This window comes from bacterium (Candidatus Blackallbacteria) CG13_big_fil_rev_8_21_14_2_50_49_14, from assembly GCA_002783405.1.
GTDB lineage: Bacteria > Cyanobacteriota > Sericytochromatia > UBA7694 > UBA7694.
Window position 1 is genome coordinate 1 of record PFGG01000040.1, and the last position, 90,887, is coordinate 90,887.

Below are 90,887 nucleotides of genomic sequence, written 5' to 3' on the forward strand. Positions count from 1 at the left end.
GGGGTCGGGCTGACCCCTCAAGCGTTAACGTAGTGGGTTGCCACAAGCGTAGCTTGAGAATCCCTTTCCTTGAGGGAAGGGAGTGTCAACAATTCTTTAGAGTGGGTCAGATAAACCTTTCTTCAAACGCTTTTGTGCATCAGTTTCATTCCCTCACTGATCCAAAGAATACAGGAATTGGCTGCGACGATGATGCTGATTTCAGTCCAGTTCAAAGGGGCCGTATGAAAAAACTGCTGAAACCAGGGCAGATAGATCACGACAGTCTGAAGCAGAATGGAGGCGGCAATCATGCCCGTTAAACTGGGGTTGCTGAAGGCCAGGCCTTTACTGAAAATAGACTGCTGACTGGAGCGAATGGCCAGGGCCTGAAAAATTTGCGCCACGGCTAAACTGGTAAAGAAAATGCTTTGCCAATGGCCTTGGGGGCCTGTTTCTAAAAAGCTGAGGGCGCCCAGTACAAATGAAATCCCGCCAATCAGACAGCCCATCCAAGTGACCTGCCAGCGAAATTTTCCACCCAGAATACTTTCATCAGGAGGCACCGGGGGCCTTTGCATAATATTGGGCTCGGCTTTTTCCATGCCAATGCCAAAACCCAGCAGACCATCGGTGAGCAGGTTGAGCCAGAGCATTTGAATGGGCAGCAGGGCCAGCGGCATATTTAGCAGCGGGGCGAGCAGCATGACCAGGATTTTGCCTAAATTTCCGGCGACTGAATATTTAATAAATTTGCGCAGATTGTCATAGATAATGCGGCCTTCTTCAACAGCCGCCACAATGGTGGCAAAATTATCATCCTGAAGCACCATATCGGCAGCTTCTTTTGCAACATCAGTGCCCGTGATGCCCATGGCCACGCCAATATCAGCCTTCTTGAGTGCAGGCGCATCATTGACCCCATCTCCTGTCATGGCCACTACCCGGTTTTGGGCCTGTAGGGCATTGACAATCTGCAGTTTATGCTCAGGGGATACACGGGCAAAGACCGAGGTCTCCTGAAGTGCCTGGCCCAAGGCTTGAGGAGAGAGGGTGTGTAAATCCTGACCGGTAAGTACCTTGTTATTGTGGGTGATACCCAATTCTTGGGCAATGGCCTGGGCGGTTAAGGGGTGATCGCCGGTGATCATGATCGGGCGAATACCCGCTGTCTGGCAGACCTTGACGGCTTCCAGGACTTCTGGGCGTGGGGGATCGATCATGCCGACCATGCCCAGAAAAATTAATTCAGTTTCAAGTTTGGGCGTGGTTTCAGGTTGCTTTTGCCAGCTTCGCAGCGCAAAGCCAAGTACGCGCATTCCCTGGGCTGCCAGTTTTTCATTGGCTTCTAAGAGTTCCTGACGTGTTTGAGGCGTTAAAGTCAAAATACCCGCTTGGCTGAGATAATGGCTGGAGAGTTCCAGCAGCCCATCGGGGGCTCCCTTGGTCAGGCTGAGCCAATCCGAATCGGGCAGGTGTTTGTCTAAGGCTGCTTCCAATTGTTTGGGCAAACCTGCATCGGGCAGGCTGTGAAGGGTGGTCATGCGTTTTCGCTCAGAGTCGAAGGGCAATTCTGCCAAACGGGGCAAAAGTATTTCGAGGGCCTGTTTTTCTAGCTTCCAGTGACGGGCTGCTATCAGCAAGGCGGTTTCAGTGGGATCTCCCAGCGCTTCCCCAGTTGCTTCGAGATGGCCATCGTTGCACAGTACACCACAGACATTGAGTAAAGCGCTTTCAAGACTGGTTTCGGGGGGGCTGCCGGGTGTGATGGCTACGATATGATCCGCCAGTACCACACGCTTTACGGTCATGCGGTTTTGTGTCAGGGTGCCTGTTTTGTCAGAACAGATCACGCTGACTGACCCCAAGGTCTCGATGCCTGTCAGTTTGCGTACCAGTGCATGGCGTTTGAGCATGCGCTGTGAACCAAAAGCCAGGGTGATGGTCAAGACAGCGGGTAAGCCTTCAGGAACCGCCGCGACGGCGACACTGACCGCGCTCAAGAGCATATGTTTCCAGTCTTCGCCCCGCAGAACTCCAAGCAGAAAGATCAGGCCAGAAATCGCAATCGCCAGGATGGCCAATGTTTTGCCCACCTGATCGAGTTTTTTCTGCAAGGGGGTGGCTTCGGCTTCGACGGTTTCGAGCAGAGTGGCAATTTTTCCCAGTTGGGTTTGCATACCTGTGCCGATCACCAGACCCATTCCCCGGCCATAGGTGATGATCGTGCCCATATAGGCCATATTGTGCTGGTCGCCCAGGCTCAGGTTTTTTTCAGAAAGTAAAGCGGTGTTTTTTTCAACGGGTTCAGATTCACCTGTTAAAGCTGCTTCCTGAATCTTGAGATTAATTGCCTCGATCAAGCGACAGTCAGCAGGCACAATATTGCCTGTTTCGAGATAGAGCAGATCCCCTGGAACCAGTTCTCTGGCTGATATTTCAATTCGGGATCCACCACGTTTGACATGCACCAGAGGTTCCGCCAATTGTTTGAGTGCAGCAATGGCCTTTTCTGCGCGGTATTCCTGAATCAATCCGAGTACGGCGAAAAAGACCACGATCGCGAGAATCACGATTGCGTCACTGTAGTCTCCTAAAAAGGCTGAAAGCCCGGCTGCAGCTAGAAGAATCAGCACCATGATCGAGGTGAGCTGTTCCCAAAGAATCAGCCAGGGGCTTTTGATGCCCTTTTCAGTTAGTTCATTGGGACCCGTACTTTGCAGGCGTTGTGCGGCTTCTTCAGGTGAAAGCCCCTGCTCCATTGAGACTGCCTGCGCCTGAAGTGTAGCTTGAACAGATTGTGTGTACCATTCAGACATTGAAGTGACTCCTTGGGGGATTTTAGGGACTGAAAGTCTGCTTGTGTTTTATTCCTCATCCTCTTCGAGGTCGGAAAGCTCATCTAAATACATGTCTTCAAGATAATCATCCTGCTCGCTGAGCGGGCGCAGATTTTTGAGGACACTGGGGCGTTCTTCTTGCCCTTCATGGGTTTGCATAACCCTTTGTTCAATCCGCTCAAGTGGTTCAAAGCGATGCCCCACCACGCGGAACATGCAGGAGGGCTGGGGCAGTTCGTCCTGACGTTCAGGGTTGCGTGAGGCGGAATTATACCAATTGCGGTAAAATGCAGCGGCCTCAACCCGAGGGTAATCGGTCAGACAAAAGCTGCCCAATTCAAAACACATTTCAAAGAGTTCTTCTTCGAGCCCCGTATCGAGTTCCTGAGAGAGCAGAATATCTCCTTCATAGATTTCCTGACCTTCACGGTCATAAAATCCAGAAAATTGCATGAGCTCTAAACCATGGATCTGGGTCAGCTGGTACAGCTCGATTTGTTCACCAGGAATGGAGTAACTGTAGTCGCTGTTGAGAATCCACTCATCTTGCATTTGCCGGGTTTCAGGATCCCAGGCGCGAAATTTCAGCGTGCGCATTTTTAAAAATTTTCCTTTATCAGTCTTAAAAGACTGCGTGATAAATCCGTCAGTCTTTTAAGACTGTGCGATAAACCCGCAGCACATTGCCGAAGGCCATTTTTGAGATGTCTTCTTCTTTATACCCCAGTTGACGCAGACGTGTCAGCAGATTGGGAAAGCAGCTGACATCCTCGAGCCCTTGGGGCACGTTTTCGATGCCATCATAATCAGAGCCAAAAGCCACATGATCGGGGCCCATCTGTTCACAGAGATAATCAATATGGCGAATGGCATCTTCGAGCGAGGCCTTTTCGGGGGCGTTGTTGAGAAAAGAGGGGGCGAAACACAGGCCGACAAAACCATTTTGAGCCTGGATGGCCTTGAGCTGTTCGTCGTTCATATTGCGGCGGTGCCCACAAAGACTTTTGGCATTGGCGTGAGAGACAATGATTGGATCCTTGGAGAGTTCCAGTGCTTCCCAGAAGCCCGCTTCGTTGATATGGGCCAGATCTACGACCATACCGAGTTCATTCATGCGTTTGATCACGTCTCTGCCAAAAGGGGTCAGTCCGTAGTTTGAGCCTACGCCCAAGCCATCGGCCAGTTCATTGCGGTGGTTCCAGGTCAAGCCGATGGCGCGCAGTCCCTGGCGGTAAAAAACTTCCAGCATTTTTAGATCGCCGCAGAGGGGCGAGGCCCCTTCCATAGAAAACAGACCATAGAGTTTATCCGGGCCATTTTCAACGGCTTGTAGATCTTTTTTGTTTTCTATCAGGGCAAAATGCGCGGGATGTTTGCGGATATCTTCTCGAAAGACCTGCATCATTTGTAATGAGCGCACCGCACCATAGTGCCCGGCTTCATAGGGCATGGTAAAGATCGAAAAAATTTGAAGCCGCAAGCCTGCTTGGCGCATGCGTGGATAATCAGAATGGTGTTTGGGCTGGGGCAGATAAAGACTCATTTCATCTTCTTCCAGCATGAGCAGACGTGAAAGTGTGTCGGCATGACAGTCGGCAATAAATTGCATTATCTTTTTCCTTTTCTAAGCGGTCTTCTGGGTGTTTTTTTTACAGGCTTTTGTTTTTTGGGAGGAGATTGATAGATTTTTCTGCGCAGCTCTTGCACCAGATTGGCAAAACCAAAGTTTTGAATTTGATCAAAAGCGACACGTCGGGAGAGTTTTTTGCGAGCGGATTCAAAATAAAGCCGTGCTTTTGCACGCTTGCCTTTTTCAAGCCAATAGTCTGCTTCACGCAGGTCAATAATTCCCAGAACAGGGGTTGACTCTTCAAAATGGGGGAAGGCAGTGGCGCGAATTCTTTGGTGCCGTTTCCAGAGCGTGCGTGCTTCTTCAAATTGTGCTTTGTTGAGTGCTTTTTCACAACGTTCGAGATACACATTGAGATACCATTTCAGGATTGCCGATTTCCCGTCCTGTTTGAGACGCAGAAAGAGTTCATCTGCAATGCTCAGATTGAAACGTCGGTTAAGACTCAGGGCTTTGAGCAGGCGGTCAAGTTTGGCGGTTGTGATTTCCCCATCTCTGTTGATCAGGTCGCTGAGTAAGCGTACTGCTTGCTTGGGCTGGCCTCTTCCAATCGCTTCGTTGACCTTTCGCGGTGTGGGAGATGTGCATGCCAAGAGATTGAACAGCAGCAGAAGCAAAAGACTGAAACGTTGGCTTGAATGGGAAGGAATCAATTGCATGACGAGGAAAAAGCTTTCTTTGGAAACTCTCTTTCAAGTTTACTGGAGAGAAGGCGTGAATGCACAGACCTCTCATAGCAAAGCAGCCCCTCCGTGAGGAGGGGCTGGCCTTGTGGAGTTTCAGTTATCGATTAACGACGTACTGCGCCGGGAGCTGTGCTCAGCGCCTTGAAGACGTTGATGCGACCATGTCCATAGTAGACATCGAAACCGGGGGTGCCGAGGTCATCAGCAGTGGCTTCAATATGGGCCTTCACCTGAGCGGAGTTCAGCTGAGGATACTTGCTGCGGACCAGAGCTGCCAAGCCGGAAACGGCGGGGGTAGCCATGGAGGTTCCGCTGATAGAACCGTAGCTGATACCAGGCATATCTGTCTGGTAGGTGGGGAAGGTGGACAGGATGTTTACGCCAGGAGCGGCAACAGAATTGTGCTTACCATATTGAGAGAAGCGAGCAATTTTGTCGTTGCTGTCGGTAGCGCCAACGGCCATTACGCCAGGAACACCTGCAGGATAGGAAATGGAACTATTGCCATCATTGCCCATTGCGGCAATCAGCATAGCGTCTTTTTCCAGAGCATGTTTGACGGCATCGGTAATCACAGCAGAGCTGCTGGGGCCACCGAGGCTCATGCTGATGACTTTGGCGCCATGATCAGCGGCCCAGATAATACCACTGGCAACGCTTTCATAGGAACCATAGCCTTCTTTGCTCAGAACCTGAACAGGCAGAATCTTCACGTTGGGAGCAACACCTGCAACCCCTACACCATTGTTGGTGATCGCAGATGCGATACCCGCACAGTGGGTGCCGTGGCCATTGCCATCTTCTACAGTGGCGTTGCCATCAACGGTATTGTAACCAGGCAACAGTTTGGCAGCCAGGTCGGGGTGTTTGTAATCTACACCGGTGTCAACGATGGACAGAATCAGGTCTTTATTGCCCTGTTCAATTTCCCAACCTTTTTGAGATTGCATCTTCTGGTGAGCATACTGTTTTTCAAACATGGGATCGTTGGGGAAAGCTTGGGGAGCGACTTCACGGGGAGCAGGCTCGGTAGCTGCGGGCCGGGTCAGCTTCACAATCATATTGGGTTCTGCATAGAGCACGGCAGGGTTGCTGCGCAGGCTCTGAAGGGTTTGGCTCTCTTGAGCGCCAGCAGAACGGATGGAAGCAGAACGAACCAGATTAATTCCCAGAGCGGGGTTGCCAACGGGCTGAGCTTGCAGGTTCATGGCGCGCAGGCCACCCTGGCTGAATGCTGCCATTGCATTGGCACCGGGCTTCATACGAACGATGAATTCACCGGGAATATGATCCAGACCAGCCATGGCAGCTGCTTTTAATTGAGCGCCACGGGTGGAGGTCATATTAGGACGGGCAGCGCTTTGAGCGCCTACCTGTGCGGGACCTTGGTTGAAAGTGCCCTGCAGAAGGGGAGCACTGCTACAGGCAACCAGAGAGGCGGCCAATGAGGTCAGGGCTACGGCTGAGAACAAGCGAGTATTCTTCATCTGGATAACTGAATCTCCTTAGTGTTTTTGGTTTAACATTGGGCTAAAACATCTAGTGTGTCTTGTAGACTTGAATCTAGACCTCTTTAGTTTACGCAGTTAATACCTTATTTATGGTTATTATAGGATTAAATATAAATTAAGTCAATCCCCAAAAGTGATTTTTGATCCAGAGGCTGCGTTAAAGGAGATCAAAGACTGGATAACCAAAGAACACTTCTGAATGCTGAGGGCGGGACTTGAACCCGCACGGGATAAACCCGGGGGATTTTAAGTCCCCTGCGTCTGCCGATTTCGCCACCTCAGCAGGGTTTTAAAGAAAAAGGGTTTGTGAAAAGCGGACCGGACGGGACTCGAACCCGCAACTTCCTGCGTGACAGGCAGGTGCTCTAACCGATTGAACTACCGGTCCGTTTTGTTTTAGACGAAATTTAGTATAACTGAGTTGAAGGGTAGGCACAAGGGATTGCAAAATATTTTTCAGTCAGTTTTTTTAGAAATTTTTGCCTGCAATTCTTCTTGGCAGGTGCTTAGCAGGGCCGGAAAGCTTGCGAGCAATGCCGATGCTTCCAGCAATTCAAAGCGTTGAATGTGATAGTGCAGCTGATCAGTAAATGCTTTTAGCCTGGGAAGCTCGGCCTGATTTGAAAGGTCAGTCAGGGCATTTGAAAAATTTTCAAGTGTGTTCAGTTCTAAGGATGTTTTGATCTTTGCCCAGCGTTCAAACCAGTTTTGCTCAAGTTCCGCCAGGATTTGTTCTGGTTTCAGAGCAGAATGGTTTTGTTTTGCTTCCATGACAGGAGAAGGGGGCACTTGCCCCAGGTAACGCATTAAGAGGTTGAGCAAATCTTTTTTCTGAACAGGTTTGGAGAGGACATCTGCAAAGCCCTGATGAAGAAAACTGTTTTTTTCTTCGGGCAAGGCATAGGCGGTCAAGGCCACTACTGGAATATGGGCTGTGCTTGGATTTTTTGAGAGAATTTGCTGGGCTTCAAGGCCATCCATCACGGGCATTTTGATATCCATTAAAATCAGATCAGGTTTTTCCTCGGTCGCCAGAGAGACGGCCTCTTGGCCATCGCAGGCCAGCAGCAGGGTCAAGGGTTTATCTTCGAGCATATACTGAAACAAATTCCGATTGACCAGAACATCGTCGGCAATCAGCAGCTTTGCAGGTTTTAGCCGAAGGTTTTCAATGGCTTGACCCTGGTGCGCAGACGCCGTGCTGGGAATGATTGAATTCGCTTGCTTTTCGGGCAACAGAATCGTAAACAGGCAGCCCTGATTGACCTTGCTTTCTACCTGAATCTGGCCTTGCATCATTTCAATCAGTCGGTTTGAAATTGCCAAGCCTAAACCTGTGCCTCCCCGGTGCATGGCATAGGCCCGCTCTTGTTGTTCAAAGGGTTGAAAGAGTCTGGAAAGCGCTTCGCTACTGATGCCAATTCCTGAATCCTGAATTTTAATTTCAAGTTGAGGAGGGGTTGTGTTGTTTAAAACAATGCGGCGCAAAGAAAGACTCAGGAAGCCTTTGGGCGTAAATTTAATTGCATTGCCAACCAAATTGACAAGCACCTGGCGTAAACGCAAAGGATCTAAATGGAGCAATGGAATATTTTCTGTGGGGAGTTCCAATCGAAAATCCAGATCTTTTTCCTGGGCCGAGAGACTGAATAGCTGATAGATCTCTTTCAAGAGATGTTTGATATCGGTGGGTTCTGGGTGCAGGCTGAGTTTACCGGCTTCAATTTTAGACAGATCGAGAATATCATTGATAATCGCCATGAGCGCGTTGCCACTTGAACTGATGGCCTGTAAATGTTCTTTGTATTTGGGGTTGCTGATCTGTTCCTGAAGGAGATTTGCAAAGCCCAAGATGGCATTCATGGGCGTGCGAATTTCATGCGACATATTGGCTAAAAAAGCGGATTTTGCTCGGTTTCCAGACTCAGCAAGCTCTTTGGCATGAAGCAGTTCTGTATTGGTCGTTTGCAAAGACAGGGTTTGTTCTTTTACTTTTTGTTCAAGAAGCTCGATATTTTGCAAACGTTCCAAGCTTCGGCCCAGGTTGTCGGCCATTGCAATCAGTATCAATTTTTCTTCTTCCAGCCATTTACGAGGCTTTTGTGACTCTTCCAAACCAATCACTCCGTAAAGTTGATCGGAGACAAAAATGGGATAGAGCAGTGCCGAATATACGCCTCTGGCTTGCAGATGGGCCTGTATCGGAGAGAGGGAAGATTCGGGATCTATGTTTTCATAAAGAACGGGCTGGTGTTTTTCCAGGATTTGTCGCAGGGCCGAGAAATCGTTCCAAGGCAGATTTTCGACTGGTGTTTGAGGCTGCAGCGAGGCTTGGGCAAACCATTCATGGTGGTGATCTATTTCGCCGTTCTCAAAATTCACAACACTTAAATAGAGATGTGAGAGCTTTAAAAAATGGCCAAGCTGGGCCAGCGTTTTGTCTATGATCTTGTGAGGAGAGGCTGTAGCGAGAATTTCCTGGCTGATTTCGCGGATTAAAAGATTGACATCGGCTAAGCGTTTGAGGCGTTCTTCATAGGCGATCTGTTGGGTGATTTCAGTTTTTACCCCCACATAATGGGTGATTTTTCCCTCTTGATTGAAGATCGGTGAAATACTTGCCTCTTCAGTGTACAGGCTGCCGTCCTTGCGTCGGTTGACCAGACGGCCTCGCCAGGTTTGTCCTGAGATAAGGGTATCCCAGAGGGTTCGATAGTAATCTGAGCCTTGAATGCCGCTTTTGAGGATGCGCGGATTTTTTCCCAAAGCTTCTTCACGGCTATAGCCTGTGGTTTTTTCAAAGGCTGGATTGACGTAAACTAAATGGCCGTTTAAATCGGTAATTACAATTGAATTCTCAGCCTGTTCAATTGCTGTGATCAAGCGAGTGCGCTCTTCCTCAATTTTTTTGCGTTGGGTAATATCATGCACAATTGAATAGAGCAATTCCTGCTTGCCCAGTTTGATCGGCCCAGAAAAAACCTCTACATCCCGAATTTCGCCGTTGGCCAAACGGTGTTGAAAGAAAAATTGCTCTCGTTGCTCTCTTTGGGCCAATTGCATTTCCTGTTTGATTTCTTCAGGTTTTAACTGGTTGATTTGCATGATTTTCATCTGACGCAAATGTTCACGTGAATAGCCGTAAAATTTTTCAGCAGCCAGATTGGCATCGATAATTTGGCCCGTTTGCGGTTCAATCAAAAGTTCTACGGCTCGATTGGCTTCAAACAAACTTCGATAGCGCTCTTCGCTATTTTGTAAATCGTGCTCACTCTTTATCTGTTGACTGATGTCCCGACTGACACCGTGGATTTCCAGGCGGTTTGTTTCTGGGTTGAGAGTGGCCTGGGCTGAAACCTCGGTCCAGACTGTGGAGCCATCCTTGCAGGGTTGTTCAATCCGTACAAGATGGGCGTGTGCTTCACCCCGTTGAAACTGAGCCAAGGCTTCGGGCAGGATTTTTTGAAAATAGGCCAGAGAATCGGGGCAGAGAACCTCTTCCAGGCTCTGTTGCATGACTTCTTCGGCGGTATAGCCGCGTAAGCTTTCGACAGAGGGGCTGACATAACTGAACTGAAGGGTTTCTGGATCAAGTACCCAGAGCACATCGCGCATATTTTCTGTCAGCAGGCGATAATGCTTTTCACTTTTCTGCAGGCGTTTGAGCAGGCTTTTTTCCTGGCTGAGGTCGCGCACAAAACTGACCATGTCTTCGGTTTCGGGCAAAAAATTAACCGTTACCAGAACGTCGATAAAATGGCCGTCTTTGTGTTTTTGCTGGGTTTCAAACTGTTCAGAACCCTGACGGATAATCCGTGCAATACGCGCTTGCGTTGCTTCAGGCTGTTCAAGTGCATCTAAGGTATTGATGGCTTGGCCGATCAGTTCTTCAGGAGAATAACCCAGCATCTGGGCCCAGGCATGATTTGCTTCTAAGATCAGGCCTTCTTTGCTGACACGTATAAAACCTGTAGAGGTTTGTTTGAGAGCCAATTCATAGATTAATTCTTTTTGAGTATCGAGGCTCGAGATGATTGCAATTGCTCCGCATGGCTTTTCTTCCATCAGCAAAGCTGCTGTTTGCAGGTTGATCCACAGGTTTTTCTGCTTGAAGGAGGTGTGGTATGGGCCACGGTAAACCCCTTTTTTGTCTTCAAAGGGGGCTTTTAAGGCCTTCAGAATGCGTTGATCCGACAGGCTTTCTAAATTCTGACCGATTAGCTGAACCGTTGAGGGGATCGAAAAGATTTTGAGAAAGGCCGGGTTGCAATAGGTGATGGTTAAATCATGTGTGTAATACAAGATGCCGATAGGACTGTTTTCGAGAATCAGGGACAGATTTTTTTCTTGCGGCTGAAGCTTTTCGCTGCAGATTTTCGGGGGGCTGATTTTGCGCCCCAGGGCAAAAACATGGGAAATAGCTTGTGTTTCTGAGGCTTGCTCAGGGAGTAGTGTCCATTGGAACCCTTGCCCAGGTTGGATCTCGATTTCAATCTGCTGTTTTTGCCTGTCTTTCAAAACTTTTTCAAGTGCTTGTAGGAGGGGCTGAGAAAATACGGGGTTGCCTTCGCTGGCCGTAGGAAGTTTATCCAGGCCATTTTGGGGGGGCAAATTGAGCAGCTTTTGGCCAGCGGGGTTGAGGTAAATCAGGCGAGATTCAGAATCGAAACACAAGAGCGCGTCAGGGAGATGTTCTGCCAGAAGGTAAAAACCTGCAGTCAGTTCCTTTGCTTGGTTTGGTTTTGTCTGATCTTCTGACATAAATGCTTTTTAACAGTCCATTTGATGTACTTTTACTCATTAGCATAGAGGAGTTGTCCTCTGAAATCAAATGCTTTTTGGGGTTCGAATGAACAACTGAAATTATTGCTCAGAATTGGCACGAAAGCTTTGCATAAGCGTATCCCGGTAGCGCCAGAGATATTCAAAACCTGAGAGCAGGGTTAGAATGACCGCCAAAACATAAATCGCAAGACCAAGTTCTAAAAAGGCACGGGAGTTGGGGCCGCGACCCACTAGAAAAACCAGAATGCAAGCCATTTGAGCTGCTGTCTTGGCTTTGCCCAGGTTATCAGCGCTCATGACGGTTTGATTTTCTTTGCCCGCCAGCAGGGCGCGTAAGCCCGTGATTAAAAATTCACGTCCGATAATGACCACCACAGTCCAAACGGGTAAATGCACCACCGGATCGGCTGCAAAGGCAATAAAGGCGGTTGATACCAACAGTTTATCCGCCAGGGGATCCAGAAGTTTGCCTGCGTCACTCATTTGTTTAAAGCGGCGGGCGTAGTAACCATCAAACCAATCGGTAAAGGCGGCTACCACAAAGGTCAGCAAAGCCATGACATCCCACTGAAGCCCTGCTGTTATGAAATAACAGAAGGGCACCACCAGAACCAGACGGAGCAGGGTGAGTAGATTAGGGATTGTCAAAGAAGAACCGGAAACTGCTTGCAGGTTGTTCAGGGGTGCTGACGCGCTCAGACTGAATACCGGCACCCAGTACGCCTGGGGTTCCGAAGAAAACAATTTTCAGTCGGCCCAGCGGAGGCGCGGTTGCGGCATTGACAGAGGTGCCAAAGCTGCGCGTAGGCAGATCGGTTTCACCATTGATCAGCGAAATATTATAGCCGCCGCCACCATTGGAGACATAGACCAATTTATCATTGGAGGTGACATCTACTCCATTGGGAGAAGTGGTCGGACGACGCGGATCGGTATTCAAGGGAATATTGCGGCCCACACTCTGCAGGTTGATATTACCTGCCAGGCGCGAAGGCGTTGGAATCACGGTCAGAACATTGGCTGAGCTGCCCGTGATATACATTTTGCTGCCAGTGCTGTTCAGTGCAATATTTTCAGGTGAGACAGGTACATTGGCGGCAATCTGGTTGTCGCGTAAGGAAACCTGGGCCACAGGCTGTTGAATATTGGCGGCATTGAATACCAGCAATTCATCGGCAGCGTTGTTGACCAGATAAACACGACCGGCACGATCAACGACGACGTCACGCAGATCCGTGGAAACGGTCACGGGAATCTGGAAAAACTCAGCAGGGGTGAGGGTGTCCTGACCCAAATTAATATTAAAGGCCAAAAGGCGGCCATTGGCGCGGTCGATGGCGAAAAGGCGGCTGTTATCCGGTGAAACCGCCAGTTGGGAGGGGCTGGGTCGGCGGGTTTGATTGGTGCCCGTGGCCAGACGCACAACACCCTGCGCAATTACGTTGGGCAAACGACTGGGTGAAGAGGTGTCCAGGGTGGCGATGGTAGAGGTATCGCCCACTGAAACATAGGCGCGGGTTCCCAGACTGTTAAACGCAATGCCCTGGGGCAGAGTGCCTTGAACCGTCACTTTGCCGCGGCTCATAAATTCAGTGCCTGTCAAGCGTTCAAAAATAGAAATAGAACCGTCATTGATATTCGTGACCAGAATGCGTCGGCTGTCTGAAGAGACCGCCAGATCATCAGGGCGATTGCCTGTCTCAAGTTGGCTGATGACCCGGTGAGTCAAAAGGTCAAAGACATAGAGTTCGTTGGTGGTCGGGCTGACAATCAACGAGATATTATTGGAAGGTGCATTGCCCACCTGGGGACCGCACGCGGCCAGCAGGGATGTGGCCATCAGGGCCGTCATCGTCTTCAGAATTGGACGGGTCTGGAGGAAGCGATTTGCAGTTTTTAAAGCTTTTTTCATAACAACCTGCTGAGTCTTGGTGATTTCCGGTTGATCCTCAGGATGCTGCTTTGCGCAGACGTCCTTCTTTATAGCATATTTTGGGGAGTGCTTACAAAAATCTTTTCAGAGATTGGCTGCTTTGCAAAAATTCACACCCTTCATGCGCCTTTCTGATCCTTTGGATCCTGTAAACTGATCCTTTGAGCCCCCCAAGGAGAACGTTTTGTTATGTCAGCCCCTCAGTTTGTGCACTGCAATGTCCACACCGAATTTTCCCTGCTCGATTCCACCGTTCGCATCAAAGAAGTGATTGCCAAAGCCGTTGAAATGGGGATGCCCGCCCTGGCGATTACGGACAATGGCGTGATGTATGGGGCCTTGGAATTTTATAAACAGGCGCGCAAAAACGGGATCAAACCTTTATTGGGCTGTGAAATGTATGTGGCCCCGAAGGGCATTCAGGATCGAACCGGTCGCCGTACGGGTGAAAACAATCAGCGTTTGACCCTGATTGCCAAAAATGAAACCGGCTACCGCAATTTGCTCAAATTGGTCAGTGAATCGCATATCAAAGGCTTTTATTATAAACCCCGTGTCGATCATGAGATGTTGGAACGCCATTGTGATGGCCTGATTGCCATGAGTGCCGGTATGGGCGGAGAATTGCCCCAAAAATTGATGAAAGAAGATTATGCCGGGGCCAAACAGCTTGCCAATTGGTACAAGGAACGCTTTGATTTTTATTTGGAGTTGCAGGATCACCGGATTGAATTGCAGCAGAAAATCAACCGGGGCATGATGCAGCTTTCGAAAGATCTGGGGATTCCCGTTGCTGCGACCAACGATGTGCACTATCTAAACCAGGCAGATTCGCAATTGCATGAAATGGTGCTCTGTATTGCCGATGGCAAGACCCTGAATGATACCAATCGCTACCGCTATCCTGGCGGGCCCGAATATTATTTGAAAAGCCCTGAAGAAATGGCGCATCTCTTTCAGGAAGTGCCAGAAGCGCTCAGTAATACGCTGGTCATTGCCGAAAAATGCCATGTGATTATTGAAACCGGCAATTATAAGCTGCCGATCTATGATGTGCCGCCGGGCCATACCCCAGAAAGCTATTTGCGTGAATTGACCTGGAAAGGCATTCGCGAGCGCTATCCTGACAAGGTGACCCCCGAAATTCGTCAGCGGGTGGAGTTTGAACTGGGCGTTATTGAGCATATGGGCTTTCCCAGCTATTTCTTGGTGGTCTGGGATTTTATCAATTACGCACGGATGCATGGCATTTCTGTTGGGCCAGGGCGTGGATCCGCCGCAGGCAGTATTGTTTCTTATGCCCTGCGCATTACGGATATTGATCCAATTCCCTTTCAATTGCTGTTTGAACGCTTTCTAAACCCTGATCGTATCAGCATGCCGGATATTGATATCGACTTCTGTATCGAGCGCCGTGAAGAAGTGATTCAATATGTCACCCGCAAATATGGGGCTGACAAGGTGGCTCAGATTCTGACCGTGGGCACACTTGGGGCCAAGATGGTGGTGCGCGATATTGCCCGGACACGGGGATTTGCACCCTCTGAAGCCGATCGCCTTGCCAAGATGATCCCCACCAAACCGGGCGTGAAACTTGAGGAATATATTCAAGAGGGCTCGGAACTACGCGCTGAAATGAATAAAAACCCAGAGATCAAGCAATTGATTGAAGATGCGCTCAAGCTGGAAGGCAATGCCCGCCAGGTGGGGGTGCATGCTGCGGGGGTTGTGATTTCGCGCGATTCCCTGGACACGGTGGTGCCGCTGCGGGCTGAAGACGGCAAGCTGATTACCCAGTTCACCAAGGATGAAGTCGAAGAAGTTGGTTTGCTCAAGATGGATTTTCTGGGGCTGCGCAACCTGACCATGATTTCCAAAACCCTTGAAATTCTGAAGGAGTCTCGGGGCATTGAGCTGGATATGGGGCATTTGCCCTTTGATGACGAAAACACCTATAAACTGCTCAGTTCAGGCTATACCGTCGGGGTTTTCCAATTGGAATCCAGTGGTATGCAAAAACTGGTGCGCCGTTTGATGCCCAATAATATTGAAGATATTACCGCCCTCGTGGCGCTCTATCGCCCCGGCCCTTTGGGCAGCGGCATGGACAAGGACTTTGTCGAACGTAAATTTGGCCGCCAACCAGTGACCTATTATGATACCTCGCTAGAGGAAATGGTCAAGCCGATTCTCAAAGACACCTTTGGTTTGATTCTTTACCAGGAACAGATCATGCAGATTTCGCGTGTGGTGGCTGAGTTTACCCCAGGTGAAGCCGATAACCTGCGTAAGGCCATGGGTAAGAAACAGGCCGATGTCATGGCCAAAATGAAGGCCAAATTTATTGACGGTTCCGAGAAAAAGCAGATTCGCCGTGAAGTTTCAGAAAACCTCTTCAATGTCATGGAAGAGTTTGCCAAATATGGTTTTAACAAGAGTCACAGTGCGGCCTATGCCTATGTGGCCTATCAAACGGCCTGGCTCAAGGCCAATTACCCTGTAGAATATATGGCTGCCTTGATTTCCAGCGTGATGAGTACCCAAGACAAGGTGCCGCTTTACGTGGGCGAAGCCCGGCGCATGAAGATCAATATTTTGCCTCCCGATATCAATGAGAGTTTGAATAATTTCTCGGTCTTTGATAAAAATATCCGCTTTGGCTTGGGAGCTGTCAAGAACCTGGGGGCTGCAGCGATTGAGAATATTTTGGCAGAACGTCAGCAAAACGGCCCCTTCAGCTCTTTTTATGATTTCTGTACACGGGTTGACCTGCGGGTTTGCAATAAGCGCTCGATTGAAAGTTTGATCAAAGCAGGGGCCTTTACCAGCATTCTCGATAATCGGGGCATGTTGCTGCATAATTTGGATCGCACCATGGGGGCTGCCAATAACGTGCAAAAACATAAAAATATGGGTCAAATCAGTCTGTTTGAACTCGACAGTGCAGCGGATCTGGATTTTCAGCAGGCCCCAGAACTTGAAGAAGCGCCTGAATTTGAGCGTGAAGCCCTCTTGAGTTATGAAAAAGAAGTGATCGGGATTTATGTTTCAGGTCATCCTTTGGATATGGTGCAGGAACAGGTTCAGGCTTTTGCACAACATTCGGTCAGTGAACTTGAAGAATTGGATGAGGGGCGTGAAACGATTCTGGCGGGGTTGGTGGTGGAGCGCCGCCTCAAGACCAATGAAAAAAATGACACCATGCTCTTTTTGAAAATCGAAGATTTAACCGGTGAAATTGAAATTTTCGTGGCACCGAAAACCTTTGAGAAATTTCGAACCCTTCTTGAAAATGAAGACAAACTGCTGCTCAAGGCCAAAATTCGGCCCAAGCGCGATGAAAATGAACCGCCCCGCCTGGCTTTGTTTGGCGTCTATTCGCTGATGCAGCTTGAAAGTCTGCGGCTTTGTTTTCCCGAATACGATATCCGTCGTCTGACCGCTTTGCGCTGTCTGCTGCAGGAGTTTCCGGGTGAAACACCGGTGGTGATCTGCTCTGAACAGGAGCCTGAGAATGCGATTGCCGTGGGCTGTGATTTTTGGATTCAACCTGAAGAAAAACTGATGCGCCGTCTGATCAAAAGCTTGGGTCAAGAAAACGTAATTTTGTATCAGGTGGCGAAGCCCGGTGTCGAACAGGCGGCTCCTGCTCCAGAAAACGAAACGGTTTCGGTTTAACCTAAAAATTTTTTTCAGGATTCAATTTGATTTTTTTGCATTCTGCATAAATATTGCAAATAGATTACATTTTGAAAAGCAGGCTATCAGACCCTTTAGCGCCTCTTGCCATTTAAAAAATCGAATTTGTTTCGTTTTTGTCAAGAACTTAAACCCAATCGTTGTTTAAATTTTTGAGAAATTTTATTTTACTGCGACAGGGATGCCATCTTTTCTTCACATCTATCCTGTAAAGTATTAATCAAGACCAGATCATCAAGGATTCGTTAAACAGTCCACTGGTTAGCCCATCAAAACTCTAGCTTGTGCCCCTCCCTGGGGCATTTTTTATTGGCCTTTTTTAGTGGTACGATAGTGTCGAACCTATTGAAAGCGCAGGAGTTTGTATGAAAAAAGTTGCTGTTGTTTTGTCGGGGTGCGGAGTTTTTGATGGCGCTGAAATTTATGAGTCTACGCTGACTCTGCTCAATTTGGATCGTCTGGATCTGCCTTATCAGTGCCTGGCTCCCAATATTCCCCAAATGCATGTGATTAATCATCTCACGGGAGAGGTGATGGAAGCTGAATCCCGCAATGTCTTGGTGGAAGCCGCAAGGATTGCGCGGGGTGAAATTCAGGATTTGGCCACTGCCAAAGCTGAGGATTTCAGTGCTGTGATCTTTCCAGGTGGCTTTGGGGCTGCTAAAAACCTCTGTAATTTTGCGGTCAAAGGCCCAGACTGTGACGTCAATCCTGAGGTGGAGCGCTTTATTTCAGAGGCGCTTCAAGCCAAGCTGCCGCTGGGCTTTATTTGCATTGCCCCGGCTTTAATGGGCAAAGTGGCGCAAAGGGCTGGAATAAAAACCAGCTTGACCCTGGGCACGGGTGCCGAATGGGCAGAGAAAATTGAGGCCATGGGACAAACCCATGCCGCTTGTCCGGTGCGTGAAATCGTGGTGGATGAAGCCAACCGCATGATCTCGACCCCTGCCTATATGGAAGCTGGACGCATTTCTGAGGCTGCTGATGGGATTGAAAATCTTGTCAAAACCTTGGCTGCCTGGTTGCGTTAATTGCAGGTTACGCCCCCTGAAATCAGCGCGCTGATGCAGAGCATGCAGCCAGCGGTTCCGCTGATGAATCTGTTGGAAGGTTATCAGGACCTTCAGAGTGTGATGGCGGTTCTGGAAGCGCAACAAAGTTTTGATCTGCAGAACAATACTGCGCGCTTCAATGAAAATGAAGGGCTCTTGCCTTTGCCAGAAGCTGGCGATCGTCTGCGCTATCTTGGCTATTTTCTCAGTGCAGGTTTGGATGCCCAACGTCCGATTCAGATTGAGCTGAATTTGGGTCGGCCTTTGGCCGGCCACCCCTTTATTCTGATTCTCAAAGCTTTTTCGCTCTTGGGAACCCACCGTTTTCGTCTGGTACAAGGGCTATCGCTGACCCAGGAGGCTTTGGCCTCGGCCAAGGGGCAGGTGGCTTTTTCCTTTGAACCTTTGGCTACCCTGCTGAGAGACCCTGCCAGGATTACAGGTTTTCAGGTCTATCTGATGAAACCCAAATTTGATCCGGCCAGCGCCAGCCCGATCGAAACCGTGTACACTGAACCAGAAACAGAATCAGGGGTGGTTCGCGCTGCTCCCAATCTGAATGTCTATAAACATATTGATACACGGGTCTGAGGTTTTTATGTGGAAAGGTTTGATTCATCAGTACCGCGCGTTTCTGCCGGTTTCTGACCAGACACCCCTGGTGTCTTTGCATGAGGGCAATACCCCTTTGATTTATGCCGCTCATCTCAGTGAACTGACAGGGGCACAGGTCTGGCTTAAATATGAGGGGTTGAATCCCTCTGGCTCTTTTAAAGACAGAGGCATGACCATGGCTATTTCCAAAGCGCTTGAAGCTGGCAGCAAAGCCGTGATGTGTGCTTCAACAGGGAATACTTCGGCTTCAATGGCCGCCTATTGTGCCAAAGCGGGTATGAAAGGGTATATCTTGGTACCCGATGGCTATGTGGCTTTGGGCAAATTGTCTCAAGCCATTGCCCATGGTTCTCAGGTGGTACCGATCAAGGGGAATTTTGATCAGGCCCTGGACTTGGTGCGTGCGCTTTGCGAAAAATACCCTGTCACCCTGGTGAATTCAGTCAATCCTTTTCGGATTGAGGGCCAACAGACCGGTGCTTTTGAGGTTTGCGACCAATTGGGCAGCCCGCCAGATATTTTGGCCATTCCTGTAGGCAATGCAGGCAATATTACAGCCTATTGGAAGGGCTTTAAGGCCTATCACAGCAAAGGTCTGACCGAATTCTTGCCCCGCATGTGGGGCTTTCAGGCCGAGGGTGCTGCGCCGATCGTTTACAAACGCCGCATTGAAAAACCCGATACGATCGCGACTGCGATTCGAATTGGCAATCCGGCCAGCTGGCAGTTTGCTGAGCAGGCCCTTGAAGAATCACGGGGTCGGATCGATGCCGTGACCGATGCTGAAATTTTGGCGGCCTATGGCTTGCTTTCTAAAAAAGAGGGCATTTTCTGTGAGCCCGCTTCAGCTGCTTCTGTGGCTGGCATTCTGAAAATGAAGGCCGCAGATAAAATTCCTGCGGGAGCACGGATTGTCTGTGTCCTGACCGGGCATGGTTTGAAAGATCCAGACCGTGCCATTGCCTACCATACCCAGGGCCAGGAACTTCAGGCTGTTGAACCCACGCTGGATGCTTTGACTGAATTGCTGGCTTTCTAACGCAGACTTCTGATTCAAAAAGGCGCTGAAGAGTCTCTTCAGCGCCTTTTGATTGAATGGGGTTTAACGCCGACGCCGGCTGCTGCTGCCACTTGAGCTGCGGCTGCGGCTGGAGGAACTGCCAAAGCTGCTGCCACTGGAACTGCGACTGCGGCTGGAATTGGAACCAAAGCCACTGGACCCGGTTGAGCTGCGGCTGGAGGAACCACCAAAACTGGAGCCTGTGCTGCGGTTGCTGCTGCCTCCGAAGGTGCTGCGGTTGCGATTGGAGCTGGAGCCAAAACTGCTGGAGCCGGTGGTGCTGCCAGAGCCCGCTGGTCGTTTATTGGTGGTGCGGTTAAAGCTGCTGCCATTGACATTAGAAAGTGAATTGCGGGACTGGTTCATGCCATTGCGAGTGGTGGTTGTGGTACGGGTTCTGCTGCTGCTGGCCCCAAAGCTACTGGAGCCAAAACGCCCGGTGGAGCGGGTGCTTGTGACGGGGCGGCTGCTGCCATAGCGAGTGCGATAGGTGCTGCTGCCCAAACGGGTGCGGTAAGCAGTACGGGGAATGACATGCACACCGCGGTAATAACGGGGGTAGTAGCCAAAATAATAGGGGGGATGGTAATAGCGGGGGCGGGTCAGATTAAAGAGCCAGGCGGCCAGGAGAATTTCACCCACGGGGAAATGAGAACGGTGAACGGTTTGCTCAGGGTAATAATTGGGGCTGCCCTGTACAGCAATTTCAGCATTCTGCCCGGTTTTGTTGATCATGACCTGGGCAATATCTTCACGCTGATTGTTTTCATTGGTAAAAAGCACGAAGCCCTGTTGGCCATTCTCACGGAATTCTTCAACGTTGAGATAGTCGACATTGCCGTCTTGATTCAGATCCAGATTGTTGACGCCTGAGGAGTTGAGTAATTTTTCAAGGTCTTCCCCATCTTTGGCCTGACGTACGAGGGCGGGTAACTGGCTTAAATCCAGGCTGTCGCCGACATTATTGGCCACCACAGAAACATCTTCTGTTTTCTTGGGCACATAGGTGCGTTTTTCTTCTTTGCCCTTACAGCCACTGAGGGCCAGGGTATTGAGACTGAGGGAAAGCCCCAGGGCAAGCGTTGCGAAAGGTTTGAACATTGGTTTCTCCTTGGCATTCAACTTCGATAAATGTACACAGGCCTAGACAGATGGAGCCCCATTTTTGTTCAAAATGCCTGCTTTTAACAAGCTCATCCTAACACAAAACATCTTTGGATTTCATCTCTATTTTGGAGTGGGTTAGTCTGTGTATTGGACTTGGTTTCCCCCCAATGATTCAGATTTTGGGCGTGCAGCAAAGGATTTTTGTTTTTCTAAACGCACAGCGACAGCTGTGGAACCAAATCGAGGATGCCCGGATCATCATCAATCGCAAGCCGTTTATACATGCGTTTTTCTCCTGAACTAATATATAGGTATTTTCAGGGCATGATGGAAAGAAAACAAGTCCTTTGGCCCGTCATTTAGCCGCTTGGGGTTTTTGTTTGAGTACATTACAGGAGCTTCATCTCTGGTAATAATATTAGAATTTGACCTTTCGGATTAACCAGAATATGATAGATGTTAATCGATGGGATTTTCGCAGTGATGAAAGTAATATCAAGATCTTATATCTAAAGTGAATGCCAAAAGAAATGCTGACAATGAACCCAATACTGCGATGTTTAAGGAACGCGTTATTTTAATACTGTAGGTTTTACCCCTATTCTCTTTGCCTTGCTATTTTGTTATAGGAAGAGAAAAGAGAGTCGGTAAGCCTGATTATTAAGGAGAGCTTTACTGTGCTGAGCTGGAGCAATTTTGAGTTAACTTCGGATTTACTTCAACTTCAGGTTTTGTACCAAGAGCTTGAGCGAAAGTATTTGCAACAATCCAATGAACTTCAAGCCTTAGAAGCCCTTCATGCTGAATTGCAACTTAAACTTGAAAAAGGTCGTGAAACTGTCTCTGCTGTTGAGACTTTGTCAGAAGCTTCTTCTCAGGTTGATCGGTTACAGGTAATGGAGTTAAAAATCCAGGAATTGGAACAGTTTACCTATATTGCTTCTCATGATTTACAAGAGCCTTTGCGCAAGATCAAAAATTTCAGTGAAATGCTGATGGAGCACAGTCGATCCCAATTGGATTCGCGCTCACTTAAATATATGAAATATATTCTTGATGGCACCGAACGCATGCAGGCTCTCTTGCAGAATCTGTTGCTTTACTCGCGTTCAATGCGTAATGCACCTCAACAAAGACTAAGCCTCGATATGCCTTTGCGACAGGCTATCGAAGACTTAGAGCTGAGAATTCAAGAGACTCAGGCCGAAATTGAGATTCAAACCCCTTTGCCTATTGTCTTGGCCAATCCCACCCAAATGTGCCAATTGTTTCAAAACTTGTTGAGCAATGCGCTCAAGTTTTGTGTTGAGGCCCCCAAGATTTTTGTGGGTTGTGAACAAAAATCGGATCAGTGGTTGTTGAGCATTCGAGACAATGGGATTGGATTTTCTCCTGAAGACACCCAGTCTATCTTTGATGCCTTTCATCGTTTGCACAATAAAAGTGAATACCCAGGTACTGGTATTGGTTTGGCGATTTGTCAAAAAATTATGTTTCAGCACAAGGGCAAGATCTGGGCTGAGTCTGCTGTGGGAAAAGGCAGCACATTTTTCTTTTCTTTGCCCATTTTGAAAGAGGAGGGCTCTGTTCATGTATCAGACTGAGATGTCTTCTCCCTCTAAAAACTATACTGTATTGGTGATCGAGGATCAGCCCCTGGATATGGCTCTGATTGAGGATGTAGTTGAATCTGAAAAAATTCCTGTTCATTTAATTTCCTTTGACTGTGGTGAAAAAGCGATTCAGTATTTAAAACAGCAGAAGACCCCAGGCCTGAGACCTGATTTGATTCTGCTCGACCTCAAATTGTCGGGTGTTCAAAGCCTCGAAATTTTAAAGAAACTTCGTGCAGAACCGCGTTTTGGGATTATTCCGATTGTGATTTTAACGAGCATTGAGTCTGCTTGGGTGGTTTTAGATGCCTATCGTTTAGGTTGTAATTGTTATATTAAAAAGTCTTTAGAGCCCAAAGATTTTTCACAAAGTGTGTCGGCTATTTTCGATTTTTGGTTAAATTTTGCTGTTTTACCTGATAGGGAAGGGGCTAGATGAGGATATGCCAGAGAATACTTCTTCATCATCGTTTCACGTGCTTTTGGTTGACGATGATGAGGGCGATGCTTTCATTATTGAGGATCTTCTGGAGGAAATCGAATCAGATATCCAGTTGAGCCGGGTTTCTGATGGGGTAGAAGCAATGGCCTTTCTCCAACAGGCCCCTCCTTATCAGACGGCCAAAGTTCCAGATCTTATTCTTTTGGATCTGAATATGCCCCGAATGGACGGGCGGCAAGTTTTGAAAGCGATTCGAGAAAATCAGGAATTGTGTCATTTACCTGTGGTGATTCTGACCACTTCAGATGCCCGCTTTGATATCAACTTTACCTATTTAGAGGGGGGCAACTGTTATATCATTAAACCTTCGGGTATTCACAAGCTGATGAATATGTTGCGGAACATAAGCCATTTTTGGGGGCAGGTGGCCCAATTGCCCAATCCAGCTTTTGGAACCTCAGGTTCTAGTTAGCCATGAAAATGTCTGTAATCTTTGAGGTTGGGGCATTGAACTGTGCGTTGCCACAGCGTGAAATCAAAGAAATTTTGGCAATGCCGAGTTTAGTCTTACCACCGGGGATGCCTGCTATTTTGGCTGGCTTTGTGAAATTAGAGGATCAGTATTTGCCTGTGGTGGATCTGGGAAGGGTATTTCAGCAATCGCCACAGCCATTGACGATTGATCAACACCTTCTGCGTTTGGCACACCATCCTTGGCTATGTTTGGTGAATAGGGTTTTAGATTTGGCGCAACTCTCAGAACCTGTTCCTGTGAATCCGGGGCATAGTTTCAATAATTGTGTATCTGGTCTGAGTTCTTATCAGGGGTGTGAAATTGCCCTGCTTGAGATCAGCCAGCTGCTTTTACAAGAAGAACGGCTCCGAATGGTGGCTTTACAAGAAATATTGCAGGCGCGTTTGTCTGATTTAGCGCCGGAGTCCCCATGAAGTCATCGGTTTCTAACCAAACCTCTTCAGACGATCCTGATTTTAAGCGACTCAAAGCCTATGTTTTAGCGCAGACAGGCTTGGCTTTTTATTCTAATAAAGACAGTGAATTGGCTTCTAAGTTTTCTCGGCGCCTCAATGAAACCCAGCGCTTGGATTACGGGGATTATCTTGATTTTTTAGAGACCGATGCAGGCAAAGATGAGCGTGAACGTTTGATTCAAGAATTGACCATTGGGGAAACTTATTTTTTTCGCTATCATGAGCAATTTGATGCCTTGCGTGAGCAAATTTTGCCTGAATTGATCCATGGCTCTTGTGCGGCGCGTCAACGTCTGGCTATTTGGAGTGCTGGTTGTGCCACAGGAGAAGAACTTTATTCGATTTCTATTCTTTTACAGCGGTCCTTTCCGTTGCTGCAAACCTGGGATTTGAGCCTGTTGGGAACTGATATCAACCGAGATTTTCTCAGACAGGCAGAAAAGGCCGCTTATCGGAAATGGTCTTTTCGCAATCTTTCTGAAGTATTTTTAGCGCAATATTTTCGCCAAGAAAATCAAGAATGGCATTTATTGCCGAGCTATAGCAAGTGCGTTCACTATCGTGTTCACAACCTAATTCATGATGATATCTTGAGCATGGCTCCTCCAGGTGGTTTTGATGTTATTTTCTGTCGCAATGTTCTGATTTATTTTGACCAAGTTACCTATCGACGTTTAATTTCGGCTTTTTATGAGGCATTGCAGCCAGGGGGGTGGCTCATTTTGGGGCCGGCTGAACTGAGCCCGCTTTCTTGCGAACCGTTTTCGCCTCACGCACTTTCGCGTTTGAGCTGTTTCAAAAAAAATCGCGCTGTGAGATACTTTAAATCGTCTTCTTTTGAGCTAAATTCTCCTCCTTTTGAGTCTGATCAGATTTCCACTCCAGTATCATCGGCTTTTTCACGGCAAAGCGAATCTTTAGGTTTACCGTTTTCTGTTCCAGGTTTGCCTTTGTTTCTGTCTGAGACGCAACCCCCTAAACGGTCTACTCCGACAGAGTCACAGACTCATTTAAAACCCGAATCCTTGGCGACGATTCGTCGCTTGGCAGATTCCGGTCAATTGGATGAAGCAGAAGCGCTTTGCCGTCAATTTCTGGTCCAGGAACCCCTGAATATTTCCGGTTACTATTATTTGGCTTTGATTCTCAATGCGCAGGGACAAGCTTTGGATGCATTGCAGGCTTTAAAACAAGTTTTATATCTGGATCACAAGCATATTTTGGCGCATTATCATCAGGGATTGCTTTTGCTGCAGTTAGGACAAACCCAGGTGGCCCGCAAAGCATTTCGAAATGCTTTGGGTTTGTTAAAACTTTATCCAGAAGAAAGTTTTCTCGCGGATTCTGATGAGTGGACCGTGGCGCAACTGAAAGCTGTTTTGCTTTTACAGCAGAAGGAGATTGCATGAGCGAAATTGATTGGCAGACCTTGAATCAAAGACTGCTTGATAATCAGAGTCAATTGTCTGAACATAATTCGCGTGAGATCCAATTTTGGCCAGATTTGTTGGAACGGCGCGCACAACAATTGGCTGATCGCAAACAACTGGTGCAGAAGTCGCAAAAAACATTTTTGGTTTGCCAATTGCAAACGGAGCGCTATGCTTTGGCTTTGACTCAACTCAAAGAAATTGCACCATTTAAGACCTGCACTTTTTTGCCCCTTGCTCCTCCCTCTTTATTGGGAATTTATAATCAGCGAGGAGTGATGGTTTCTGTCTTAGAACTGGCAGATCTGTTGGGGCTTTCTGCACATCCTTCGAGGTGTGGTGAGGGCTACCTTCTTTTTCTTCGCAGCGTTCCCCCTGTGGCTTTGCGGGTAGATGCCATTGGGGATTTTCTTCATTTCGAAGAACAAGCTCTGATCCCTTGTCCAAAGGCTCCCTTTCTACAAGGTTTGGTTGGTGATGTTCAGATTTTAAATCTTTCAGCTTTAAGCCATGCACCGCTTTTACAGAGTATTTCTTTAGCCTCTTATCAAGAACAGGAGTAGAACAATGGAGCAGAGATCGGGTTTCTTGTCTGGCCGACAAAGTGTGGGGGTTAAACTGGCACTGATTCCGCTGATTTTTATTCTGGCGATTGGGTTTATTCTCAGTTATGTGGTTCTCTCACAGTATGAGCGACGCAGTGATGCTGAAGTGATTCATGTGGTTGTGCGACAGCGGGCATTGAATCAGTGGTATGTCAAAGATCTGTTTTTGGCCAGTCTCAAACAAAAAAATGACTATCGCTATTGGCGCGACCAATTCATACAAACCGCAGACTCACTTCTGACAGGAGGAGAGATCTTGACCCGACTGAACGGCAAGGATACTTTTCGGGTCGAGGCAGCACCTTCAGCTGAGATTCGCATTAAACTGCAAGAGAGCAAAAAATTAATTCAAAAAATAGCTGAGCAAGAAACTGTTTTTTTGGCTTTGTCGCCGCAAGCTCCGCAGTTTCCTCAAAGGGTCATTGGGATTGAAAAAATAAACTTGGAATTGCATGAGCTTACCCGAGACATTGCAGATCTTTACACACAGAACGCACAAAGTAAAATTGATGAGATGATCCGCAATTCGATATTGCTTAGTTTGGCTGTTGCTGTGATTGGGCTTTTGCTCAATTGGCTGATTTCCCGAGCCATTAGTCGCCCCCTGCTCAATCTGGCTGAACAGGCCAAAAAAGTGGCCAATGGCGATCTCAGTGGTGAAGCCATTGAGGTGCGCTCTCAAGATGAAGTAGGGCAACTCACTGAGTCCTTCAATCAGATGAAGTTGGGATTGCGCGAGATTATGCAACAAAATATTCAGGGTATTCGCAGTTTGACAGCCTCTACCTCTGAAATCATGGCCTCTACCCAACAGCAATCGGCCAGTACCCAGGAACAAGTTACGGCTTTGCAGGAGACCACGGCCACAATGGAAGAGGTGCGACAGAGTGGCGCACAAATTTCGGAACGGGCCCGGCATGTGGCCGCAGAGGCTGAATCTACGGTGAATATTACAGAAAAAGGTCTTCAATCTGTTACCGAGACGGTTACTGATATTGAAGGAATTCGTTTTCAGGTCAATCAAGTAGCAGAAAATATTGTGAATCTTAGTGAAAAAAACCGTGCAGTGGGAGATATTATTGCACTTGTGACTGAGGTTGCTGAGCAATCCAATTTATTGGCGCTGAATGCAGCGATTGAAGCCGCAGCCGCTGGTGAACAGGGAAACAGTTTTTCGGTGGTGGCGAATGAAATGAAACATTTGGCCAATCAGGCCAAAGACTCTACCCGTCAGGTGCGCACCATTCTTGAAGACATTCAGCGGGGAATTGGTAAAGCGGTGATGTTGACAGAAGAAGCCGTTAAAAAGGTTGAAAAGGGGCGGCAGCAGATGGAGGTGTCTGAAAACACGATCCGACATATGGCAGATACCACTCAGCAGAGTATTCAGGCCTTTCAACAAATTGTAGCTGCTACAAATCAACAGCAATTGGGCTTTGAACAGGTCTTTCAGGCTTTGTTAGATATTCGTCAAAGCACAGAACAAACTGCTGCAGGCACCCAGCAATTAAATCAGGCCAGCAATTCTCTCAACCGCATGGGGCAAGAACTACAGCAATTGGTGGCGAGGTATCACCTGTGAATGAACGGCTCCGCCAGCGTTTACTCCAGGTTTTTTACGCTGAACATGCCGATCACCTTCAGGTCATTCGTCAGTTTTTAGATCAGGCAGGTCAAACGCCTTTTACCTCTGAGCAATTGAACGAAGCTTTTCGCCGTGCTCACAGTTTAAAGGGGGCAGCCCGGGCGGTTGATTTAGCTGTTCTTGAACAGGGTGCACATCTCGTGGAGACAATTTTTGCTAAAGTTCAGGCCCAGGAATTGACTTTGTCTTCTGTGTCTAAAGTCTTACACCAATGGTTGGATTTCAGCGAAGATTGGCTCAGTGCGCAATTGGCCCAAAAGCCTTTGCCTGAACCCACGCTTATTTTGGCGGACTTAGAGAAGGCCCTTGTTCAAAACGTATCCTCAGAGAGGGAAGTCTCTCAAGGAGCCCATGTTCAAACTGCGATATTGCCAGAAAATGAATCGGGTTTGATACAAAACCGGATCGAGGCTGTTCACGATGAGTATGTAAGGATTTCTTCACAGCATCTCGAAATTTTGTTGGACAGATCAGATCGTCTGATGGCTGAAAGTTTGCAGCAAAATGTGCTCGCGGAAAATTTGCGGGAAATTTTGCTAAAAATTGCAACACTTGAAAAACACTGGAGCCAATGTCAAATGCAGGTTCCTGTTTCAGTTCATCGCGAAGCGTTGTCCTCTACCCTGCGTGAACTCAGCGTATTAAGTCAAGAAGGCCGTCACCAACAACAGCAAAGTACCTGGAAACTTTTACAAGAGGTTCAGTACCTTCAGTCGAATATCCGGGAGATTCGTATGCAGCCAGTTCGTTCGGTTTTTCAGGGATTTCAAAAAATGCTGCGTCGTCTCGCACAAGAACAGGGAAAAGAAATTCAATGTCAGTTTACGGGGCTTGATATTGAAGCTGATCGGGTCATTTTGCAATTGATCAAAGATCCTGTGATGCATCTATTGCGTAATGCCTTGGCCCATGGGGTTGAATGGCCCGAAGAACGGCGACAGAAGGGAAAAAACCCGATTGGTAAAATCAGCTGTCATTTGGAAGTGCGCCGTCATCAATTGATCATCCAAATTGCAGATGATGGTCAGGGGCTAAACGAGAGCCAAATTCGCCAGCGTTTGGCCGAAAAGTCACCTGAACTTTTGACCTCAGAGAATTGGAGAGAAGCTATTTTTCAGCCAGGATTTTCTACGGCTCAGGGTGTTAATGAGCTGCGAGGCAGGGGCATGGGACTGTCGGTGGTTGCTGAGAGCATTTCGCGTTTACAAGGCAAATACCGGTTGTTAGAACAAAATCCGGGTCTGTGTTTTGAGTTGGAAGTTCCCTTGCAAATTGTTACCTATCGCTTGCTTCTTTTTTCTTGTGCGGGGCAAACACTGGCTTTGCCTGCTTATGCGGTTCGACAGCTTTTGCGCATTTCACAGACCCGGCTGACATCTATAGAAGGGCGAATGACCCTGATGTGGAATGAGCGCGCTATTCCTTTCTATAGTCTCAATCAATTGCTTTTTCCGGAATCTGCGGCAGGTATTGTTGAAAATACGTTTTCTGTACTCATTTTAGAAACCGATTCACAGCCCATCGCCCTACAGCTTGATGCGTTTTTGGCTGAACAAGAAAGCCTTCTTCGCCCCTTAACCGGACCCGCAGCCCAATTGCCGCTTTATCTGGGGGCCGCTCTCTCCGCTCAGGGCGATCCCGTGCCCGTCTTAAACCCCCATTTTGTCGGGCAACTCACACAAGAACCACAGGCTTCTGGTATTTTGCTCTGGCACGAAAATGAAAAGTCGCAGATGGCCCGGATTTTGGTCGTGGATGATTCGATCACCACCCGTACCCTTGAAAAGACTATTTTAGAAAGTCAGGGTTATCAGGTAAGTGTGGCTGTGAATGGGTATGAAGCACTTAAAAAATTGCGAGAGACACATTTTGATCTTGTGATTACCGACGTTCAAATGCCTGAAATGGATGGGCTTGAACTCTTGGCTCAGATCAAACAAAATGCGCTTTGGGTTGATTTGCCCGTGATTGTCTTGACCTCACTTAACGCTTACGAAGATCAGAAAAGAGGGTTGGAATTGGGCGCTGCTGCTTATCTGGTTAAACAAAAATTTGAGCAACAGGAATTACTTGAAATGATAGAGCTGCTTTTATGAGCAAAGCCAAAACTGTGCGTGTTTTAATTGTCGAAGATTCACCTGTCATGCAAGTGTTTTTAACTGAAATTATTAATGCTGATACACGCTTGAATGTTTTGGGAGTGGTACCATCGGGAGAAAAAGCATTGGATTTTTTGAAGTCGCAGCCCGCTGATGTGATCTCAATGGATATCCGTTTACCAGGTATGGATGGGCTGGAAACCACCCGCCAGATCATGCAAACCTGTCCCACACCGATTGTGGTGGTGTCTTCCCAATTGCAGAACCAGGAGATGGATTTGAGTTTTGATGCGCTTCGGGCAGGCGCGCTTTGCGTTTTGGATAAACCTGTGGGTGTCTCTCATCCTCGATTTGAACAAAGTTCTCGGCAATTGTGTACCCAATTGTTGATCATGAGTCAGGTCAAAGTCATTCGTCAACGCTTGGGGCGAACATTTGCTGAACTCTCAGAAAAGGATGTCACGGCTCATCATTTACACCGATCAATCACTGTTGGGGCGTTGCCAGATTTTCAGGTATTGGGGATCGCCGCTTCAACCGGTGGACCCAAAGCCCTTTCTACCTTGCTTAATCAATTGACCCATTTTCCTCTGCCTATTTTGTTGGTTCAGCATATTGCACCTCATTTCTTGGCTGGGTTTGCCGATTGGTTGAACAGTGTCACTCCTTTTCGTGTGCTTGTGGCAACAGAAGGCATGGTCCCATTGCCTTATCATGTCTATTTGGCTCCTCCAGAGCGGCATTTGGCATATCAAAAAGGCAAGATCACCCTCGTGGAGGATGAGCCAGTGTCCTATCAGCGCCCTTCTGGCACTGTTCTATTTCATTCTTTGGCCGAATCCCTGGGGAAAAAAGCCATTGGTTTGGTTTTAACAGGTATGGGGGATGATGGGGCGGCTGGTTTATTGGCCATGCGCCATGCGGGGGCATATACTTTGGCCGAGGCTGAGAGCACAGCTATTGTCTATGGTATGCCCGCTGCGGCAGACAAACTGGGAGCTGTCTGCCACCTCTTGCCCCTCACTGATCTGGCCTCCCATCTCCAGTTTTTGGTCAAAACAAGAGCGACGAGGTCTAGTCAAAGATCATGAGTATTGCGGAAAAACATATTTTGCTGGTTGAAGATTCAGATACACAGGCCTTAAAATTCACCTTGTTCTTTGAAGAGGAAGGCTGGTTTGTAACCCGTGCAGAAACGGCTGAGCAGGGGTTGGAATTTCTCAATCAATTGATGCCCGATTTGATTGTGGTGGATTATTTTTTACCAGGTATGCATGGTGATGCTTTTTGTCGACAGGTGCGCATGAAAGCCGCTACCCGCCATGTGCCCGTTTTGATGTTGACCGCAGCAGATTCTTCTGCGACAGAGGTACAGGGCCTCGACAGCGGGGCCGATGACTATTTGCCGAAATCAGAAGATGAAACTGTTTTGCTTTTGCGGATCCATGCCCTCTTTCGGAAGTTTTCGAGTCAGACAGTGATCGTACCTGATTCTTCATTTCGTCAGGCTCGTATTTTGGCCGTGGATGACAGTCCCACTTATTTGACTTATTTGGTGGAAGAATTGCAACAAGAGGGTTATTTGGTGGAGCAAGCTGATTCAGGGGAAGTTGCGCTGCAAAAATTGGAAACAGAAGACTATGATTGCGTGTTGGTTGATTTGGTCATGCCTGGTTTGGATGGCATTGAAGTTTGTCGACAGCTCAGTCTTATCTCTCAACAAAAGCTCAATCCCATTTTGGTCTTAATGCTCACCGCCCATGACAATCCTGTGGAGCTTTCTCGGGCCTTGGCGGCAGGGGCTGATGACTTTGTTGGAAAAGCGAGCGATATTTCGGTGTTAAAGGGGCGGGTGCGTGCACTTTTGCGGCGTAAACTTTCCCAAGATGAAAATCAGCGCCTGATGAGAGAAATCATACATGCCAAAGAGCAAGAAGCCTTACATGCCCGTAAATCGCAGGAGGAAGCTGAAGCCAGAGCTGCTCTTTCAGAAGAATTGGCCGTCGCCCTCAAAAAATTGCAGGCATCTAAACACGAATTGGAGCAATTGGCATATATTTCAGCCCATGATCTGCAAGAACCGCTTCGTTTATTGACCAATTACTCCCAGTTACTGGTACATCGCTTGCCGGTGGAAGTTGTGCCTAAGTCACAGCGCTATCTGGACTTTATTACCGAAAATACCCAGCGCATGCAGCGGCAATTGCAAAGTCTTTTAACTTATTTAAGTGCCAGTACCGAGGCTTTAAAACCAGAGTCAATTCAGGTGGCACAGTTGATTTCGGACGTTTGGGCGCCACTGGTACCGCTGTTTCCTGCTGCTCGACTTCAGGTAAGTGCACCTTTGCCAACTTTGACGGCCAGTGCCTATCACTTGAAGCTTTTGTTTCATCATTTGTTTCAAAATGCCTTGCAATTTGTCCCTGCTGATAGAGCTCCCAGCTTGTGCGTTCAGGTTCAAGAGACTGAAAATGTATGGGTTTTTTCTGTTCAGGACAATGGTTTTGGGATAGATGCTCGTCATTTTCAACGCATTTTTGAAATGTTTTATCATTTAAGTGCCGAGCAAAAAAGGCGTAGCAGTGGAATGGGCTTGTCGATCTGCCGAAAAGTTGTTGAACTTCATCAAGGACAGATTTGGCTGGAGTCTGAAGTGGGGATTGGAAGTACTTTCTTTTTCAATTTACCCAAAGATCCACAGGTTGATTCATGAGCTTTCTGAGGAGGGGAATTGCAATTCGTGAGCGGTTTCAAGAAACGTGATCAAGCGCTCATGGTAGTAGTTTTGCAACCAGTTTATTAATTGCTGTGCTAAGTCTGTGTCATAGCTTTCGACGCGTTGAGTTAATTGCAAAAAATGGTCTTCATCGCTGCAAATGGCTGCAGCCAGTAATTGTTTTAAGAGCCCTTTAGGCAGATTTGTTGCACATTGTAAGGCTGAAATTGAGGCAGAGGGGGTGATTTGATGTGCTATGGGTATTTGAGTGTTTCCCGTTGTTGTCTTGATGCTCAGGTGTTTGCTTAGCAATTCGATAATGGTTTCTTTTTTATAGGGCTTTGAGACAAAGGCATTGGCTCCCTCCATTAAACAGGTTTGTTGATCCGAGCTAAAGGCATTCGCCGTGATCATGATGATACAAATATCTTGGGTGTCAGGGTTTTCGCGCAAGTGCTTGAGACAAGTTAAACCATCCATGATTGGCATACTCATGTCCAAGAAAATCACATCAGGGTTAATTTCTTCAACAATATCCAAGGCTTCTTGGCCATTGGCAGCTTCTAGAACCACAAAGCCATAGGGCTCCAGCAGCAGACGCAAAATATCACGGTTGTGTATCTGATCATCCACGACCAAGGCATGGGGGCTATGTAAATGGCCGAAATCAAAAACAGGGTTGGCAAGAACGGTCTCTTCTTGGGCTTTTGTCGCTGTCGTTTCTGACAGAGAGGCCATAAGGCTTAATGAAAAGCAAGAGCCTTGATTGACCTGACTTTCAAAGCTGATTTCTCCCCCCATCAGTTTTGCAAAGCGTTGACTGATGGCCAGCCCCAGCCCTGTGCCCCCATGAACCTGTTTGCCACTGCTGGTTTGCTCAAAGTTTTGAAAGACCTTTTCTTGTTCTTCTGGGGGAATTCCCAGGCCAGTATCTCGAACTTTGAAGGTTAGTTCATAGAAATGTGGGTCTTTGGGTTTGACTCTCAAAAACAGCTCGATTTGTCCTTGAGATGTAAACTTAAACGCATTGGAGAGTAAATTAAATAGTATTTGGCGTAATTTTTGTTTGTCGAGTTTAAAATGACGCGGCATGTTTAATGAGGAAGAAACAGAGAAATCCAATTTTTTCTCATAAGCTTTGGCATTGAAAATGCTTTCTAATTCTGAGAGTATTTGATAAATATCGACAGACTCCAATTCCAAACTCACATGTCCGGCTTCAATTTTCGACATCTCCAAAATGTCGCTAATCAACCGCAAAAGATGTTCTCCACTTTGCAGAATTACCGTGAGTTTTTGCTGCTGTTCTTTACTGAGGGTGGAATCCATTTGCAATAATTGGGTAAAACCCAAAATGGCGTTCATCGGGGTGCGAATCTCGTGGCTCATATTGGCGAGAAAAGCACTCTTGGCATTGTTAGCATCTTCTGCTTTTTGGCGTGCCAAAATCAGGTCTCTTTGCGTTTGTTTGATTTCAGAAATATCTGCAAATGTGGCAATGGCGTAGCGCAGATTGCCTTGAATATCTCGAACAGAGCGCCCCCAGGCTTGCAGGCTGAGTGGCTGATCCGTTAAGCGAATTTCCAGGTCATCGACAGAGGAATCGTGGCCGCCAAGGGCTTTTTGCCAAGGGGTTTCTGCATAGGGGTAGGGTTCGGCGGTGCCTTCACGGTAAATGGGGAGGGTTTCAAATAGGTTTTGCAAAGGAATATCGAGTTGGGAGGGCAATTTTAATAATTCTTGGGCACCGCGATTGGCGTAGAAGGGGGTGCCGTCGGCGCTCAAGGCAAATATGCCGACAGGAATGGCTTCCATGAATTGTTTTAGACGTTCTTCATTTTCTTTGATCAATTGCATATTCACAAATTGTTGCAACATATTGCTAATTTGATGGGTAACTTGGGTCATTAACTGTGGTAAATCTGGGTCAGCTCGATCTTCTGGGGCTAAAATGAAAAACATGCTGAAAAGCAAGTCTTCTTTCCATGAAACAGGTTGGATCAAAGTATTTTCTGGAAAAAAATTATTGTTTAGGGTGTCTATTCTGTCTTGATGAATGTATTGTTCGCCTTCGCGGAGAAAAGATTCAGCGTTAAGCCTGTCTTTGCACTGGTGATGATGTTCACAGGTCATTTGATTGGCTTGGGTTGGGCAATAAAACAAGGGGACAGATGGGTTTAGCAGTGAAAGCAATGGCGACTGAGGAGGGATATGAATGGCAGCGCACAATGAATTGAGGTAATCAGCAATTTTTTGCAGTGTGTTTTTTAATAAGTCACTTAACGACCATTCTTGATGGGCTTGATCTGAAAGGGTATAAAGTAACTGTAATTTTTTTTGATTAGTCTGTAATTCTTGATTGATCTGATTCAATGCATGGGTACGCTCTTCGACTCTTTGCTCCAGTTCTTCTGCCAATTGTTTGAAGCGCTGTTTACTTTCTCTGAGCATGTTTTGGTGTTGAAATTGTTGAAGGGCATAGCGAATGGAACGCTCTAAATCGGAGCTGGTCAAGGTATTTTTATTGAGGTAGTCGGCAGCTCCTGATTGCATGGCTTTGAGATCTGTATCGTAAGTCCCCAGGCCGGTCAACAAAATGGTGGGGATCCAAATTCCCGCATCTCGGTTCTCTGCGATAAAGTCGATGCCTGTTTTGTTTCCAAGGAAATAATCGACCAAGACCAAGTCAAAGGTGTGAGTATGTAGGGCCGCTTGTGCAGCCTGATAACTTGAGCACCATTGTATTTGGTACTTGAAATGATTGGATTTTAAGAGAAGGTTTTCTGTAATTAGGAAATCTTCTTCATCATCATCCACAAGTAAAATGGAAATAGGAGAATTCACAGCCCTGATATTCCTTGTTTCAACCGTAATTCTCTATTATTTAGAGGATAGAAACACCATAACATATTTTTGTTTCGTTTAATCGGGGATTTTGCTAACTTGAAAACGCCTTCGGCTTAAACGGTTTCTCTTCGAAAATGCCTTTTAATGACAGCTCTAAAAACTTTTATTTAAAAGACCTGGCTGGTGTAGTACAAGGGGGGAAGCGCAAAGCCGCGTTCCCGAACACGTGGGTGATCTTCGTGTATGGCAAGTTCCAACAGGTCTGGATGGCTTTGTCCCCAATGTTTGTTTTTTTATGTCGCAACGTCATTGAGCATTTAATTGAGATTTTTGAAAAAATGAATGAGTGATGCCGACCTGATTTCTAATCTAGAGATGAGACTGAGCTTTTGCAAAATGATGTATAGAAAAAACCTTGTGAATAATTATCATTGAATTGTTGTTTTGTCAATCCCCCAATGGGGGATGGAAATCTATTTTTTTATTTGATATAAACGAGGTAAATGGGACACGAAAGTAAATGTTTGTTGTTTTTAATGTGAATTTTGTGCATTCTATGCAAAGTAATATTGTTACCTAGAAATTGAGATAGAATCGGCATTGTATTTTGTTCCTAATCTGAGATAAATTCAGTACAATCTCAGCAGGAAACGTGATGAAAGAAGAGCGGGCCTAGGTAGAGGGACAAGTAAATACGATGGCTATTCCAAGTTTTTGGTTTGTCAGAAAAAAGTTTTTTCAAACAAAGTCCATGAGCAATCCTGTATCATCCGTGAAAATTTGGCCTTATATTTAATCAAGAATGCGTGATGCGTATCTGATTTTCTACAATTAACGGAGGTTTTCTCTGAGATTAAAATGACGCTGAATTAGAATTGTTTTACAGACTCCTCGGGGATGGCATGGGAGTCGTGTGATTTGCTTCTTTGACACTGAAGTGTACGATAGTTAGATCGGTATCTATGCAATAAGGTTTGTTAAGATTTTATCCTTTTCAGGAGTTTATATGTCCGAAACCTTGATGACGGAACAATCAAAAGTTGATATTTTAATTGTTGATGATACTCCGCAAAATTTGAAGGTTTTATCTGATTTTTTGCGGCTTAAAGGCTATAACTCGCGTCCCGTTTCTAGTGGAAAACTGGCTTTGCGTGGAGCAGAAACACGCCCACCGGACTTGGTTTTACTTGATATTAATATGCCAGAAATGAGTGGCTATGAGGTTTGTGAGGCGTTTAAAGCGCATCCAGAATTAAAAGATATTCCGATTATCTTTATTAGTGCTCTCAATGAGGTTCTGGATAAGGTACGGGCTTTTAATGTGGGTGGAGTTGATTATATTACCAAGCCCTTTCAATTTGAAGAAGTGCAGATGCGCATTCAGACTCATTTGGCTTTGCGTCATTTGAATCAACATCTCAGTCAACAAAATCAAGTCTTGCAAACCAGTTTAAAACGTCAGCAAGAATTGGAAGAACAGCGGGACAATCTTTTGCATATGGTTGTTCATGATTTAAGGGCTCCTTTGTCGGGGATTGTTGGCTACCTTTCTCTTTTAGAGGGAACTACGGATAATTTCAATGAAAAACAAGAACGGTATCTCAATTTGGCCCTCCAGAGTTCGCAAATATTGATAGATATGATTAGTGAGCTGTTGGATGTATATAAATTGGAAAATGGAGAGATGCCTTTGTTTCGTAGCTCACAAGATATATCTAAAACTATTTTGCAAGCCACGGAAGCAATGGAGGGTATGTTTATTAACAAGGTTTTGAGTTGTGAGTTGCCAGTGTCTCCTTCACCAGTTTTTCTTGACCATGATTTAGTCCGTCGGGTGGTGATCAACCTTTTGAGCAATGCGCTTAAATTTACTCCGCGCGGAGGAGAAATCAAAGTTCAGGCTGAATTGCAGGCGGGAATGCTGATCGTGGCAGTACAGGATTCAGGGGCTGGTATTCCCGAAGAATTTCAAACAAAAATTTTTGAAAAGTTTGGCCAAGCAGAACTTCGGCAAGAAAACCGAAGATATTCAACAGGCTTGGGTTTAACTTTCTGTCGTATGGTAGTGGAGGCGCATGGCGGAAAGATTGGGGTGAGTAGTCAAATCGGCAAAGGCTCGCGGTTTGAGTTTGTCATACCGGTGTCTGGGTTTGAAGTGACTTCAAATTTGCCAGTAAACAGTTTTTCCAATTAATTTGCTCAGAGCTGTGATGAGTTGTTGGGGGGTAAAGGGTTTTTCCAAGAAGTTGGTCTCACCTATTATTGCAAGCTCTTTTTCGACATAAGACTGGGGATAGCCACTGATCACTAAAATAGGTATTTTTTGTGTGGTTTGCATTTTTTTTAACTGTTTGCCAATCTGGGCTCCAGTTATTTCAGGCATATTTAAGTCTAAAAGAATTACATCCACGCTTTGCGTCATCGCCCATCTTAAACCTTCATGTGGATCTGATGTCATTTTAACCTCAAAAAGTGTATCTTTGAGAATGCTACCGATCAATTCGCCAAAGCTGGGCTCATCATCAATCACAAGTAAATTTTTTGTTTTGATGGCATGGGCTTTTTCGTTCACGTTTTTGCCTGTTTCACGGTTGTCTTTTGTCTTCGTTGGCTTGTTTTCAAACTCCAGTGATAGCCCTAAAAATGTAGATAAACGCTCCAAAAAATAACTCTGTTTAAAGGGTTTGAGAATATAGCCCAAAACTCCAAGTTCACTTGCTCTTTGAATACTTGCAATGTGCTCATTTGCGGTCAGCATGACAACAGCCAAATGTCGGGTGCTCTGCATATTACGAATTTGTTGTAAGAGATCTAAGCCATTGACTTCAGGCAAATCAATATCGAGAAGCACTAAGTCAGGTTTTATACTCATGGCTAGACGCAAACCTTCTCGTGCATCGGTTGTTGTTTGAATCTCGACAGGGATATCAGCCAAGAGTTCAGTAACCAACTCACAGATTATTTCATTATCATCTATCAGAAGAATTTTTTTTTCTGTCATTGCGCTCTAGCTTAAAGTCTATTGTGGTCGAATTGTCTTGGGAGGGTTCTAGAACGCATGGTAGCATGATGGGGATGAGAAATAAAGTCATCCTTTTAGTCAGTCTTTCATCAAAAATTCGAGGATACTCCAATGGAACCAAATATCCGCATGGAAAAAGACAGTTTGGGCGAAGTGGCCGTACCCGCTGATTGTTATTACGGCGCACAAACCCAGCGTTCTTTTGAAAATTTTAAAATCGGGGGCGAACGCTTCCCGCGTGAATTTATCCGGGCTTTTGGGATTATTAAAAAAGCGGCAGCCAAGGTCAATACCGATCTGGGCGTGCTGGATGCTGAAAAATCTGCTCTGATTCAACAGGTGGCAGATGAAGTGATTGAGGGCAAATTGGATGCCCATTTCCCTCTGGTGGTCTGGCAGACCGGCAGCGGCACCCAGACCAATATGAATGCCAATGAAGTGATCTCCAACCGTGCGATTGAAATTGCTGGCGGCGTGATGGGTAGCAAAGCTCCCATTCACCCCAATGACGACGTGAATCATTCTCAGTCTTCAAATGATACCTTTCCCACGGCTATGCATGTGGCTGCGGCAGAACAGGTACAGCATCATCTGATTCCCAATCTGCGCCTTTTGCAGCAAACCTTGGCCGCCAAGGCCACCGAATATAAAGAGATTGTGAAAATTGGCCGTACCCATTTGCAGGATGCTACCCCCTTGACCTTGGGGCAGGAATTCTCTGGCTATGCCGCCCAGCTCGATGGCGTGATTCGCACTGTAGAGGCCATGATGCCCCAGGTGTATGAACTCACCTTGGGTGGGACGGCTGTCGGAACCGGCTTGAATGCACCCAAAGGCTATGCCAAGGCTGTGGCTGAAGAAATTGCCCGTTTGACTGAGCTGCCCTTTGTGACCGCACCTAATAAATTTGCGGGTTTGGCCTGTCATGATCCGCTGGTGGCTTTGAGCGGAGCATTGAAAACAGCCGCCTGTGCCCTGATGAAAATTGCCAACGATATCCGCTGGTTGGCCAGTGGCCCCCGCTGCGGCATTGGTGAAATTTCAATCCCCGAAAATGAACCTGGCAGTTCGATTATGCCGGGCAAAGTCAATCCCACCCAGTGCGAAGCCCTGACCATGGTCTGTGCCCAGGTGATTGGCAATGATACGGCTGTGGCGATTGGCGGCGCTTCGGGTAATTTTGAACTGAATGTCTTCAAACCCCTGATCATTCACAATCTGCTGCAGAGCATTCGTCTACTGGGCGATGCCTGCCATGCTTTCAATGATAAATGTGCAGTGGGCATTGAACCCAACCGTGCCCGTATCAGTGAATTGCTCGACAAATCACTGATGCTGGTGACTTCCCTGGCCCCTGCCATTGGCTATGACAAGGCTGCCAAGATTGCCCTCAAGGCCCACCACGATGGCACGACCCTGCTCGAAGCCGGTCTGGAATTGGGCTTTGTTACCGAAGCACTTTTCCGTGAGCATGTTCAGCCCCACAAAATGCTGGGTCACGGAGAGTAAAACATGAAAGAACTTCACCGCTCCGCACTGCGCTTTGTTGAAGCCCAGTCTAAAATTCCAGGCGGGGTCAACAGCCCAGCCCGTGCTTTCAAAGCGGTTGGGGGCACTCCCCCCTTCATGAAAAAAGCCAAGGGCGCCCATATGTGGGATATCGATGGCAATGAGTATATCGACTATATCGGTTCTTGGGGCCCGATGATTCTCGGCCATGGCTATCCTGCTGTGATCGATGCTGTGCGCAAGCAATTGGAGCTGGGCACCAGTTTTGGCACGCCCACTGAAATTGAGATTGAAATGGCCGATCTGGTGATCGCTGCTGTGCCTTCGATTGAGATGGTGCGCATGGTCAATTCTGGTACCGAAGCGGTGATGAGTGCAATTCGCCTGGCGCGGGGCTATACGGACCGTGAAAAAATTATTAAATTCAGTGGCTGTTATCATGGCCACAGCGATATGCTGCTGGCCGAAGCCGGTTCGGGTGTGGCGAGCCTGGGCATTCCTGGCACGCCGGGGGTTCCGGCTGCGTTGGTGGAGCATACCCTGACGGCCCCTTTCAATGACAGCACAGCGGTCGAGCAGATCTTCGCGGCCTATCCAGGCCAGATTGCTGCGGTTGTGATTGAACCCGTGGCTGGCAATATGGGCCTGGTGCCTCCGCGTCAGGGCTTTCTTGAAAAGCTGCGGGCCATTACCGAAGCCGAAGGCGCCGTGCTGATCTTTGACGAGGTTATGACCGGGTTCCGTTTGGCCTATGGGGGTGCCCAGGCCCGTTTGGGCGTGACTCCCGATATGACCTGTCTGGGCAAGATCATCGGAGGCGGCATGCCTGTGGGAGCCTATGGCGGCAAACGTGAGATTATGGAATGCCTGGCCCCTGCGGGCAAGGTTTATCAGGCGGGTACCCTCAGTGGCAATCCAGTGGCGATGCAGGCTGGGGTGGCTACCTTGAAAGCCCTGCGTGATAACCCAAAAGCCTATGAAGAATTGGAACACAAAGGCCGTTTGCTTAGCCAAGGCATTGCGGATTTGGCCCGTGAGCTGCAGGTGCCGGTCAGCATTAATCTGATGGGCTCGATGTTCTGCGTATTTTTTACGGAGAACGATGTCTATGATTATGCTTCTGCCAAGACCTCTGATCTTGAGGCCTTTAAAGTCTTTTTTCATACCTTGCTGGAAGAAGGGGTGTATTTTCCGCCAGCCCAGTTTGAAGCCTGTTTTATTTCGCTGGCCCACAGCGACGCAGATTTGCGCAAAACACTCAAGGCTGTTGAAAAAGGCTTGAAAAAAGTGCGCGAGATGAAATAGTCACATTGATATGCCTGTTGAGGGAGAACACCTGCATAGGGGTTCTCCCTTTGATTTTGGAACGGTGCTCTTGAATACAAAGGGGCAAGATCAGGGAATACAGAGTGCATGTGGATTCCTTGTGTTTTTTTGAGCTTATTTTTCATTTGGGTGCCAGGTGCTTGGGCTTGTTCAGATACTGTGCCCGCCCTGGTGCTTGAAATGAGCGTAGCCGATCGTCCGCAGTACGACCTCTACAAAAGCCACTGTTTTGATTTGGCATGCCATTTTAGTTATCAGCTACTAAGTCCTGCCGGCGCTTTTTCTGACCGATCTCAGCGTTCGGGGTATGGAGTTTTGCGCATGCAATCGCGCTCTTTTTCTGCTGGGGTTAAATGGTCTGTTTCAGATGGGGAGAGTTATATTATTTTTAATTTTCCTCTGGCTTTACCAGGGAGTTTTTCGGCGATACATCATGAGCAGGGTTTGGCTGCGGTCCAGACCTTAACAGGGGTAAATACCCAAGAACTGGTATCTATTTGGCAAACCCTTGGGCAGGATATTCAGAATTACAGAGGGCGAAGAGTTTTTATTCGCTATCATCCCGTTTTGCTGAGCCAGCAGCTGCATTTAAATCATGGTACCCAGTCGATTTTTTCCTGTTCAATGGCAGAACGTGAAATCACCCTGGGGCATTGGAAGATTCAATATTATTATGATGCGGGTTATTGCCTTTCGATTCCCAATCCCTTGGATTTTCTCTGTAATCGAGAGATTCAAATTCCTTGGATCTATCTTATTCTTGGATCGGGACTCTTTATCTTAGTTGTTTTTCGTAAGGGCTTGAATCGAAAGTCTCTTTGGTTTCTTTGAATCAGTCATTCTTCCTGAATAGCATATTGTATGGCTCATCCAGCTATAAAACTCTTTTTTTGAGAAGCTGGCGATCATTTTTTGTGCATTTCCAGCAGAACGCTTCCCTGGAGTGTTCTGCTGGGCCCAGGTTTCCACTTGGCTTTGCATTTCAGGCCAGCGCTTGTACAGCGGCCAAGTGTGACCCCAGAAATCTTCACCAGATATTTCGTCAGGTTTTCGGGGGCTGTTTGGTGTCGGTTTGAGCTTGGGCTTGTGTTTACGGGCAGGCAGTCGGTTTAAATCACAAAAAAGATTAATTTATTAAAGCTAAATTGCATAAAAAACAAATATATAAGGTATATATTATTATAGGGAAACAATTTTAAGATCGGGGGAGCTGGTTTTGGGCAATATTCGTACGGGCAGTTCTATCGCTCAGGTCAATCAATGGAGCGACGAAACACTTTATTCTCGCGGGCACAAAGGAACTTTTGATAATAAAGAAGCCGCCATTCGGCAGGCAGAACACGTAGCGGCCTCTGATACCGAAGATGCAGCCGTGGTTGAAGAAAATGGCAGATACAGCGTCTATGCCATTACAGAGATTGGCACCCAGGACCCCAGTGCCAATGCTGTCGGGAACTATGAAGTTCATGATTTTGCTGCCAATATTGTGGCCTTTAGCGCTACCCAACGCAATCAAGACGGTCAGCGCATTCGGGGCGAAGTCACCAAACAGGTCTCTGGAAGCTCTACCAATATTACCTTTTCAACCGATGCTGTGACAGCAGAAAATATGCCAGAACAAGCGAATTTAGGCCTTTTTGCCCGTCAGGTTACTGCGGCGGCCCCTGGCTCTGGCGCCAGTCTCCAGTTGTCGTTGGGTGTTAAGGCCGGGGCTCCGGGTGGAACGGGGGTTTCCATGGCCCTGCGGGGAACCGCTGAACTGTCTGTTACAAAAGGGACAGGGGTAGGTGCGCCTTATGTTGCCAAATTGGATTTGGGTCTTGAAGCTGAAGCTGCCGTGAGTCTGTTTGGCAATTCTGCCAGCGTTGAAATGGCGCGCAGCTTGAGCAATGGGGTGGCCTTTTACAACGAAGCCCAGGTTCAGGAGTTTGCCCGTCGCAGTGTTGTACTGACCGGAAAAATCGCTTCAGGTGATATTGACGGTGCCCGTGCGGCTTTGAGCAATCTATCCGCCTACGCAGATCAGCATCGCTACACAGCCACAAATGCCAGGGAAACCGTCAGTGGCGAAACTGCCACTGGAACCAAAGTTGAGTTCAATCAAACCCGGGATACAACAACCCTCGACAGTTATCAAGACACCGATAAAGACGGCAACTGGGACGCCAATGAGTCCAGAATGAGAGAACGTGTTCGCGAGGAAGGCTATTCCGGCTCTTTCCAAACACGTATCGGGGGACAGACGGTTACCGTGAGTGTGGCCACCCTGGAAGCGACCTTAGAAGAACGTAGATTGACATCCCCTTCAGGGCGAGTGACCACCGAGAGCGGTGAGAGCAGTCGGGCATCTAAGATTCGGGTGGGCATTAGCCCCAGTGCACTTAGAGGGGCCAGCGATAACCAATTGGTCGGCATTATCGAGCAAGCCTTGGGCGTTTCACCGGGCCTTGGCTCCAGTGGGCTGTCGGGCGCGCAGATCCGCCAATTTATACCCGCCTTGCGGGATGCCGCCTCTAAAGAAACGCGGGCTGGTACCTTTGTCTTTGAGTTGGCCCACTTGCGTGAATCTGACGGCACGGGGGGCAACAGAGGAACGACCATGTTGCGTTTCGGGGTCAGTGCAAATTATTCAGGTGAAATCGAAATGCCAGTCGCCACTGGCTTGCAAATCACCGCTGGGGTAGAGACCTCGGCCACCTATCTCAGAGAGATCGCAAGGTGGTAAATATGATGACGTTGTTTCTTCCCACCAAGACCCGCGAAATCAAGATCGAAGGGGAATTCAAGGTCGAGCATCCGCAAACTCAACGCCCGATTCAGTGTAAAGGTCTCAATCTTGCCTATAACGCCAATGAAACGGAAGCCACTTTGACTGCGGTGTTCACGGTGCATGCGCGCAGTCTGCGGGATATTCAAGCGATTTTTGGGGTTTTGCCCCAGGATCAAGAATTGAAGCTGGAGATGGACCCCGCAGTATTGCAACATTATCAGGCTGAATTTTTCGCCGCAGAAGATGAATCGGCTTTTCTTCGAGTTGGAGATGCTGCGTGCTTCTTTCTCCAAAACTATCATCTCAAGTCTGAATAGTCAGCGCTGAAATGAGCTTTGCCTGCTCCTGTGGATAGGCTTGTGTCTGTTTAAATTCTAAGCTCTCGGTACGGAGACTGCGAAAAATAGCTGCCGAGAAACTGCGTGCAGGTTCGAATCGGGGCAGAGTGTTGGGTGTCTCCATGGGAGACAATCCAAAATTCCAAACAGGGAAGCTGGAGGGTTTGTAAAATCTCAACCAATTCAGGCCAATAACGTGCCAGTCCGAGATGGGTGACCAGGATCCCGGCTCCAGAGCGGGCGAGTTGAATCTGAGCCAGCAAATGATCCGTGCGCAGACAGAAATCACTGGGCTGGAGTGGAAAGCCTAAATTTCCTGCGGCATCAATCATTTGAAAATCTTCATCAAAGCCAATCAAATCATGCTGAAGCAGTTCTTCGGGGCTGTGGGGGATTCCCTTGCGCTTGAGATAATCTGGGTGGGCGAAAAAACCCAGCGGCAGATCTGGCAGGCGGCGTGCCAGAAGCTGGTTCTGCTGGGGGCGAAACATGCGCAGGGCAATATCGGCTTCGCGTTTGTTTAGGGAACTGGCTTGATTGGTGATCAGCAGTTCGATCTGAATCTCAGGGTATTGAATGCGAAAGGCTGCAAGTGCGGGTGGCAAGAGATAGATACCTACGATTTCATTGGCTGAAATCCTGACTGTACCCTTTAGGTCTTCGACCAGACCGCTTGCCTGACGCTGAAAATGATCGGCGGCTCCCATCATTTCGTTTGCCGATTCCCACAGGGCCTGTCCAGCCGGGGTCAGTTTCAGGCCCTGGGTGCTGCGCTGAAAGAGCTGGGCCTGAATTGCCCTTTCCAGGGCTTGAATATTGCGGCTCAAGGTGGGTTGTGAAAGTGCCAGTTGGCGGGCCGCCGCAGAAAGTGAACCTGTGGCTGTGGCGTGATAAAAGCAGCGAATCCACTCCCAGTTCAGATTTTTGCTATTCATTTTTGTATAGTATATCTCCATTTTTTGTCATTCAATATTCATATAAGAATAATCATACTGGTTTTAAGCCTCTGATATAAAGTCTGCTGAAAAAGCCTGACTGAAGGGCTGAATGAAAACGGATCTGAAAGGGATCTCTTTATGAAAACCGCATTGATTATGGGTATTACAGGTCATTTTGGCAAAGCTGTTGCGCTTGAACTGCAAAGCCGGGGCTGGCATTTGAAAGCACTGTTGCGACCTGAAACTTCAGCGAAAGCAGAGGTGTGTCAAAGCTTAAGTCAAGAATTCCCCACATTGGAAATTATTTCTGGGCAGGCCAGCCAGCTCGAAGATGTCCATCGGGCGGCTGAGCAGGTTGAGCTGATCGTCTATGGTGTCAATCCACCAGGATATGATTGGAAAAACAAAGCGCTGCCCTGGTTGGAACAAGCCGCCCGCGTGGCAGAGGAAAAACAATTGACCTTGCTCTTTCCTGGCAATGTGTATGTCTTCAATCCTGAACAGGGGCCTTGCTTTGATGAAAATGCGCAGATTCAACCGATTACTTCAAAAGGCCAAATTCGCCAGCAGATGGAGGCCCGTTTGCAAAGCGCTGCCGAGAAGGGGGCCCAAGTGATCGTAATCCGTGCGGGCAATTTTATTCCTGCGGGCAAAGGATTTTCCTGGTTGCAGCTCTTGATTAAAACTTCAGCCAAAAAGCGGGTTTTGAATTTTCCGGGCCCAGAGCAGACGCGTCAGGCCTGGGCCTATCTGCCTGATTTGGCTAAGGTTGCGGCTGAACTTGTTGAACGGGCCGATGAACTGAAGGGCTATCAGGTCTTTCATTTTGAGGGGCATACGCTCAATTTTGCAGAGTTGTCTCAATCTCTTCAAGCCATTACCTCTCAGCCGCTGGTATGTAAAAACTTTTTCTGGCTGCCGTTTCAGTTCTTGAAACCTTTTTCTCCGCTTTTTCAAGGGGTGCTCGAAATGCGCTATCTCTGGCAAAAGGAAGTTCTTTTGGACCAAAGCAAGCTTTTGCGTTTTCTTGGCCATCAGCCAGAGCAAACGCCCCTCCAACAGATCCTTTCCGAGCTGCTGGCTTAGCTCCTTTTCTGTCGGCCTGCGTTTTAAGCTGAACCTGCAGGCTTTTTCGCGATTTGATTCAAACGATCACTGGCTTGCTGTCTCAGTTCTCTGACTGCGAGACGAGATTCTTGTTTAGAGATGGCTTTTTTCTTTAGTTTTACATCCTTGGCCAAGCCCCTGAAGACGTCTGAGACTTTATCGATGGGGGTGGTCTCTGTTTTTTCCCAGGCACTGAAGCGCAGCATGAATTTCGTCAATTCATCTCCAGAGCGGCTGGTTTGAATCAGTGAGCGCAGAATGCTCTGACTGGCCTCGCCCAGACTGTCCTGTTTCATGACCTGATCAAACAGACGCTGGCGCTGGTCAGGTGACATGTCAGCCATTTCGCCTTTCAAACTTTCGACTTGGGCGGTCAGGGCAAGTTGTCTTTGGAGCAATTCCTGATGACGTTCTGGGCCCAAGGCAATAAAACGATCCAAAATCTTACCTGAAACTTTTGCCACAGCCGTTTCGCTGCTGTGTACTTCTTTAAAATGGGACATATAATCTGTTTTGGCAACTTTCGGGGCATGTTTGCCAGAGGGGCTCAAAAGTTCAGTTTGCGATTGACTCAGGCTTGTCAGTTCTGTTTCCAGGGCGGTTAATTTTTGGCTGTATTTCTCAAATAATTCAGCGGATTTTACCCCTGAAGCTTTGAGCGCCTTTTCAAAGGGTTTTGTCGATGCCAGCGTACCGTCAAAATAGTGGGTATCCACCAAACGCGCCAGTTCAAGTTTTTCAGTGTCTGTCGTTCTGGGAACCAGCTTTGCAAGATCCTCAATACTGACCTGTTTCAAAATCTGTTGCACATAGGTGGGGTGGTTGTCTTCGGCGGCACTCAAGAGTTGGAAGACCTGTTCGACCCCTGCCCGGCCATTGTCTTCGCGACAAATTTGTGTAATCAAACGCGAAAGTTCAGGTTTCTTGCCCAAATCTGCTCCTGAAGTTTCCAAATCTGCCAGCGCTTTATCCATCACGCGGTTGATCATTTCGTTGCGAATATTGGGCAGGTCAAAGATTTCTTCAGGGGAGGTATAGATTTTATTTGGAAAAACCGAAGGCCCAGCTTTGACTAGGTTCTTCATGATATGGATGCGACCTTCTGCTGTTTCCAGTTGTGCATCCATATCTTTTTCAAGGCCTTGTATCATGGCGTCGACTTTCCGTGTCAGGCGGCCGACTTCATCGGGATCTAAGACCTTATCCCGTTCAAGATCGGCTCTGATCTGTTTGAGTGCGATCACCTTCTGTGCCCCGACATTAAAACGATTCCAAGTATCTCCCCCCGCACGGGCCATGGCATCTTGAACCCCAGCGACACTCGCTGAGCCGGTCTGTAGCAGTTCGACCATTTGATCTTTGCGTTTGGGGGCCAGAAAGCCTTCTACACCCAAGGCATCTATTTTGGATTCATGAATATCGCTGTTGACTTCTACTTTGACAAGGTCTGCACTTTCACCTATCAAACGTTGTAAAGAGGCCACCCGTGACATTTCTTCCTGCCCGACCACGGGCACAATACCATTGGCGAGAAAATCGGCAACAGCTTCTCCCTGTCTGCGGCGAATATCATCGCTATTGCCCTTATCAGGCTCAAGCTCTGATTCAATCTCTTTGAGCGTTGTGAGCAAGGTTTTGATCTCTTCGGGGGGAATATTCAGCTCCCTTTCGATAATGACCAATGAAAAAGCGAGCGTTGATTGTGTGGGCGCTGCTGAATCAGGGGCTGCCTCTGTTGCTTCAGGAACAGCCTTTGTTGCATCGGGCACTGCTGATTTTTGGCGACTTTCTTGTATTTTATCGACAAGTTCGAGGGCTTCATCAATTGTTGTGGGTTTGCTGAGTGATTCTGGAGCGGCTTTTCCTATTTGATCAGAAAGCTTGACCAACTCTTCTAAGACGGCAGGGGTAATCTCAATTTTTAAGGAGACAGAAGTACTGCCGAATTTATCATCTTTTCGATCGGGAACAACCAGCCGGTTGGGGCTCATGCTTCTTCCCAGCATTTTATTGACCCGATCGAGATCTTCGCTAAGATCTGCTGCCGCTGTTTTGGAATCGCTGATTTTGTATTGTGCTTCCACCCCAACAAACTCAAAGGCCTTGTCTTCCCTGTCGGGGACGCTGACCAGGCGATCGACATGTTTTACGCTGAAATGATTGCTGCGTTCTCCTGAAATAACAGAGGAATAGCCAGCAGATAAACTGTGCTCCACTTCACGGTGAATTTCTCCATTGCGAACCACGATCGATTCAGAGCTGGTTCTTGAGATCGAGGCATCCGCCAGGGTGGCACTGGCTGTGCCTGTCAGTTCTGTGGATTTGCTCGCGCCCATTGAGACCAGACGGGCAGACTGACTGCCCATATTAAAGGCCGTAAAATCAGCCTGTTGTTTGCTCAGATCTTGGCCGATATATTCTTTGGGATCTGGGATATTAAAGGGGAGTTTTCCTGTTTCAAGAAAGGTTTTCAGCGAAGCATCGTCCATTTCAAATTCATAAAAAACAACAGAATCAATTTTTCCCTCTGCAGTCAGCGCAAAGGGGCCCACCCCGGCACTGACTTTGCCCCCCACCGCAAGATTCGAGGGTTCAATGCGTACCCGGTATTTTAAATCTGGATTTTCAGGGGTGGGGGCGATGGCTTTGATATTGGTAATAAATTCAGTTTCAACGGTAATACCTGCTGAAACTTTGACATGACTGTTGGGCTCAACGACGCCCACACTCACGCCAATCGACATCTGTCCACGAAAGGCGATTTCATCGCCCTCTTTGAGCAGAGCAGGGTTGTCCGCGATTTCACTTTGTGTGGGAAGATGTTTGTTGCGAAAATCAAATTGAGATTCCCCGTCTTCGAGCTTGCGGGCATAGATCACATCCCGGCAGCGCGAAACAGCCAGACTGCCTGAATAGGCCAGGGCTTCGGTGCCTGAACTTACACCGATCCCTAAATCAATCTGACTTTTTTGGGCACAGGCAAAACGTCCATCGGGAAGTTCCTTGACCTTTCGCTGTTTCGAGCCTCCTAATGAGATCCCGAGGGTGAGGCCTGAGTCTCCGACATTACTGACACTGCCTTTGATACGGCCAAAGAGACCATTGGGGGTTGCCCAGACGCCGATCCCCGCGCTGACTTCATTTTTGACCTCAAGGGGGGCCTCTGAGGTCTCTGTTTCGGTGGGCTCTCCTGGAATCAGGGCTGTTTCTGTGGCCTTGGCTATTTTCGTGGTTTTTGAGGTGCCTGATGCGGCTGAAAGATCGGAAGCCCCTTTGCCAAACAAACTTTTTTCTATTTCAGGCCCGGTTGATGTTTTTTCGATTGTTTTTGAGGCTTCGTGAAGTTCTTCCGGTGACTTTTTTACAGCCAGTGTTTTGGTATCGTCCTGATCCTGCTGGCTGCCTGTTGGAGCCGGGCTGTTGGGGGTGGTTTCTGTAGGCAAGGCAGCAGGGAGCGAGGCCGGGGTTGTTGTTTCCGTTTTTTTTACCTGGGGCTTGGCTGTGCCAGGAGTCAAAGGGAGAGGGGCCTGTCGACTGATCTGCTGCATGAAGATGCGCCTTTCTTGACAGAAATGAATTACCTGAAATTATCTCATATTAAATGCCTATTTCCTATGGCTGAAATAGAGCGATTTATGGCCCCTCAAAGTGGGTGAGCGCTTGTAAGCTGAGCGAGAGCTTGGTAGCATGCATCAGATATACAACAGGGGAAAAATAAATGGCCAATGGTCTGATGGCTTTATCCGCCTTTGAAAATCAGATTCAGAATCTGCAACGCAATCGACAGGAGCGCTCTGCAGACGCTTATGACCAAGGCATTCAGGCCCTGCAGGAAGCAAAAAACAGCAAGTTTAAAGATAAAGAGGCCCTTTTGAAAGCCTGTGATTTGCTGTTTTTATCCTTGAAAAATAACCGCAAAAATCCAGATCCTTTTCTGGCCTTGGCCTATGTACTGATTCTGATGGGCGATACCAAAAAGGCAATCCGTTATCTGAAAGAAGTTCAAAAAATCGAGCCTGAAAATGAGCTCGCATGTAAACTGTTTCAAAGTATTCTTGAATCTCAGAAAATGATGCTTGAAAAGCCAGAAAATTCAAGTTTTGTTTCTTCATCTGCCAGTGAAAGTCAGGAGCCCAGTACGCTTTACGATGCAATGGAAAGTGAGATTCAAACGTTTTTAAAACAGGTTAGGGCAAATCAGAAACCGGTTTTGGTGTGTCTGAATTCAGAAGCTCTTGAAAGCCTGAAAACAGAATTTCAAATTTTGAGCGAAGCGCTGAACCGTTTTGATCAGCAGATTAAACAGCTTGAAGCTTCACTGGATGTAACGCCCTTATACCTTCTCTTGCGGCCGATTGAGACCCTGATTCTGAACTATCAGCGCGCGATGAATCAGAGTCGCAGCCTGCAGAAACTGTCGGCTGATCTGCTAAAGACCAAGCAGGAAACCCTGAGCATGATCCAGGCTGTGAATCAAAACGGGCAATCTGTGCAGCCCGAACTTGAGATCCTTTTGGATACCTGTGATACTTTTGCGGATCGGCTCGATGAACTGGAAGCAAAAAAGATTGATATCCAGGTGCTGCTTTTGAGCTATGAAGATTTACTCAAACATGTCAGCTTTCTTCAGGATGTGTGTGATGAAAAGTTTTGAGTCTGCCGCGCTGAAAACAGACAGGGGTCTTTTTCTCGTTATCTGAACGGCTCCACCCTGCCGACTTCTTTTAACCAGAGCAGAGTGCTCCGTCTTGTGAAATGCGAAAACACCTGAACGGTTTGGGGAAGACACTCTTTGTTTGATTGAGGAACAGGGGGTAAGGGTAAGTTCATGCTTTCTCCTGAATGAGAGGGGATTTGAATTTAGCCTGCTCAAAACCTGAATTCTGAACTTGAAAAATGATTTTTTTTGCTGCTTTTGACGATAAGATTTGGATAGGTTGGAATAGACTGTGGCGGGAAATTTTTTTGAGGTGTGAAGATGGTAAAAAAAATTCTGTGCGCTCTTTTTTGGCTGGGTCTGACTGCTGCTCCGGTTTGGGCCGAGGCTCCGCTCGGAGATTTTCGCTGTGTGGGCAGTAATCCTGGGCAGCAAAAACCGTATAAGGGCTATGTGCATATTGAAAAGTCAGGCGAAACCTATACCGTGCTCTGGCGTTTTGGCGCAACAACGTATATTGGCACCGGCATAGAGCAAGGCGATGCCTTTGCTGTGATTTTCTCCAAAACCGAATCTACCAACTATGGCTTGATTCTTTTCCGCAAGGACAAAAAAAAGGGGCATTGGATTGGGCGCTGGACGCAACCCGGTAGCAAAGCCGTGGGAAGTGAGGTTTGGGGCAAGTAAATCTGTCAGTTGGCTGACAGATCAATATATACCGCTTGGGGTATCCTGTTCGCAGGCCCTGCATCATGGAGTATGATGTAGGGGTAACACCCCGAAAGGATTTTGAAGATGTCAGATAAAATTGAAAATGTGATTATTATTGGTTCTGGCCCGGCTGGCTATACGGCTGCGATTTATACTGCCCGCGCCAATCTCAACCCCCTGATGTTTGAAGGCTATATGTCCGGTGGACAGTTGATGACCACCACCGATGTGGAAAATTTCCCTGGTTTCCCTGAAGGGATTATGGGCCCTGATTTGATGATGAAACTGAAAGAGCAGACCGAGCGTTTTGGCACCCGGGTGGTGACCCGTGACGTGACCTCTGTCGATTTTTCTCAACGCCCGTTTAAAGTTGAAGTCGAAGGCGAAGTGCATCTTGCCCACAGCGTGATTATTTCCACGGGAGCCACTGCCAAGCTGATGGGATTGGAGTCTGAAAAACGTCTGATGGGGCATGGTGTTTCGGCCTGTGCGACCTGTGACGGGGCTTTTTTCCGTGAAAAAGAAGTCTGTATTGTCGGCGGGGGCGACAGCGCCCTTGAAGAAGCCAATTTTCTGACCCGTTTTGCCAGTAAGGTTTACGTGATTCACCGCCGTGATAAATTGCGTGCCTCTAAGATCATGCAGGATCGGGCCATAGAAAACCCCAAAATTGACTTTATTTGGGATACGGTGATTGAAGAAATTATCGGCGATAAAAAGGTCAGTGCCGTGCGTCTGAAAAACCTGAAAACTGGCGAAACCCATGAAATGCCGATGGATGGTGTTTTCGTAGCGATTGGCCACCGTCCCAATACTGAATTGTTTAAGGATTATCTTGAAACCGATGAGGTGGGTTACCTCAAGGTAGACGGCGCAAGCAGTCGTACCAATCTGCCCGGAGTTTTTGCTGCTGGAGACGTACACGACCCCAATTACCGCCAGGCGATTACGGCTGCCGGCAGTGGCTGTAAAGCTGCGATAGATGCCGAGCGCTATCTGGAAAGTTTGGGCCACTAAGCTTTTCAGGTGTTTTTTACGAAACACTGAAGCGCTTCGCTTTAAAAATCCCCACGAAATGGGTTCTTCTTTTTTCGTGGGGATTTATTTGAAACCCTCTTGTTTTGGGGCTGATCCGCCGATTTTAGGATCGGCTCTGGCACAGTCGCAGAGTTCATGTTAAGATGAGGTAATAACGACTTAGTCTCGATAAAATCAGGCGTTAAGGAATAATCACCCGATTTAACCTGAGATCAAAGTCTTTCCATCAAGTGGAACCCGCCAATTGCGCAAAGATCGTCACAGTAGGCAGATCAATCACAGGTAGAGGTAAAACATAGCGACTATGGCTGATAAGATTCTTTTAGTGGATGATGAAGAGTCCATCGTTGAATCAATTGAGTATGCACTCAAGCAGGAAGGTTTTGAGGTTGTCTGCGCCCACAATGGCCAGGATGCCTTGCAAAAAGTTCAGCTTGAGAAACCCAATCTGATCGTTTTGGACCTGATGTTACCTGAACTGAGTGGTCTGGAAGTTTGCCGTATGCTCCGCCGTGAGCGTAACGAAACACCGATCATTATGTTGACAGCCAAAGGTGAAGAAATTGATCGCGTGATTGGTCTGGAAGTGGGTGCTGATGATTATCTCGTCAAACCCTTCAGCCTGCGCGAGCTGATTGCACGGATCCGGGCTTTGCTGCGCCGCAGCAAGAGTGCTGAAGTAGACAGTGCACAGCCCGAAACCCACCGCTATGAAGATTTGGAAATGAACCTGACGGAGCACAAGGTGACTGTACGCGCCAAGCCCGTTGAACTTTCTCCCAAAGAATTCAAGATTCTGGCCATGTTGATGTCCAGCCCGAACAAAGTATTCTCCCGCGAAGAACTGCTTGAGCAGGTCTGGGGTTTGGATTTTTACGGCGATACCAAAACCGTAGACGTTCATATCCGTTGGCTGCGTGAGAAAATCGAAGCCGATCCCAGCAATCCCCGTTATGTTCAAACGGTGCGTGGTTTCGGCTATCGTCTCGGGGGCTAAGCGGGGCCGTGGCCCTTGTTCAAAGCGGGGTGCTTTTGCTGGATCTGGCAGGCCAGATCCAGTCGGCAGACCCAGAAGCCCAAGCCATCTTGGAATCAGGTTCTGAACTGATTGGCAAATCTCTGGCTGAGCTTTGGCCTGATTCTCCTTTGCCCAGTCTTTGGGCAGAAGCCAGTACAGGTCAGGAGGCTTCTCAAGAGTTTGTCACGAACTGGACAGCACGCCCCAAGAATATTTTCGTGAGCTTGAGAGCTTTTTCTGCGCAAGAGCGTGGCTTTCTGGTCTTGATTCAGGATCTAAGTGCTGTGCGTCGGCTTGAATCGATTGAGCGTGAGTTTATTACCAATGTCTCACATGAATTGCGCACCCCTCTGACCTCGATCAAAATGGCTGCCGAATCTTTGCAAATGGGTGCGATTGTCAATCCCAAGCTCAAAGATAAATTTCTTTCCAATATTCAGCGCGAAGCCGATCGTTTGACCCGCTTGGTCAATGAGCTGATTATTCTCGCCAATATTGAAGAAACCGGTACTTCTTTACATATTTCAGCCTTTGACCTCTTTGAAGTGCTGGACGATGTTTCATCGACCATGTCGCATCACAGCAAGGTCAATGATATTGATATGGTCAATGATTACCCCAGCAGTCTGCCGATCATCAGTGCAGATCGTGATCGTCTTTCACAGGTGCTGATCAATCTGGTCGACAATGCGATCAAATGCAATCGCCCCAATGGTACGGTGACCCTTCACGCCCATGTGGAGGGAGAGGAAGCCGTGATTGAAGTGACCGATACTGGGATCGGAATCCCGAAAATCGACCTGCCCCGAATTTTTGACCGCTTTTTCAGAGTGGACAAGGCCCGCTCCCGTGTGACGGGCGGCACTGGTCTGGGGCTTTCTATTGTCAAAGATATTATTGAAGCGCATGGTGGCACGATTTCGGTCAATAGCGTGGTCAATATTGGCACGACGTTTACGATTCGTTTGCCGCTCAAGGCCCGTGTTCACAAAGACGTTGACTAGTTCTCCCAGCTGATTTCATCTAAGACCTGCCAATGCTTGCGGCTATGACGCAGCAAAAAAAGCCGCTTGTCTTGGCCCTGGCTCAGATAGAGCAGGGCTTTATTGCCGGCTGGACTGATTCCCGGACGGCTGATTTGCAGAAAACTGCCTGAAATTTCAGCATGCTTTTCGGCGGGATAAATTTCACGCGGATCCCATTCTGGGGTGCGCAGAGCATTGAGAATCAGCAGGTTTTCAGGGGGCATCAAACCATAATCCAGTCGCAGGCGAGAAACCCTTTCGATATTCTGTTTTAAGCTTTTGAGTTCGGGCAGCAGGCAGGAATTTTGCGCTTTGTTTCGAAAATCCGCAATCAATTCCTGTTCTTCAGTCAATTCTGGAGCTGAAGCCAAGGTGCTTTGCAGACCTTGCTGCTCTAAAGGGCTCAAGTTTTGCAGGGTACAGGTTTCGCTTAAGAGATAATGAGGAGCGGGGAGCTCTCCGCAGGCATGGTGAAGGGCCGTGCTTAAAATTTCGGCCTCGCCGTTTTGCCAGAGATTCCAGTTCTCCAATCCTTCATACAGTCTTTCTAATAGCACGATAAACACGTAGAGTGCGCAGAAACGCTGCTTGCAGCGCGGGCAATCCGGGGCGATGGGCTGGAGGCCTTTGCGGGTTTGGTAGTTTTTTTTCCTTTTTTCGCTCTCCTGTTTATCCCGTGCCGTCCATTGCAGCACATGGTTTTGTAAAATCTTTCCCAGTTCGCTCAGTACAAAGCCTGTTTTCTTTTCTTGCAGGATCTTTTCTTCGGCCAGCATCTGTAAGAATTTCTGGGGGGTGGTGCAGGCTGTGGCGAAAAGAGGGTTCTGGGGTTGAACCTGTGCCTGAAAATCTGCTGGCGAGAGCGGTTCTTCGAGCAGAGATAAAACATGGCAGGTGGCCAAATAGAGATTCATCATAGAGCCATCATACTTCATAAGTTTGTGCTTTTCCAAGATATGTTATTCTGACTCAAAAAGAGGAACAGGACAGATGGATTTAGGGCAATATTTTGCTGGCGCAGGGCATAGCTTGCAAGGGCTCAATGCTTTGGTGACCGGCGCTTCTTCAGGAATTGGTCTGGCCACAGCCTGCCAGTTGGCAGCACAGGGGGTAAACCTTAAATTGGTGGCCCGTCGGTTGGAGCGGCTTGAAAAGATCAAACAGGCCCTGGCGGAGCGTTTTCCAGCGGTTTCAATTGAGATTTTGGGAGCAGACCTGGCCCAACCCGAGAGTTGGCAGCGCTTGGAGCAAGCGGGTTTTTATACGGTAGATATTCTGGTGAACAATGCTGGTTTGGCGCGGGGGCGCGACAAAGTCGTGGATTCAAGCTGGCAGGATTGGCAGGCGATGATCGATCTGAATATTTCTGCGGCGTTTGAAGTGACCCGCCGGGTGGTGCCTGGCATGCTGGCGCGCGGCCAAGGAGATATTGTCTGTTTGGGGTCTGCTGCCGGACAGATCCCCTATGAGGGAGGTTCTGTTTACTGTGCTTCAAAATACGCGCTGCGGGCTTTCTGTCAGGTTTTGCGGCGTGAAACCTGTGGTCAGAATCTGCGTGTGATGCTGATTTCACCGGGCATGGTGGAAACCGAGTTCAGTGTGGTGCGGCTTGGCCAAGAGGCAGCACAAAAGGTCTATGCGGGCATGCAGCCCCTGACGCCCGCCGAGGTCGCCGCCCAGATTCTCTTTGCTCTGCAACAGCCACGCCATTTGAATTGGGATGAACTGTTGCTGATGGCCACAGCCCAAGGCGGGGTGGAAAAAGTCGTCAGACAAATCGAAAACTGAGCTTTTGCGGGAGTTCTTTTACCCTTTGTCAAAAAAGAAAAAATTGTTTACATTTCTTTTACGCTGGGTATATAACCGCTATCCCATTCTTGAACCCCTTCAAGAAGTGCGTCAACCCAAGTAGTTAAGCTAGAGGAAATGAGAAGATGGTACAAGGTTTTCCCGCTCCCTATGATCCTGTTTTAAATCCGCCTTCAGTCCCTTTGACAGCCCCGCCCACCCGTTCAGCGCCTGGGCTTCCCAGCCCCCCTCTCATTTTGGAGCTGGATCTACAGAAGTTTACCCTCGATCAGCACCAGGGCCAGCGTTTGGATATTGCCCCAATCGACGCCAATCAAGTGGATTTTGACCGTCTCAGCACCCGGATTTTGACAGAGGTTGCAAAGGTTGAAAAATTAAAACCTGAAACCACCCTTTTGATTCGGGTGGGTCAGGAAGCGATTGAAATTCCTGCTTTGCGTTTAGACAAAGCCCAGTTGATCCAAGCCCTGAAACGTCATTTTCAGGGCTTGCAAAGCCCAGGACACCAGGAATGGGCACGCGATCTACAGGCCCAGGCGGCTGAAATTCGTGTGCAATTGCGCGAAAACCCACCCGCCCCAGCCGAACATGTTTTGGGTGAAGCGGCCCAGGCCGCCTTGCAAAAGCCCAGTGCTGAAGGTTTTGCGCTTCGCAGTCTGGAAAAGGAAATCGGGCAGAAAATTCCGGTGGCCCTGCGGGAAAAATATGGTTTAAATACCGAAGCGTTGAAACACTGGCGCGAGACAGGAACGCCACCGGCAGGTCTGAAAGCCCTGCTGGCGGATTTTAATCCCCAGCAGCAGCAGCTTTTTCAACCTTTGCTCTATGCCGTGGCCTTTGGCAAAGCGGTCAACGCTGTGCGCTTGAAAGCTGGGAGTTTAAGTCCTGATGCGGCCAAGGTGGCCAATCAGGAGCTGGACACCATGAAAAGTCAGGCCAGTCAAAAATGGGAGCAGTTCAATGCCGGTGCCGTGCGTGATACGCGCAAACTGGCTGAGCGGGCTTTTTCTGACTGGAAAGCAGCCGATCAGACCGTTCAGGCTCTGCAGGGCAAAGCCAACCCCAGTGCTGCCGATTTGCAGGCTTTGGCAGAGGCCCGTCAAAAAGCCGACAAGCTCAAACAAGAGGCCCAGTCCGTGCAACAGAAGGCCTTGGAAACAGCTCATGCCATGAAAGAAGTGCGGGTGCACCGGGTCGAAGTGAGTGGGGGGAACCAGGCCCCTGAAGGCATGCGTGAAAAAGCAGCCCATGCTCTTTTAGATGCTGCAGGAGCCGAAGCTTCCCATGTCAAACAGGAAGTTGGATTTCAGGGCGGTGTAGTGAGCGCTGACGCTTTGCCAGAGGGATTGGGAACCGCTCAAACCTTGGTGGAGCAAGCCGATACGCTCTTGCCTGAATGGAAGGGCAAACAGGCCCTGATCGACCAGCGCACCCAGGTGCTTCAGGCGCAGCGTGAAGTCTTGAAACCTTTGCTGGATACCCTTACAAGCCAAAAACAGACAGCGGATCAGGTCGCCCGTTTACGCACTGAATTGGCAGGTCTGCCCCAACCAGCGGCATCGTTGCCTGAGCATCTGGCACGGCGCAAAGCGCTTGAGTCTCAGTTGGATGAACTGGAGTCTCAACAGACGCCTGCCTTGCGGGAAGATCCTTTGGGTTCTCCCACAACTCCGGCCGAAGTGCGTGCTTTAACGCTCTATGGGCGCAATCTGGGGCAGCTTCAAACGGGCTATGCCGCTGAAATTGCTTTGAATCAGTATGCCGGAGCCAGCCCCGCCCAAAAGGAAAAGGTGGCCCAAGCCGCACGTGCTTCCCGTGATCTACATTTAGAAGCTGCGCAGGCAGGGCAAGACAGTTTAGATGCCAGTCAGGCCAGCGCTTCAAATCGTCAGGAAAGCCGCCACTGGCAGCAGTTTGGCCGTCAGGATGTGCAGGCTCGGATTGACGCAGCTGAAGCCGAAATCGCCAAATATGCCGAAGCCAAAACACCGGGGCAGTTTCAAAAACTTTTAGATGCTCAAAAAGCCTTGGGCACCGCCATGCAGGAAATGCGGGAGGGCGATGCGAAAGTACGCTCCAGTGGGGCCAGTCCCAGTGGGAATTTCGCAAATTTGCGGGCCCAGGCTTTGGCCGAAGGTCTGGGAATAGCCCAGCCCGAGGCCCTGGCCCAGCAAGAGGAGTCCGCTGCTGTTTCAAACCATGTGATTTTGGGGCGTGTTTCCGAACCTGCTGTTTGGCTGGCTGAAAATGGCAGTTTTCTTGCCAGCAGAGGGCAACTCAATCAACAGGCTTTGGATCGGGCCCAAGCCCAGTTGGGGCTTGAAGGGCGTATCCATGCCGATGCTGAACGACGCTATGGGGATCAGAAAACCGAATTGAAAGATCTTCAGGCCCGTTTGAAAGAACTGCCTGCCGGCCCTGAGCGTACGCGTCTCTTGGAACGTCAGACAGAATTGAAAGCTGCGGTGGAAACTTTTGAAGGCGGCCCGCTGGCCCTGCCTGGGGGATCTGAATGGCTGAATCTGGCGCGGGCAGATGCTTTGTATACCGGGCCCCAGGCTGCCATTCGTGGGATTCAGGCCGCGCAGGCCGAAAATGTGGATGCTGCGCGTGATCTTTTGAAAGACGCGCCCTCTGACACGGTCCGAAACCAGGCCATTGACGCCCTTTTAGCGGCAGCGGGTACTTTGCCTCAACATACGCCCAAAGCCAGTGCTGATTGTTTAAAGTATGCCTTTGAAGCCGCTCAAACACTGCAACCCGAAGCTCGCAAGCTTTCAGAAGCTAAAATCCGTCAGGAGGCAGTCGCGCTTTACAAGAGCTATGTACAACATCCCCATGCCAGTGCTGCAGCTGAGAGCGGAGAATTGGCCCGCGTGGTAGACAGCATTGCCACGTCAGCGACCGCAGGAGAACCTTCGCGTCTGGCCTGGGAAGCGTTGCGTCAGCAGAGCAATCCGGCGGAGCTTTTCCGCCTTCACAAGGCTGAGTTGGAGCAGGCCTTGGGGGAACTGCAAGATCGGGTCTCTGAAGATATTGAAGCGGGTTTTAATCTGGCTGTAGAGCGTGGTGGTCTGGCGGTCGGCTCGGCGGCACGCATCGCCCGTGCTCTGATGCGGGACGGCGATATTGCCGGGGCGCGTCAGGTTCTGGCAGAGGCCGTGGGGCGTGAAATGGAACGGGCCAAGCAGGCCGAAGCTGATTATCTAAGCCTGCCTGCTGCCAAACAGGAACATTACCGCGCCATTCTGCGCTCTTCAGACAGCCCGGGTGAGAAACAAGCCGCGCTCGAAAAGCTGATGGGCAATTCGGTTGCGGCCAGCCGTGCCCTGCGGGTCGCTGATTCCAGCCAGACCATGCAGCGCGCGCATCTTCCGGGCTCTGATTATGACCTGGGGCGCAGTGCCCGTCAGACAGCTGAAAAATTCAATCAATACAGCAGTGGCGTGCAGGCCCAGGGGGGAGCCGAAGCTGAAAATATTGCCAAACGCAGTGCCTGGCGGCACCAGCGTGATGAGGCCTATTGGAATGACCCCAAAATTGCGGTTTTGAGTGCGGCGACTGATGAGGCGTTGATGTTTGTTGCCACCATGGGGCTTTCTACAGCCCTGTCGCTGGCGAAGGGTTCTGCGACGGGTTTGAGTCTGGCCCGGCGTGGTCTGGAGATCGGGCGTGCGACGCGTACCGCCCTGGAGGGCAACCGTGCCGGACGGGTTGTTTTATCTGTCGGTAATTTTGCGGCCCGTGGCAATCAACGCTTTGGGGCCGTTTTGGCCCGCATGGATGCGGCAGCCATGCAGGCCAGTCCTGTTTTGGGCTATGGTTTTCGTGCCAGCCGCAGTCTGGTGCGCAATATTGCAATGGAAGAGCTGCCCAAAGCAGCTTCTGAACTGGCCAAACAATATGGGGACAGTGAGGGCTGGCTGCAGTGGGCGGTTGATACCTCAAGCCGTTTTGCAGTTTCCAATTTAGGCGATATTAAAGGCCTGGAGTCACTCGCCAACAGCTCTTGGGGAGTCTTTGAAACCGCCGTGACGCAAATGGCCCTGCCCGAGTTTTATAAACATGATCCCAAGGGTTTGAAAGATGCCCAGGAGCTGACCCATTATCTTTTGATGGGCGCCCAGACCGTTCATGGCATGGCGGCGATGCACCACGATGCCAAGCGCAGTGGTCAAGTGGAGGGATCGGGACTGGCTGCAGATCTTGCCAGCCGCGCCAAACTGGACTTGGACCCTGCTGTCGAAAAGCAGGTGGTGGCAGCTGTTTCTGCTTATCAGGAGCATTTGCTGAATAATCAGGGGCTGAGTGCAGAAAAGCATCATACGCAATTGGAAGCCCAGGTTAAACAAGCTGTGGCTTTTGAGCAATTGCCCCCCGAAGCCCGTCGCGAGGTCGAACGCAGCCTGCAGGAATTTATCCGGCCCTATCAGATCCAGACGGCGGCTCAGATTGCGGGGGTGGAGAGTCTGCACCCTGAAGGCAGTACGGCAGCTGAAGTGAAGGGTAAAATCCGTGAAATGGCAGATATTCTGCAAAAACAAGGAGTCACCGCTGACCCGCATGAGGCCCAGAAAATTGCACGGGGCCAAGTAGCGGCGCAAATGGTGGGCAAAGAGTCTCTTTCTCTGGAGGCGGGCCCCGCCGCATTACAGGTTTTGGCTGAGGCCCAGGCCCAACGCTTACTGGATTTGGGCGCAGTCGATTCTCCTGCCCATGCCATGCTTTTGGTTCAGCATCAAGTCCGTCAGGCTGTGGCAGATAAAGCGGCTCTGCTGCTGGTAGACTCCCCTGAAGCCAAGGCCCAGCTTGAAAAACTGGATCAGGGACTGAAAGCACTGGATGCCCTTTCTGCTCCCTTTGTTTACAGTGCGCAGGCCCTGCCCGCAAATTTGGGCGAACAGCGACAGGCGATCCAAAAAATTGCCATGGAAGTCTTGATGTCTGCGCCAGAAGGTTCACAATACACCCAATTGCAGGCCCGAATTGAAAAGTATCTGGGCGAGCAAAAATGGTCTCCCAGCATGATTCATCAGCTCAGTCGGGAAGTCGGGACACGCCTTTTGCTCGCTTGGGGGGAACATCTTTTGCAGCAGAAGCAGATCAAGGGTGAGTTGGCTGGTTTGAGCCCGACAGCCTTGCATGATACCCATCTTGAGATTTTGAAGGGTTTGGGGCTGCCCGAGGAGCATGCCGGGCAAGTGGCCCATGACCGCCTGCTCTCGGCCATGGAAAACGCCTGGGCCGGCCAGGTTGAACAGGCAGCAGGGATCAAACCCCTGCTGCATGAGGTTTTATCGGAATTGGGCCGTCACCAACCTGTGGATCAGGCCGTACGCAGCCAAGTCGCTGAGAAGGCCGAAAAGGGCCTGCTGGCCTTGGGGGTGGAGCCTGCTCAGGCCCGTGAGTTGGCAGCCCAGATGGTCTTGGACGGCCAGGCTTACCATGATCGTTTTCAGGGCCTCGAGAGTCTGCCCCGAACCCGCAGCCTGAATGCCAGTTTGGAAGAAAGTTTGCATCTGTCTGCGGTCAAAGTGGGTGAGCACAGCTTGCCTGACTTGGATGCCCTGCGCGGATTTTTACAAACCCATACCCCTGCCCAACCCACGCCCGCAGATGATGCCGCGGTTCTGCAGCTCTATACGGCCTTGGGCGGTTGGGATCAGGTGCGTAAACTTTCAAGCTTTCTCAAACCTGAACTCTTTGGCAAATTGCATGAGGCGCGGGATCGTCAGGTTGAAGCTGCCTGGAAAAATATTGAAGCGGAAGCCGCCAAAATGGGATTGGAGCTGGCCCGGCCCTATGTGGGGCGGGGGCCAGGAGAACCCGGTTATACAGGGGTTTACGCGGATATTGACCTGGTCGTGCGCATTACGAAATCGAAAAATCCCCTTTCTGAGCCTGAAATGGCTCACCGTGAAATGCAGCTTCTCAGCTTTGCCCAGGCAGAATTGGCGGCGATTAGCCCAGCTTCAGGGCATGCACTGGATGTGAATGTCTATACCTCAGCGCATTTTCTGGCGGTGGATCAGGCCCAAGGCAAACCTGCTGAGCATGTTCCCCCAGAAGCCCTTGCGCAGCAAGCGCATCAGGGGCGTGTGATGGAGCTTTACCAATTGCGCCAGGGTTTGGGGCCTGCACATGAAATGGCATGGAAAGGTTTTGAAAAACAAGCCCTGGAACAGGCCCGCAAACAGGATGAAAAAGCCCGTGGGGCGGGCCAGCCCGCACATGCAGAGCAGGATTTGCGTTTGGCCCTGTCGGATTGCCAGACACAATGGTCACAGTACCACGATGCCGTGGACCAGGCCTATCAGGTTTTGCGCAAGGATCCCGCCCATGCGGGGCAAGCGCATGAAATTTTGCTGGAACAGGCCCAAAATCAGGTTCGGCAGGCCACGGAGCATGAACTGACAGAGTTTTTGCTGAAGAACCGTGAGGCTTTGGAGCAGGACACGCCTGCCGGTGCTTTGGCGCGGGTGGAATACGATCGTCTGCAACAGCTTGCCCGCTCCCGTGCGCCTGAAGCCTATGCCGGGAATGCGGCTGTGCTGTGGGGTTCCCGGATCAATGACAGTGAACGCCAGGGGGTGATCGACGGCTTTGCATCAGATCCCCGTGCGGCCCGTTCGGGGCGTATCAGCCACGATCAATACGTATTGCATTGGGCGGTTGAAATGGAAGGGGTCAAAGATCTCTCCTCCCGCGCCTGGAAAGCTGGCAAATACGATTTGCGAGATATTCTCTTTACCGAAGCCGCACTGTCTGGATTCAGCGAACAGCCCAACCCTGCCCATGCCGAATGGCTGAAGCAGAAAGAAAGCAATCTGACGGGCGGATTGCTGCTGGGGCCTGAGCCGCCCAAAACGCTCAAAGTCAAAAACCAGGTGGCTTTGGTTGAAAAACTGCCCAATCCTGAATATCTTTTGCATCAGGAGCGCAAGCAAAAAGACCCCGACTATCTCATTCCCAAGGAGATTCCCAAGGAAATTCCCATCAGCCGGATGGAAGCCGCGATTGATGAAGCCCGTCGTTCAGCCCAGACCCCGCTCCAGGCCGAAAAAATCTGGGTCAAGCATTTTGGCAGTCCAGAAGCCGCTGAAAAAGCGATGAATGCCTATCTGGAGGTGGTGCGCATGACGATTCTTGACAGTGCTTCCCGCCAAGTCAGCAGCCCGGCGCTTCAGCCCTAAACGCTTGAATTTCCTTGATTTTGCTTGAAATACACAAATTGAAGACCAAAATCTTTGATATGAATCAAGTCTGAGTCTGCCTGAGATCAAGCCAGCCTTGCCTTGCCAGCGAGATAATAGCAGGTGAGAATAGGAGGGTGTTTTTTATGCATAAACATTTATTTACCAAAGGATTGATTGCGCTCAGTTTATTAACTGCATGTGATTTGATTCCTGCGGGGATTTTGCCAGGTGCCTCTCCTCAACCCAGTGCAGTACCTACGGCCAGCCCTGATTCGGGTGCGGTGCTTCACCCCTCTGCCAGTCCTGAGCCGACCGCGACGCCGAGCAGCAGCGCTTCGCCTGGTTTAACAGAAGCAGGCTTGTTGCTGTATCTCGATATGGAAACTTCTCCGATTGGCTATCTGTATCAGGGAGCTGCGGTTGAAGAAAAAGGGGTAAGTGCCAGTGTGGAAGGCAAGCAAGGTGCTTCCTGGCGCTTTGATGGGCAGGGCTCCTTCTTGAAAATTCCCTTGGATATCAATCCCGATCAATATCCCCGCTTAACCTTTGCGGCCTGGGCGCGCTATGAAGGGCCCGCTGAAAGCGGAGGCCCCTTCCAGGTGATCTCACATGATGATGGCGGCTATGACCGCAGCCTGGGCATTGACTCGCGCGGTGCCGATGGGGTGGGGTGGTCCAGTTTTGCGGGCTCTGCCGCTGTACTGGGCTCTGTACCTGTTCAAAATGGGCAGTGGGTCTTTTTGGCCAGTGTCTATGATCAGCAGGCCAAAACCGTGACGCTCTATGTCAATGGCGTGCGTAAAGTCGCTGAGAATGCAGAATTGGGCAAGGGACATCCTTTCCTGTATATTGGCTCGAATCCTTCCCATGGCGAGCATTTTACAGGCTTGATTGATGAGGTGCGTGTCTATGGACGGGCTTTGAGTGCTTCTGAAATTGAAGCTTTACAAGGGGCTGCTCCTCTTGCGGCGAGCCCGCAGCCTTCTCCCTTGGCCTCTCAGGAACCCGTCAAATTCTTTGACAATGGCAATATTCTGGCTGTCTTGAATGGCGCGCCCTGTGCGCCTGTCGTGACCACCACGCGCGCTTATCTGCTGACAGAAATCAACAATTACCATTGGAACGATGCCAAAGGCCAGGCCCCTCCAGGTCAAATCGGATTGAGATCCAGTACGGGCGTCATCTATGGCCCCTGGGATGTCAGTACCCGTCCTGGCCAAGGGGGAGTACCGAATGCCTATTGGTATGCGCAACCTCAGATTGTTTTGCCAGCGGGCAGCTATACCGTGACGGATTCGCATCCTGAAAGCTGGTCGTATAATGCGGCTTCGAGCTGTTCGATGTCGTGGTTGACTGGGATTCCTCAATAGCGGTTTCGCTTAACGCAAATCAGCCCCACAGCTTGGGCATTGTCGGGGCCAGGCCCGCCCGAGTGAGGCCTGGCAGGCGGGACAACGCCAGGTTTTCCAGGCAAAAAACGTGATGCCGAGAACGCCTCCCAAGCTCAGTGGCCATGCCAGAGAGCTTGGGAGGCCCCAGATCTTGTCTGCGCCTTCGGCCAGTTGAACCAGACTGAAAGCAAAAGGCAGAATCACACCGGTGGCAATCATATTCTGGCGAAAGCGTTTCGCCATTTCAGTTCTGATCTCTGAGGGCTTCATGCCGGTTGAATTTCAGCCAGTCTGCGCTCCCGCCATTTGAGCAGGGGGCGATAGGTTTCACTCTGGCCCAGCAGGGGCAATTTATCGGCGTTAAAGAGATGCGCGACCAGGCTGATATCTGCCAGACTCAGGCTTTCTCCCACCAGATACTCCTTATCAGCTACCAGCTTTTGGGCCCGATCCAGCACTTCCTGGGCCCGATCTTCAAGTTTGGGCAGATCGGCAGGGGTCAGCCCCTGAATGCGCATATTGCGTCTCAGCATCAAAGGCACAATCTGAGGTTTGAAGCGATCCAGAGCTGCAATGCCTGTGCTGAGGTTGGGGTTCTGAATCAGAGGCAGGGGGTTGAGGTAGCTGCTCACATAGACCGGGCGGCTTAAGGCGGGTACAAAGGATTCGTCAAGCCAATCTTCCAGCAGCAGAACCTCTTCACGCAATTTGGGGTCGGCGGGCAAAAGGGCGGGTTCGGGAAATTCGGTTTCAAGATAGAGCGCAATTTGCGAAGAATCGCAGATGATCTGACCCTTGTGCTGAATATAGGGCACCTTGACCTGGCCTGAAAAACGCTTTGAAAAGGCCCGGTGCAGCAAAGGCGTGACCTCGACCGTTTGAAAGGGAATTTGTTTGTATTCGAGAATATGTCTGACTTTGACACAGTAAGGGGAATAATCAAACTGGAACAGCAGCACCGTATCGTCATCGACCACGGGAACTGAGGGGGCCAGTTTTTCCAGTTTGTTTTTGACGGCCCAGGCGCCTGCCAGGGCACCTCCGGCTAAAAACCCGAATAGTCTTGCTTTGCGCATGATTCTTTCACTCCGTACAGTTTCTGGTTGTTATTTGCTTTTGCGGGCGCAGATGCACAGGGCCTGGTTGACCAAATGCACTTCGTCTCCCTGGCGCCAGGGTTCAACGGCTGTTTCCAGGGCTTGATCATAGTGGCTTCGCTCGGCAGGGCTCATGTTTGCCAAGGCCTCTGCCAAGGGCTGTAAAAGTTGGGCCCGATCCAAAAGATAATCCTGAGCTGAGCCGCAGGGCAGCACGATGGGCACTTTTTCGAGTTGGATCTGCTCAAAACCGGCCTGGGCTAAGATCTCTTTTAATTTGTTCTGATCCGCCAGACTGAAAGGGCCTGGGGCCGGGCGGTGCAATACAAGGCCCAATTCGCGCTCTAAAACCTGGCTTGCCAATTCAATCATGGGAACTTCATCAGGTGCGCACCAGACGGCTGCAGCCAGTTTTCCCTGGGGTTTGAGCCAGCGGGCAGCATTGCGCAAGGTGCCCGCTGGGTCGCTACAGAACATCAAGCCCCAACGTGAAACCAAAGCGTCAAAAGGGGCTTCTTCACCCAAATCCAGACTTTCTGCATTCTGTACCTCAAAACGCAGGTTTTTCAGCCCTGCCTGCTCGGCCTCCGCTTGGGCCCATTCAATCATTTGTGGGGATTGATCGATCCCCAGCACAAAGCCTTCAGGCCCCAGAGCGCGTGCAAAACTCAAGGCGGGCTCTCCCATGCCTGTGGCCAGATCGAGGACACGTTGGCCGGTTTGCAATTCAGCTCTTTGAACTAAATGATCGGATACGGGCTGTGAGACAGGTTTATAACGTCCCCACCAGGCTTTCCAGCGCGGGGCCATGGCTTCCCAATGTTGACGGTTCTCGCTTTGACTCATCTTGATCTCCTTTTAGGCTTGGGGGCCTGTTTGTACAGGATTTTCCGGGTAGCTGCACCAATCACTCCACGAGCCGACATAGAGCCGGCCCTTGTGATAACCCGCTTCTTCCAAGGCGATCAGGGTGTGATTTGCACTGACCCCTGAACCGCAGTAAACGATGATTTCCTGTTCGGGCTGCAAACCCAGGGCTTCAAATTCCTGCCGCAGGGTTTCGGTCGATTTGTAGTTCCCGGCCTGCAGATTGTCTGCAAAAGGGCGGTTCAGTGCGCCGGGAATATGGCCTGCACGGGGGTCAAGCGGTTCCTGTTCACCTCGGTAGCGCTCTGAACTGCGGGCATCTACCAGAAGCGTTTGGGCACTGCGGGTTTTGACTTCTTCGATCGAAGCCAAAAGCTGAGGTTGAGAAGAAGGTCTGAAATGGCCGGGTTTTTTTTCAGGAACCTGTGTTGTCACAGGATAGCCCAAGGCTTGCCAGGCCTGCCAGCCCCCATCCAAAACCTGAACCTGTTCATGCCCCAGCCAGCGCAGCAGCCACCAGAGCCGCCCTGAAACCATGTTTTGGGCATCATCGTAGATCACCACCCGGCTGTCTTGATTCAAGCCTTTTGCCAGCAGGGTTTCCAACAATGCGCTCTGATCTGGCAGGGGGTGGCGGCCTCCGTGCTCGCTGACAGGGGAAGAGAGATCTTTTTCTAAATCGAGATAAAGTGCACCGGGAAGATGGCTGGTGGCATAGGCGCGTTGCCCTTGATCCGGGTCGGCTAAGGCAAAGCGGGTATCAAAGATCAGAATTTCAGGAGAATTCAGAATTTCGAGCAGGGTGGCGGGCTGAATCAGGTAAGACATGGCGGGCTCCAGAAACATAATGATCAGTATAACCTGTTCTGAAAGCCAGTGTGCGCTGCATTTTATCGTTTATTCTCTTGAAGTTGAAGTGGCTGAAATTGGGTCTTTGTTACAAAAACGAAACACAATCACAATCTTTTTGTGAGTATAAACACGCTCAAAGTGCAAGCTGAAGCATAGGGTACTTGCTTTATAAAACTTAAACTCATGATTGAAAGACGTATTTGCTGAAACCAGAGGAGGAAACAAGAAATGAAAAAATTACTCGCGTGGGGGGTGGCTGCGTCATGTTTGCTGGCCTGTCAAACAGGGCCTGTTCCCACCGCTCTCCAAAGTGTTCCAACAGGAAGCTTCAATGCTGCAGAGGTGCTTGTGGCAAAGCTGAAAGCCCAGGGGCAGGAGAATATTACGCTGGTGGATCTGGGCCAAGGCCGCAAAACAGGGGCCAGTTTTTCAATGACCCTGAATTTTAAGGATGCACCTGGTTTTGCCACCCAGGCTTCAACCAGTGGGGTGCCTTCGGGAGCAGGTCTGAACCAGCTGCGGGTGTATCTGCTAGAGTCTGCTGCCGCCCCAGGTGCTGGCGATATTTCTGCCTTGGTTAAGAATACGGGGGGCACTGCTGTGGCCCGTTCAGGGGTGGGTGCCCAGACTTTTGTTTTTGCCAATGTACCCGCCAATACCGCCGGCAAGAAATATTGGGTGGGTGTCAGTGCTGAGCTGAATATCACCACGGGCCCAGCGCCAGCCCCCTATACCCTGAATTTGGTAGCTACTCCCAATACCCATTTTGAGGGGACTTCTGCCAAATTGGTGGCTGTTTCAAGTGCCGGAGGGGAAGGTGCAGGTCAGGTTTTTGTTGATGCCAATTACCAGGTCAGCAATACCACGGCTTTGAGTCTGTCGATGACCCTCAAAAATGAAACCGGGGCTACGATTGATTCTGCGGTCACGGTCAATAACGGTACCACAGGTATCGGCGCCATTTCAGCCTCATAAATGACAAGGAGAAAAACCATGAAAAGATTTACAAAATTCAGTTTATCTGGGGTGGGCCTGGCGCTTTTGCTGATGGCCTGTACCCCCGGAAATACCCCGACCGTTTCACTGGAAGGGCTCAAATTTGCAGAGCTTTCACCGCTGGCCCAAAGCGCAGTCAATGCGGCCCAGGCCCAAGGCCAGAAAGACATTACGGTTCTGGATGTGGGTCATGGTCAAAAAACAGGTGCGGCTTTCAGTGTCTCGCTTCATTTTCAAGAAGGCAAAGGCAGTTTTTCGACCCAGGCTTCAAGCAGTGGGATTCCCGCCAGTACTTCAGCCAATAAGGTCGAAGTTTATCTGATGGAGTTTGATGGGGCACCCCCCAGTTCTGGCGCTTTGCCTACCACGGCTCCAGCCTTGAAACACAGTCAGGTTTTTGCCAAAAATCTGGTGGGGGGCGCGCAGACCTTTGTGTTTAGCAATGTGCCTGCCAGTGGCAATGCCACCAGCAAGTTTTACGTGGCTGCCCGTCTGATCTACGACAATCCCACACCGGCCTATCTGCTCAATCTGGTCAAACCCGCTTCAACCCCCATCACTCTGGCTTTGGGGGCCAATGGGCCGATTGTTTTGAGCAATGGCGGAGGCAGTGGCAATTCGGGCGGGGTTTTTGTCGACCCCCGTTATCAGATTGCGGCTGCAGACAATGCCCAACTCACCATGACCATGCAATTGGATGATGAAAAGGGTGCGTCGATTGATTCCAAAGTCACAGTCACCGATGGCACGACCGGTATTGGTGCCATCGGTGTGACTTCTCCCTAAGGCGGCCCCTATGCGCACAAGACACTTTCTCACTGGGTTGATCACGCTGAGTTGTGGGCTTTTGAGCGCCTGTCAGTTTTTCAGTGCCAATCAATCCTTAGAAGGTGTCTTGAGCCTGGCTGTTGAATTTCCCCCTCCGGGCACTTTTCATACCCAGAATATTTTGCCCGAAACCCGTGCGATTTACGTGATGGTACATGGCAAGGGCTTGCCCCTTGATAAACCTGCTTTCTGGGGCCCTTTGACCCGTTTGAACCCCCGTATGATGGTCAAAGGGGTTCCGATTGGGCCTCAAAACGTGGTGGTCGCAGCCTATGATCAGCAACGCCGTTTGATTTCTGCGGCCCATGAGGAAGTGATTGTGCAGGGGGGGGTGAGAACAGCCCTTACTGCTGATCTTCAGCCTGAACCCGCCTCTCATTTGAGTGCAGAAGAATTGAGAGCCCTGAGTCTGCTTCAACCCGAGATTCCGCCTGAGCCCTGTGGCTTTGCAACCCAAAGCTTGCAGTTTACCCTTGATTTTCAAGCTTTCCAGACCCAGCTGATCAAACCTGAAACCCAAGCGGTCTATCTGGTGGTCTATGGCACGGGCTTGCCGCTTGAAAAGCCCGCTGTTTTTGGGCCCTTAAGCCCTGCAAATCCCCATGTGACAGCCTCTCAATTGCCTGTGGGAGCCCAGGTCGTGATGACCGTGGCTGTCGATGCTGCCGGAAAATTTCTAACAGGCGCGCGTCAGGAAGTCGAAATCAAAGCCAATCAACGCCTTGCTTTGAACCAGGAGTTGCGGGAAGGTTTTGAGGGGGATTTAAAACCTGAGGAACTTGATTTTCTTAAAAAGTTGACCTTGCCTCAATTGCAAAAATTGGCCGAATTGACGGTTGAAATACCTCAACCGGTCTGCCCTACACCCTCACCTGTCGCAACACCCAGTGTTTTGGCTTCTCCTTTGCCGCGGATCACACCGAGCCCTGAGCCCACGCCTACTCCCTTGCCAACGCCTACCCCAACCCCCTTGCCGACTCCTGTGCCGACACCGCTTGCTTCACCTGCCCTGGCGGCCAGCAATCCCTCTTCTTCGTCCTCGTCATCTTCTTCTGGCCCTGTGCAACCTACCCCTACACCGACCCCGACAGGCGCCAATTTAAATCTTGATCTTACGATAAACAATGGGACGGTGGGAATTCCACCGGTAACGGCCTTTTAAGTATGAAAAAGGTGTTTTTTCTTTGCTTGATAATGCTCTTCTCTGCTTGTCAGGGGATAGCGTCTGATGTGGAATATTTTGGCTCCGAAAATACGCGCGTGATTCCCCTTTTGCCCGAAAAAATTGCACCGGTCACGGCGTCTGTTTTTCAGGTCAGCCCCAACCCCAACCATCGGGGGGCCTTGCGGGTCATGATCGGTTCAGCCTCGGGATTTCAGGTTCAAAAAACACAGGCCCAGGTTCAGAATATCAAGCTCTATCTGCTCAGCAGTAATTCAGGGCTTCAAAGCCCGATCTATGCTTCGCCTTTGATTGCCAAAACAGCAGCGACACAGGTTTTTACCTTTCAAAACATTGACAGTGGCAGTTATTATGTGGCGGCTTCGGCCTACGATTTCGGTGGGGTTAATATCACAGACAGCCAGAGCCCTGACAACCTTCAGGTCACAGATGGGGGTGTTCAGAATGCCTATGTTTCCAGTGGGGGGGGCGAGAGTGCCTTTCCTGGACGGGTGACCGTAACGGCGCTGACGCATGCCCTCGCCGATCCTCCCACTTTGAGTATCAATTTAAGGTTGGTAGCTGGGCCATGAAATGGATCTCATTCTGTTGTGTTCTATTGTTTTGTCTGAGCAGTGGCTGTATGCAAAGGTCTGCTGAACCCTTGGCTGTTTTACCCCAGGTGCCTCTTGAACGCTATGTGATAGATTTGGGCAGCTCAGAAAGCAGGGCTTCGTTCTCTGTGCGGATTGAACCCGCGCAAAGCTTTCAGATCCAGGCTTCAAAAAGTGGATACCCAGCCAATAATTGGGGCCAAATTCTCAGTTTGCGGGTATTTCTAGTCAATGCTGCCAGTCTTCCTGCGCCAGGGGTACTGAATCCTGTGGGCGGTAATGTTTATACCGTTGCTGGCAGTTTTTCCAGTGCGAGCAAGGATATTTCCTTTCACAATGTGCCGCCAGGCTCCTATTACGTCGCTGCCGCAGCCTATCTCACCAGTACGGGCCCTTATAATGCGGGCAGCAATATCACCCAGGCCGGTTCGTATACGTATTCAGAAGGCAATCTGGCCTTGTCCAATGGAGGCGGTCTTGGCGGAGCAGATGCAGGGCGAGTCGTGATCGATGCGCAGAATCAAATCAATGGCAATGCACAATTGCAAATTCCCTTGGCTTTAAGATCTGAAACTGGGGCGCAAATTGAAACCCAGATCAGTTTGATTGATAATCCCTAATAATCATTATTTATACTTATATTTTAGTTCTTTGTTTCAGTTTTTGAGATTGTGTTGATATTTTCAGATTTGAAGAGGGTATATAGACTAAAGAAACTTTATTGTGACTTTTACTGGGGGACTCAAGTCAGAATTAAGTGTTGAGAGAAAGGTTTATTAGTTATGAGCACGGTCAATGGAAACGTATCAGGTCTGAACTCAGACGTATATTCAACACTTCAGCGAATCCGTTCCAACAATAGCGGCCCTTTAACAGCACAAGATGCCCAGGAACTCAAACAGGCGATTGAAAAAGGGGGCCTTGACGATCAGGAAAAAGATCTGATTCAGGAATTGTTGACTGAGCACAACAAGGTGCAGGTCTATGGTGAGGATGCTTCCTTTGGCCCCAATGGTTTAAGTTTTGAAGGGGTTAGCCCAGAAGCGCGGCAAATTCTTGAGGACGTGGGGCATGTTGAACGCCTAGAAAACCCCGAGACTCCAGAGGGAGAACATGGGGCACCGGGAGAAGTCTCTCTGAATGAGCTGTTGCACAAGGCCGAGCACAGTGAGAATGAACATGATTTTGCGGTCTATGCCGAGGAAATCTTACATGCCAAATTTGGCTTGAAAAACGAACATGCGGGTGCGATTGCCAAAAATTTGTTTGTGGCCTTTCACGATCCCGACCCCGTTAAAAAAGCCCGTGCGATTGCTGAAACGATTGTACATCTCAATGAAACTCCCAAGGGCAAAGAGGCCATTACCCGTTTGACGGCCCCACTGATTCAGAAATTGCCAGCTGATTCCCCCATGCGCAAAATTTTGACCAAGCTTTTTTCTGATAAGAGCGCCTCTGACAGCCGGATTCGTTTTTTGGCAACGGTGATGGATGGCAAATTCGAAGGCTTAAAAGATATCCGTGCGACCTATGAACTGCTCAATGATTTTGGCCCTGAAATCAAGGCGTTGCTACCTGAGAATGTCAAGGATCATATTGAACGTTTGGAAACCCTGTTTGGCGCGAAAATGGGAGAGCATGTCAAAGATATTCTCAAAAATGTTTTGCCCATGGGTGAAAATTCGGATTTTGTACGCGCCACGATGAAGTTTATTACAGGAGATGGGGTCAACAAAGTCAGTGCTGGCATTGATTTCCTGAACTCCGTAGGCAAGCGGATTGTGGGGGCCGACAATGAAACCCTCAAGGCGATTTATGGATTTTTAAAAGTGGATGGCCGTACTGGAGATGCGCTCCGCCATTTGCTCAACCCCCATGCGCCTGTGCAATTGCGGGCTGAAGCGCTTGAGCATCTGGCGCATACTTTTCATGAACGCTTGGACAAGGTCATGGAACATTTTGGTGTGGAGCACGGTGACGATGTGCTGAAGCATGCCCATGAACCAGCTCCTGAAACCGGCAAAACCGGAGATGCTCATCCCACGGAAGAACCGCATTCCACGACAGATGCCCCTGATACCCCCAAAACCACAGGGGCTGATGAGCTTGCGACGGCAGAGGGCAAAGCGGCTGAAGAAGCCCTCAAACGTGAAACCCAAGTGGCAGAAACCGCTAAAAAACTGGGTTTGAATCCAGAAAGCGAAGCGGCACTGGCTAAAATTTTCTCTGATCCCAAAATGGACGAGAAAGCCTTCCAAGAAGGCATGCAAATGCTTGAGAAAATGGGCGCAGAAGAGGCCCAAGCCGCCTTTAAAGTGCTTCAACATATGGAACCCGATATCGCCCGCCGGATTTTTACCAATGGCCAATTGGGTGAAAAAGCACTTCAGGGCATGATGAAGATGATGCCCGCCCTGGAGCGTATGGGCATGTCGATGCTGGAAGTAGCCCCCAAACTGGCCAAGGGCTTGGGCAAAATCTTGCCTGTGGCAGGTGCTGTGGTTTCAGGCTATGATGCGGTTCGTTTGGGCAGCATTGCGGCGACTGGCAAAGATTTAAGCGGCAAAGAATACAAAGACCCTGATGTGCGGGCCTTGGCTTTGCTGGGAGCGGGTGCCAATGGGCTGGATACCGCTTTGGCCGTGCTTGAAGCGACAGGTGTTGGCAATGTTGATCTGCCTGTGCAATTGGGGCTGGCGGGTGTAGAAGTAGCGATCGATCTGATGGTGGAATACTATAATGAACACCCTGAAAAAATGCCCCAGGAACTGCGTTTGGGAATTAAGGCTGCGGCTTTGGGCGTTGCCGTGGGCGCACCCTTTGTAATGCCTCCGGCAGGCTTGGCGGCTACGGCTGCGGTTGCCAATATTTATGGCTTAGACGGAACGATCGATATCGCCAATGAACTGACACGCCTAACTGGCGAAACCGCTCTCAAAGGCATTGATAAACTGACTGAACTGCATGCCAAGGCCATGGATCGTGGGTTGGAAGGCCTGACCGATGGCCTCAATGGCCTGGCTGACGTGATTCGCAACCCCGAAAAATACGCGCAACAGATGGGTAAATCGGTTGAAGAGGTGATGGGGCAAGCCTATGACCTACTCAAGAAAAAAGCCGGAGAAGGTATTGAGGCTGCCAAGCAGGTCTATGGCGTGCTCAAAGATATTGCCACGAACCCTGGCGCATATGCCCAAAAGGCTGTGGATTTTGCTGTGGAAACGGGCATTAAATTGGGCAATGACGTGGCCTATGCTGCGGGCGCTGCTGTGGGTTTTGTAAAAGACATGGCGGTAAAAGGGGCTGTGGCCTTTGGCGAGGGGGTCAAAGCCCTCTATGACCTGGGGGCCGATGGCGTGAAAGCTGCCAAAGATTTGATTGGATCGGCTTTGCGCAAAGGCGGACAAGTGGCCCAAGATGCCTTGGCTTTTGCCCGTGACGTGGTCAATAACCCTGCCAAATATGGTGAAATGGCAGGCGAAATGGCGGCCCAGGCAGCTGCAGCTCTACGAGATGCCGTCAAAGCCGGAATTGCCAAAGCCGGAGATGCACTGGTCGCCCTCAAGGATATGGCCGTCAATGGCGTGGAAAGCGCGGTTCAGGGCATGAAGGACATTGTCTCAGCGGGGGGCGCGATGGCGGCCAAAGCTTTGACGTATATCAGCGAAGTGCCAGAGAAGGTGGCGCATGCCATTGGCGAGGGCTTGCAAGCCGCTTATCGGGCGGGCAAAGCCACGGTGGATATGGCCAAATGGGTCGCCCAGAATCCCCAGGCTGCTTTGCAGAAACTGGGTACTGCCGGTCAACAGGTTTTAACCTCCACCCGAGACTTTCTGATAGACACCGCCAAATCTGCCGGTAAAGGGGCTGCCGATGCTCTGAAATACCTTGAAGGACTTTACGATCGCACCGGTGCTGCTTTGGGGCGTTTTGGCGATACCCTGGTGGATCTGATGAAACAGGGCGTAAATGTGGGCAAGGATATGGTCGGACGTTATTGGGACGTGATCAAAAAGCGTGGCCCCGAGCTGATCTCGGCACTTGGCAATTTGGGCAAAGCCGGTATTGATCTGATGACCAAAATTGGCCAATGGCAGACAGATGCCGCCAAATGGGTGGTGGATGGTCTTTCCAATGCGGTCAGTACAGCAGGTTCTGCCGTGAAAAGTTATGCTTTGCAAAAATTAAACGAAATCGGTGCGACCGATGCGATTGTGAAACTGGTGAACCAGGGCAAAGCTACGCTTTCAGATCTTAAAAAGATGGGCAGCCAGGCGATTGAGGCGATTAAGAAATATGGAAATCCCGAAGCCTTGGGGCAATTGCTCAATGCGGGCATGGTCAAGGCCAGCGATATGATTTCTTCGCTGATGAGCCAAGGTGCCGATGGCATTCGCAAATTGGTTGAAACGACCCAACACTATGGGGGGTTGGCCAAAGAATTTATTGGCAAGCTCATGGCCGAAATGGGCTCAGCTTGGGATCAAAGCAGTATCACCAATGGTTATGCGCCTTTGCGCCATGTCATTGGCAAATACCTCGATCAGGCGGCGGCAGCAGGGGGCGAGGCTGTGGCCTGGATGAAGCAACAATTGGTTTCGGCCCTGGATACGATGGACAAAAATATGGAACGGGCCCAAGCGGGCAATTGGGTCGTGGTTTCGATTCCTGACTCGATTATCAATGCTTTGAGGTAAACAGGGAGATGTTGACGGAAGAAGATCCTTTTCCGCTGGCTGAGGGGCCGGTCGAATCGGTTGAACCCTTTGTGAATCCCCCTGTGGATTCAGGCTATCACCCGCCGCCACTTGAGCCCGTGCCCTTTGTCGATCCCTTTGCTGGGCTTGTGCATTCAGCGGAAAAAGAAATTTCTGAACTTTTTGCCAAAATTCATGTTTTTCCTTGGCAGTTGGTTCAGAGTGCGCACAAAAAATTGATGTCGATGCCCAGTGGGCATCCTTTGAAGCCAGCGCAACGTCGTCTGCTTGAGGCCTGTTTAAATCCAAAAGCCGATGCTTTGGCGTTTTTAAAGGACTGTAGCCTGGACGATTTGGGGGGCCTGGCCCAGGCCCTGCAAGAGTTGGGTCGGCGTAAAATGCCAATGAACCCCAGTCCTCAACTTTTACAGGAGCAGCAGGCTTTGCAGTATTTGTATCAGATTATCGAGGCGGAATGTCTTGCCCGTAATCTGTAAGCGGATTTTCAAGCAAGATTTTAAAATGCTATCGGATAATAACAAGAGACTTTAAAGTAAAGCAGGCGTGAACAGAATGTCCGGAATTTCCAGTTTTTTTTCCTCTTTTGTCGATTCTTTTCAAGCAGGAATGAAGAGCAATGCTCCTGCGCCTCCACCTGCTGCTCCTGCGCCTCCCCCTGCTACTCCGCCTGCTCCCCCCAAAGATCAAGCCGAGTTAAGTAAAGTATCAACGGCTCCTGCGGCCGCAGGAGCCCCTAAGCAGGTAACCTTTGGCGGTTCGGTCTCTGCTGAACCCCTGCCCAAGGTTGCCAATGCGCAGGAAGCTTTGGCCCAATTGCGCCAGATCGGTTTTATCACGGGTTCAGCCGGACGAGAAGCTTATCATTATGAGAAGCTTTCAGGACAAAGCGCAGATACGATCCGCCACTTGCAGTCTGTTTTCAGCCGCGACAGTCAGGGGGGCCGTGATCACAGTACCACCCAGTTTGCTCTGCGTGTGGTGGGTGCCACGCTCAGCCGTCCGGAAGAGCGCCAACGCTTTATCAAAACGGGGCTTTTGAACAGCAAAGATGCAGATACTTCGCTCGATCAGATGTCGCGTATTCTTCGCCTCAAGCCCGATGCCGAGATTGCCAAAGCCTTGAAAAACAGTTTGGGGTTGGCCAGTGAAAAACAAACCCAGAATTTTCTCTATAAAAGTGGGTTTTTAATGGCTGACAGCATGGAAGAAAATGGCCCGACCATTCATAAAAAAAACCTTCAACATCTTCCTCCAGCAATTGTCGAGCAACTGATTCAGAATTTGAATAAAGGGGGCATACTGAGTCAAAATGCCCCGATCGTCAACGCACTTAAACACCTGCATTAATCCCTGTCTTTTCTAAAAAGCCCCCCTGAAACTCAGGGGGGCTTTTTTCGTGTGTGAGTTTGAGTGTGCCTGCTTGTGAGGCTTTCGGCCCTTTTCAAATACCCTTTGTCTTTAGCTGAAAAACAAGACTTTCAGTGTGTGTTTGGATGATGGGAAAATATTTTACAAAATAATAAATAATTTTATTTACTTTTTTGTAAATAAAATATATACTCAGATCATTGAAGTCTTTCAAACCTAGTGTTTTCCATGGAGGAAATATTTATGAAATCCCGTTCTGCTCTGATTTTGATGATCTCTACCTTGAGTTTCTCTGCCTTGAGTCTTTCGGCCTGTGGGCCTGCACCTACGGCCACTCCTGCTTCACTGGGGGCACATTCCTACCCCATGCCCTCGGCTTCAGCGGCTTATCCTTACGCCTATCCTTCAGCTGCTCCTTCAGCTGCTCCTTCAGCTGCTCCTTCAGCCGCGCCGCTGGGGATGCCTCTGCCCTCAGGTACTTCAGCCCCCTCTGCGATGCCGACTTCTGCCCCTGACGCCACTCCCAATACCGAGAGCTATCAAACGATTCAGGAAAATCCTTTTCTGGCAGCCTTAAGCAACCCGCTTTCTACCTTCTCAATTGATGTCGATACTGCTTCCTATAGCAATTTGCGCCGTTTTCTCAACCAGGGCCAATTGCCCCCCAAAGATGCTGTGCGGATTGAGGAAATGCTCAATTATTTTCGCTATGCCTATCCCCAACCGCAGTCCGACCGTCCCTTCTCGGTCAGCACAGAGCTTTCAGAATGTCCTTGGCAAGCGGGCCATCAACTCTTGCAGATTGGCTTACAGGCGCAGTCGGTGGATATGAGCAAAGCCCCCCGCAGCAATCTGGTCTTTTTACTCGATGTTTCAGGTTCCATGTCAGACCCGAATAAACTGCCTTTGCTCAAGCAGTCTCTGCGTTTACTCATTGACCAACTGCGCGAGGATGATAAGGTTTCAATTGTGGTCTATGCGGGGGCTGCGGGTCAGGTTTTGCAACCTACTTCAGGGGATCGCAAAGATACGATTCTCAAGGCGCTGGATCAATTGGAGGCAGGGGGCTCTACCGCAGGGGGCGCAGGCATTCAATTGGCCTATCAGGTCGCCCAGGCCCAATTTATTCAAGGCGGCAATAACCGGGTGATCTTGGCAACCGATGGCGATTTTAATGTGGGGGCTTCTTCGGATGCCGAAATGGAGCGCCTGATCGAAGCCAAACGTAAAGAAGGCGTATTTTTAACGGTTTTGGGCTTTGGCATGGGCAATTATAAGGATTCCAAAATGGAAACCCTTGCCAATAAGGGCAATGGCAATTATGCGTATATCGACAGTCTGATGGAAGCCCGCAAGGTTTTGGTTCAGGAAATGGGCGGAACGCTGTTGACCGTAGCCAAAGATGTGAAATTGCAACTTGAATTCAATCCCGCCAAAGTGGCCCGCTATCGTCTGATTGGTTATGAAAACCGTTTGCTGCGGGCTGAAGACTTCAACAATGATGCCAAAGATGCCGGTGAATTGGGGGCCGGTCATACGGTGACAGCCCTCTATGAGTTGGAACCTGCCAGCCCAAACACTGCGCAGAACAGCAGCCTGAACTATTCTGAAACCCAAACCAAAGACTCAGCCTTGGGTTCCCAGGACTTGCTGAGCTTGAGCCTGCGTTATAAGGCGCCAAGCCAGGAAACCAGTCAGTTGATTGCACAAACAGTCAGCACCCAGGCCAAACCTTGGTCAGAAGCCTCAGAGAATATGCATTTTGCAGCCTCGGTTGCGGGCTTTGGCATGCTCTTGCGTGATTCTGAATACAAGGGCCAACTGAGTTTTGCACAGGTACAGCAGTTGGGGCGTGAAGGCCTGGGCGCGGATCGTGAAGGTTATCGCCAGGCCTATCTTGAATTGCTCAATCAGGCCGGGCGTTTGGGCTTAAAATAAGCCTGTTCAGCTCTCGTTGCGGATCGAAAGCTCAGTCAGTTCTCTGCGTGCCCGATCGATGAGCTGATCGACCCAACGCCGGTACATTTCAGCAGAAGGATGCAGGCCATCTTCGCCTACCAACTGCTGAAATTTTCCCATGTCACGGGAAAGGGTCGTGATATTCAGATATTGCACACCAAACTGGTAGCTCAAACGGGCATTGATGCGGTTGAAGCCGTCAATGGCTGAGGCTATCTCTGCGCGATCCCGATCTTTGGCAAAGGGGGTGACACCCCAGTCTGGAATCGAGAGTACAAAGACTCGTTCTTTGCGCATTCCGGCCAATGCAATCGCCTGGCGCAGCAACAATTCAAATTCCTGTTCGTATTCTGCTTCACTGCGATCTTGGTATTGGTTATTGACGCCAATCAGCAGAGAGACCAAATCATAGGGGGGAGTCAGGGACGCCTCTGCGATCGCCTTGCGCAAATCCTGGGTGGTCCAGCCTGTTTGGGCGATGATTTGGGGATCGGCAATCTCCAGGCCCCGATTGCGCAGGCCCTGGGTCAGTTGTTGGGGCCAACGCTCTTTATCGGTCAGGCCTTCGCCGATTGTATAGGAGTCTCCTAAAGCTAAAAAATGATGCATGATTTTACCTTTCTTGGGAATCACGGGTGTTTGGGTGCTTATCCATCCGCCCACAAAAATTGTTTTAAAGCGCACGGGCCGTGCTTTTGACCTGCTCCCAGCTTTCAGCGAGATCTTCCCAACTGACGCGGGTTTGCCCAATGACCCAGCGCAGGACATACACGCCTCTCAAGCGGGTATGGGTCATAAACAGCTTGCCTGAAGCATTGAGTGCTTCCAGCAGTTTTGGGTTGAGCCGATCCAGGTCTTCGGGTGTTTTTCCCGGAGGGGCGTAGCGAAAGCAGAGGGTATTGAAATGGACTGGCGCCAGCACTTCAAAATCGCTTTCTGCTTTGAGGGTTTTCGCCAAGGTCTGGGCCCAGGCCAGATGCGTCTGGATCAAGCTTTTGAGACCTTCTGCGCCATAACTGCGCAAAACAAACCACAGTTTCAGGGCGCGAAAACGCCGGCCCAGTTGGGGGCCCCAATCGCGAAAATTTTTGACCTGTGCGTCCTGGCCTGTTTTGAGGTATTCGGGGGTCAGGGCAAAGGTATCTAAGAGGGCCTGGGGGTCACGCACATAATAGGCTGAACAGTCAAAATTGGTAAGCAGCCATTTGTGGGGGTTAAACACAAACGAATCTGCGTATTCCAAACCATGGGCCAAGGCCTGGATTTCTGGCAGAATCAGGGCCGAACCGGCAAAGGCCGCGTCGATATGCAGCCAAAGCCCTTCGCGCTGACAAATGGCGGCAATTTCAGCCAGGGGATCTATGGCGGTTGAACCAGTGGTGCCAAAGGCTGCGACCACACAAAGCGGTTCGTAACCCGCTGCGCGGTCGGCCTGAATCTGTGTTTCCAGAGCGGTGGCCTGAAGGGCAAAGTTTTGATCGACCTCAATTTTGCGCAGGTTCTCGCTGCCCAGCCCGGCCATGCGCACTGCTTTTTCGATTGAGGAATGGGCTTCGCTTGAGCAATACAGCGTATAGCGGGGCAGGCCTTGTAAGCCTTGGCTATTGGCCCGGCCCTGGCTGGCTTTTTCACGTGCGCTTAAAATGGCGCAAAACGTGGCGGTTGAAGCGGTATCCTGAATTACGCCCACCCATTGCCTGGGCAGGCCAAGCAAATCGCGCAGCCATTCCAGCATGCGTTCTTCGAGTTCGGTGGCTGCTGGCGAGGTCAACCAGCTCATACACTGTGCTCCCAAGGTGGCCGTCAGCATTTCAGCCAAAACCGAGGGGGGGCTGCTATTGGCTGGGAAATAACCAAAAAATCGCGGGTGCTGCCAATGGGTCATACCGGGCATAATCTGGGTTTGAAAATCTGCGAAAATCGCGTCAAACGATTCTCCTGTGGCAGGGGCTGCCTCAGGGATCTGTTGATAAATTGCGCCTGGTGCAAGCTGAGGACTGACGGGCCATTGCCTGACCTCTTCCAGGTAGTCTGCCATCCAGTCTACCAAGTGGTGGGCGTGTTGACGAAATTCATGCGGTTCCATGGGGTTTCCTTGTGTTCGGAGTCTTTCGTATTCTAGCAGAAGCGGAGCCTGGGCTTGGTACTGGCACAGAAAATTTAAAGACGGGTTTTTCAGTGGGATCAGGTGTGTTGATTGTGTTTGGCCTGTTTGGCCCGGTACATCTGTTCATCGGCCAAAGCGATCAGCGCGCTGGCTTCTAAGAAATCAGAGGGTCCGGTTTGGGCCACACCCATGCTGACTGAGACATTTTCAAAATTGAGATTAAGAGCTTCTTGAAGGCGATTGACGAAGATCTCCTGGGCCTGGGTTTCAGTGCATTTGCTGAGAATAATGCAGAATTCATCGCCGCCATAGCGAAAGCAACTGTCGTCAATCCGGGCCAGGTTTTTAATCGCCTGGCCCAGATTGCGCAGAACCTGGTTGCCGTGTTCATGTCCGAGGCTGTCGTTGATTTGTTTAAAATTATCGATATCCAGGTAAACAACTGAAACGGGTTCGGCCCTGCGCTGGGCACTGCGCAGGGCTTTGGTGACAATCTCATCAAAAAGTCTGAAATTGAGCAGACCGGTCAGCGGATCGGTCAGCGACATTTTTTCGAGCTGCTGGGTGCGCTCTTTGACTTTGATTTCCATGGAGCGCGCGTATTGTTCACATTTCTGTTTTGAATTTTTTATTTCAACGACCATGCTGCGGATATAGGCGTCGAAAACCAGTGAGGTGTCCAGCATGATCAGTTTTTCGAGTGCGCTGATCAGGCTTCTTTTTTCAAGGGGCCCCACATAGTATTGCTCGATAATTTCATTTAAAAGTTTTTTCAAACTTTGAACCGCTGATAAAAAGAGTTTGGGTTCGACCCCAATTCGCTTATGAATCAGGCCAATGCGCAAGCGATTATTGACGTAGTCGAGATCATAAATTCCGTCAAAGAGGGTTTGAATATACAGGCGCTGGGCATTGCGCAGGCGCGTGAGGGTATCCGCATCACCGATCAGCAGGGCGATTTCCGGGATACTGGTCTGCATTTTATAAAAATCATCGACCAGGCGGTTTAAATATTTTTCAATTGTGGCTTTGGCTTCAGGCAGAATTTTTTCATCTTCAGCAGTGAAGGAAAAGAGCGCTTTGAGGTGCTCCAGCTCAAAATCGCTGAAGTGCATTTGCTCAAGCAGCGTCAGATCGGTCAGCTTCATAGAAGATCTCCTTAAGACACCCATCAATTGTTCTCTAGACTTTTTAAATTAAATGAGATCGGAAGCTAAGTCCTCTTTGATTTTAAAATTTTTTTCAGAAGCCAGTCAAGCGATAGATAATGCAGGTAAAGCGTGATTTTGGTCATCGACTTTTGAAAAACGATGCAAATGTGTCAAAATAGAGCCATTCATTAGCTGAGGAACCTGCACTCTGATTGCAGTTCTCCCTGTCTCTGGAGGTGAAAAATGGATTCAAAAGCGGCCCATTACCAGCGTATTTTACAGGCCATTCAAGCTGCCGCAGATGCAACAGCCCTGTCTCGGGCGGTGGCCCCACTTTTGCAGGAAACGGGTTTTGGTGCCAGCGGCATGGTCGATGCTGAAACCGGTGAAGAAACCCGCCTCAGTTATCTTGAAATCGCGGAATGCCTGATGGAAACCGATCGCCTCTTTTTTCAGAAGCCGATTGAGCTCTTGGTTATGGCCCATCAGCGCAGCAAGGAAATCATGCTGGGGGTGCCTCCCCGGCCACCTGAGCCTGAAGCGCCTCCCCCCTGGCAGCAGTTTCTCTAGAAAAAAAGCTGACCGTTGATGAAACGGCCAGCCAAGGACTTAGCGAGCGAATGGAATTGAAAAACAGATTGTTCAGGGGGCCGCTTAATGCAGCCGACCCAGGTATTTATTGCGCTTTTTGAGCCTGCTCCCAGCTTTCAGGATCCGAGGTGCGCAGATAGGTTTGTCTTGACTGTTTTTCCACGAATTCTTTCCTCCAGAGGTTTGGTTTTGTTTTTACTTGGGGATCAACCGCAGTGCTTTTTTTTAAACTGTTCCTGTTGGTAGCGCGCCTGCCAGCGCTGTGACTGGGCCTCAAGCTGCTCATAGATACGGGGGCGGTAGATTGAAAAATCAAGCCACATCATGCCGCAGGCTTCGCAATGTTCAATCTGTGCACCTCTGACTTTTTCTTCACGGACAAATGCCGTGGTACAGGTGGGGCAGGTATGACTCATTTTGACGCCTCCTTGGGGCTGCTGATAGAAAAATCATAAGCCAAAAATTTAACATTTACAAATTCAATGTTTAAATATAAACTATAGATAAAATCTATGAATTGGCTCAATTATCATCATCTCTACTATTTTTGGATGGTGGCCCGTGAAGGCAGTATCACGCAGGCCTGTGAAAAACTGCACCTTTCACAGCCCACGGTGAGTACCCAATTGCAAAGTCTTGAAAAATCAGCCGGTGAGAAATTGTTTCGGCGCAAAGGCCGTTTCTTGGTGCTGACTGAAATGGGGCAGATGGTGTTTCGCTATGCCGATGAGATTTTCAGTCTGGGTCAGGAACTTCAACAGTTTCTTTCCGGGGCCGCCAGTATGGAACGCCCGCTGCACTTGAGTATTGGCATTACCGACTCTTTGCCCAAATTGGTCTCCTATGGCATTTTAGAGCCTCTGCTGAATTATGCGACCCCCGTGCAGTTTGTCTGCTACGAAGACGACAATCTTGAGGGCCTGCTTATGCGGCTTTCGCGCTTTGAATTGGATTTGGTTCTGGCCGATGCCCCGATGTCGGCTTCGAGCCGGATCAAGGCCTATAACCACCTTTTGGGGGAGTCGGCGATCAGCTTCTTTGCGGGGGAGAGCTTGGCCGAACGCTACCAGGTGGGTTTTCCCCATTCTTTACAAGCGGCGCCTTTTTTGATGCCCTCGCAAAATACAGCTTTGCGCAAGATTTTGGATCAATGGCTGGCCCGCCATGAAATTCATCCCCGGATTGTCGCTGAGTTTGACGATATGGCGCTTTTAAAGGTCTTTGGTCAGGAAGGACACGGTGTTTTTGCGCTGCCTGCGGTTTCTGAGGCCAGTCTGCTGAAAACACCTGGCTTGTCTGTGCTGGGCCGTGATACTTCCCTGAAAAGCAGTTTTTACGCTATTTCAATTGAACGCAAAATTCGCAATCCTGCCGTGGCTTTTTTGGTGGAGAGGGCCCGTTCTTTACTTTTTGAAAGCTTGATGTGAGCACCATCACGCTGGGCGATGGTTCTGGCTCACAAACTTTTTGAAGGGTCTTTGTTAGAATGCAATCATTACAAGCTAAAGGAATGAGAGCCATGGCCAGAACACACGCTTTTCCCGAACAACCGGGTATGCCTGGCCGTGTTTATCAAATGATACAGAACCAGATGGAAATTGAACTTTCGATTCGTGAAGCTGAAGCCGCAGGGATCAATCCTGCTGAGCGCGAAAAGCTGAATCAATACCTGCGTCAATTGGGGCAGGATAGCGGTTTTTATCTCTGCCTGCCCGCAGAGGATTAAAACAGCAATTGATGCCTAAACTCTTGTGTTTGAGTTGGGTCTGTCTTGGACTTTTGCATCTGCCTGCCCAGGCTCAAAGTGCGGCGACGACCCCCAAGGTTTTTAAGCTGACCCAGCTGTCTAAGCTTTATGATGTGCAGATTCAGGTGGCGGCCTGCGAGAGCGATTTTTGCCGGGGCAAAGCCCAGTTTTCGTTGTTTCGCAAGGGCCAAAAACAGCCCTTTCAGGTGTTTAAGTTTGCTGAAACGCTTTTGCAGCTCAATGCCGGGCAAGTGCCCGTTGCCAATCAGACCCTGGGCTATGACCTGCAATCGGGCGTGCATCTGCAGGACTTTAATTTTGATGGTCAACCCGATTTGGCCCTGTGTGATGGCCAGGAAGCTGGCTATGGCGGGCCTTCTTACCAGATTTATCTTTATTCGGCGCGCAGTCAAAAATTTGAGCACAGCCCCGCCTTGAGCAAACTGGCCCGTGGTGAGTATTTGGGAATGTTTGAAGTGGATACGAAAAATAAAATTCTGCGCAATTTTGGCAAATCGGGTTGCTGTTATCATTTCACCCATGAATACAAGCTCAAGAACAATCAACCGTATAAAACCCGCGAAGTGATTGAAGACGGCCTGGCCGACCCCGCTGGCAAATGGCTGCAGGTGACCACTTCAGAATGGGTAAGCGGCAAATGGGTCAGCAAGGTCAAACGCGAGCCCATGTCCCAATAGTGGGCTGTTTTTAAAAAGGCGTGCCGTGGGTTTGCTGGTGCAAAGCACTGACCAAGCCAGGAAAAGGTTGCAGCCCCCGCATCAGCAAATCTGCGCTCTGAGGTTGAAGCAAAAACTGTTGTAGCAAGGCCCCGGTTTGAATCCGTTTGCGGAAGAGCCGGTTCCACCCCTGGCGATAATACTCTTCTAAAAGCCCAAAGGGAATTTTGCCTGAGAGGTAGGCAGGCAGTTGATCTGCCAGTAAAACCGCTGCACGCAGGGCCATGCTCATGCCATTGCCACTCAGCGGGGCGATCATGCCTGCGCTGTCACCCACCATTAAAATGCCTTCGAGCTGGGGGGCTTTGGGCAGAAAATGCACCTGGGCAATTACCAGCGGTTTTTCATAGAGGGACTGTCTTTCGGCCAGCAGGCGTTTGAGATGGGGGTTTTGCGCGAGCACCTGCTCTTCCAGGCGCTGAATCTCTCCGTCACAGGCTTTGAGACTTTGGCCCGAGGCCAGATAGGCCATGCAGTATTTTCCGGCTTCAATGGCTGAGAGCCCGCAATAGCCCCCAGGAAAACTATGCAGCTCTACGCGGTCTCGGGGGAAATCGAGCTGCACATGGTATTTGACGGCGATTTGGGCTTTTTCACGGTAGCGGGGCAGGGTGAATTCGCGCTCAAATTGCAGATCTAAATTGCTGTATTTTCCCCAGGTGCCACAGACTGTGCGGGCTGTGATTTTTTGCGTGCGGCTTAAAATTTCAAATTGGCCTGCGTCGCCAGAAATGCGGCTGACACGGGTGCCCTCTAAAACCGTGACCCCTGCTGCCTGCGCCAATTTAACCAGGGCCTGGTCGAGGGTATAGCGGCTGAGGCCGATGCCTCCGGGACGCAGGGGGAATTCCAAAGAGCGGCCCGAGGCGGCAGAAAAACAGGCGGTTTGAATGCGGGGGAGATTCATTTCTTGCAGAGAAATTCCCAGTTTTTCGAGCAGGGGCAGGGATTCTTCGGCCAGATATTCGCCGCAGACCTTGTGAAAGGGATAGTGGTTCTTTTCGAGCAGAACCACCTGCCAGCCCTGGCGGGCGAGCAAAATCGCGCTGGCCAGCCCGGCCACCCCGCCCCCAATCAGTGCGACGTCATACATAGCCCAGTACCCGATAGCGAAAAGCCCAGCACCACTCTAAATCGGCCTTCCAGCCGGTTTCGGCAAGCAAAGTTTCAAGCTCCCGGCGTTCAAAGCCCCGCCAAACCGAGAGAGGCGCATCGTGTTTGACCAGATAGGAGCGCGAAAAGAGCTGGGTGAGCAGGCGAATGCCGCCCCAGGCCAGCGGGTGGCGGTGCAAATCATTGATCAGCAGGCCATGTCGCGCAGATTGCTGACTCCAGCGTAAAAATTGCCGCAATTGGGCGGTTTCGAGGTGGTGACAAAAAAGAGAAGTCAAGACAATATCGTAAGCGCTGTCGATGGCGCGGTAATCACTGCAGATCCATTTAATTTCAAGACCCTGGCAGGCTTTTTGGGCGAAAGCCAAACATTCGGGCTTGAGATCGACCCCCGTCAATTGCAGCTTGATTCCCCTGGCCTGCCCCCAGTGGGCAATGGCTTTGAGGGTATCGCCTCCGCCGCAGCCAATATCTACGATTTTCCAGGTCTTTTGGCGATCGCGGATCAGGCGCTGCAGCCCTTGCAGGGTGACCCGGTGCCCTCCCAACCAGCGGTTGATGATTTCAAGCTCTTCTAAATTGCGCCAGAGTTCTGCCTGGGGCAGTTCTGGAGCATCGAGCAGCTCCTGGGCCTGTGAACGTTGACGTAAATCGGGCAGTATCATGGTTCGCTGGTAAACAGAGCAGTTTCAAGGGTCAGACCTGGGCCGAAGGCAGCAGCCAGGATATGTTCTGGGGTTGACCAGTCAAGATAGCGTTGCCAGAGCCGATCCAGCACAAAGAGCACGGTGGGAGACGACATATTGCCGTATTCGGCCAAAATTTCGCGTGAAGCCTGGAGTGTGGGGATTGCTAAGACTGCTTCACTGACATCGAGAATTTTACGCCCGCCGGGGTGAATGGCCCAGTGTTGAATATCCTGGGGGCGCAGAGAGAGGGTTTCCAGAGCCCTTTCCACCAGCGGGGAGATTCCCTGGCGCAGCAATTCGGGGATATAGGCACTGAGACGCATCAGAAAGCCACTTTCGGAGAGATCCCAAGCCATGTCTGACCAGCCCTCCAGGGCCACTGCCGAAGCTGTATTCTGGAGCTTGAGCACAGGGGCTGCCGGGCGGGCTTGTGCTCCGCAGAGCAGGGCTGCGGCTGCCCCATCGGCAAAGAGCAGATTGGCAGCGAGATTATCTGGGCTGGGGTCTTTCTGAAAATGCAGGGTGCAGAGTTCGACACTGACCATCAGCACCACGGCGTCGGGCTGGCTGCGACAGATGGCATCTGCCATTTTCAGCCCATGCAGGGCAGCATAGCAGCCCATAAAATGCACGCCGGTGCGTTGCGTGGAGGGCGAGAGGCCCAATTCCTTGAGCAGCATCAGATCGAGTCCGGGGGCTGAAAGCCCGGTACAGGTAATGGCGATCAGGTGGGTGATCTTTTCGCGTTTCAGTTCGCTGCTGCGCTCAAGGCAGGTTTCAACGGCGTTCAGGGCCAGGGGCAGGGCTTCCTGATGAAAGCAGGCCATGCGCTGGTTCAGGCCCGGAAAAGGTTCAAGATTCTGTGTGGGCGGATAGAGCCGACGCTCCTGCGGAGGGCAGCCATAGTCTGGAATCACGGAGTGGCGGGTTTGAATGCCACTGCGGGCGTACATCTTTGCCAGACGATCCTGTTCCAGGGGCGGCAAGGGCACCAGGGCCTGCATAAACTCCAGAATCGTTTCTTGGGCATGGGCATGGGCTGGAACTGCGGTTCCGAGCGAGACCAAATACGTCATCCATTCCTCCAAAGGCACATCAGGCCAAAACACAGATTAAGACAGGCAGAAGCCAGCAAGTTCAGCCGCATGGTATGTTCAAAACTGGCGGCTTGGGTATTTTTCCAGACCTTTTGAGCCCAGTAGATAAAATAGGCTAAAACGGGCAATAAAAAGCTTGAAAAAAGTAAGAAATCTTGCAGTTTCAGGTTAAGTGCCAGTATAACACCTGCCAGAGCAAAAAAGCTTCCGGCAAAGATAAAACTGCCACGGTAGCCCAAGACTTGGCTCAAGGTGCGATCTCCCCGTTCGGCGTCTTCCTGGTGTTGGTAAATCTGAGTCAGGGGGTAAACCCCCCCGATCAGGCTGGCGGCAGCCACGGCCAGGGCGGCCTGATGCGGGCTGAGCAGCTCCTGCCAGTGGGCCGGGGGCACGATGCCCAGCAGGACGGTGGCATAGGTCAAGAGGCCTTGAAAGACAAAAATCGTTAAAAAGCCCCCGATGGGGTATTGCTTGAGGCGGGTCACTTCCCAGCTATAGGCCCGTGAGGCGAGGATATAAACCCCGACCCCCAGGGCGAACCAGGGCTGAATCCAGAGCGCAGCAGCCAGGGCCAGCAGGTCCAAAACCAGGGTGGTATAGAGCAGCAGTTTGGGGGGCGGGGGCGGGGCTTTCAGCCCCCCAATCGGGGTGGTGTCGCGGTCGACCCAGCTGTTATAGCCATTGCTGGCCGGGTAAACCAACAGGTGCAAAATTACAGCAACCCACAGGGCCTGGTTTTCGTTAACGACCGCAGCCTGGCTCAGGGCCAGCAGGTAAATCGGCAGAAGCAGAAACGAAAAAGGCAGACGCAAAAGATGGAGGGTATCACGAATCGCTTGTCGCATCATTTTATTGTACAGGATGCCCAGGCCAGCGTCCTTTGCGTAATTTGAACTTCTTGACTGTACCTTGACAGCGGCCTTGCAAAAAGCTAGCCTCAAATCAGAATTTTGCCCCGGAGGGCCTTATGAATCGCACGGCTTTGTTTTCTTCTCTGCTTACGCTTTTATTCAGTCTGCATTTGCCTGCCCAGGCCCTGAATCTGGATCAGGTAGAAGTCAAAATTCACAGTTTGACCAACCAATTGCGGGCCGAGAAAAATTTGCCCCCGTTGAAGCCCCTTGAAGGCCTTTACGCTTTGGCGCGCAAACACAGCGAGGCCATGGCCAGCCAGCACTTTTTCAGCCATACCGATCCCCAGGGGCGCAGCCCGTTTGACCGCATGGCTCAGTTTATGCCGGGTTTGCTCAGCATGGGCTCGGCTGAGAATATCGCCATGCGCAGCAGCCGGGGGGAAGATGAAGACACCGTGGCCTTGGGATTGTTTACGCAATGGAAACACTCGCCCGGGCACTATGCCAATATGATCGGCAAGGGCTACCGGCATTTGGGCGTGGGGGTGGCTGAGAAAAACAATCAAATTTATGCCACCCAGAACTTTGCCACCGGGCTGGTGCTTTTGCAGAGCCCGCTGCCAGGAAAAATACCCGTGGGAACCTCTGTAAAATTGCGCTTTGAATTTTTGGCGGATTTTCCCCCTGCTGAACTTTCAGCTTATCTGCACGTGCCCGATAAAAATGCCCGCTTTTATACTTCCAGTGGTTCGTTTTATACAGGCGGCGGGCCGCTGACGCCAGCCTGGATCGACAAACAGCATTTTGTGCTGAGTATTCCAACCGACAAGGGCGTGGGCAAATACAGTTTGGGGATTGGCCAAAGCGGGGCCTATTACGATACTCCCTTTGCCTTTGAAACCACTGCGGGCAGATAATGCCATGCTGACGCTGCGTGCCCCCTTGCCCGAAGAACTGGAGACCGTGGTGGACTGGATTTTTAACGTGCAGGGGCTTGAACGGGCGTTTTTGAATGTCAGTGCCAGCAATACCCCCGCCTTGAGTCTTTATCAAAGAGCGGGCTTTGAACTGGACAAGGCCGGGGTGGCTTTGGATTGGTGGCGGAATTCCAGCAGACAGACGCAGACGCTTGGGCTATAATCCCTGTGTCAACGACCCCGGCCTAAAGGCCAGAGCTTGTAACTAACCAAAGGAGATGTTC

General features: G+C 49.8%; 72 protein-coding genes and 2 tRNA genes. 44 read left to right on the top strand and 30 right to left on the bottom strand.

Annotation, left to right across the window (positions count from 1 at the left end):
* Positions 1–122: 122 nt before the first annotated feature.
* From COW20_08975 to COW20_09020, 10 genes are all read right to left on the bottom strand, one after another.
* On the bottom strand, positions 123–2,798 hold the full coding sequence (locus tag COW20_08975; GenBank protein ID PIW48490.1) for an ATPase: 2,676 nt from the start codon (positions 2,796–2,798) through the stop codon (positions 123–125).
* 48 nt (positions 2,799–2,846) lie between these two features.
* Complete coding sequence (locus COW20_08980; GenBank protein PIW48491.1) at positions 2,847–3,416, bottom strand: hypothetical protein; 570 nt, start codon at positions 3,414–3,416, stop codon at positions 2,847–2,849.
* A 49-nt stretch (positions 3,417–3,465) separates the two neighbouring features.
* Positions 3,466–4,428 (bottom strand): dipeptidase, encoded by a 963-nt coding sequence (locus tag COW20_08985; protein ID PIW48492.1) that lies wholly within the window; start codon positions 4,426–4,428, stop codon positions 3,466–3,468.
* Entirely contained in the window at positions 4,428–5,108 is a 681-nt protein-coding gene (locus COW20_08990; GenBank protein ID PIW48493.1) for a hypothetical protein, read from the bottom strand. The genes COW20_08985 and COW20_08990 overlap by 1 nt, the downstream gene beginning before the upstream one ends.
* A 131-nt stretch (positions 5,109–5,239) precedes the next feature.
* Positions 5,240–6,622, bottom strand: coding sequence for a peptidase S8 (locus tag COW20_08995; protein PIW48494.1), 1,383 nt, complete (start codon positions 6,620–6,622; stop codon positions 5,240–5,242).
* Between the two features lie 224 nt (positions 6,623–6,846).
* Positions 6,847–6,929 (bottom strand) — tRNA-Leu (locus tag COW20_09000).
* A 31-nt stretch (positions 6,930–6,960) separates the two neighbouring features.
* A tRNA-Asp gene (locus COW20_09005) sits at positions 6,961–7,034 on the bottom strand.
* Between the two features lie 68 nt (positions 7,035–7,102).
* Positions 7,103–11,407, bottom strand: a complete 4,305-nt coding sequence (locus COW20_09010; protein PIW48495.1) for a hypothetical protein — start codon at positions 11,405–11,407, stop codon at positions 7,103–7,105.
* Between the two features lie 102 nt (positions 11,408–11,509).
* Positions 11,510–12,175 carry a CDP-diacylglycerol--glycerol-3-phosphate 3-phosphatidyltransferase gene (gene pgsA / locus COW20_09015; GenBank protein PIW48496.1) on the bottom strand — a complete coding sequence of 222 codons (666 nt, stop codon included), beginning with the start codon at positions 12,173–12,175 and terminating at the stop codon, positions 11,510–11,512.
* Positions 12,066–13,343, bottom strand: a complete 1,278-nt coding sequence (locus COW20_09020) for a hypothetical protein (GenBank protein ID PIW48497.1) — start codon at positions 13,341–13,343, stop codon at positions 12,066–12,068. The genes pgsA and COW20_09020 overlap by 110 nt, the downstream gene beginning before the upstream one ends.
* A 210-nt stretch (positions 13,344–13,553) precedes the next feature.
* Here COW20_09020 and COW20_09025 point away from each other — a divergent pair, with 210 nt between their 5' ends.
* The 4 genes from COW20_09025 (at position 13,554) to COW20_09040 (ending at position 19,769) form a co-directional block, all read left to right on the top strand.
* Positions 13,554–17,042 (top strand): DNA polymerase III subunit alpha, encoded by a 3,489-nt coding sequence (locus COW20_09025; protein ID PIW48498.1) that lies wholly within the window; start codon positions 13,554–13,556, stop codon positions 17,040–17,042.
* A 386-nt stretch (positions 17,043–17,428) separates the two neighbouring features.
* Entirely contained in the window at positions 17,429–18,094 is a 666-nt protein-coding gene (locus tag COW20_09030; GenBank protein ID PIW48499.1) for an isoprenoid biosynthesis protein ElbB, read from the top strand.
* Positions 18,095–18,706: a hypothetical protein gene (locus COW20_09035; GenBank protein ID PIW48500.1), complete on the top strand. Its 612-nt coding sequence runs from the start codon at positions 18,095–18,097 to the stop codon at positions 18,704–18,706.
* 7 nt (positions 18,707–18,713) lie between these two features.
* On the top strand, positions 18,714–19,769 hold the full coding sequence (locus COW20_09040) for a threonine synthase (protein PIW48501.1): 1,056 nt from the start codon (positions 18,714–18,716) through the stop codon (positions 19,767–19,769).
* A gap of 63 nt (positions 19,770–19,832) precedes the next feature.
* Here the strand turns inward: COW20_09040 and COW20_09045 are convergent, their stop codons facing one another.
* The gene (locus COW20_09045; GenBank protein ID PIW48502.1) at positions 19,833–20,891 is read right to left on the bottom strand and encodes a hypothetical protein; all 1,059 of its coding nucleotides are present in this window, start codon (positions 20,889–20,891) and stop codon (positions 19,833–19,835) included.
* A gap of 683 nt (positions 20,892–21,574) precedes the next feature.
* On the opposite strand from COW20_09045, the gene COW20_09050 reads away from it, so the two are divergent.
* The 10 genes from COW20_09050 to COW20_09095 are packed head-to-tail and all read left to right on the top strand — an operon-like array spanning position 21,575 to position 32,434.
* Complete coding sequence (locus COW20_09050) at positions 21,575–22,501, top strand: PAS domain-containing sensor histidine kinase (GenBank protein ID PIW48503.1); 927 nt, start codon at positions 21,575–21,577, stop codon at positions 22,499–22,501.
* Positions 22,488–22,949 carry a hypothetical protein gene (locus tag COW20_09055; protein PIW48504.1) on the top strand — a complete coding sequence of 154 codons (462 nt, stop codon included), beginning with the start codon at positions 22,488–22,490 and terminating at the stop codon, positions 22,947–22,949. The genes COW20_09050 and COW20_09055 overlap by 14 nt, the downstream gene beginning before the upstream one ends.
* A gap of 4 nt (positions 22,950–22,953) precedes the next feature.
* The gene (locus COW20_09060) at positions 22,954–23,424 is read left to right on the top strand and encodes a response regulator (GenBank protein ID PIW48505.1); all 471 of its coding nucleotides are present in this window, start codon (positions 22,954–22,956) and stop codon (positions 23,422–23,424) included.
* A 2-nt stretch (positions 23,425–23,426) separates the two neighbouring features.
* Positions 23,427–23,900, top strand: coding sequence for a hypothetical protein (locus COW20_09065; protein ID PIW48506.1), 474 nt, complete (start codon positions 23,427–23,429; stop codon positions 23,898–23,900).
* Positions 23,897–25,351, top strand: a complete 1,455-nt coding sequence (locus COW20_09070; protein ID PIW48507.1) for a hypothetical protein — start codon at positions 23,897–23,899, stop codon at positions 25,349–25,351. The genes COW20_09065 and COW20_09070 overlap by 4 nt, the downstream gene beginning before the upstream one ends.
* Positions 25,348–25,935: a hypothetical protein gene (locus COW20_09075; protein ID PIW48508.1), complete on the top strand. Its 588-nt coding sequence runs from the start codon at positions 25,348–25,350 to the stop codon at positions 25,933–25,935. Before COW20_09070 ends, COW20_09075 begins: the two co-directional genes overlap by 4 nt.
* Before the next feature lie 4 nt (positions 25,936–25,939).
* Positions 25,940–27,559, top strand: coding sequence for a methyl-accepting chemotaxis protein (locus COW20_09080; protein PIW48509.1), 1,620 nt, complete (start codon positions 25,940–25,942; stop codon positions 27,557–27,559).
* Entirely contained in the window at positions 27,556–29,718 is a 2,163-nt protein-coding gene (locus tag COW20_09085; GenBank protein PIW48510.1) for a hypothetical protein, read from the top strand. Before COW20_09080 ends, COW20_09085 begins: the two co-directional genes overlap by 4 nt.
* Entirely contained in the window at positions 29,715–30,812 is a 1,098-nt protein-coding gene (locus COW20_09090) for a chemotaxis response regulator protein-glutamate methylesterase (GenBank protein ID PIW48511.1), read from the top strand. Before COW20_09085 ends, COW20_09090 begins: the two co-directional genes overlap by 4 nt.
* Positions 30,809–32,434 carry a hypothetical protein gene (locus COW20_09095; protein PIW48512.1) on the top strand — a complete coding sequence of 542 codons (1,626 nt, stop codon included), beginning with the start codon at positions 30,809–30,811 and terminating at the stop codon, positions 32,432–32,434. Before COW20_09090 ends, COW20_09095 begins: the two co-directional genes overlap by 4 nt.
* On the opposite strand, the gene COW20_09100 is transcribed toward COW20_09095, so the two are convergent.
* Positions 32,429–35,281, bottom strand: a complete 2,853-nt coding sequence (locus COW20_09100; GenBank protein PIW48513.1) for a hypothetical protein — start codon at positions 35,279–35,281, stop codon at positions 32,429–32,431. The genes COW20_09095 and COW20_09100 overlap by 6 nt on opposite strands.
* Positions 35,282–35,418: 137 nt before the next feature.
* Here COW20_09100 and COW20_09105 point away from each other — a divergent pair, with 137 nt between their 5' ends.
* Positions 35,419–35,634, top strand: coding sequence for a hypothetical protein (locus COW20_09105; GenBank protein ID PIW48514.1), 216 nt, complete (start codon positions 35,419–35,421; stop codon positions 35,632–35,634).
* A 656-nt stretch (positions 35,635–36,290) separates the two neighbouring features.
* Positions 36,291–37,478, top strand: coding sequence for a hybrid sensor histidine kinase/response regulator (locus tag COW20_09110; GenBank protein ID PIW48515.1), 1,188 nt, complete (start codon positions 36,291–36,293; stop codon positions 37,476–37,478).
* Here the strand turns inward: COW20_09110 and COW20_09115 are convergent.
* Positions 37,446–38,285 carry a hypothetical protein gene (locus COW20_09115; protein PIW48516.1) on the bottom strand — a complete coding sequence of 280 codons (840 nt, stop codon included), beginning with the start codon at positions 38,283–38,285 and terminating at the stop codon, positions 37,446–37,448. The two genes, COW20_09110 and COW20_09115, sit on opposite strands and share 33 nt — an antisense overlap.
* A gap of 132 nt (positions 38,286–38,417) precedes the next feature.
* Between COW20_09115 and fumC the strand changes: the two genes are divergently transcribed.
* The 5 genes from fumC to COW20_09140 all read left to right on the top strand — a co-directional run bounded on the left by fumC (position 38,418) and on the right by COW20_09140 (position 44,228).
* Entirely contained in the window at positions 38,418–39,815 is a 1,398-nt protein-coding gene (gene fumC / locus COW20_09120) for a class II fumarate hydratase (protein ID PIW48517.1), read from the top strand.
* Between the two features lie 3 nt (positions 39,816–39,818).
* Positions 39,819–41,120 (top strand): glutamate-1-semialdehyde-2,1-aminomutase, encoded by a 1,302-nt coding sequence (gene hemL / locus COW20_09125; protein ID PIW48518.1) that lies wholly within the window; start codon positions 39,819–39,821, stop codon positions 41,118–41,120.
* A 108-nt stretch (positions 41,121–41,228) separates the two neighbouring features.
* The gene (locus COW20_09130; protein PIW48519.1) at positions 41,229–41,972 is read left to right on the top strand and encodes a hypothetical protein; all 744 of its coding nucleotides are present in this window, start codon (positions 41,229–41,231) and stop codon (positions 41,970–41,972) included.
* Positions 41,973–42,357: 385 nt separating this feature from the next.
* The gene (locus COW20_09135) at positions 42,358–43,866 is read left to right on the top strand and encodes a hypothetical protein (GenBank protein PIW48520.1); all 1,509 of its coding nucleotides are present in this window, start codon (positions 42,358–42,360) and stop codon (positions 43,864–43,866) included.
* A gap of 2 nt (positions 43,867–43,868) precedes the next feature.
* Complete coding sequence (locus COW20_09140) at positions 43,869–44,228, top strand: hypothetical protein (GenBank protein PIW48521.1); 360 nt, start codon at positions 43,869–43,871, stop codon at positions 44,226–44,228.
* A gap of 50 nt (positions 44,229–44,278) precedes the next feature.
* Here COW20_09140 and COW20_09145 read toward each other — a convergent pair whose 3' ends face one another.
* The gene (locus COW20_09145; protein PIW48522.1) at positions 44,279–45,184 is read right to left on the bottom strand and encodes a LysR family transcriptional regulator; all 906 of its coding nucleotides are present in this window, start codon (positions 45,182–45,184) and stop codon (positions 44,279–44,281) included.
* Between the two features lie 141 nt (positions 45,185–45,325).
* Between COW20_09145 and COW20_09150 the strand changes: the two genes are divergently transcribed.
* Entirely contained in the window at positions 45,326–46,273 is a 948-nt protein-coding gene (locus COW20_09150; protein ID PIW48523.1) for an NAD-dependent dehydratase, read from the top strand.
* Positions 46,274–46,296: 23 nt separating this feature from the next.
* On the opposite strand, the gene COW20_09155 is transcribed toward COW20_09150, so the two are convergent.
* A complete protein-coding gene (locus COW20_09155) occupies positions 46,297–49,842 on the bottom strand; it encodes a hypothetical protein (protein ID PIW48524.1) in 3,546 nt (1,181 codons plus the stop codon).
* A gap of 170 nt (positions 49,843–50,012) precedes the next feature.
* Here COW20_09155 and COW20_09160 point away from each other — a divergent pair, with 170 nt between their 5' ends.
* The 5 genes from COW20_09160 (at position 50,013) to COW20_09180 (ending at position 54,722) form a co-directional block, all read left to right on the top strand.
* A complete protein-coding gene (locus tag COW20_09160; GenBank protein ID PIW48525.1) occupies positions 50,013–50,948 on the top strand; it encodes a hypothetical protein in 936 nt (311 codons plus the stop codon).
* 324 nt (positions 50,949–51,272) lie between these two features.
* Entirely contained in the window at positions 51,273–51,638 is a 366-nt protein-coding gene (locus COW20_09165) for a hypothetical protein (GenBank protein ID PIW48526.1), read from the top strand.
* Between the two features lie 108 nt (positions 51,639–51,746).
* On the top strand, positions 51,747–52,679 hold the full coding sequence (trxB, locus tag COW20_09170; GenBank protein PIW48527.1) for a thioredoxin-disulfide reductase: 933 nt from the start codon (positions 51,747–51,749) through the stop codon (positions 52,677–52,679).
* A gap of 325 nt (positions 52,680–53,004) precedes the next feature.
* On the top strand, positions 53,005–53,697 hold the full coding sequence (locus COW20_09175) for a DNA-binding response regulator (protein PIW48528.1): 693 nt from the start codon (positions 53,005–53,007) through the stop codon (positions 53,695–53,697).
* 8 nt (positions 53,698–53,705) lie between these two features.
* On the top strand, positions 53,706–54,722 hold the full coding sequence (locus tag COW20_09180; GenBank protein PIW48529.1) for a PAS domain-containing sensor histidine kinase: 1,017 nt from the start codon (positions 53,706–53,708) through the stop codon (positions 54,720–54,722).
* Here the strand turns inward: COW20_09180 and COW20_09185 are convergent.
* The gene (locus COW20_09185) at positions 54,719–55,660 is read right to left on the bottom strand and encodes a hypothetical protein (GenBank protein PIW48530.1); all 942 of its coding nucleotides are present in this window, start codon (positions 55,658–55,660) and stop codon (positions 54,719–54,721) included. The two genes, COW20_09180 and COW20_09185, sit on opposite strands and share 4 nt — an antisense overlap.
* 73 nt (positions 55,661–55,733) lie before the next feature.
* Between COW20_09185 and COW20_09190 the strand changes: the two genes are divergently transcribed.
* The 3 genes from COW20_09190 (at position 55,734) to COW20_09200 (ending at position 65,118) form a co-directional block, all read left to right on the top strand.
* Positions 55,734–56,531 (top strand): NAD(P)-dependent oxidoreductase, encoded by a 798-nt coding sequence (locus COW20_09190; protein ID PIW48531.1) that lies wholly within the window; start codon positions 55,734–55,736, stop codon positions 56,529–56,531.
* 146 nt (positions 56,532–56,677) lie between these two features.
* A complete protein-coding gene (locus COW20_09195; protein ID PIW48532.1) occupies positions 56,678–63,745 on the top strand; it encodes a hypothetical protein in 7,068 nt (2,355 codons plus the stop codon).
* 146 nt (positions 63,746–63,891) lie between these two features.
* Positions 63,892–65,118: a hypothetical protein gene (locus COW20_09200; GenBank protein PIW48533.1), complete on the top strand. Its 1,227-nt coding sequence runs from the start codon at positions 63,892–63,894 to the stop codon at positions 65,116–65,118.
* Positions 65,119–65,127: 9 nt separating this feature from the next.
* Here COW20_09200 and COW20_09205 read toward each other — a convergent pair whose 3' ends face one another.
* The 4 genes from COW20_09205 to COW20_09220 are packed head-to-tail and all read right to left on the bottom strand — an operon-like array spanning position 65,128 to position 67,931.
* Positions 65,128–65,409 carry a hypothetical protein gene (locus tag COW20_09205; GenBank protein ID PIW48534.1) on the bottom strand — a complete coding sequence of 94 codons (282 nt, stop codon included), beginning with the start codon at positions 65,407–65,409 and terminating at the stop codon, positions 65,128–65,130.
* Positions 65,406–66,215, bottom strand: coding sequence for a hypothetical protein (locus tag COW20_09210; GenBank protein PIW48535.1), 810 nt, complete (start codon positions 66,213–66,215; stop codon positions 65,406–65,408). The genes COW20_09205 and COW20_09210 overlap by 4 nt, the downstream gene beginning before the upstream one ends.
* Positions 66,216–66,245: 30 nt before the next feature.
* On the bottom strand, positions 66,246–67,082 hold the full coding sequence (locus COW20_09215) for a class I SAM-dependent methyltransferase (GenBank protein ID PIW48536.1): 837 nt from the start codon (positions 67,080–67,082) through the stop codon (positions 66,246–66,248).
* A gap of 12 nt (positions 67,083–67,094) precedes the next feature.
* Positions 67,095–67,931, bottom strand: coding sequence for a sulfurtransferase (locus tag COW20_09220; GenBank protein ID PIW48537.1), 837 nt, complete (start codon positions 67,929–67,931; stop codon positions 67,095–67,097).
* 252 nt (positions 67,932–68,183) lie between these two features.
* Here COW20_09220 and COW20_09225 point away from each other — a divergent pair, with 252 nt between their 5' ends.
* Together COW20_09225 and COW20_09230 are read left to right on the top strand one after the other, a co-directional pair.
* On the top strand, positions 68,184–68,930 hold the full coding sequence (locus tag COW20_09225; GenBank protein ID PIW48538.1) for a hypothetical protein: 747 nt from the start codon (positions 68,184–68,186) through the stop codon (positions 68,928–68,930).
* Positions 68,931–68,948: 18 nt separating this feature from the next.
* Positions 68,949–69,737 (top strand): hypothetical protein, encoded by a 789-nt coding sequence (locus COW20_09230; GenBank protein ID PIW48539.1) that lies wholly within the window; start codon positions 68,949–68,951, stop codon positions 69,735–69,737.
* Positions 69,738–69,834: 97 nt separating this feature from the next.
* On the opposite strand, the gene COW20_09235 is transcribed toward COW20_09230, so the two are convergent.
* Both COW20_09235 and COW20_09240 read right to left on the bottom strand, forming a co-directional pair.
* Positions 69,835–70,299: a hypothetical protein gene (locus COW20_09235; protein PIW48540.1), complete on the bottom strand. Its 465-nt coding sequence runs from the start codon at positions 70,297–70,299 to the stop codon at positions 69,835–69,837.
* Between the two features lie 326 nt (positions 70,300–70,625).
* Entirely contained in the window at positions 70,626–70,904 is a 279-nt protein-coding gene (locus tag COW20_09240; GenBank protein PIW48541.1) for a hypothetical protein, read from the bottom strand.
* Positions 70,905–71,009: 105 nt separating this feature from the next.
* Here COW20_09240 and COW20_09245 point away from each other — a divergent pair, with 105 nt between their 5' ends.
* The 6 genes from COW20_09245 to COW20_09270 all read left to right on the top strand — a co-directional run bounded on the left by COW20_09245 (position 71,010) and on the right by COW20_09270 (position 79,579).
* Positions 71,010–71,534 (top strand): hypothetical protein, encoded by a 525-nt coding sequence (locus tag COW20_09245; protein PIW48542.1) that lies wholly within the window; start codon positions 71,010–71,012, stop codon positions 71,532–71,534.
* A gap of 50 nt (positions 71,535–71,584) precedes the next feature.
* Complete coding sequence (locus tag COW20_09250; GenBank protein PIW48543.1) at positions 71,585–72,175, top strand: hypothetical protein; 591 nt, start codon at positions 71,585–71,587, stop codon at positions 72,173–72,175.
* 162 nt (positions 72,176–72,337) lie between these two features.
* Positions 72,338–76,252 (top strand): hypothetical protein, encoded by a 3,915-nt coding sequence (locus COW20_09255; protein ID PIW48544.1) that lies wholly within the window; start codon positions 72,338–72,340, stop codon positions 76,250–76,252.
* Between the two features lie 8 nt (positions 76,253–76,260).
* On the top strand, positions 76,261–76,749 hold the full coding sequence (locus tag COW20_09260; GenBank protein PIW48545.1) for a hypothetical protein: 489 nt from the start codon (positions 76,261–76,263) through the stop codon (positions 76,747–76,749).
* Between the two features lie 76 nt (positions 76,750–76,825).
* Positions 76,826–77,620 (top strand): hypothetical protein, encoded by a 795-nt coding sequence (locus COW20_09265; GenBank protein PIW48546.1) that lies wholly within the window; start codon positions 76,826–76,828, stop codon positions 77,618–77,620.
* 291 nt (positions 77,621–77,911) lie between these two features.
* The gene (locus tag COW20_09270) at positions 77,912–79,579 is read left to right on the top strand and encodes a hypothetical protein (GenBank protein ID PIW48559.1); all 1,668 of its coding nucleotides are present in this window, start codon (positions 77,912–77,914) and stop codon (positions 79,577–79,579) included.
* Positions 79,580–79,585: 6 nt separating this feature from the next.
* Here the strand turns inward: COW20_09270 and COW20_09275 are convergent, their stop codons facing one another.
* The 3 genes from COW20_09275 to COW20_09285 form a co-directional block, all read right to left on the bottom strand.
* Entirely contained in the window at positions 79,586–80,209 is a 624-nt protein-coding gene (locus tag COW20_09275; GenBank protein PIW48560.1) for a lysophospholipase, read from the bottom strand.
* A 64-nt stretch (positions 80,210–80,273) separates the two neighbouring features.
* Positions 80,274–81,686, bottom strand: coding sequence for an aspartate aminotransferase family protein (locus tag COW20_09280; protein PIW48547.1), 1,413 nt, complete (start codon positions 81,684–81,686; stop codon positions 80,274–80,276).
* Positions 81,687–81,784: 98 nt separating this feature from the next.
* The gene (locus COW20_09285; GenBank protein ID PIW48548.1) at positions 81,785–82,855 is read right to left on the bottom strand and encodes a GGDEF domain-containing protein; all 1,071 of its coding nucleotides are present in this window, start codon (positions 82,853–82,855) and stop codon (positions 81,785–81,787) included.
* Between the two features lie 246 nt (positions 82,856–83,101).
* On the opposite strand from COW20_09285, the gene COW20_09290 reads away from it, so the two are divergent.
* On the top strand, positions 83,102–83,428 hold the full coding sequence (locus COW20_09290) for a hypothetical protein (GenBank protein PIW48549.1): 327 nt from the start codon (positions 83,102–83,104) through the stop codon (positions 83,426–83,428).
* 227 nt (positions 83,429–83,655) lie between these two features.
* On the opposite strand, the gene COW20_09295 is transcribed toward COW20_09290, so the two are convergent.
* Positions 83,656–83,865, bottom strand: a complete 210-nt coding sequence (locus tag COW20_09295) for a hypothetical protein (GenBank protein PIW48550.1) — start codon at positions 83,863–83,865, stop codon at positions 83,656–83,658.
* Positions 83,866–83,961: 96 nt separating this feature from the next.
* On the opposite strand from COW20_09295, the gene COW20_09300 reads away from it, so the two are divergent.
* The 3 genes from COW20_09300 to COW20_09310 all read left to right on the top strand — a co-directional run bounded on the left by COW20_09300 (position 83,962) and on the right by COW20_09310 (position 85,894).
* The gene (locus COW20_09300; protein ID PIW48551.1) at positions 83,962–84,876 is read left to right on the top strand and encodes a transcriptional activator NhaR; all 915 of its coding nucleotides are present in this window, start codon (positions 83,962–83,964) and stop codon (positions 84,874–84,876) included.
* Between the two features lie 92 nt (positions 84,877–84,968).
* Entirely contained in the window at positions 84,969–85,175 is a 207-nt protein-coding gene (locus tag COW20_09305) for a hypothetical protein (GenBank protein PIW48552.1), read from the top strand.
* A gap of 11 nt (positions 85,176–85,186) precedes the next feature.
* Positions 85,187–85,894, top strand: a complete 708-nt coding sequence (locus COW20_09310; GenBank protein ID PIW48553.1) for a hypothetical protein — start codon at positions 85,187–85,189, stop codon at positions 85,892–85,894.
* Positions 85,895–85,904: 10 nt separating this feature from the next.
* Here COW20_09310 and COW20_09315 read toward each other — a convergent pair whose 3' ends face one another.
* The 4 genes from COW20_09315 to COW20_09330 are packed head-to-tail and all read right to left on the bottom strand — an operon-like array spanning position 85,905 to position 89,677.
* Positions 85,905–87,026 carry a hypothetical protein gene (locus COW20_09315; protein PIW48554.1) on the bottom strand — a complete coding sequence of 374 codons (1,122 nt, stop codon included), beginning with the start codon at positions 87,024–87,026 and terminating at the stop codon, positions 85,905–85,907.
* Positions 87,019–87,711 carry an SAM-dependent methyltransferase gene (locus COW20_09320; protein ID PIW48555.1) on the bottom strand — a complete coding sequence of 231 codons (693 nt, stop codon included), beginning with the start codon at positions 87,709–87,711 and terminating at the stop codon, positions 87,019–87,021. The genes COW20_09315 and COW20_09320 overlap by 8 nt, the downstream gene beginning before the upstream one ends.
* Positions 87,708–88,811 (bottom strand): naringenin-chalcone synthase, encoded by a 1,104-nt coding sequence (locus COW20_09325; protein ID PIW48556.1) that lies wholly within the window; start codon positions 88,809–88,811, stop codon positions 87,708–87,710. Before COW20_09325 ends, COW20_09320 begins: the two co-directional genes overlap by 4 nt.
* Positions 88,808–89,677 carry a prenyltransferase gene (locus COW20_09330; GenBank protein PIW48561.1) on the bottom strand — a complete coding sequence of 290 codons (870 nt, stop codon included), beginning with the start codon at positions 89,675–89,677 and terminating at the stop codon, positions 88,808–88,810. The genes COW20_09325 and COW20_09330 overlap by 4 nt, the downstream gene beginning before the upstream one ends.
* Before the next feature lie 122 nt (positions 89,678–89,799).
* Here COW20_09330 and COW20_09335 point away from each other — a divergent pair, with 122 nt between their 5' ends.
* On the top strand, positions 89,800–90,603 hold the full coding sequence (locus COW20_09335) for a hypothetical protein (GenBank protein PIW48557.1): 804 nt from the start codon (positions 89,800–89,802) through the stop codon (positions 90,601–90,603).
* Positions 90,604–90,607: 4 nt separating this feature from the next.
* Positions 90,608–90,826 (top strand): hypothetical protein, encoded by a 219-nt coding sequence (locus COW20_09340; GenBank protein ID PIW48558.1) that lies wholly within the window; start codon positions 90,608–90,610, stop codon positions 90,824–90,826.
* The last annotated feature ends 61 nt before the right edge of the window (positions 90,827–90,887 follow it).

Coding starts and splice junctions, on each gene's coding strand:
- COW20_09105 (PIW48514.1), top strand. CDS start 35,419: ATGCCTTTTAATGACAGCTCTAAAAACTTTTATTTAAAAGACCTGGCT.
- COW20_08985 (PIW48492.1), bottom strand. CDS start 4,428: ATGCAATTTATTGCCGACTGTCATGCCGACACACTTTCACGTCTGCTC.
- COW20_09115 (PIW48516.1), bottom strand. CDS start 38,285: ATGACAGAAAAAAAAATTCTTCTGATAGATGATAATGAAATAATCTGT.
- COW20_09020 (PIW48497.1), bottom strand. CDS start 13,343: ATGAAAAAAGCTTTAAAAACTGCAAATCGCTTCCTCCAGACCCGTCCA.
- COW20_08975 (PIW48490.1), bottom strand. CDS start 2,798: ATGTCTGAATGGTACACACAATCTGTTCAAGCTACACTTCAGGCGCAG.
- COW20_09250 (PIW48543.1), top strand. CDS start 71,585: ATGCAAAGGTCTGCTGAACCCTTGGCTGTTTTACCCCAGGTGCCTCTT.
- COW20_09330 (PIW48561.1), bottom strand. CDS start 89,677: ATGCGACAAGCGATTCGTGATACCCTCCATCTTTTGCGTCTGCCTTTT.
- COW20_09160 (PIW48525.1), top strand. CDS start 50,013: ATGGCCAATGGTCTGATGGCTTTATCCGCCTTTGAAAATCAGATTCAG.
- COW20_09325 (PIW48556.1), bottom strand. CDS start 88,811: ATGACGTATTTGGTCTCGCTCGGAACCGCAGTTCCAGCCCATGCCCAT.
- COW20_09075 (PIW48508.1), top strand. CDS start 25,348: ATGAGCGAAATTGATTGGCAGACCTTGAATCAAAGACTGCTTGATAAT.
- COW20_09165 (PIW48526.1), top strand. CDS start 51,273: ATGGTAAAAAAAATTCTGTGCGCTCTTTTTTGGCTGGGTCTGACTGCT.
- COW20_09145 (PIW48522.1), bottom strand. CDS start 45,184: ATGAATAGCAAAAATCTGAACTGGGAGTGGATTCGCTGCTTTTATCAC.
- COW20_09340 (PIW48558.1), top strand. CDS start 90,608: ATGCTGACGCTGCGTGCCCCCTTGCCCGAAGAACTGGAGACCGTGGTG.
- COW20_09295 (PIW48550.1), bottom strand. CDS start 83,865: ATGAGTCATACCTGCCCCACCTGTACCACGGCATTTGTCCGTGAAGAA.
- COW20_09260 (PIW48545.1), top strand. CDS start 76,261: ATGTTGACGGAAGAAGATCCTTTTCCGCTGGCTGAGGGGCCGGTCGAA.
- COW20_09270 (PIW48559.1), top strand. CDS start 77,912: ATGATCTCTACCTTGAGTTTCTCTGCCTTGAGTCTTTCGGCCTGTGGG.
- COW20_09210 (PIW48535.1), bottom strand. CDS start 66,215: ATGCGCAAAGCAAGACTATTCGGGTTTTTAGCCGGAGGTGCCCTGGCA.
- COW20_09305 (PIW48552.1), top strand. CDS start 84,969: ATGGCCAGAACACACGCTTTTCCCGAACAACCGGGTATGCCTGGCCGT.
- COW20_09320 (PIW48555.1), bottom strand. CDS start 87,711: ATGATACTGCCCGATTTACGTCAACGTTCACAGGCCCAGGAGCTGCTC.
- COW20_09155 (PIW48524.1), bottom strand. CDS start 49,842: ATGCAGCAGATCAGTCGACAGGCCCCTCTCCCTTTGACTCCTGGCACA.
- COW20_08980 (PIW48491.1), bottom strand. CDS start 3,416: ATGCGCACGCTGAAATTTCGCGCCTGGGATCCTGAAACCCGGCAAATG.
- COW20_09060 (PIW48505.1), top strand. CDS start 22,954: ATGCCAGAGAATACTTCTTCATCATCGTTTCACGTGCTTTTGGTTGAC.
- COW20_09095 (PIW48512.1), top strand. CDS start 30,809: ATGAGTATTGCGGAAAAACATATTTTGCTGGTTGAAGATTCAGATACA.
- COW20_09195 (PIW48532.1), top strand. CDS start 56,678: ATGGTACAAGGTTTTCCCGCTCCCTATGATCCTGTTTTAAATCCGCCT.
- COW20_09265 (PIW48546.1), top strand. CDS start 76,826: ATGTCCGGAATTTCCAGTTTTTTTTCCTCTTTTGTCGATTCTTTTCAA.
- trxB (PIW48527.1), top strand. CDS start 51,747: ATGTCAGATAAAATTGAAAATGTGATTATTATTGGTTCTGGCCCGGCT.
- COW20_09110 (PIW48515.1), top strand. CDS start 36,291: ATGTCCGAAACCTTGATGACGGAACAATCAAAAGTTGATATTTTAATT.
- COW20_09220 (PIW48537.1), bottom strand. CDS start 67,931: ATGTCTTACCTGATTCAGCCCGCCACCCTGCTCGAAATTCTGAATTCT.
- COW20_09025 (PIW48498.1), top strand. CDS start 13,554: ATGTCAGCCCCTCAGTTTGTGCACTGCAATGTCCACACCGAATTTTCC.
- COW20_09280 (PIW48547.1), bottom strand. CDS start 81,686: ATGGAACCGCATGAATTTCGTCAACACGCCCACCACTTGGTAGACTGG.
- COW20_09055 (PIW48504.1), top strand. CDS start 22,488: ATGTATCAGACTGAGATGTCTTCTCCCTCTAAAAACTATACTGTATTG.
- COW20_09215 (PIW48536.1), bottom strand. CDS start 67,082: ATGAGTCAAAGCGAGAACCGTCAACATTGGGAAGCCATGGCCCCGCGC.
- COW20_09230 (PIW48539.1), top strand. CDS start 68,949: ATGAAAAGATTTACAAAATTCAGTTTATCTGGGGTGGGCCTGGCGCTT.
- COW20_09300 (PIW48551.1), top strand. CDS start 83,962: ATGAATTGGCTCAATTATCATCATCTCTACTATTTTTGGATGGTGGCC.
- COW20_09315 (PIW48554.1), bottom strand. CDS start 87,026: ATGTATGACGTCGCACTGATTGGGGGCGGGGTGGCCGGGCTGGCCAGC.
- COW20_09080 (PIW48509.1), top strand. CDS start 25,940: ATGGAGCAGAGATCGGGTTTCTTGTCTGGCCGACAAAGTGTGGGGGTT.
- COW20_09335 (PIW48557.1), top strand. CDS start 89,800: ATGAATCGCACGGCTTTGTTTTCTTCTCTGCTTACGCTTTTATTCAGT.
- COW20_09090 (PIW48511.1), top strand. CDS start 29,715: ATGAGCAAAGCCAAAACTGTGCGTGTTTTAATTGTCGAAGATTCACCT.
- hemL (PIW48518.1), top strand. CDS start 39,819: ATGAAAGAACTTCACCGCTCCGCACTGCGCTTTGTTGAAGCCCAGTCT.
- COW20_08990 (PIW48493.1), bottom strand. CDS start 5,108: ATGCAATTGATTCCTTCCCATTCAAGCCAACGTTTCAGTCTTTTGCTT.
- COW20_09190 (PIW48531.1), top strand. CDS start 55,734: ATGGATTTAGGGCAATATTTTGCTGGCGCAGGGCATAGCTTGCAAGGG.
- COW20_09285 (PIW48548.1), bottom strand. CDS start 82,855: ATGAAGCTGACCGATCTGACGCTGCTTGAGCAAATGCACTTCAGCGAT.
- COW20_09200 (PIW48533.1), top strand. CDS start 63,892: ATGCATAAACATTTATTTACCAAAGGATTGATTGCGCTCAGTTTATTA.
- COW20_09030 (PIW48499.1), top strand. CDS start 17,429: ATGAAAAAAGTTGCTGTTGTTTTGTCGGGGTGCGGAGTTTTTGATGGC.
- COW20_09130 (PIW48519.1), top strand. CDS start 41,229: ATGTGGATTCCTTGTGTTTTTTTGAGCTTATTTTTCATTTGGGTGCCA.
- COW20_09065 (PIW48506.1), top strand. CDS start 23,427: ATGAAAATGTCTGTAATCTTTGAGGTTGGGGCATTGAACTGTGCGTTG.
- COW20_09175 (PIW48528.1), top strand. CDS start 53,005: ATGGCTGATAAGATTCTTTTAGTGGATGATGAAGAGTCCATCGTTGAA.
- COW20_09310 (PIW48553.1), top strand. CDS start 85,187: ATGCCTAAACTCTTGTGTTTGAGTTGGGTCTGTCTTGGACTTTTGCAT.
- fumC (PIW48517.1), top strand. CDS start 38,418: ATGGAACCAAATATCCGCATGGAAAAAGACAGTTTGGGCGAAGTGGCC.
- COW20_09225 (PIW48538.1), top strand. CDS start 68,184: ATGAAAAAATTACTCGCGTGGGGGGTGGCTGCGTCATGTTTGCTGGCC.
- COW20_09070 (PIW48507.1), top strand. CDS start 23,897: ATGAAGTCATCGGTTTCTAACCAAACCTCTTCAGACGATCCTGATTTT.
- COW20_09255 (PIW48544.1), top strand. CDS start 72,338: ATGAGCACGGTCAATGGAAACGTATCAGGTCTGAACTCAGACGTATAT.
- COW20_09185 (PIW48530.1), bottom strand. CDS start 55,660: ATGATGAATCTCTATTTGGCCACCTGCCATGTTTTATCTCTGCTCGAA.
- COW20_09040 (PIW48501.1), top strand. CDS start 18,714: ATGTGGAAAGGTTTGATTCATCAGTACCGCGCGTTTCTGCCGGTTTCT.
- COW20_09205 (PIW48534.1), bottom strand. CDS start 65,409: ATGAAGCCCTCAGAGATCAGAACTGAAATGGCGAAACGCTTTCGCCAG.
- COW20_09045 (PIW48502.1), bottom strand. CDS start 20,891: ATGTTCAAACCTTTCGCAACGCTTGCCCTGGGGCTTTCCCTCAGTCTC.
- COW20_09010 (PIW48495.1), bottom strand. CDS start 11,407: ATGTCAGAAGATCAGACAAAACCAAACCAAGCAAAGGAACTGACTGCA.
- COW20_09150 (PIW48523.1), top strand. CDS start 45,326: ATGAAAACCGCATTGATTATGGGTATTACAGGTCATTTTGGCAAAGCT.
- COW20_09275 (PIW48560.1), bottom strand. CDS start 80,209: ATGCATCATTTTTTAGCTTTAGGAGACTCCTATACAATCGGCGAAGGC.
- COW20_09140 (PIW48521.1), top strand. CDS start 43,869: ATGATGACGTTGTTTCTTCCCACCAAGACCCGCGAAATCAAGATCGAA.
- COW20_08995 (PIW48494.1), bottom strand. CDS start 6,622: ATGAAGAATACTCGCTTGTTCTCAGCCGTAGCCCTGACCTCATTGGCC.
- COW20_09290 (PIW48549.1), top strand. CDS start 83,102: ATGGATTCAAAAGCGGCCCATTACCAGCGTATTTTACAGGCCATTCAA.